Raw genomic sequence first — 115,343 nt, 5'->3', positions numbered from 1 at the left:
GCCGTCAGTCCTCTGATGAGTTGTTGTAAGCCAGGTCGATCAGATCGTCGATATCGAGCCCGTCGATGGATTCATCCGTCATGGTCTGCTCGGGTTCGGCGGGGCTTTCCGGCCCGGCCGCGAGTTTCATGAGTGCGTCCAGCAGGCCCGCGTCGCGCAGCCGGGTGAGCGGGATGGTTTGGAGGGCTCGGCGAATATCGTTCTCCGGCAGTTCTGCCGCCTGGTCGGGGTTGTGGTCGGTGAATTCTTCGGCCAGGTATTCGGCCAAGGCTTGCGGTGACGGGTAGTCGAACACCAGGGTCGCGGGCAATCGCAGACCCGTCACGGATTTGAGCGTGTTGCGGAACTCGATCGCGGTGAGCGAATCGAAGCCCAATTCGCTGAAGGGCCGGTCCGCGGCAACCGCATTGGCGTGCTGGTGACCGAGGATGGTGGCGACCTGGCCGCGGACGATCTCGACGAGGACACCGAGCCGTTCGCTCTCGGGTGTGTTCAGCAATCGAGCACGCAGCGCGGTGGATGCGCCCGAGGCCGCCTTGCGGCGCTGCGGGATCAGCGTGGCGAACAGTGCGGGCGCGGCGAATCCCGCGCCGCGCAGGGCATCCAGGTCCAGCCGCACCAGAATGAGAGCCGCGGTATCCAGTCCGGTCGCGGCGTCGAACAGCGCGAGGCCCTGTTCCTCCGACAGCGGCAGCATGCCCGTGCGGGACATGCGCCGACGGTCGACCTCGTTCAATTCCGCACCCATACCGCCGTCCGGGTTCCAGAGCCCCCAGGCCAGCGACCGGCCATTGCGGCCGGTTGCCTTCCGGTGCGCCGCCAGCGCGTCCAGGCAGGCATTGGCCGCGGCGTAGTTGCCTTGTCCCGCAGCGCTGAACGAGCCGGCGACCGAGCTGAACAGCGTGAACGCCCTCAATGGCAGCTCGGCGGTGAGTTCGTGCAGATGCAGGGCGGCATCGACCTTCGGCCCCAGCACCGTATCCATCCGATCCGGCGTCATGGAGGCGATGGCGCCGTCGTCGAGGACACCGGCCAGGTGGAACACACCCGTGAGCGGATGATCGGCGGGCACGCCCGCCAGCACCTCGGCGAGCGCGGCGCGGTCGGCGACATCGCAGGCGGCGAACTCGACCTCGGCGCCGAGACGCGCCAACTCGGCCCGCAATTCGCCGGCGCCGACGGCGGACTCACCGCGGCGGCTCAATAGCAGCAGCCGCCGCACGCCATGGGCGTGCACCAGGTGGCGCGCGAACAACCCGCCGAGGTACCCGCTGGCGCCGGTGATCAGCACGGTGTCGTCCGGATCGAAAGCGGCCGATACCGGAGCGGAGTCGGCAGTGGAGACGACCCGGGTGAGTCGCGCACCGTAGGCCCGCCCGTCACGCACGGCCAATTGCGGTTCGCCGGTCGCCACGATCGCACCCAGCAGCGCGCCGAGTTCGGCACCGGCAGTGCGGGAATCGGTGTCGAGCAAGACGATTCGGCCCGGGCTCTCCGCCTGCGCGGAACGAACCAGACCACCCACGGCGGCACCGGCCAGGTTCGTAATGTCCTCCCCGGCAACCGATACCGTACCGGCGGTGCGGACCACCAGCACCGACTCACCGAAGCGCGGATCGGCGATCCAGGCTTGCAGGACCTGCAGCACACCATGTGTCGCGGTACGGACGGCGGCGGGATCATTGCCCGCAGGGCAGTCCAGCACCACGACCGGCGGGACCGGCTCGTTCCCGGTACCGAGATCCGCCCAGGCCACCGCGGTGACCGCATCGTCGGACAGCGCGATCGGTGTCCAGTTGATATCGAACACGGCAGTGCGCGCGATGGGGGTGCCGGCGGTGAGCTGGGCGGGATCGATCGGCCGGGAGGCCAACTGCTGCACCGTCGCCACCGGGGCGCCGGTGAAGTCCGCGATATCCAGCGCGACGCCGTGCTCGCCGATGCGGGTGAGCCGGACGCGCAGCGCGTCGGCCCCGGCCGCGTGCACCGTGACACCGGACCATTCGAACGGCAATACCACCGGTCCGGTGGCCTCCGCCGAGTCGGCGGAGGCAAAACGCAAGGCATGCAAGGCGGCATCCAGCAGGGCCGGATGCACACCGAAGCGCTCTGCCTCGGCGCGCGCCTGCTCGGGCAATTCGACCTCGGCGTAGACCCCGTCGGCGCTACGCCAGACCGCCTTCAGCGCCTGGAATACCGGGCCGTAGTGATAGCCCTGTTCATCGAGGGCGTCGTACACCCCGTCGATGTCGACCGCGGTCGCGCCGGTGGGCGGCCATTGCACCAGATCCGCAGGCGCACCGTCGGATTCCGGTGTGAGCGCACCCTCGGCGTTCAAGATCCACGACGAGTGCGCCGAGTCGGCGTCCTCGTCGGGACGGGAGAAGATCCGCACCCCGCGACGACCCGTCTCGTCCGCGGCGCCGACCAGCACACGCACCGCGACACCCGCCGACTCCGGCAATACCAGCGGAGCCCGCAGCACCAGCTCGTCCAGACTCGAACAACCCACGCGCTCACCGGCATGCAGGGCAAGCTCGACCAAACCGGTACCGGGGAACAGCACCGTATCCATGACCGCGTGATCGGCCAGCCACGGATGCGACTGCACCGACAGACGGCCGCTCAACGCGATCGCGTCCGAATCCGGTTGCGACACCACCGTCGAGACCAAGGGATGTCCGCTGGCCATCAGGCCCATGGCCCGAGCGCCGCCATTGCTGGTGGAACCTTCGGGTATCCAATAGCGGCGACGCTGGAATGCGTAGGTGGGCAGGTCGATTCGCTGAGCCCCGGTATCGGTGTAGAGACCGGCCCAGTTCATCGCGGCGCCCGCGACGAACAATCCGGCCACCGCATTCAGCAGCGTGAACGGATCGGCATGGTCGCGACGGGCCGTCGCCACCAACGCGGCGGAACTGCCGTCGAGGGTCTGGGCGACCATCGGGGTCAGCACGGCATCGGGACCGACCTCGGCGAACCGGGACACGCCCGAGCTCGCCATGGCGGTGACCGCATCGGCGAAGCGCACTGTGTCGCGGACCTGACCCACCCAGTACGACGAGTCACACATCTCATCGCCGATCCGGGCTCCGGTCACCGTGGAGACCAGTGGGATGCTCGGCCGGGCGAACGTCAAACCTTTGACCACCGAGGCGAATTCGTCCAGCATCGGCTCCATCAGCACCGAATGGAAAGCGTGCGAGACACGTAATTTATGTGTGCGCCAACCCTGTTCGACGCATCGATCGACAACGGCCGCGACCGCGTCTTCGACACCGGAAACCACCACCGCAGACGGACCGTTCACCGCCGCGATCGACACCCCATCGACCAGCAATGGCAGCACGTCCACCTCGGAAGCACCCACGGCGACCATTGCCCCACCAGCGGGCAACGCCTGCATCAGACGGCCGCGCGCAGCGACGAGCACGCACGCATCATCCAGCGAGAGCACACCGGCCACATGCGCAGCGGCCACTTCACCGATCGAGTGACCGGCGACCACATCCGCACGCACGCCCCAGGATTCGAGCAGCCGGAACAACGCCACCTCGAACGCGAACAACCCCGCCTGTGTGAACACCGTCCGATCGATCGAATCACCGTCGGCCAATGCCGCATCCAACGAAACCGACTGCCCCAGCAGCGGATCCAACTCGGCGACGATCGCGTCGAAGTGCTCCGCGAACACCGGATAGGCCGCCCGCAACTCGGTGGCCATACCGGCCCACTGCGCACCTTGACCCGAGAACACCACACCCGTCGAACCCGACGTCACCCGACCGGACACCACGCCCGGGACGGAGTCACCGCGACCCAATGCCTGAATACCGGCCCGCAGGCCGTCACGTTCGGCCGCGAACACGACCGCCCTGCGGTCGAACAACACTCGCGAAGCCACCAGCGAGAAGCCGATGTCGGTCGGCTCATGGTCGTCTACGTACGAGGCCAGGCGCCTGGCCTGTTCGGCCAGCGCGTCACCGGTACGCGCCGAGAGCACCCATGGCAGCAGGCCACCGGCCGGGACGGTCCTGACCGCCGGAGCGGGAACCGAATTCGCCGCCGGAGCCTGCTCGACGATGAGATGGGCATTGGTGCCGCTGAGACCGAACGACGACACACCCGCGCGCCGCGGGCGACCCGCCTCCGGCCACGGCACCGACTCGGTCAGCAAGCGGATATGGCCCTCGGACCAGTCGACCTTCGTAGACGGCTGATCCACATGCAAGGTCTGCGGCAACACCCCGTGCTGCATGGCCATGACCATCTTGATGACGCCACCGACGCCCGCCGCGGCCTGGGAGTGCCCGATATTCGACTTCAGCGATCCCAGCCACAGCGGACGATCGGCCGCCCGATCCTGCCCGTAGGTGGCCAGTAGTGCTTGCGCCTCGATGGGATCGCCCAGCGTAGTACCGGTGCCGTGCGCCTCCACCACATCGACGTCGACCGGCGAAACCCCGGCATTGGCCAAGGCCTGCCGGATCACCCGTCGCTGCGCCGGACCGTTGGGCGCGGTCAAGCCGTTCGACGCGCCATCCTGGTTCACCGCCGAACCGGCAAGCACCGCAAGCACTTCATGGCCATTGCGGCGCGCATCGGCCAACCGCTCCAGCACCAGCACGCCGACGCCCTCGGACCAGCCCACTCCATCGGCGGCCTCGGCGAAGGACTTGCACCGCCCATCCGGTGACAGCCCGCGCTGCCGGCTGAACTCGAGGAACATGCCCGGCGTCGCCATCACCGCGACGCCACCGGCCAGGGCCAGATCGCACTCCCCCGACCGCAGCGACTGCGCGGCCAGATGCATGGCCACCAAGGACGACGAGCAGGCCGTATCGATGGACAGGGCAGGGCCTTCCAGCCCGAGGGTGTAGGCGATGCGACCGGAGATCAAACTACCCGCGGTGCTGCTGCCGGTGCCGCTGCCCTCGCCGTAATCGTGATACATGACCCCGGTGAAGACGCCGGTCGAACTGCCGCGCAGCGCAACCGGATCCACACCGGCCCGTTCGAGGGCCTCCCAGGAGACCTCCAGCAGCAACCGCTGCTGCGGATCCATCATGGTGGCCTCGTTCGGGCTGATGCCGAAGAAGTCGGCATCGAAATCGGCTGCCGTGTAAAGGAACGACCCTTGGCGGGTGTAGGTCCGGCCTGCCTTGCCGGGTTCAGGATCGTAGATCGCGTCGACGTCCCAGCCTCGATCGGCCGGCAGCTCGCCGATGGTTTCCGCACCGGAGGTGACCAGCTGCCACAGATCCTGCGGTGAAGTGATGCCGCCCGGGTAGCGGCAGCTCATGGCCACCACGGCGATCGGGTCGTCGCCACCGGACCGGGCGGCGGTGACCTCGATATCCGCGGTGGCGCCGGTGAGCTGGGAATCGATGAAGGCGGCGACGGCCCGCGGGTCGGGGTAGTCGAAGACGAGGGTGGCGGGCAGATGCAGACCCGTCGCGGCATTGAGCTGGTTGCGGAATTCGATGGCGCTCAGCGAATCGAAACCCAGGTGCTGGAAGGGCTGCTGGGGTTCCACCGCATCGGCGGTCGCGTGCCCGAGCAGGCCGGCGGCCGTGGACCGCACCAGTTCGAGCAGCGCGCTCCCGCGATCGGCCGCGGAGAGCCCGGTCAGCTTCCGCAGGAAGGCTTGCCCGGCCGCCGATCGGGCGGCGCGGCGCACGGGGGCCGGCGCGATCGCGCGCAGCAGCGCCGGGATCTGTTCACCCCGGGTCCGCAGCACGGCCGGGTCGATCCGCAATGCCACCAGCTGGGCGGTATCGGTGGCGACCGCCGCATCGAACAGCGCCAGGCCGTCCGCCTCGGAGAGCGGCGGGAAGCCTTGTCGCCGCATCCAGTCGAAGGCCTCCTCGGACAGCTCCGCACCGAGCCCGGTCGACCTGGCCCACAGGCCGTAGTCGACGGAGGTGGCGGGCAGGCCCGAGCTATGGCGATGCGCCGCAAGGGCATCCAGGAAGACGTTCGCCGCGGCGTAGTTGGCTTGGCCCGCGGCCAGCACCAGGCCACCGGCCGAGGACAGCAGCACGAACAGCGACAGCGGCGTGTCCAGGGTGAGTTCGTGCAGATGCCACGCCGCATCGGCCTTGGGCCGGAACACATCCCCGATCCGATCCGGCGTCATCGACTCGATCACACCGTTATCGGCGATGCCCGCCGCATGCACCACACCCACCAACGGGTGCGCTTCGGAGATGCCGTCCAGCAGCGCCGCCAGCGCGGAGCGGTCCGACACATCACACGCGGCGATGGTGGCCTCGGCGCCCAGCCCGGCCAACTCGTCACGCAATTCAGCCGCACCCGGAGCATCCAGGCCACGCCGCGAGGTCAAAAGCAGTTGGCGCACACCGTGTTCGGCCACCAGATGCCGGGCGATCACCGCGCCCAGACCGCCCGTGCCACCGGTGATCAGCACGGTGCCCGGCTCGCTCAGCCGGGCAATTGTGCCCGGTGCGTGCCGGGTCAGCCGCGGCACGAGCACGGTCTGCCCGCGCAGCGCGGCCTCCGGTTCCCCGGCCACAGCGGTCGCGGCGGCCGCAACGGAGCTCGGATCATGCGATTCATCGAGGTCGAGCAGCTGGAACCGATCCGGGTGTTCCGCCTGCGCGGCGCGCAGCAGACCCCAGACCGGCGCCTGGTCCAGGCGCACCTGCTCGGAATCGGCCACGGCCACAGCGTTTCTGGTCAGCACGACCAAGCGGGCATCGGCGAACCGCGGATCGGCGAGCCAGCCCTGGGCGGCCTCGAGAACGCCGGTCAGTACCTGCCGGGCCGCCTCGGTCGGCGTCCCGTTCCGCAGGGGGCATTCGAGCAAGACGATCTCCGGAACGACCGCGTCCGGGTCGGCATTCAGCTCGCTGAACCACGCCGCCCGGCTCGGTTCGGCGGTCCCCGCCGACGGCGCGGCGACCCATTCCACCCCGAAGAGGGCCTCCGACACCCGATCCGCGTTCAGGCGCTCGGCCGATATCGGCCGGGACACCAGCGCGCCTACCGACAGCACGGGTTGCCCGTGTCCATCGGCCAACTGCACGGTGAACCGGTCACCTTGCAGCACGATCCGGACCCGCACCGCGGGCGCACCGGCGGCGTGCACCACCACCCGGTTCCAGCTGAACGGCAGTGCGGGAAAGCCTTCGATACCGCCGCGCAGGCCGTGCACGATCGCGACGTGCAAGGCCGCATCGAACAGCGCGGGGTGAATGCCGAAGCCCTCGGCCTGCTGCGGGTCCGGCAGCGCGACCTCGGCGAACAACTCCTCGCCACGGTGCCATGCCGCCTGCAAGCCCTGGAAGGACGGGCCGTACCCGTAGCCCACATCGAGCAGCTCGTCGTACACACCGTCGATATCCAGCGGCTGGGCATCGGCGGGAGGCCAAGCGCTGAGGTCGAATTCGGCGTCCGCGTCGCCCGGCGCGAGCACGCCTTCGGCGTGCAGCGACCACGGACCTTCACCCGCCTGCCGGGAATGCACGCTCAGGCGCCGGCGGCCCGCGTCATCGGCGGCAGCCACCTCTACCTGCACTGCGACACTGCCCTCGGCAGGGAGCGTCAGCGGGCTGTGCAGGACGAGCTCGTCCACCACCTCACAGCCCAGCAGTCCGGCGATGTACGCGGCCAGTTCGACGAATCCGGTTCCCGGCAGCAGTACGGTGCCGAGCACGCTGTGGTCGGCCAGCCACTCCACCGAGTCCAGCGACCATCGGCCGGTGAAACTCACGCCGCCCGAATCCGGATGCGGCACCACGGCGCCCAGCAGCGGATGATCCACTACCTCCAGCCCGAGCGAGCCGACCACCCCCAGCTCGGCTCCCAGCCACGACTCCGTCACCGCCTTCTTCGCATCGAGCCAGAAGCGCTCGTGCTGGAAGGCGTAGGTGGGCAGATCGATGCGTCGCGCACCGGAACCGGCATAGAAACCGGTCCAATCCACCTCGGCGCCCGCGACGAACAATCCGGCCACTCCGCCCAGCACCGTGGACGGGTCGGCGTGGCCGCGCCGCGTCAGCGCCACCATCACGACGTCTCCGTCATCGAGCGTCTGCGCGACCATGGGAGTCAACACCGCATCCGGCCCGACCTCGGCGAACCGGGACACACCCGTATCCGCCATCGCGACAACCGCATCGGCGAAACGCACCGCGCTCCGGACCTGCCGCACCCAGTACGACGGACCCGACATCTCATCGGCCACCCGTGTGCCGGTCACCGTGGATACCAGCGCGGTGCGCGGGCGGTTGAACGTCAAACCCTGTATCGCCGAGGCGAACTCGGCCAGCATCGGCTCCATCGACGCGGAGTGGAAAGCATGGGACACACGTAACCTGTGTGTGCGCCAACCCCGTTCCGCGCAGCTCTCCAGGACAGCCGAAACCGCTTCTTCGACACCGGAAACCACCACTGACGACGGACCGTTGACCGCGGCGATCGACACGCCATCGACCAGCAACGGCAGCACATCCGCCTCGGACGCACCGACCGCGACCATCGCACCGCCCTCGGGCAGCGCCTGCATCAAACGGCCACGCGCTGCCACCAGCACACACGCATCCGACAGGGACAACACACCCGCCACATGCGCCGCGGCTACCTCACCGATCGAATGACCGGCCACCACATCCGCACGCACACCCCAGGATTCGAGCAGACGGAACAACGCCACCTCGAACGCGAACAGACCCGCCTGCGCGAACACCGTCCGATCGACCGCATGACCGTCGGCCAGCGCCGCAGTCAACGAAACCGGCTGCCCCAGCTGCGGATCCAACTCGGCGACGATCGCATCGAACACCGCGGCGAACACCGGATACGCCGCACACAGTTCAGTGGCCATGCCCGCCCACTGCGCACCCTGACCGGAGAACACCACACCCGTCGAACCCGGCACCACACGACCGGATACGACGCCGGAGGGCGTTTCGGCGCGGCTCAATGCCAGTGCCCCCGCCAGCAGACCGGCCCGGCCGTCGGCCACGATCACCGACCGGTGATCGAAAACAGCACGCGTGGCGGCCAGCGAGAAGCCGACCTCCACCGGATCCGAATCATGTTCGGCCACATGGGAAGCCAGGCGTGCGGCCTGACTCGCGAGGGCCTCGCCGCCGCGCGCCGAAACCACCCAGGGCAGCAGTCCACCGGCCGGAGTCGATACCTGATCCGGCACCGGCTCGCTCACCGGAGCCTGCTCCACAATGAGATGCGCGTTCGTACCGCTGATGCCGAATGAGGACACCCCGGCCCGACGCGGCCGATCCGCCTCCGGCCACGGCACCGCCTCGGTCAGCAACCGCACATGGCCCTCGGACCAATCGACCTTGGTGCTGGGCTGATCGACATGCAGCGTTCGCGGCAAGACCCCGTGCTGCATGGCCATGACCATCTTGATCACACCGCCCACGCCGGCCGCGGCCTGGGAGTGTCCGATATTGGATTTCAACGACCCCAGCCACAATGGATGATCCGCGGCCCGATCTTGACCGTACGTGGCCAGAATCGCCTGGGCCTCAATGGGATCGCCCAAGGTGGTGCCGGTGCCGTGGGCCTCCACCACGTCGACATCGACCGAGGTGATCCCGGCATTCGCCAGCGCCTGGCGAATCACCCGCCGCTGCGACGGACCGTTCGGCGCCGTCAAACCATTCGACGCACCGTCCTGATTGACCGCCGAACCGGTGATCACCGCGAGGATCTGATGGCCATTGCGCTGCGCATCGGACAACCGCTCCAGCACCAGCACACCGACGCCCTCGGACCAGCCCACCCCATCGGCGGCATCGGCGAAGGACTTGCACCGCCCGTCCGGCGACAGCCCGCGCTGCTGGCTGAAGTCGATGAGGGTCTCCGGGCTCGCCATCACCGCGACACCACCGGCCAGCGCCAGATCGCATTCGCCCGACCGCAGCGATGCCGCGGCCGAATGCATGGCCACCAGCGACGATGAGCACGCCGTGTCCACGGTGATCGACGGGCCCTCCAGGCCGAGCACATACGAAACTCGGCCGGAGGCAATGGATCCCGCGTTCCCATTGTGCGGATAGTCGTGGTACATCATGCCGACCCACACACCGGTCCGGCTGCCCTTCAACGAGCCCGGGTCCACACCCGCCCGCTCGAACGCCTCCCATGAGGTCTCCAGCAACAGGAACTGTTGCGGATCCATCAATGCAGCCTCTTTGGGACTGATATTGAAGAAGGCCCGATCGAATTCGCCTGCGGAATGGAGGAATCCGCCCTCCCGGGTGTAGACGCTGTTCGGCGCCGCACCGGTGGGGTCGTACAGGCGGTCGGTATCCCAGCCGCGATTGCCGGGGAACTCGGTGGTCGCGTCGGTCCCGTCCGAGACGAGCCGCCAGAGGTCCTCGGGAGAACCGACGCCGCCCGGATACCGGCAGGCCATACCCACGATCGCAATCGGTTCGCGCAAGGCAGCGTCGAGCTTGCGATTGCGCGCACGCAACCGGTCGGTCTCCTTCAGCGAGACACGCAGCGCCTGAGCGAGTTTCTGGGTGCTGTCGTCGGGCTTGGTCATTATCGCTGTCAGTCCTCTGATGAGTTGTTGTAGGCGCGGTCGATGAGGTCGTCGATATCGAGCTCGTCGATCGATTCCTGCGGCCTGTCCGGCTCCATCTCGCCGGGGCTTTCCTGCCCGTGCGCGAGTTTCAGGAGGACATCCAGCAGGCCCGCATCGCGCAGCCGCGCAACGGGAATCGATTCGAGGGCGAGACGAATATCGTGATCCGAGGTCGACCGGCCCGGGTCCTGGTCGCCGGCGAACTCGGCGGCCAGGTATTCGGCCAGCGACTGCGGTGACGGGTAGTCGAAGACCAGAGTCGCGGGCAGACGCAGACCCGTCGCGGACCCGAGCGCATTGCGGAACTCGATCGCGGTAATCGAATCGAAGCCCAGATCGCTGAAAGCCTTCTCCGCCGCAATCGCATTCGCATTCCCATGACCCAGTACCGCCGCGACCCGGCCGCGGACGAGGTCCACGAGCACATCCAGGCGGTCGTCCTCGGGCGTGGCCGCCAAACGCGCGCGCAAGGCCGCGGGTGCGTCCGAGGCGGTGGCCCGGCGCGCGGGCACCAGGCCGGACACCAGGGCCGTGGCGAACCCCGCACCGCGGAGGGTCGCCAGATCCAGGCGGGCGAGAACGGGAGCCGCCGTGGCGATTCCACCGGCGGCGGCGAACAGTGCCAGGCCCTGTTCCGCCGACAGCGGCAGCATGCCCGAACGCGACATGCGCTGCCGATCGGCGGCGCTGAGCTCCGCGCCCATCCCGCCCTCCGCGCTCCACAGGCCCCACGCCAGCGACTGCCCGCTGCGCCCGGCGGCCCGGCGGTGCGCCGCGAGCGCGTCCAGGCAGGCATTGGCCGCGGCATAGTTGCCCTGACCACGACCGCCGAAAACGCCTGCCGCCGAGCTGAACAGCACGAACGCCCGCAATGGGCGATCGGCGGTCAATTCGTGCAGGTGCAGGGCGGCGTCGACCTTGGGCCGCAATACCCGGTCCATCCGATCGGCGGTCAAGGAGGCGATGGCGCCATCGTCGAGCACACCGGCCGTATGGAATACGCCGGTGAGTGGACGGCTCGCCGGGATACCGGCCAGCACCTCGGCGAGCGCGCCGCGGTCGGTGACATCGCAGGCGACGAATTCGGCCTCGGCGCCGAGCCGCTGCAATTCCGAGCGCAGCTCGGCAACGCCCGGGGCCCGCTCGCCGCGCCTGCTCAGCAACAGCAGATTGCGGACACCGTTGGCACCGGCCAGATGCCGGGCGAACAGCCCGCCGAGGAAGCCACTGGCACCGGTGATCAGGACGGTCTCATCGGGACCGAAATCGACACTCGGAGCCGAAACCACCGCGGGGACCGCCCGCGCCAGTCGCGCGGCATATACCTGCCCACCACGCACGGCCACCTGTGGTTCTGCCGCAGCCAGGATGCCGCCGAGCAGCCCGTCGAGTTCGGAATCGGTGTCTATCAAAACAATCCGGCCGGGGCTTTCCGCCTGCGCGGATCGAACCAGACCGGCCACCGCCGCTCCGGCCAGATTCGTAATGTCCTCCCCGGCAATGGAAACCGCACTATTCGTCCGGACCACCAGCACCGAATCGGCGTACCGCGGATCGGCGATCCAGGTCTGAAGTACGTGCAGCACAAGGTGAGTCGCGGAGCGGATGGCGGCGGGTACGTTCCCGGCCGGGCACTCCAGCACCACGGCGGGCGGCACCTCGGCGCCGAGGTCCGCCCACGACACCGAGCCGATATCGGCCCCGGACACCGCGATCGGCGTCCAATCGACCTGGAACAGCGCATTACCGACGGTGGCGGCGCTCGCCGTGAGCTGTGCGGGATCGATCGGCCGGGAGGCCAGACGGCGCACAGTCGCCACCGCGGCGCCGGTCGAATCCGCGAGATCCACCGCCACCGCATGCTCACCGATGCGGGTCAGCCGGACCCGGAGTGTCCCGGCTCCTGCCGCATGCACGGTGACGCCGGACCATTCGAACGGCAAGGCGAGTCCGGTTCCCTCCGAAGGCAACTGGCCGGCCGAACGCAGGGCGTGCAGCGCGGCATCGAGCAATGCCGGATGCAGTCCGAAGCCCGCGGCCGCTTGCACATCCGGCAGGGCGACCTCGGCGAACACCTCCGCACCGCGCTGCCAGGCCGCCTGCAGACCCTGGAAGACGGGACCGTATCCGTAACCGGCATCGAGCAGTTCGTCGTAGACACCGTCGATGTCCAATGGCTGCGCACCGGCCGGGGGCCACGAGACCAGGTCGGCAGCGGGCGCCACCGCATCCGGGGTGAGTGCGCCTTCGGCATTCAGCGTCCACGTCGGCGCGGAGTCGACCGCACCGTCCGGGCAGGAGAAGATCCGCACCGCGCGCCGGCCTGTCTCGTCTTCGGCACCGACCACCACGCGCACCGCGATACCGCCGGATTCCGGCAGGATCAGCGGAGTCTGCAGGACCAGGTCCTCCAGGCTCGGGCAGCCCACTCGTTCCCCGGCATGCAGGGCGAGCTCCACCAGGCCGGTGCCGGGGAACAGCACCGCGCCCATTACCCGGTGATCGGCCAGCCACGAGTCGGTCTGCACCGACAAGCGACCGGTCAGGATCACCGCGCCGGAGTCCGGCTGGGACACCATCGCCGAGATCAGCGGGTGTCCGGTGGTCGCCAGACCCATCGATCGGGCATCGCCACCTGCGAATCCTTCCAGCATCCAGTAGCGCCCGCGCTGGAAAGCGTAGGTGGGCAGGTCGATTCGCCGAGCGCCGGTATCGGTGTACGAACCGGCCCAATCGACGTGCGCGCCGGAGACGAACAACCCGGCGACCCCGGTCAGCACGGCCGACGCATCGGCGTGATCCCGACGGGCCAGCGCCACCACGGGAACGGCCGCGTCGTCGAGAGTCTGGGCGACGATCGGCGTCAGCACCGCATCGGGACCGACCTCGGCGAACCGCGACACGCCCATTCCCGCCATCGCGGTGACCGCATCGGCGAAACGGACGGTCTCCCGGACCTGGCCCACCCAATACGACGGGTCCGACATCTCGTCGCCGATCCGGGTGCCGGTCACCGTCGACACCAGCGGAATGCTCGGGCGGGTGAATGTTACATCGGCTATCGCCGTGGCGAATTCATCCAGCATCGGATCCATCGACGCCGAATGGAAGGCGTGCGATACCCGCAATCTGCGCGTGCGCCAGCCCTGTTCGGTGCAGCGGTCGACGGCGGCCACGACATCGGCTTCGCTGCCGGAGAGCACCACCGACGACGGACCGTTGACCGCCGCGATGGAGACCCCGCCTGCCAGCAGTGGCAGCGCATCCGCCTCCGATACGCCGACGGCGACCATCGCACCGCCGGCAGGCAGCGCCTGCATCAAGCGGCCGCGGGCCGCGACCAGGACACAGGCGTCCGACAGCGACATCACCCCGGCGATATACGCGGCAGCGACCTCACCGATCGAATGACCGGCCACGACATCCGCACGCATGCCCCAGGATTCGAGCAAGCGGAACAAGGCCACCTCGAACGCGAACAGGCCCGCTTGCGCGAACACCGTCCGGTCGACCAGGTCTTCGGAGGCCAGCGCGGCATCCAGCGAAACGGGTTGTTCCAGCAGCGAATCCAGCTCGGCGACGATCCCGTCGAAGTGCTTCGCGAACACCGGATAGCTACCGCGCAGCTCGGTGGCCATGCCTGCCCACTGCGCGCCCTGACCGGAGAACACCACACCCGTCGAACCCGGCGCCACCCGGCCGGTCACCACGCCGGGGGTCTGCTCACCGGCGGACAGGGACCGCACGCCTGCCAGCAGCGCATCCCGGTCCGCGGCCACGATGACGGCCCGATGTTCGAACACGCCACGCGTCGACGCCAGCGAGAAGCCGATATCGATCGGATCCTGTTCGCCCGCAGTCGATATCAGGCGTGCGGCCTGCTCGGCGAGGGCTTCGCCGGTGCGCGCCGAGAGCATCCACGGCAGTACGACCGGCACCACATCCGCCGGAGCGTGCCGCGTCACCGGCGCGGTCGCCGGGGCCTGCTCCACGATGACGTGCGCATTCGTGCCGCTGATACCGAACGAGGACACGCCCGCACGCCGCGGGCGATCCACCTCGGGCCAGGCCACCGGCTCGGTCAGCAACCGCACGTGGCCTTCGGACCAATCCACCTTGGTGCTGGGCCGATCCACGTGCAGCGTCTTCGGCAATACGCCATGACGCATGGCCATGACCATCTTGATGACACCGCCCACACCGGCCGCCGCCTGAGCGTGACCGATATTGGACTTCAACGACCCCAACCACAACGGACGATCCGCCGCACGATCCTGCCCGTAAGTGGCAAGCAGCGCTTGGGCTTCGATCGGATCACCCAGCGTCGTGCCGGTGCCATGGGCCTCCACGGCATCGACCTCGACCGGCGATACTCCGGCATTGGCCAGCGCCTGGCGGATCACCCGCCGCTGCGAGGGACCGTTCGGGGCGGTGAGGCCGTTCGAGGCGCCGTCCTGGTTGACCGCCGAACCGGCGATCACCGCGAGCACTTCATGACCGTTGCGCCGGGCGTCGGAGAGACGTTCCAGCACCAGCACACCCGCGCCCTCGGACCAGCCGACCCCGTCGGCCGCATCGGCGAACGATCGGCACCGGCCATCCGGTGACAGTCCGCGCTGCCGGCCGAACTCGAGGAACATGTCCGGGGTCGCCATGACGGCGACGCCACCGGCCAGCGCGAGATCGCATTCACCCGAGCGCAAGGACTGCGCGGCCAGATGCAGTGCCACCAGCGACGACGAGCAGGCCGTATCCACGGTGACCGCGGGCCCTTCCAGACCGAATACATAGGACACGCGGCCGGAGACCAGACTGCCGGCCGAACCGCTGCCCGTACCGGTCGCCTGGGCATAGTCGTGGTACATCACGCCGGTGAAGACACCGGTCGAACTGCCGCGCAGGACCGCGGGATCCACACCCGCGCGTTCCAGGGCCTCCCATGAGACCTCCAGCAGCAATCGCTGCTGCGGATCCATCACGGTCGCCTCGTTCGGGCTGATTCCGAAGAAGCCCGCGTCGAATTCGGCCGCGGAGTAGAGGAATCCGCCCTGGCGGGTGTAGGTCTTGCCGGCCTTACCGGGCTCGGGATCGTAGATGCCCTCGAGGTCCCAGCCGCGATCGGATGGCATGTCGCCTGTGGTATCGATGCCCGCGGTGACCAGACTCCACAGGTCTTCGGGCGAGGCGACGCCACCCGGATAGCGGCAGCTCATGGCCACCACCGCGATCGGCTCATCGCCGGTCCGGACCCGGCTGACCGCGCGCTTGTCGACGGCGGCTGCGCCGGTGAGCCCGGAATCGATGAACTCGGCGACGATCTGCGCATTGGGGTAGTCGAAGACCAGCGTGGCCGGCAACTGCAGACCCGTCGCGGCGTTCAGTTTGTTGCGGAACTCGACGGCGCTCAGCGAGTCGAATCCGAGCTGCTGGAAAGCCTGCTGGGGTGCAACGGCTTCCGGTGAGGCGTGTCCGAGAATCTGGGCGGCAGTCGATCGTACGAGGTCGAGCACGGCCTGTTTGCGATCGGTTTCCGTGAGTCCGGCCAGTGTCTGCAGGAAGGCCTGACCCGCCGCTGTCCTGGTGCGGCGGGCAATCGGGGCCGGTACGAGAGCCCGAACGAGAGCGGGCAGCTGCTCGCCCCGCGTCCGCAGCACGGCCTGGTCGACGCGCAGCGCCACCAGCTGGGCGGTATCGGTCGATATCGCCGCATCGAACAGGGCCAGACCCTCGGCCTCGGAAAGCGGCGGGAAGCCCTGCCTGCGCATGCGGTCGAAGTCGTCCTCGGACAGCTCGGTGCCGAGGCCGGTCGATCGCGCCCACAGGCCGTAATCCACCGACGTCGCGGGCAATCCGAGGCCGCGACGGTGCACCGCGAGCGCATCCAGGAAGACATTCGCCGCGGCATAGTTCGCCTGACCCGCGGCCAGCACCAAGCCACCGGCCGACGACACCAGTACGAACAACGACAACGAGAGATCTCGGGTGAGCTCGTGCAGATGCCACGCGGCATCGGCCTTGGGCCGGAAGACCTGATCGACGCGGTCGGGCGTAATCGACTCGATCAGACCGTTATCGGCGGTTCCGGCCGCGTGCACCACACCCATCAGCGGCTGTTCGGCCGGGATGGTGGCCAGCAGTGCTGCCAGCGCGGACCGATCCGACACATCGCACGCGGCAATGGTCACCTGCGCGCCGAGCTCGACCAGCTCATCACGCAGTTCGGCGGCACCGGCAGCAGCCGGGCCGCGCCGGGAGGTCAGAAGCAGGTGGCGCACACCGTGTTCGGACACCAGATGCCGGGCGAAAACCGCACCCAGACCACCAGTGCCACCGGTGATCAGCACCGTGCCCGGTTCGGTAAGCCGATCGATCGTGCCGGGCGTGTGCCGGGTCAAACGCGGGACGAGCACGCTCGTACCCCGCAGCGCGACCTCCGGCTCCGAACCGGCGGCAGCCGCCACAGCGGCCACGGTGGACGGATCAGCGTGCTCATCCACATCGAGGAGTTGGAATCTCGCCGGGTGTTCCGCCTGCGCGGCACGCAGCAGCCCCCACACCGGGGCCTGCCCGAGGTCTATCGGCTCGGAATCGGCAACGGACACTGCGTTTCTGGTGACCACCACCAGACGGGAACCATCGGAGCGACTGGCGGCCAGCCAATCCTGGACAGCGTCGAGGACGCTGCTCAGGGCCTGCCGGGCAGCCTGCGGCGCCGCATCGTCGTAGTGCGGGCAGTCGAACACCACGATCTCCGGCGCAACCGAGTCCGGTTGCGGCGACGGTGTGAGGGCGACCCACTCCACACCGAAGAGAGCGCCCGACACCCGATCCGCGCCCAGACGCTCGGCCGATACCGGCCGAGAAACCAAGGCCCCCACCGACAACACGGGTTGCCCCTGCTCATCGGCCAGCTGCACCGCGAACCGGTCGTCCCGGCGTTCGATGCGCACCCGCACCGCGGCCGCACCGGCCGCGTGCAGCACCACCCGGTTCCAGGTGAAGGGCAGCACGGCAGCGGCATCGCCGTTGCGGCCGTGGACTATCCCGGCGTGCAGCGCGGCGTCGAACAGCGCCGGATGGATTCCGAAACCCTCGGCTGCCTGTGGATCCGGCAATGCGACCTCGGCGAACAATTCATCGCCGCGCTGCCACGCCGCCCGCAGGCCCTGGAAATACGGGCCGTACCCGTACCCGATATCGAGCAGTTCGTCGTAGACGCCGTCGACCGGCAAAGGCTGTGCATCGGCCGGCGGCCACGCGGTCAGATCGAAATCGGCCACCGTATCGCCCGGTGCGAGAACGCCTTCGGCGTGCAGCGCCCAGGGGCTCTCTGCTGTCTGCCGGGAGTGAACGCTCAGGCGGCGGCGACCGGCGTCATCGGCCGCGGCCACCACGACCTGCACCGCGACGCTGTCTCCCGCCGATATGGTCAGCGGGGTGTGCAGCACCAGCTCGTCCACCACATCGCAGCCCAGCAGGCCGCCGACATGGGCGGCCAGCTCGACGAATCCGGTACCCGGCAGCAGTACGGTGCCGAGCACGCTGTGGTCCGCCAGCCATTCGACGGAATCCAGGGACCATCGGCCGGTGAAGCTCACTGCTCCCGAATCCGGGTGCTGCACAACAGCGCCCAGCAGCGGGTGGTCGACCGTATCGAGACCGACGGAGGTGACTCCGCCCAGCTCGGCGCCGAGCCACGACTGCGCCAGCATCCGCCTGGCATCGAGCCAGAAACGAGCGTGCTGGAAGGCGTAGGTGGGCAGGTCGATTCGCCGAGCACCGGTACCGGCGTAGAAACCGGTCCAGTCCACCTCCGCGCCGGAGACGAACAATCCGGCCACCGCACGCGATACCGTGGCGGCATCCGCCTGGTCGCGTCCGGTCAGGGCGATCGCTGTTGCGGCATCGAGGGTCTGGGCGACCATCGGGGTCAGCACCGCGTCGGGACCGACCTCGGCGAACCGGGACACACCCAGGCTCGCCATGGCCGTGACCGCATCGGCGAAGCGCACCGTGTCCCGAACCTGGCCCACCCAGTACGACGGATCCGACATCTCGTCGGCGACCTCGGCACCGGTCACCGTCGACACCAGTGGGATGCTCGGGCGGTTGAACGCCAGACCCTTGATCGCCGTGGCGAATTCGTCCAGCATCGGCTCCATCGATGCCGAATGAAAGGCATGCGACACCCGCAAACGGTGTGTGCGCCAACCCTGTTCGGCACAGCGGCCGGCGACGGCCACGACATCGTTCTCGACACCGGAGAGCACCACCGACGACGGGCCGTTCACCGCCGCGATCGACACCTCACCGGCACCGGCCAGCAATGGCAGCACGTCGGACTCGGAAGCGCCCACCGCCACCATCGCACCACCGGCGGGCAATGCCTGCATCAACCGGCCGCGTGCTGCCACCAGCACACACGCGTCCGCGAGGGACAGGACTCCGGCCACATGCGCCGCGGCTACCTCACCGATCGAATGACCGGCCACCACATCCGCACGCACACCCCAGGATTCGAGCAGACGGAACAACGCCACCTCGAACGCGAACAGGCCCGCCTGCGCGAACACCGTCCGATCGATCAGGTCATCGTCTGCCAGCGCCGTACTCAGCGAAACAGATTGCCCCAGCTGCGGATCCAGCTCGGCGATGATCGCGTCGAAGGCCGCGGCGAACACCGGATACGCCGCACACAGCTCGGTGGCCATACCGGCCCACTGCGCACCTTGACCGGAGAACACCACACCCGTCGAACCCGGAACCGTGCGACCGGTCACCAGGCCGGGATTCGGCGCGCCCGAAGCCAACGCTCGCACGCCTGCCGACAGCGCTTCCCGGTCCTCGGCCACGATGACCGCCCGATGCTCGAACGCACTCCGTGTCGATGCCAGCGAGAAGCCGATATCGATCGGATCCTGCTCGCCCACAAGCGATGTCAGGCGTGCGGCCTGGCTCGCAAGAGCCTCGCTACTCCGCGCCGAGACCACCCATGGCAATAGCGCGGGGCCGGTCTCGGCCGGCAGCGACTCGGTCGCGGGTCCGGATACGGGCGCTTGTTCGATGATCAGGTGAGCGTTGGTGCCGCTGATGCCGAACGAAGACACACCCGCACGACGCGGACGATCCGCCTCCGGCCACGGCACCGGCTCGGTCAGCAACCGCACGTGGCCTTCGGACCAATCAACCTTGGTGCTGGGCTGATCCACGTGCAGCGTCCTCGGCAGCACACCGTGGCGCATGGCCATGACCATCTTGATCACGCCACCCACACCAGCAGCAGCCTGGGAGTGACCGATATTCGACTTCAGCGACCCCAGCCACAGCGGACGGTCCGCATCCCGGTCCTGCCCGTACGTGGCGAGCAGCGCTTGCGCTTCGATCGGATCACCCAGCGTCGTGCCGGTGCCGTGGGCTTCGACCACGTCGACCTCGACCGCGGGCACTCCGGCATTGGCCAGTGCCTGCCGGATCACCCGCCGCTGCGACGGACCGTTGGGTGCGGTCAAACCGTTCGACGCGCCATCCTGATTGACCGCCGAACCGGCCACCACCGCCAGAATCCGATGACCGTTGCGCTGCGCGTCGGACAGCCGCTCCAGCACGACGACACCGGCGCCTTCGGACCAGCCGACGCCATCGGCCGTATCGGAGAAGGACTTACACCGGCCGTCCGGTGACAGGCCCCGCTGCCGGCTGAACTCCACGAAGGTCTCCGGGGTGGCCATCACCGCGACACCACCGGCCAGGGCGAGCTCGCACTCCCCCGATCGCAGCGACTGCGCGGCCAGATGCATGGCCACCAAGGACGACGAGCACGCCGTATCCACGGTGACCGACGGCCCCTCCAGACCGAATACATACGAAACACGGCCGGAGGCAATGGATCCCGCGTTCGAGTTCACCGGATAGTCGTGGTACATCATGCCGGTGAAGACTCCGGTCGCGCTGCCGCGCAGCACGGCGGGATCGACGCCGGCCCGCTCCAGGGCCTCCCATGAGGTTTCCAGCAGCAGGAACTGCTGCGGATCCATCAATGCGGCCTCATTGGGGCTGATACCGAAGAACGCGGGATCGAATTCGCCTGCCGAGTGCAGGAATCCACCCTCACGCGTGTAGGTGGTGTGCGGTCTTTCACCGGTGCGGTCGTAGAGCCGCTCGGTATCCCATCCTCGATTGACGGGGAACTCGGACGTCGCGTCCGTCCCATCCACTACCAGATTCCAGAGATCCTCTGGGGACGCGACGCCACCGGGGTACCGGCAGGCCATGCCGACAATCGCGATCGGTTCGTCCGCGCCGGCCTTGGCGGCAGTGACCGCGATGTCCTGCCCGGTACCGGTGAGTTCACCGGCCAAGTAGGTGGCCAGTGCCTGCGGGGTCGGGTAGTCGAAGACCACGGCGGCCGAGAGTGACAGGCCGGTCAGGGTTTTGAGCCGATTGCGCAGCTCGACCGCACTGAGCGAATCGAAGCCCAGGTCCTGGAAGGTGCGATCGGGATCGATTGCGGCCGCATTCTCGTCGCCGAGCACGGCCGCGATGGTGGTGCGCACGGTATCCAGGACCGCCTGCGGCCGCCGATCGGCATCCAGACCGGCCAGCCGTTGCTGCAGACCCGACCGTACGGCCGAGGTCGGCGCGGGACGCCGGGTCACCGCGGGCGCCAATGCTCGCAGCAGCGGTGGCAACAGCCCGGCCTCGGCCTGGGCGCGGAGTGCGGCGGTGTCCACGTCGGCGATCACCGCGCAGGCCGCACTCGTTTCGAGGACCGCATCCCAGCCGGCGAGGGCCTGCGCGTCCGGCATGGCGGCGAATCCGCCGCGGCTCAACCGGGCCAGGTCGGCCTCGCCCAGCTGTCCGGCCATGCCGCCGGAGCGGGCCCACGGACCCCAGGCCAGCGATTGACCGGCCAGCCCGTGGGCTCGCCGATGTGCGACGAGCCCGTCGAGGAAGGTGTTCGCGGCCGCGTAATTGGCCTGTCCGGGGCCGCCGACGGTGCCCGACACCGACGAGAATGTCACGAACGCAGTCAGATTCAGGCCGGCGGTCGCCCGGTGCAGATGCCAGGCGGCGTCCGCCTTCGGCGCTAAGACCGCATCGATCCGTTGCGGGGTCAATGACGCGATGATCCCGTCGTCGAGCACGCCCGCGGCATGGATGACGGCCGACAACGGCCATTGCGCAGGCACTTCGGCGAGCAGCCAGGCCACGGCATCCGGATCGCCGACATCGGCGGCCACCACTCGCACCTGTGCGCCCGCTGCTTCGAGCTCGGCGCGGAGTTCCGCCACGCCCTCGGCGCGGGAACCGCTGCGGCTCACCAGCAGCAGCGACCGCACACCATGCGCGGACACCACATGCCGGGCCACCACCGCACCCAAACCGCCCGTACCGCCGGTGATCAGCACCGTGCCCGTGCCGAAGGCGGCAGCCTCGTCGCCCGAACCGGGAGACGCCGCGGGCGCGGGCCGGGTGAGCCGGGCGGTGTGGATTACGCCGTCGCGCACGACCACCTGGGGTTCGGCCACGGCCAGGACCGTGGCCGCGAGTTGTTCGTCGATCCCGGTATCCGCGTCCACCAGGACGATTCGGCCCGGATCCTCCGACTGTGCGGAACGCACCAGGCCCCACACGGCGGCACCGGCGAGGTCGGTGAGGTCTTCGCCTGGCAACGCGACCGCGCCGCGGGTGGCGATCAGCAAGGTGTGCGAGGCGAGCCCGTCCTGGGACAGCCACGCCTGCAATGCCTCGAGGATCCGTGCGACCTCGGCGTGGGTACCGGTCACCACGTCGGCGCCGGTGGTTTCGTGCCATCCGGATCCGGCTTCGAGGACGTCCACCGCACTCTCGGCTGCGGCCGCAGGCCCGGATTCCATTGGTGACCACACCAATTCGAGGACCGGATCGGCCACGCGGCCCGCAGCCGCGGCGAGTTGCGCCAGTGGGATCGGCCGGCTCGTCACCGATCCGGACAGGACCGGTTGTCCCTGTTCATCGGAGACCGAGATCGATACCGACGATCCGGTGGGGGTCAGGTGCACGCGTAGTGCCGATGCTCCGGCAGCGTGCAGGGACACCGACTCCCAGGAGAACGGCAATACCACCTGTCCCGCTGTTATCGCGAACGCCGAATCCGGCTGTGTTGCGGGGCCTTCCAGTACCTCGGCCAGCAGTCCCGATTGCAGGGCCGCGTCCAGCAGGGCCGGATGGATGCCGAATCCGTCGCTGTCGACCCCGGTATCCGCGACCGCGGCGACCTCGGCGAACACCTCGTCGCCGCGTCGCCAGAGCGCGCGCACGCCCTGGAAGGCCGGGCCGTAGTCGTATCCGCGTGCCAGCAGGGTCGGGTACGCGGTCGTGATATCGATGCCGGTGGCGGCGGGCGGGGGCCACGTCTCCGATTCGGCTGCGGTGGTGTCGATTCGGGCGGTCAGCAGGCCGCGGGCATTCAGTACCCACTCGTCGTCGCCCGCGTCCTCATCGCGGGAGTAGATCGATATCGGCCGCGACGCGAACTCGGGTCCGGGCCCGCCGACGACAACCTGGATCTGCACTCCACCCGCGGTGGGCAGCAGCAGTGGCGCCTGCAGGGTCAGTTCCTCGATCACCGGGCAGCCGGCCACCGCACCGGCGCGCAAGGCCAGTTCCACGAACCCCGTGCCCGGCAACAACACCGACCCGGCCACCGCGTGATCGGCCAGCCAGGGGTGGGTCGCCGTCGACAGGCGGCCGGTCAGCAGCATGTCACCGGACTCGGGCACCGACACCACCGCACCGAGCAGCGGATGATCCACCGCGCCCAGACCCACGGATTCGACCCCGGCCACGCCGGTCGAGGTGTTCAGCCAGTAGCGGCGACGCTGGAAGGCATAGGTGGGCAGCGATACTCGCGCGACCGGGCGTCCGGTGAAGTACGCCTGCCAGTCGACCTCGATGCCGGCCGTGTGCGCGTGCGCCAGGCCGTGCACGAACTGCTCGACCTCGGCGCGCCCGCGCCGGGCGGCGGCGATCACCGACGACTGGGATTCCAGGTCTTCGGACAGGCTCTGCCGGGTCATGGCCGCCAGCACCGCGTCCGGGCCGATTTCCAGGAATCGGCGCACGCCCGAGGCCAGCAGGGTGTCCACGCCCCGGGCGAACTGCACGGCCGCCCGCACCTGCCGCACCCAGTAGCCGGGTTCCAGTACTTCCGCATCGGCGATGCGGCCGGAGAGATTCGATACCAGTGGAAGCTGCGGGCGATGGTAGGTGACATCCCTTGCGACGGCGGCGAACTCGTCCAACATCGGTTCCATGCGGTGCGAATGGAACGCATGCGACACCCGCAGCCGCGAGGTCTTCCGGCCGCGGTCGGCGAACCAGCGGCCGACCGCGTCCACGGCCTCCTCGTCACCGGAAATCACCACGGCGGCAGCAGAATTGACCGCGGCGATGGACGCCCGGTCCGCATAACCGGCGAGCACCTCGAGCACCTCGCGCTCGCTCGCCGCGATGGCCAGCATCGCGCCGCCTTCGGGGAGCCGGCCCATGAGGCGGCCGCGTGCGGCGACCAGCCGGCAGGCGTCCGGCAGCGACCACACTCCGGCCAGGTAGGCGGCGGCCAGCTCGCCGATCGAATGCCCGATCAGGAAATCCGGTGTCACACCGAACGATTCCAGGAGGCGGTACAGCGCGACCTCGTAGGCGAACAGGGCGGGCTGGGTGAATTCCGTCCGATCCAGCACACCGGAGTCGGTGAACATCACCGGCTGCAGCGGCGTGCCCAGGAGCGGATCGAACTGCAGGCACACCTCGTCCAAGGCGGCGGCGAATACCGGGAACGCTGCGTAGAGTTCACGCCCCATCCCGGTCCGCTGCGCGCCCTGCCCGGTGCACAGGAAGGCGGTCTTGCGCGACATGGCCTGTGAGGCAAGCACGCCGCCGGTACTGCTCGCCGTGCCGTGTTCCGCGAGCTCCGTCAGCCCGGCGATCATCGTGTCGCGATCAGTGGCCACCACCGCGCCACGCCAGTCGAACCGGGCGCGGGTGGACAGCAGTGAGTAGCCGATGTCGTCGACCGTCAGGTCCGGGCGCTCTATGACCCACTGCCGCAGTTTGGCCGCCTGCGCCCGCAGACCGTCCTCGGTCTTCGCCGAGATCAGCCATGGTGCGATGCTGGATACCACCGCCGGTGGGACATGATCGGTTGTCTCGTCCGTCGTTTCGGCGGCGTCCGCCACCGGGGCGGGGGCCTCTTCCAGAATCACATGGGCATTGGTGCCGCTGGCGCCGAACGAGGACACGCCGGCGCGGCGCACCCGCTCCCCCGCGGGCCACGGTTCCGGCGCGGTGAGCAGTCGCACCGTGCCCGCCGACCAGTCCACGTGCGGGGTCGGCGCATCGATATGCAGTGTGGCGGGCAGCATTTCGTGGCGCATCGCCTGCACCATCTTGATCACGCCGCCGACCCCCGCCGCGGCGGAGGTGTGGCCGATATTCGACTTCAGTGAACCGATGCGCAGCGGGTCGCCGGTGCGCTCACGGCCGTAGGCGGCGATCAGGGCCTGCGCCTCGATCGGGTCGCCGAGGGTGGTGCCGGTGCCGTGCGCCTCGACCGCATCGACATCGGCGGGCGTCAGCCCGGCATCGGCCAGGGCCTGCGCGATCACCTTCTCCTGCGAGGGACCGTTCGGCGCGGTCAGCCGGTTGCTGGCGCCGTCCTGATTGATCGCGCTGCCGCGGATGACCGCCAGCACCTCGTGGCCGTGGCGGCGCGCATCCGAGAGCCGCTCGACCGCGAGCATGCCGAGGCCGTCGGAGAAGCCCGTCCCGTTCGCCGCGGCGGCGAAGGCCTTACACCGGGCATCCGGGGACAGCCCACGCTGCCGGGCGAACGCCAGCAACTGCGTGGGATCGGACATTACGGTGACGCCGCCGACCAGGGCCAGCGACGTCTCACCCCGGCGCAGCGCCTGGCAGGCCAGGTGCAGGGCGACCAGCGACGACGAGCAGGCCGTGTCCACCGAGAGCGCCGGACCCTTGAAACCGAAGGTGAAGGCGGTCCGGCCGGAGACGATGCTGGCCGAAACACCCAGGTAGGCATTGCCTTCCGCCTCGGCCGTCAGGCCCGGCGAACCCAGGCGTGGGCCGTACTCCTGGTGGATCACGCCGGCGTACACACCGGTGTCGCTGCCGCGCAGCGTCACCGGATCGATGCCCGCGTCCTCCAGAGCCTCCCAGGCCGCCTCCAGGAACAGGCGCTGCTGTGGATCCATGGCCAGGGCGGCGCGCGGACCGATTCCGAAGAACCCGGCATCGAAATCGCCGGCCGCATCCAGGAATCCGCCCTCTCGGGTGTAGATGGTCCCCGGGGTATCCGGATCGGCGTCGAACAGGCGCTCGAGGTCCCAGCCGCGGTCGGTGGGCAGGGGGCCGACGGCGTCGCCGCCGGCCGCGACCAACTCCCAGAGCTGTGCCGGAGTTTCGACGCCGCCCGGAAAGCGGCAGCTCATGCCGACGATCGCGATCGGTTCGCCCGCACGGTCTTCCAGGTCCTGGATGTGCTTCTTGGCGGCGCGCAGGTCTCCGGTGAGCTTCCGCAGGTACCGGCTCAGTCGTTCTTCATTGCTGGTGCCGGGATTCGTCATGCTGGGCCGAACTCCTCGTCGATCAAATCCAAAAGCTCGCTGTCGGAACGGAATTCGAGATCATCGAACTCGCCGTCCGACCACTTGCCGGCCAGGTGGGCGCGCAGGCGCTCATTGACGCCCCGCAATCCGGCCACGGTCTCGTCGTTATCGCCACCGCTGGCGATGATGCGCTCGAGCAGGGCCTCGAGCTGTGCCATGTCACCGGGCGCCGCGGCCGGCACCGGATGTGCGGGTGCGGTCACCACGATGTGCGTCAGCAGGTAGTCGGCAGCGTCACCCGCGGTCGGGTAGTCGAACACCAGGGTCGACGGCAGCGACAGCCCGCTCGCCTTCGACAACCGGTTGCGGAGTTCGACGCCGCCGAGGGAATCGAGGCCGAGCTGGCTGAAACCGCGATCGGGTCCGATATCGTCGGCCGACCCGTAACCCAGTACCGCCGCCACGTTCTCCCGGACCAGGTCCAGGACGACCCCGCGGCGCTTCGGCTCGGCGACACCGGCCAGCCGTGCCGCGAGCGACAGTTCCTCCCGCGGCGCCGGGGCCGAGCGGCCGCGGCCGCGCACGAAGCCGTGCAGTACCGCCGGGATCGGGCCGGTATGCGCTTCCAGCCGCAGTTTGTCGGTGTCCAACCGCAAGAGCGCGGTCACCGGCTCGGCCGCGGTCAGCGCTTCGTCGAACAGGCGCAGGCCGTCGGCGCGGTCCAGCGGAGCGAGGCCCAGCCGGTCCAATCGGGCCAGGGCCGTGCGATCCAGCGCACCCGTCATGCCGATGTCCTGCTGCCACGGACCCCAGGCGAGAGACAGCGCCGGCAGCCCCGCGGCGCGGCGGTGCAGCGCGAGGGCGTCCAGGAAGCTGTTCGCGGCAGCGTAATTCGCCTGTCCGGCCGAGCCGATCATGCCGGCTATGGACGAGAACAGTACGAAGGCCGACAGTTTCAGGTCCCGGGTGAGCTCGTGCAGGTGCCAGGCCGCCTCGGCCTTGGGCGCGAACACTCGATCGACCTGGTCCGCGGTGAGCGCGTGGAAGGTGCCGTCATCGAGCACGCCCGCGGTGTGGACCACACCCGTGAGCGGGTACTCGGCGGGCAGGGTATCCAGCAACTCGCGCAGCGCATTGCGGTCGGTGACATCGCAGGCGGCGATGCGCACCTCGGCACCGGACTCGGCCAGTTCCGTGGCGAGTTCCGCGGCGCCGTCGGCCTGCTCGCCACGGCGGGACACCAGCAGCAGTCGCCGCACCTCGTGTGCGGCGACCAAATGCCGGGCCAGCAACGCACCCAAGCCCCCGGTGCCGCCGGTGATCAGCACGGTGCCCGACCCGAACGAGACCGGCTCGGCCACGGCCGAAGTCGACGTCTCCAGCCGTGGTACCAGGATGCGGTCGCCGCGCAGCGCCACCTGTGGCTCTCCGGTGGCGATCGCGGCCCGGATCAGATCCGGCGAAATCTCCTGTGCGCCAGCGGATTCGTCGGCATCGAGCAGCACGATCCGTCCCGGATATTCGGTCTGAGCGCTGCGTATCAGCCCCCAGACCGCGGCCGATGCGGGGTCGGGCGTCTCATCGGGCAGGGCCACCGCACGGCTGGTCCGCACCACCAGCTGCGACCGTGCGAATCGCTCGTCGGCCAAGCGGTCTCGCACCGCACGCAAGGCGGCATGTACGCGATCACCGGCTGTCTGCCGCGAACTATCCTGCAGTGCAGCCGTTTCGGACCAGACCTCGTAGTCCTGGACGGTCGACACGGAAGTGCGATCCGGCGTCTCGACCGCCGCCCAGCGCATTCCGTATCGCCTCGCCCGGCCACCGGGCAAGGTGGCGCGGAACTGCTGGACGTCGTAGGAGCGCATGGCCGCTTCGTCAATGGTCAGCACGGGGGTTCCGGCCGGATCGACGGCCACGACGGTGATCGACTCGGGACTGCGCTGGATGGCCATCACCCGCAGGGTGGTGACTGCCGCGGTGGTGTGGAATTGCGTTCCGCCCCACCGGAACATGAGCTTGCCCTCGGCGGGATCGCCCTGATGATCCGGCCAGATCAGACAGGCGATACCGGCGTGCATCACCAGGTCGAACAGGCCCGGATGCAGCTGGAACCGTCCGGCCGGGACGTCCGGGTTCAGGGTGACCTCGGAGAAGACCGTGTCACCGCTGCGCCAGGCGGCGTCGATGCCCAGGAACGACGGCCCGTACTCCAGTCCGGCGGCGCGGGCGATCTGCGCCGGAATCCAGTCGGTATCCACCGGTTCGGCGTCGACGGGCGGCCACGGCGCGGTGCGGAGCATGTCCACCAGGCCGATATCGATCAACTGCCGGCCGCTCAGCACGCCACTGGCATTGCGGGTCCATTCGCCGTCGGCGGCGTCACCCGCCAGGCGATAGTGGAAGGTGAACGAACGGCGTCCCGCGGAATCCGGTTCGTGCACCAGGACCTGGAGTTCGACCTCACCGACCGCCGGCGGCAGGATCGGCGTCTCGAGGATGAGTTCGTCCACCGCGCTGCAACCGATCCGGCGGCCCGCGACCAGCAGCATGTCCATGAGCGCGGCGCTCGGGACGAGGACGACGCCGTAGGTGGCGTGGTCGGCGATCCAGGGATGGGTGCGCAGCGCGAGCCGGCCGGTGAACAACCACTCGTCGCGGTCGGCCACCCGCACCACATCGGTGAGGATCGGATGCTCCGACGCCGCGTGCCGGGACTCCTCGGCGCTGGGTTCCAGCCAGTAGCGACGATGCTCGAAGGCATAGGTGGGCAAGGCGATTCGTGCCGCCGGGCGGGCGGTGAACAGTGGATTCCAGTCGACGGGCAGCCCGGCGGTGTGCGCCTGGCTCAGCACTGTCAGGAATTGCCCGACCTCGTCGTGGTCGCGGCGGGCCGCCGCGGCGACCATCGCTCGGGTCTCGATCTCCGCCGGTAGCGTGAGCCGCGTCAGCGCCGCCAGCACCGCGTCGGGTCCGATTTCGAGGAACCTGCGCACGCCCGAAGCGACCAGTGTTTCGATACCCGGTGCGAAACGCACCGCGGCCCGCACCTGCGCTGCCCAGTAGCCCGGGTGCAGGATCTCGTCACCGGCTATCCGGCCGGAGATGTTCGATACCAAGGGAATTCGCGGGGCGTTGTAGATCACCGCCGCCGCGAGGGTCTCGAATTCTGCCAGCATCGGTTCCATACGCGCCGAATGGAAGGCGTGCGAAACCCGCAGGCGATTCGTCTTGCGGCCCTGAGCGGTGAATTGCCGATCGATCTCGTCGATGGCGTCCTCAGCACCGGAGATCACCACGGCTCCCGGCGCGTTCACCGCCGCCAGCGACACCCGATCGTCGAATCCGGCTATCGCCGAGCCGATTTCGGTCTCGGACGCGGCGACCGCGAGCATTGCGCCGCCCGCCGGGAGCGCATCCATCAGCAGGCCGCGCGCCGCGACCAACCGGCAAGCGTCCGCCAGCGACCAGACACCGGCGACATACGCCGCCGCCAGCTCACCGACCGAGTGCCCGATCACCAGATCCGGGGCGAGTCCGAACGATTCCAGCAGGCGATACAGCGCCACTTCGAAGGCGAACAAGGCGGGCTGGGTCAGGCGTGTCCGATCCAGCAGCTGCCCCGTGAACATCGCTTGTTTCAAGGAACATTCGAGCAATGGATCGAATCCGGCGCACACCTCGTCCAGGGCCGCGGCGAAGACCGGGAACGCCGCGGCGAGGCCGGCGCCCATACCGGCGCGCTGCGCGCCCTGACCGGTGAACAGGAAGGCGGTCTTCCCGGAGCCCGCCGTGCCGGAAACCACTCCGGCCGAGCCGGATCCGGCGGCCAGCTTCGCCAGCTGTGCCAGCAGTTCGTCACGATCGGCGCCGAGTACCGCTGCCCGCCACTCGTGCTGCGCGCGCGTGGTGATCAGCGAGTACGCCACGTCCACCGGATCGGCTCCGGGGTTGCCGGTCAGCCACTCGTGCAGCTTCGCCGCCTGCGCCCGGAGCGCGGTCTCGCTCTTGGCCGATACCAGCCAGGGCGCGATGGGATGCGGCTGACCGCTGACCGGCCGCGCGGGGACCGGCTGCGCGGCGGGCGCTTCCTCGAGGATCAGGTGGGCATTGGTGCCGCTGACGCCGAACGAGGAGACACCGGCCCGGCGCACCGTCCGACCCGGCTGCCAGGGCTCGGGCCCGGTCAGCAGGCGCACCGCGCCCGCGGACCAATCCACATGCGGGGAAGGCGATTCCGCGTGCAGGGTCGGCGGCAAGGTCTCGTGCCGCAGCGCCTGCACCATCTTGATCACGCCACCGACACCGGCGGCCGCGACCGTGTGACCGATATTCGATTTGATCGATCCGATGCGCAGCGGCTCCCGATCCCCGCGATCCTGCCCGTAGGCGGCGATCAAGGCATTGGCTTCGATGGGATCGCCGAGCGGCGTACCGGTGCCGTGCGCCTCCACCGCGTCCACGTCGGCGGGCGTGAGGCCGGCATTCGCGAGGGCCTGCGCGATCACGCGCTCCTGCGACGGGCCGTTCGGCGCGGTCAGGCCATTGCTCGCGCCGTCCTGGTTCACCGCGCTGCCCCGCACCACGGCCAGGATGTCGTGGCCCAGCCGTTGCGCATCCGACAACCGCTCCAGGATCAGCACGCCCACGCCCTCGGCGAAGGCCACACCATCGGCGGTGGCGGAGAACGACTTACAACGGCCGTCCGGCGACAGACCACGCTGACGCGCGAAGTCCACGGAGAGGTAAGGAGTTGCCGCGACGGTGACGCCACCGGCCACGGCCAGCGACGTTTCGCCCTGGCGCAGGGCCTGACACGCAAGGTGCATGGCCACCAGCGACGACGAACAGGCGGTATCGATCGTGACCGCCGGTCCCTCGAGACCGAAGACGTAGGCCACGCGGCCGGAGACGACGCTATGGGTGGTGCCGGTCAGCCGGAAGCCCTCCAGATCGCCGGTGACCCGATCGACATACCCCGAGGCGCACGCGCCCGCGAACACGCCGGTATCGCTGCCCCGCAAGGTGATCGGATCGATGCCGGATTCCTCCAGCGCCTCCCACGAGGCCTCCAGCAGCAGGCGCTGCTGAGGATCCATCGCCAGGGCTTCGCGGGGACTGATGCCGAAGAATCCGGCATCGAAATCCGCGGCGTCGTCGAGGAATCCGCCGCCGCGGCTGTAGACGGTCCCGGGCTTGTCCGGGTCCTGGTCTATCAGGCGTGCCAGATCCCAGCCGCGATCATCCGGGAAGGCGGTGGTGGCATCGATACCCGACCGCACCAGATCCCAGAGTTGCTCCGGAGTCCGGACACCGCCGGGGAATCGGCAACTCATGCCGACGATCGCGATGGGCTCGTCCGCACGGACGCGGCGCGACTGCCGGGCCGGCTTGGCGCCGGTACTCGTGCCGTCGATCTTCGCGCGCAGGAGCGTGGCGACCGCCGCGGCGGTCGGGTGATCGAACACCAGCGTGGACGGCAGCTGGACGCCGGTCGCCTTCGCCAAGCGATTGCGGAATTCGACGCCGCCGAGCGAGTCGAAACCCAGTGCGTCGAAGCGCACTTCGGGGCTGATGTCCTCCGCGGAGCCGTGACCCAGCACCGCCGCCGCATGTTCGCGGACCAGATCGAGGACCATCTCGGCGCGTGCGGCCTCCGGTACCCCGCTGAGCCGGGTGCCGAGCGAACTCGGCGCGGCCACAGGGCGTTCCGCGGTGCGCGGCACGAACCCCCGGAGCACCGCGGGCACCGCACCGTCGCGCGATTCGCGCCGCAGGGCCGCCGCGTCGAAACCCATGGCCAGCACGTGCGCGCCGACCTCGGCGGTGGCGGTGTCGAACAGCCGGAGACCCTCGTCGTTGCCGAGCGGGTGCAGGCCGAGCCTTTCCCACCGGGCCACGGCGCTGCGGTCTAAGCCGCCGGTCATACCGGCGGCGGCATTCCACGGCCCCCAGGCCAGCGATACCGAGGCCAGCCCGGCGGCGCGGCGGCGGTGCGCCAGCGCGTCCAGGAAGGCGTTGGCGGCCGCGTAGTTGGCTTGTCCCGCCGTGCCGATCGTTGCCGCGACGGAGGAGAACAGGACGAAGGCCGACAGGTCACGATCGCGCGTGAGCTCGTGCAGATGCCATGCGGCCGTGGCCTTGGCGTCGAACACGCGCTGTAGTTGCGCGGGGGTCAGACCGGCCAGGGTGCCGTCATCGAGCACACCGGCCGCGTGCACCACGCCGGTCAGCGGATGATCGGCCGCGATCGAATCCAGCAAGGCGCAAAGCGCTGCTCGATCACTCACATCGCAGGAAGCCACACGAACCGCGGCACCGGCTTCCGAGAGCTCCGCCGCCAGTTCCGTAGCGCCGTCGGCGGTGTCGCCGCGCCGGGATACCAGCAGCAGACTGCGGACCCCATGTTCGGAGACCAGATGCCGGGCCACGAGAGCGCCCAGGCCGCCGGTGCCGCCGGTGATCAGTACGGTGCCGGTACCGAATGGCTTGTCCGGCGCGGCCTCATGCTCGATTCGCGCCTTGGCCAGTCTCGGCACGAGCAATGCCCCGTCACGCAGCGCGACCTGTGATTCGCCTGTCGTGATCACCGCGCCCACCAGCGTCGGGTGATCCATGGGCAGGGCAGCCGACAGGTCGGCGTCCAGGAGAACGAAGCGGCCCGGGTATTCGGATTGGGCGCTGCGCACCAGGCCCCAGACCGCTGCCGCGGCGAGATCCGGTGCCTCGCCCGGCAATCCGGCACCGTTGGCCGTCACCACGACAAGTCGAGTGTCGGCCAACCGGTCTTCCGCCAACCAGGCCTGGATCGTCGCCAAAAAGGTGTCGAGATGGGCACGAACGCCCGCCGGATCATCGGCATCGAGGTCCGGACGCCAGATCACGACATCCGGGACCGCCTCTGCCGCTGCGAGTTCCGCCGGAGTCGAAGCGAAGGTGTCGATTCCGGCGATCGGCGCCGAACCGAGGATGGCCATCCGACCCACACCGGGGACCGGTGCCATCGCCTGCGGCGTCCAATGGACCTCATAGAGGCCGGCGGCATCTCCCGCCAGCGTGGCGCGCATCTGTTTCACGTCGTAGGGCCGCATGACGACCGCGTCGACGGAGATCACGGGCCGTCCCGAAGCATCCACGGCCGCAACGGAGACCGTCTCGGAGCCGCTCGCCACGGCAATGACCCGCAGGGTGGTTGCCTTGACCAGCGGCTGATGTAGTCGCGCTCCGCCCCAGCGGAACAGCAATCGGCCGGTGTCGGTATCGCTGTCCTGCTCGTGCCAGACGAGGCCCGCCAATCCGGCGTGCATGACCAGGTCGAGCAGGGCGGGATGCAGGTCGAATCGCTCGGGCGCGGGGGCGGCCGCGGTGTCCAAGGTGAGCTCGGAGAAGACGGTGTCACCGCGCTGCCAGGCGGCGTCGACGCCGAGGAAGGCCGGTCCGTATTCGAGTCCGGAGCCCTTCGCGATCCGCTCGGGAATCCATGCGGGGTCGAGGGTTTCGGCGTCGGCCGGGGGCCATTCCTCGGCCCGCAGCCGGTCCAGCAGCGTGTCGTTGCCGTCCCAGGCCGGGGCCAGGACGCCGCTGGCATTGCGGACCCAGGCGCCCGCCTCAGCCGTCTTGCGGAAGTAGAAGCTGAACAGACGCCGTCCGGTTTCGTCGGGCTCCTGTACCGATACCTGGAGTTCGACCTCATCGTCCGCGGACGGCAGGATCGGCGCTTCGAGGGTCAGCTCCTCGACTACGCCGCAACCGATTCGGCCGCCCGCGACGAGCAGGAACTCGATGAGGGTCGCGCTCGGCAGCACCACGGTGCCGTAGGTCATGTGGTCGGCGACCCACGGGTCGGTCGGCAGCGAGAACCGGCCGGTGAAGACGAACTCGTCCTTACCGGCCACCGGCACCACGCCGGTCAGCAGGGGGTGACCGAGCGCGTCGCCCGTGGCTTCGGGGCGCGGCGGTAGCCAGAAGCGCTGGTGCTGGAAGGCGTACGTGGGCAAGGGAACTCGCACCGATGGGTGGCGGAGCAGCGGCGTCCAATCGACGCGCACCCCGGCCGTATGGGCCTGCGCCAGCATCGTCAGGAACTGCTGGGGCTCATCGTGATCCCGGCGCGCGGCCGCGGCCACCAGCGTCTGTGATTCGAGGTCCTGCGGCAGGGTCTGGCGAGTCATGGCCGCCAGCACCGCATCCGGCCCGACCTCCAGGAATCGGCGCACGCCCGAGGCGGCGAGCGTTTCGAGGCCCGGCGCGAATCGCACCGCGGCCCGAACCTGGCGGACCCAGTAGGCGGGTTCGAGTATTTCGTCTCCGGCGAGTTCGCCGGAAACGTTCGATACCACCGGGATGCTGAGCCGGTTGTACATCAAGTCCTGTGCGACAGCATCGAATTCGGCCAGCATCGGCTCCATCCGATGCGAGTGGAAGGCATGACTCACCCGCAGCCGCGAGGTCTTCCGGCCACGCTCGGCGAAGTGCGCCTCGAGCTCGGCGACCGCGTCCTCGTCACCCGAAATCACCAGGGCTTCAGAGGCGTTCACCGCGGCAACCGACACCCGGCCGGAATAGGCGGCCACCACCTCGAGCACATCGGTTCCCGAGGCTCCGATGGCAAGCATTGCGCCGCCCTCGGGCAAGGCGCCCATGAGCCGGCCGCGCGCCGCCACCAGACGGCAGGCATCCTCGAGTGACCAGAGGCCCGCGAGGTGAGCGGCCGTGACTTCGCCGATCGAATGACCGATCAGCACGTCCGGTGTGACGCCGAAGGATTCCAGCAGGCGGTAGAGCGCCACCTCGAAGGCGAACAGGGCCGGTTGGGTGAACTCGGTCCGATCCAGCACCGGGGCATCGGAATCTCCGCCGGTGAACATGAGCTGCCGAAGCGAGCAGTCCAACAGCGGATCGAACGTGTCGCACACCGCATCCAGGGCGTCGGCGAATACGGGGAACGCCTCGTACAACCCGGCGCCCATGCCGATCCGCTGCGCGCCTTGGCCGGTGAACAGGAAGGCCGTCGTCCCGGCACCGGTAGAGCCGGTGATGACGCCGGTGCCGGTGCCCGATTCGGCGAGACTCGCCAGCCGCTCGAGCAGCTCGTCGCGGTCGCGGCCGAGGATCACACCGCGCGTATCCAGCTGTGCCCGCGAGGTCGCCAGCGCGCCGGCCGCCTCCGCGAGGTCGATCTCGGGCCGGTCCGACAACCAGCTGTGCAGTCGGGCGGCCTGCGCGCGCAGGCCTGCTTCGCCCTTGCCCGACAGCAGCAATGGGGTGACCGGCACGGTGATATCCGCGCGCGGCTCGGTCGCCGCCACCGGTTCGGCCGGTGCTTCCTCGAGGATCACGTGCGCATTGGTGCCGCTGATCCCGAACGACGACACACCGGCGCGGCGCACTCGCTCGCCCGCGATCCACTCTTCGGGCTCGGTCAGCAGACGCACCGCGCCCGCGGACCAATCCACATGCGGCGTCGGCATTTCGGCGTGCAGCGTGCGCGGCAGTCGCTCGTGCCGCAGCGCCTGCACCATCTTGATCACGCCGGCGACACCGGCGGCGGCCACGGCGTGGCCGATATTCGATTTCAGGGACCCGATCCGCAAGGGCGACCGCTCACCGCGACCCTGACCGTAAGCGGCGATCAAGGCCTGGGCCTCGATCGGATCGCCCAGGGCGGTGCCGGTTCCGTGCGCCTCCACGGCATCCACGTCACCGGCGGTGATCCCCGCATTGGCGAGGGCCTGCGTGATCACCCGTTCCTGCGACGGGCCGTTCGGCGCGGTCAGGCCATTGCTCGCGCCGTCCTGGTTCACGGCGCTGCCACGCACGACGGCCAGAATGTTGTGGCCGAGCCGCTGCGCGTCCGAAAGCCGTTCGAGCACGAGCACACCCGAGCCCTCCGACCACGCCACACCGTCGGCGGCGGCCGAGAACGCCTTGCTACGACCGTCCGGTGACAGGCCGCGCTGGCGGGAGAAGTCCACGTACAGCGCCGGACTCGCCGCGACGGACACACCGCCGGCGAGGACCAGCGAGCTGTCACCCTGGCGCAGTGCCTGGCACGCCAGATGCAAGGCCACCAGCGAGGACGAGCACGCCGTATCCACCGTCACGGCGGGGCCTTCCAGGCCGAACACGTACGCGACGCGGCCGGAGATGACGCTGTGCGAGGTGCCGGTCAGCCGGAAGCCCTCCAGATCACCGGTCACCCGGCCGGAGTATCCCGACGAACAGGCGCCGGCGAAAACGCCGGTATCGCTGCCCCGCAAGGACATCGGGTCGATGCCCGCGTCTTCCAGGGCTTCCCAGGCGGTTTCGAGCAGCAGGCGCTGCTGCGGATCCATCGCCGACGCCTCGCGCGGGCTGATACCGAAGAAGCCCGGGTCGAAATCGCCCGCATTGCTGAGAAATCCGCCGTGACGGGTGTAGACCTTCCCCGGTTTATCCGGGTCCGGGTCGAAGAGCTTGTCCAGATCCCAGCCGCGGTCCGTCGGGAATTCGCTGATCGCGTCCCGGCCGGCGGCCACCAGGTCCCACAGGTCCGCGGCGGATTGCACACCGCCGGGGAATCGGGCGCTCATGCCGACGATGGCGATCGGTTCGTCCGATGAGGTGCGGCGCGAGACCCGCCGCTGCCCGCGGTCCGTTCCCGCGACCTGCGCGCGCAGCACCGCCGCGATCGCAGCGGCGGTCGGATGATCGAAGATGAGTGTATTCGGCAGCGGCACACCGGTGGCCCGCAGCAGCCGGTTCCGTAGTTCGACCCCGCTGACGGAGTCGAAGCCGAACTCGGTGAACGGCAGGTCGGGCTGAATCGAGCGGGCAGACTCGTGGCCCAAGATCGCGGCGGCATGCTCGCGGACGAGGTCGAGAACCACTGTGTCGCGCTGATATTCGGGGGTGATCAGCAGCTTGCGCGCCAACGGGGTGTCGTCCCATGCGCCGGGCCCGGAGACCTGATCGTCGGAGATCTGTTCCTCGGTTACAGCGACAATGTCGGTGGCACGGGCGAAGTCGGCGGCAGTGACGCCGGTCCAGAAGTTCTGGCGCTCGAAAGCGTATGGCGGCAGGTCGACCCGCGTGCCGCCTGCGACCAGCGCCCGCGGATCCACCTCGATACCGGCGCAATGCGCTTGCGCGAGCGAGGCCAGGAATCGGGCCGGGCCGCCGTCGCCACGGCGCAACGATCCGACCACGGCGATGTGCTCGGCCATGCCGGCCGCTTCGGCGGTGGCGCCGATGCCCATGGCAAGCACCGGATGCGGGCCCACCTCGACGAATCCGGTAATGCCGTCCGCGATCAGGGCCGCGACGGCTTCTGCGAAGCGCACGGGCTCGCGCAGGGAGCGATACCAGTACCGCGCGTCCAGGGTCGCGGTATCGGCGAAGTCGGCGGTCACGGTGGAGAAGAACGGAATCGGCGCCGAGCGCGGCCGCACCGGCGCCAGCTCGGTCAGCAGCCGATCACGCACCAGCTCGGTCACTTTCGAGTGTCCCGGCCAGGTGGCGGGCACCGGGCGCGCCCACACCCCGTCCGCGGCACAGGCGGCCACGAACTCCGTCAGCGCCGCGCTCTCACCGGACACCACCGTCTGCGCGGGGCTGTTGATCGCGGCCAGCGACAAACGATCTCCGAAGGGCGCCAGCCGTTCCCGCACGGCCTCGGCGGACAACCCGACCGCGGCCATACCGCCCTTGTCGGCGAGCACCTCCGCCCCGGCCCGGGACCGCAGCGCGATGATGCGAGCGCCGTCCGCCACGGACAGCGCTCCGATGGTCACGGCCGCGGCCACCTCGCCCTGCGAATGGCCGACGACGACACTCGGTTCCACGCCCTGCGCACGCCACAGCCGAGCCATCGACACCATGACCGCGAACAACACCGGCTGCACCACATCGACGCGATCCAGCGGCGGCGCGTCCGCCGCGCGGCGCAGCACCGCCGTCAGCGACCAGTCCAAGTAGGGCGCCAGCGCCGCTTCACATTCCGCGATCGACTCCGCGAACACCGCGCTCGAATCCAGCAATCCGAGCGCCATTCCCTCCCACTGGCCGCCCTGGCCGGGGAAGACGAACGCGATCCGCCGCTGCTCGGCCCGTGCGAGAGCCGGCTCGATCGCGACCGCGGGCCCGGCCGGATCGGCCAGCGCCGCCAGCCCGGCCAGCAGCTCCTCCCGATCCCGCCCGACAACAGCGCCCCGCCACTCCATCCGGGCCCGCGTCGCCAGCAGCGAGTACGCCACATCGGCCGGCTCCTGCTCCGGATGGCCGAGCAGCCACTCGCGCAGGCGCGCCGCCTGCGCGCGCACCCCGCTCTCGCTGCGCGCAGATACCACCCATGGCACCGCGGCGGCCGTGCCCGGGGCCTCACTATCCGCGGTGGGTGCGAGGGCGGGCGCCTCTTCCACGATCACGTGGGCGTTCGTTCCGCCCATGCCGAAGGACGACACGCCTGCTCGGCGCACGTCGGCCGGGGGCCAGTTCTCGGTGCCGGTCACCACCCGTAAGCCCAAGTCCGTGAGTGGGATTCGAGGGTTGGGTGTTTCGAAGTTGAGGCTGGCCACCAGTTCCCGGCGACTCAGGCCGAGGACGGTTTTGATGAGACCGGCAATGCCGGAGGCGCCTTCCAGGTGGCCGATATTCGTCTTGACCGAGCCGACGGCCAGCGGCGTATCCCGTTGCACACCGTAGGTTTCGCCGAGCGCGGCGGCCTCCACCGGATCGCCGGCGGGGGTTCCGGTGCCGTGCAATTCGACATACTGCACCGAGCTCGCTTCGACGCCCGCCGCGGTCAGCGCGGTGCGGATGGCCGCCGCCTGCGCGGCCGGGCTCGGGGCGCTCAGTACCCGGCGCTCGTTGCCGGTGTTGACCGCGCTGCCGCGGATCACGGCATGGATCCGGTCGCCGTCGGCGATGGCTTGGTCGAGGGGTTTCAGCACCACGATGCCGCCGCCCTCGCCGCGCACGAAGCCGTCGGCTCGCGCGTCGAAGGTGTAGCAACCGCCGAGTGCCGAACGCGCGCCGAACTGTTCGATCCGCTCGCTGCTGGTCGGTGACAGAATCAGGTTCAGGCCACCGGCCAGCGCGATGTCGCTCTCGCCGCTGCGCAGGCTCTCGCAGGCCAGGTGCACCGCGACCAGCGAGGAGGCCTGGGCGCTGTCGACCAGGATGCTCGGGCCGCTGAAGCCGAAGTAGTTCGAGACGCGGTTGGCGATGATGCCGCGGCCGACACCCCACAGCGAGTGCCGGCTGACGCCCGGGCCGCCCCGGGAGGCCAGGATCTCGGCGAAATCGCTTCCGGTGCAACCGAGGAACACGCCGCATTGCCGGGCCTCGCGCGCGGTGGCGGCCAGGCCCGCGTCCTCGAGCGCCTCCCAGCTCAATTCCAGTGCCAGCAGTTGCTGCGGATCGATGGCCCGCGCCTCATTGGGCGAGACGCCGAAGAAGCCGGCGTCGAACTGCCCTGCGGTGTCGACGAATCCGGCCTGTTCGGTAATGCCGGTCCGTCCGGCGGGAGCGTTGCCGATCTCGGCGCGCCCCGCCCTGAGTAACTGCCAGAAACCGTCGAGATCGTCCGCGCCCGGCATTCTGCAGGACATGCCGACAATGGCGACGGAGAAAGCCGATCCGGTCACCTCTGAAATTCCCTCCACCTGGCACGAATGTCGTGCCCCCACCCGCCCCTAACTGACTCAGACAATTCTTGCTTCGGCACAAAGGATTTCGACGCGCCGCCGAGGCTCAACGATGAACTAGTGGTGTGAGAAGCGTCTTTACGAAGCCGGCCCCGGGCCCGAGGAGATGGTTCGGGCCAGGCCAAACTGAACCCCGCTGTACCACAGGGTCAGTAGAGCAATTGATCAGCAACCAGTGCTGAGGATTGCGACGCTACGTAGCGTTGCCAGCAGATCGAGGCATGTGCGCGAGGGTCTTTCGAACAGCAGGATTCATCGTACTGAACAGTAGTTTGGACAAACTTCGCCTGTCAATCGTTAAAGCGCCCCTGTAAGCGAGGGCACGACAACAGCGGCAATCGAGGACTCACACCGTGGCGGAGAAACCGGCAATTCGCCCCGCCGAGCGCTATGTTCCCAAGTCACACAACCGATTTCGAGATCATGTCGGACCCGTTTCGAGCGCATATCAGTGCGCCTCGCTATCAGAGGCCGGGCGATCTGATCAGTACGGCCCGGAACAGGCTCTGCGGCCGGTAATCTCGTTACAATGGGGCAACGCGCACTGTTGACGCTGGCATGTATCGCTCTGGCCGCCTGGTGCGCGGTCATCACGCCCGGTCGCGCCGGCGCGGACCCGGGCCTACCGCCGATGGCTGGTAATTTCCTGTGGGGCGTATCCAGCTCCGGATTTCAGAGCGAAGGCTCTGCGCCCGACAGCAATTGGAGCCGCTACGCCGGCTCCGGCCGCGCCGAGGACTACCGCAATTCGGTCGACTTCCTCCATCGCTACGGCGAGGACATCCAGCACGCCGCCGACCTCGGCGCCGGCGTCTACCGGGTCAGCGTCGAATGGGCTCGGGTGCAGCCGAGTCCGGGCAATTGGGACTTCTCCTTCTATGACGCCATGATCGGCAGGATTCGCGCCGCCGGACTCACCCCGATGATCACCCTGGACCACTGGGTGTTCCCGGGCTGGGAGGTCGACCGCGGCGGCTGGCGCAATCCGGGCATGGTCGACGACTGGCTGACCGACGCCCGCGCGGTGGTCGATCGCTACGCGCACTTCAACCCGATGTGGGTCACCTTCAACGAGCCCACCGCCTATGTGGGACAAGAACAGCTGATCGGCGACCTCGGCGCGGTCGACGCACCCGCCATGCTCGACCGGATGGTCACCGCACACCGCGCGATCTACGACTACATCCACAATCAGCAGCCCGGCGCGATGGTCACCAGCAATATCGCCTACTCCGCCATCGGCGCGGCGCAGGCCGACGCCTCCTTCGTCGACCGGGTGGCCGACAAGCTCGACTACATCGGAATCGACTACTACTACGGCGGATCACTGACCAAGCCACCGAACCTGATCGCGCAGCTGACCAACACTTCGTCGCCGCTCATCGTGGAACCCGACGGCATCTACTACGTCCTGCGCCGATACGCGCAGAAGTTCCCGAACCGGCCGCTCTACGTGGTCGAGAACGGCATGCCGACCTACAACGGCTCCCCCACCACCGACGGCATCACCCGCGCGGACGACCTGCGCGACACCGTCTATTGGGTCCAGCGCGCGAAGGCCGACGGCATGAATGTCATCGGCTACAACTACTGGAGCATCACCGACAACTACGAATGGGGCAGCTACGCACCACGTTTCGGCCTCTACACGGTGGACGTCACCACGGACCCGTCCCTCACCCGTCGGCCGACCGAGGCGGTCGGCGCCTACCACGACATCATCGCCGGCGGCGGCGTCCCCGCGAACTACGCCCCCACCCGCGCACCGGCCCTCTGCTCCATCCAGGACCTGCCCTCCAGCTGCATCAACCCGGTGCACTGACCAATAGTCCCGGCATCAGGGCAGATACAGCGGGTCCGACTCCGGGTGCGGGCTGCTTGCCGCGGGCCGTGCGCCGCATCCGATAGCGGACCTGGGCCATGGCCGCGCTGGAGGCGAGCAACTTGTCCTTCCAGGTAACGGGTTTGATCGTGCGATCGCCTTCGTCACCATCGCGCCAGCGTTGAGGCAAGTCCGGGGTTACCGACAGGGCGGTGGCCATGCCGACGAGCGCCACATTGCCGGCGAGCACACGCTCGGCCGTCGCGCGCCGCCGCTTCCGCGCGCTGCGCGGTGGTGGCGAACCGAGTGATAGTGGCCTTGACCTGATCCACGGTCACGGCGACCGGGCCGAACTCTCCCTGCGCGCGAGCCGGCCGAGCACTCGGTCGCCGCACACCCCGCACCACGGACGCCCGATGATCTGGCCGCCATCGCGACCGCCTACGTGAACTTCGCGGCGTCGATCCGAGGAATACGGCTGCGGCCCTTCGTTTCACACGAAATTACGGATCGCGCACGATCCATTTGTTGGATGAACAACCAGTCGCGTTCAGCCGACCCGTTCAACATTTCCGGGATTGACATATATCCGGCCGGAAAGCCTTGACGGATACGCGCCCGAGCTCTACCTTTCCGAAGACCGGAATGCCGATTCCGTATTCCGGAATCTCATTCACGATAGGTTTAGCGGGTCTCTGCATGAGTTTCGACTTCTCGACCGTCAGCGCGGGCGCTACCGCCTGGATGCTGATCGCGTCCGCACTCGTCCTCTTCATGACGCCGGGCCTGGCGTTCTTCTACGGCGGCATGGTCCGCGCCAAACACGTGCTCGCCATGCTCATGCAGAACTTCATGTGTATGGCGCTGGTCTCGGTCACCTGGGTGACCGTCGGCTACACCCTCGCGTTCGGTAAGGGCAACGGCTTCTGGGGCGACTTCCACTTCGCCTTCCTGTCCCATATGAACCAGGTCGTGCCCGGCTTCACCGGTACCGCGGCCATGGTCATCGCACCGATGGTGTTCGTCATCTTCCAGATGATGTTCGCCATCATCACGCCCGCGCTGTTCCTGGGATCCACCGCGGACCGCTGGAAATTCAGCTCGTTCGTGCCGTTCATCGTGCTGTGGTCGATCCTGGTCTACAGCCCCTCCGCGCACTGGATCTTCTCCCCCGTCGGCTGGCTCGCCAAGCGCGGCGCGGAGGACTTCGCCGGCGGTATCGTCATCCACGCCTCGGCCGGCACAGCCGCCCTGGTTCTCGCCGTCATGCTCGGCAAGCGCAAGAACTGGCGTGAAGCCGCCCGCCCGCACAACCTTCCGATGATGCTGATCGGCGCCGGCGTGCTGTGGTTCGGCTGGTTCGGTTTCAACGCCGGCTCTGCCCTCGACGCCAACTCCGTTGCCATCCAGGCGTTCGTCAACACCAACACCGCCGCCGCCATCGGCATGCTCGCCTGGCTGAGCGTCGAGCGGCTCCGCCACGGCAAGGCAAGCACCCTGGGCGCCGCGGCCGGCGCCGTCGCGGGTCTCGCCGCCGTCACCCCGGCCGCCGGTTACGTGAACGTGCTCGGCGCGCTCGCCATCGGCCTGGTCTCCGGCATCGTCTGCTGCTTCGCGGTCGAGCTCAAAGGCAAACTCGGCTATGACGATTCGCTCGATGTCGTCGGCGTCCACCTGGCCGGTGGTGTGGTCGGCGCCCTGCTGCTGGGCCTGTTCGGCAACAAGGCCATCAACCCCGCGGGCGCCGACGGCCTCTTCTACGGCGGCGGCCTGAGCCTGCTCGGCAACCAGGCCCTCGCCCTGATCGCCGTAATGGCCTGGGCGGCAATCGTCACCGTTGCCCTGATGCTGGTCCTGAAGAAGATCACCGGCAACCGGGTCTCCGAGGAAGACGAAGAACTCGGCCTCGACCAGGCCCTGCACGGCGAGTCCGCCTACGAATTCGGCGATCCGGACCAGGAACTCGCGGCCCTGCTCGCCGGCCAGGAACCCGACAAGTCAGCGGATACCGCGAAGATGGTCGCGGCAACCGCCAAGATCGTGGCCGACACCGCCAAGATGGTCGCGGAGGCCGCGAAAGCATCGGAGACCGCCAAACACTGACGCTCTCGTCGCAAAACGACGGTCTCATCGCGAAAGGATGGCTCCCCTCAACCGGGAGCCACCCTTTCGCGATGCCATACCCCGGTTTCAGACGGTGGTGAGGGTTCGGTCGAGGAGGGGAAGCAGGCGGTCCCAATGGCGTTGCAGTGCATCGGGATTGAAGGCTTCGGTATCGGACATGGTGTAGCCGTGGATGGTGCCGGGGTAGATCTCGGTGGTGTAGTCGACGCCTGCGGTATCGAAGGCCCGGTTGAGTTTGTCGATGGTCTCGGCGCTCATATCGCCTACCGCGAGGCCGAGGTGGACTTGGGCGGTGAGCCGGGAGAGTAGGTGGTGCGGGCTGTCGGGGGCGTCGGTGACCAGGAAGCCGGGGTGGAATCCGGCCAGGGCGGAGACCCGGCCGGGGTGGGCTGTCGCGGTGCGCATAGCCAGCGCGGCGCCGAGGCAGTAGCCGATGACGCCGACCGGCCCGGTGGCGACTTCCGGCTGGACGGTGAGAAATTCGAGATAGGCATCCGCGTCGCGCAGGACACGTTCGGTGGTGTGGGCCTGGATCAGCGGCCACAGCTCGGCGATGACCGTGGGTCGGAGCTCTTCGCTGATGTAGCCGGGCAGGGTGATCACCGGTGCGGGTGCGTGCCGGTAGTAGAGATTGGGGACAAGCACGTAATACCCGTGCTCGGCCAATTCACGGGCCCTGTCCTTCAATTCGGGGCGCAGGCCGAATGCGTCACTGTAAAGCAGCACTCCCGGGTGCCGGTCACCGTGGTCTGGGAAGGCGGCGAAAGCATCGGCGTGGCCGTCGACGGTGGGAATGCGCAGAGTCTTGATGGTCATTGATTCTCCTGTGGTGGTTTGTGTTTCGAGCCGATGTCAGTGCGCGGCCGGGGCGGGGTAACGATGCGCCGCGGCCTGGGGGCGAGGCAGGGCGTAGCTGATCGTGAAGGCGGCAGCGATCAGTCCGACGCTGACCCAGAGCGTCTGTTCGAAGGCATGGCCGTATGCGGCCGGGCGATCGGTATCGGCGCCGCGGTGGAGTCCGCCGAAGAAGAGGGTGCCGATTGCGGCGACACCGATGCAGGCGCCGAGTTGGCTGACCGTATTGAAAAGGCCGGAGCCCGTACCGATCTGCGCGGGTGCCAGGCCGGCGAGGGTGAGCTGGGCGATCGGGGCGACCACCAGGCCCATGCCGGCGGCGCCGACCAGGATGCCGGGCAGCAGATCCAGTGTGCCCGTGTGACTGTGCGCATGTGCGGCGACGGTGGCCAGCAGCGCGAGGCCGATGGCGGTCGTGACGAGTCCGAGTTGGACTGTGCGCCTGCCGATCCGGGGCAGTAGCACGGTGGCGGACAGTCCCGCGAACACGGTGACGGTGATCGACCAGGCCAGCATGGTCGATCCGGCATGCAGCGGGCTCATGCCCAGTCCGCGCTGCAGGAACTGCATGACGGTGAGAAAGAACCCCATGATCGGCACCAGGAACAACAACTGGACCGCGAGCCCGCCCGCCAGCGAGCGCTGCGCCAGGACAGACACGTCGATGAGCGGCCGGGCTCCGAGCGATGCGATACGCCGCTGCCGGACATAGAACAGGGCAAGCACTGCGAGCCCGGCCGCGATGACCAGGTATGCCCAGGACGGCCGGCCGGTGCCCGCCGACGCGGTGATGAGCGGGTAAATCACCAGTGCCAGACCGGAACCCGCGAGCAGCACGGACATCGGATCCACCCGTTGATCGAGGTCACGGTGCCCATCGGGCAGCAGTCGAGCCGCGGCGATCGCGGCGAACACCCCGACCGGAACATTCACCCAGAAGACCAGTCGCCAGCCCTGCCCGGCGAGATTCCAATCGAGCAGCACCGGTCCGAGGATCGGGCCGAGAGTGGCGGCGATTCCCGACAACGCCGAGAACGCGGCCATCGCGGGCCCGCGCTCCGCTGCGCGATACAGCAATTGAATCTGTGAAAGCACCTGCGGAATCATGGCCGCGGCGAACAATCCTTGCCCGATTCGCGCCGCGATGAGCATTCCGGGGCCGATCGACAGCGAGCACAGCGCCGACGCGGCGGTGAATCCGGCGACGCCGATGATGAACACGCGTTTGTGTCCCCACCGATCGCCGAGGCGGGCGCCCGCGATCAGACCGGCGGTGAGCGCGATCGTGCGGGTGGTTCCGGTGATTCGTTGTGGCATCAACATCCTTCTCTGAATTGCGCCGCACACTAGGTGCGCGGCACAATGAGTGTGTCACACACATAGTGTGCGACGCGATCGTTGTGCCACACACTTATTTCCGGTAGGTTCGCGGGCGTTCACAAACGACAGGGAGGCCAAGGTGAGTCACAGTTCGCGGCGGGAAACCGAAGATCGAGTGCTGGCCGCATTGCCGGGCTGGGTCAATGCGCTCGCGCAACTCAATCGGCTGATCGCCGACCGGATGGGTGTGGTGCCGAGCGATCTGGACTGTCTGCACGTGCTGAACCAGCACGGTCCCGCCACCGCCGCCGAACTCGCGCGCCGCGTCGGCCTCACCCCGGGATCGGTGTCGCGCATGATCGATCGGCTCGACGCCGCCGGCTGCATCACCCGCGTCAACGATCCCGGAGACAGGCGTCGCGTATTGATCGAACCAACCCCGGAAAGCCTGACGCGCATTGCGGACTACTTCGAAGGGCTGGCCGCCCGCACTCACGAGGACCTCGAGGTGTTCGGTACCGAAGAACTCGACCCACTGCTGCAATTCATCGAACGCTCGGAACGCAGCACCCTCGACGAACTCGCCCACCTGCGCGACAACCCACAGACCAACCCCGGGAAAGGCGGGCAATGACCGACCTCCGCACCCATCGATTCACCGCTCGCGATGGACATGAGCTGGCCTACCGCGAGATCGGCGAGGGCCGCCCACTGGTGTTGTTGCACGGCTTCACCGCCGACTCGACGCAATGGCTCGACCACGGACGCGCCTACGCCCTGGCCGAATCCGGGCACCGCGTCATCCTTCCGGACCTGCGCGGCCACGGCGAGAGCACCCGATCGCACGACCCGGCCGCCTACCCACCCGACATCCTGGCCGAAGACGGCCTCGCGCTGATCGATCGGCTCGAAGTCGACGACTACGACCTAGGCGGCTACTCCCTCGGCGCCCGAACGGTATTGCGGATGTTGGTCCGCGGCGCCCGCCCGGCCCGCGCGGTCATCGCCGGGCAAGGACTCGATGCGATCACCAGCGCCGCAACCAACGGCACCAATCGTCGCGTCCTGACCGCCCTCGCCGGCGGCGCGCCCATCGCACCCGGATCACCGGATGCGCAAGTCGCGCACTGGATCACCCATCTCGGCGGCGACCCGCAGGCACTGCTCCACGTCCTGGACTCGCTCGTGGCAACACCGCGCACAGCACTGCACCGGATCCACACCCCCACCCTCGTCGCCGCCGGTGATCAGGACCACGACCACGCCTCCGCCGACGAACTCGCCGCCGCCCTGCCGATAGCGCAATTCACCCGCGTGCCGGGAAACCACTGGACCGCACTGACCAGCCTCGAACTCGCGACCCTGATCGGCGCCTTTCTCGCAGACCGGCGACGAGACCATTCGCTCACCGAGTGATGGAAAGTCCTGGGCAACAGCCCGTTTCAGCCGATCCGGATTCGAGGACGCCTTGACACCACACCATTTTCCGAGGGCACTGCGGTGACGAGGGCCGCGACTCGACGGAGGACATCGATCTGGGCGGCGTTGTAAAGGTCGGCCATGGCATCGGTAAAGGTCTGCAGCGCGAAGTCGGCGCCGTGCGGAGCGTCGGCGGTGATGTCCCGGAGCGCGGGGTGAGCCGAGTGCAGGCGGCGGATGTGGGGGGCGAGACGCTCGGCGAGGTCCCTTCGAGTGCGTTCGCCGGCATCGGCGGGGAGGCGGTCGAGTTCGGCGTTCACGGGCGGGACGGCGTAGGTGCGCACCATCTCGGTACAGGCCTCGAGGACCGCCGGGCCGAGGACTCGGGTTGCCACCAAGGCGAGGGCGCGTTCGGTGTCGGACAATCCGGCCTGTTCGGCGACGGCGACGAGGTCGGCCGGGAGCTCTGCCGGGGTGGGGCGGAGCAGCGTGCGGGCCAGCTCGACGCGATTCCGCTGCAGGCGGTCGATGGTTGCCGCGAGCTCCGCGTCGAGGGCGCGCAGCGCGTGTTCGGAATGCTCTGCGGCGTCACCCAATTCGGCGATACTCGTCAGGGAGAATCCGAGATCGGCGAGACGCTTGATCCGCAGCAGCCGTACGAGATGCGCTACGCCGTAAAGCTTATAGCCGTTATCCGCGCGTTCAGGCTCGGCCAGCAGGCCGATATCGTGATAGTGCCGCACCGCGCGGACGCTGGTGCCGGCCAATTGAGCGAGCTGCCTGGTACTCCACGCCACGACCGTCCTCCTCAGGAACCGGGGTTGAAACCTTGCCGCTGTAGCAGCCAGTCAACCCCGGCCGCCGTCACGGACCGGTCAGTCCCGGGTCAGAAATCCGTCACAGACCCGGTGGCCGAATCCCGGACTAGATGATGCCGGTGCGCAGCGCGTACGCGACGGCGTGCGTGCGGTTACGCAGGTCCAGACGGAACACCACGGCGTGAATGATGTTCTTCACGGTGCGTTCGGAGTAGCTGAGCTGCGAGGCCATCTCGCGCGTCCCCAGCCCGTCCGAAAGTAGTTGCAGGACATCCACTTCCCGAGTTTCCAGCTCGGTGCCGATCCCGTTCGGCGACGCCGACAGCCCGCCACCCGAGCGGACCCGGCCCAGCAGGTACATCTGCACGCTCTCCGGAAGATCGACGCGGCCCCCGGCCGCCGCACAGATCGCCTCCACGATCCGGTTGAAGCTGCTCTCACGCCGGTGGAGCAGCGCGGTCAGGCCCATGACGATCATCCGGGCGACCTGCTCTTCCGAAAACTGATCCGCGACCACCACCAATTTCGGTGCCACGCCCTGTGATTGGGATCTGGCACTCTCCATGAGGGCGAGGACAGGGACCGTGATCGCCCCCGTCACCACGAGCAGAACATCTGCGCGACAACCGAATTCCCAGGACTGAACGTCGAGCTCTCGATGCGAGGACAGGCGCGCCAGCGCGCCTTCCCGGGTCAGCGGGTCAGGGCACAGCAAGGCGACAGCGATCATTCCCATGGATTCCCTCGAACGGCTACTGCGACGACATTCGTTGAAGCAAACGCATATTCGACAGCTGGAGTCCATTTCGTCCGTGCTGTCCGGAACGTAGTCTGCGGTATGCCGCAACGGCACGGTCAAGAGCCGTACGGAAACTCCACGGCGCGACGACCTTCCGCCGAGGGGCCGGAGACCCGCGGCGCGGATCGCGACGGCAGCGCCCCGAGCCAGCGGCGGACCTCTCGCGGTGAGGTCAGCCGCACCACCCGGACGTGCGGGTGATCCGCTATGCGCGTGACTGTTTCGTTCCGGCGGACACCGTGCTGGGTCCAGGCCCACCGCACCGGATGCGTCGGATCACAGACCAATTGCCGCCACGTCTCCCGGTTTCCGCTCCACAACGCCCGCCGGGTGATGATTCGGATCAGGGAGCGCCGCACCACCCGGGTGATGACAATATGACGCGGCAGATCCAGCCACAGGATGGTGTCGGCGCGTTCCCAGAGCAGATCGCCGAGGAAGCGGTGGTACTGGTCGTCACAGATCCACACCGGCTCCCCGGCGAACGCGTGCACCTCGTCCTCGAAGGAGTCGCGTTTGGTCCAGCCCGGACCGTGGTGCAGTGCGTCGAGTTCGTGATACGGGATGGCCAGCCGGGCGGAAACCGCGGCCGCGAGAGTGGATTTGCCGGAACCGGAGATTCCGCCGACCAGGATTCTGTACACGTTCGATCACTTCCGACGAGGGCTGCCGAGCGGACGGTTCACAGCAGGAGATCGGGTTCGCCGTGCACGATCTCCTCCCACAGATTCAGGAACAGCGTGGAACCGTCGCCGCGCGCCTGATCGTGATTGGCGCGGGCCACCTCCGGAGAGATGACCTGCAGGGTGCCCGCGGCGGCCGCCGCCAGCTGGGTCTGCGCCGCCCGTTCCGCGATGATGAACAGCGCCGCCGCCTCGTCCACACTACGGCCGGTGGTCAGCAGGCCGTGATTGGCCAGCACCGCCACCCGATTCTTGCCCAGGTGCTCGGCGATCCGGCGGCCCTCCTCGTCCCCGCGGATCAGGCCGTGGAACGGGATCACCGTATTGTCCTCGAAGAACATGCAGGAATCCTGGGTGATCGGCAGCAGCGGCTGCGCGATCGCCGCCAGGGCTTTCCCATAGATCGAATGCGTATGCGCCGCGGACACCATATCGGGGCGGGCCGCGAGAATGTGCGAATGGATGGTGAAAGCCGCTGTGCTGACCCGTCCTTCACCGTGCACGACGTGGCCGCTGGGACCCACCAGAATGAGATCGGAGACCCGCAGCCGGCCGAAGGCGCGCCCGAGCGGATTGAGCCAGAAGTGGTCGGGCAGTTCGGGATCGCGGGCACTGATATGCCCGGCCAGCTGCTCCTCGTACCCCAGCTTGGCGAAGATTCGCAGCGCGCCGACCAACCGCTCCTGCCGCCAGCGCCGGTCCTGTTCGACGGTCAGCGTAGTGGGTTTGGTGGGCAGTTCGGGACGCTGACGGGCGCGCAGTCCGGCGACGAACGCGGACGGCTGACGAGCGCTCGACCCGTCGATCGTGGACGTCATGAATGGCCTCCTCGAAGAATGAAGGAAGATGCCCGGAAATACCGGGACTTCGACTCATCATAATGGCCCGGGTGAGTGCCGGTCCTGCCCGAAAGGGCATGGTACACAGCCGATTTCTGCCTTTTCGGGAGAATTGCTTTCGCACCGGACCCGACCGGATATATCGTTCCGTCGCGACCCCGGAACGAGAAATGAGAATGGGGTGAGGAATTCATGTCCGTAGTCAAGGTATTGCGGCACCGCGGTGTCGCCGAGGGTTTGGTCGTGCCGCGCGATATCGCCGAATCGGTGGATATCGTGGAGATTCCCGAGTACGGCGCGTTGCCCGCCGGCCTGCGCGCGGACGCCTTGTTCACCGGCGCCTGGCGCGGAGCGATGCCCAATCTCTACGAGACCGTGCGGCACTGCGGTGTCCGCTGGGTACACCTCTACGGCACCGGGGTCGACGAGCTCGACCTCGCCCGACTGTGCGCCGACGGCCGGGTCGTCACCAATTCCGCAGGCGCCGCCGCGATTCCGATCGCCGAATGGGTGATGGCCACCCTGCTGGCCTTCGAGAAGCGGCTGCCGGAGACCTGGCTCGACGAGGCACCGGAGTCCTGGCATCGGCGCCGGCCCATCGGCACGCTGCACGGGCGCAGGATCGCGGTGCTGGGGCTCGGCGCGATCGGTACCGCGCTCGCCGCCCGCGCCGTGGCCTTCGGCGCCTCGGTGCGCGGCCTGCGCCGGACCGCGGGCCCCGCACCGCTCCCGGGGGTCGAGACGGTGTCGAGCCTGACCGAATTGCTCTCCGGTGCAGAACATCTCGTGCTCACCGTGCCTCTCACCCCGGCCACCCGCCATATTCTCGATGCCGACGCGTTCCGGGCGATGAAGCCGGGCGTGCACGTGGTCAATGTCGCCCGGGGCGGGCTGATCGACCACGACGCATTGCGGACCGCGCTCGACGCCGGCGTGGTCGAGCGCGCCTCGCTCGACGTGAGCGATCCGGAACCGCCGCCACCCGGGCATTGGCTCTATACACATCCGCGAGTGCGGCTGACGCCGCATCTGTCCTATGCGTGGCCGGAATCGCGGCAGACCCATATCGCGATCTTTCTGGACAATCTGCGCGCATTCCTGCGCGACGGCGAACCGCAGCGGCGCGTCGACCCGACCGCCGGATATTGATCGAGCGGATCGCCGTGCGGCGATCCCTGGCCCGAAGGGGAACCCATGAGCTGGCCGTCCCACGTCGTCATGACGCCCGGAACCCGAACGGCGCTCGTCGAATTCACCGATACGTGGAGCATCCAGGAACTGGAGCAGCCCGACGTACAGCAGCGGGCGCTGACCGAGGCCCGGGCCGCGGTGCCCGGACTGGAGACGCTGCTGTCGGAGGCGATCGACGCGGTGCACCGGACCGGCGCGGTCATCGTGGGCGGCTTTCCGGGCGCCTCGGCGGCCCTGGTGGTCTTCGCGAGCGCGCTGGGCGAGGTGAACGCGGCCTTCAACGGCCCGGAACCGGGCACCCTGGTGCACGATCTGGTCGCGGTCGCCGATCGGCAGCGCCGCGCCGACCCGCCGCACAATGATTCGGTCTTCCTCGAGCGGCCGCACGCCTACATCGGATTGGTGTGTGTCCGGCCGAGTTCGAGCCGCGACGGCCTGACCATGCTCATCCGGGCCGGCGATCTGGAGGCCGCGCTGCTCGAGCGCGGGGTCGATGTGTCACTGCTGCGCGATCCCTGTTTCCCGTTCGCCGAGCCCGATCCGAAGGACCCCGAGGCGGGAGAGCCCGCGGTGCACCTGCGCCCACTGCTGAGCGGAACCGGGGCGAGCGCGACCGTATTGTGGCGGCCCACGCGGGTGCGCGCGGGCCTGGAGATGCGCCCGGACGCCCTGGACGCCGCACATCGGGCGGCGCTCGACGCCTTCGCGGCCGCGCTCGAGGATCCCGCGCTGGCCACGCTGACCATGCTGGACGAGGGCGACCTGCTGCTGCTCGACAATCGCGGTGTGCTGCACGGGCGTACGCCCATCGCGGCGGGTGGGCAGGACCGGCATCTCAAGCGCGTCAAGATCCATGCCTGACCCCACCTCGATCGCGCCGGTGATCCGGGCGCCTCGGATCGTCGGCGCCAACGATCCCGCTCTGCGTTTCCCCGGCGCGGTATCGGTCGAGCGATACCACGGCTGGGCGACGCCGTGGCGGGTCCCGTACCTGCAGCGCGATCTGTATCTGCCCGACCGCACGCCGGTGCGGGCCGCCTACGCCAACGGTGTGCGAATCGCCTTCCGGACCGATAGCGAGTGGCTGGCCTGCCGCTATCGCGCGCATCCGGCGCCGGAGATGGGTGAGCCCGCCGAACAGGCGCGCCTCGACATCTGTTGCGACGAACGACTCACGGCCACCGTCGATCTCGATGCCGACGCCGAAGTGCGCACGTTCCGGGCCGACCTGCCGCCCGGCATGAAGCGGGTCGAGTTGTGGCTGCCCTGCTACAACCGCTTCGACCTGCGCGCACTGGAGCTCGCTCCCGGTGCGCTGGCCGGCATCGACGCCGGCCCGCGCCGGCCGTGGGTGCACTACGGCAGTTCGATCTCCAACGGCCGCGGCGCCGCCTCGCCGAGCCGGGCCTGGCATGCGCTGCTGGCCCGCTCGGCGGGATCGGATTCGGTCTCGATCGGCCTGGGCGGGGTCTGTCATCTGCAGCCGATGTTCGCGCGGCTCATGCGTGACCTGCCGGCCACGCTGCTCACGGTCTGCGTCGGGATCAATGTCTGCAAGTACGGAACGCACAACTGGCGCAGCTACTCCGACGCGCTCATCGGATTCCTGCAGATCGTCCGGGAGGGCCATCCGCACACCCCGCTGGTGGTGATGTCGGCCATCCATTCGCCGCGCTGGGAGGAAGCACCCGGCCCGGCGGGGATGACGCTGCCGCAGTACCGCGAGCTGACCGACCGGGCGGTGGCCGCGTTGCGCGGGCACGGCGATCGGAACCTGCACTACATCGACGGGACGGAGGTGATCGGACCGGACGACGAGCATTTGATGCTCGAACCCGCCGGTATCCCCGCCCTGCATCTCGGCCCGCGCGGGCACTGGGTCTTCGCGAGCCGGTTCCGGCGGCGATTGGCGGCGCTCGGAGTGCTGCCCGCGCCCGCCGGACAGCGGCCGCTCGCCCTTTGACGCACTATCGATGTCCTTTCGGGCAGTGCCGCCCGAACCCGGTATTTCCGAAATTGTTGCGGGACTACCATTTTCGTATCGCCGAATCCGGCAATTCCCGTCACATTCGCTGTGAAAGACAACCAGATGCCCGTTCTCAAGAGCATTGCAGCCGACTTCCGGGTCTCCGAAGCCATGGCGATTGCCATTTCGGCGCCGGGACCGGACACCCACCATTACGTGAGATTGCACAAGTCCGGTTACACGACATTCGAGGCCATCGATATCGTGGCCGAATTCTTCGGTATCGAGCGCGGGGATATCGGTCACGCCGGCCTGAAGGACGAGGACGGCGTCACCGATCAGTTCCTCGCGATAGCCGCCCGCCTGGACGAGAGCCGCATCGAGGAATTCAACAAGGTGCACGGCCCGCAGTCGACGGCCGAATCGTGGATGCTGATCCAGGACTACGGTCACGCCGCGCACTCGCTGGAACCGGGTGACTTGGACGGCAACAGCTTCCGCATCGTGGCACGCGGTCTGGACGCCGCCCAGGCCGAGCGGCTGGGCGCACTGCGCGGCAGGCGGACCTTCTTCTTCGTCAACTACTACGACACCCAGCGGTTCGGTGTTCCCCACGGCCCCAAGCAGACTCATCTGCTGGGCCGGGCGCTGCTCGACAAGAACTATCCGCGAGCGTTCGATCTGCTGCGCGATTCCGGGTCGCCGGAGGCGCGGGCCTGCGCCGGCTTCACCGGTACGCCCGAAGAGTTCTTCGCCGCGCTCGACCCGCGCCGGATCGCGTTCTATCTCTCCTCGCACGCCTCGGGCGAATGGAATGCCAAGGTGCGCACGCTCGTTCGCGAGGTCTCCGGTGACGACGCGATCGAGGTGGACCGCGAAGGGATCCCTTACGTGTTCTGCCACAAACCGGAGACCGCGCTCGAGGTGCTCCGCCGCGGCGCCGCGCTGCGCTGCCGCAGCTATCGCTGGCGTGACGGAGAAATGACGTCCGGTGATTCCCCGCGTCCCCTCGCGGTCCAGACGCAGATCCGCATCAGCGATGTGCGCCCGGACGACACCGTGCCCGGAACCTGGCGCTGCACCATGGCGTTCTTCCTGCCCAGCGGCTGCTACGGCACGAGCGCGGTGACCCAGTTCTTCCTCCTGCTGCCGGAGCTGTCATGACCGCGGCGACCACGGGCGCCGCCCCGGCGGATGCCGCCGTCGCCGACACCCTGATCGTCCAGGGCGGCCGGCCGCTGCACGGTGAGGTGCGCGTCGCCGGATTCAAACACGCGCTGGTGACCGTGATCGGGGCGGCGCTCGTCGGCCGGGCGCCGATCGCGATCCGCAACTGCCCGGAGATCGAGGACACCCGAGTGCTCGCCGAGGTGCTGCGCCGGGCCGGCGGCCGCGTGACCCACGGAACCGGCACGCTGGACCTGGATCTGGGTGAGCTGCGCGATCTGCCGCTCGACCCGCTCCTGACCGCGCGCATTCACGGCACCGCCTATCTGCTGCCCGGCCTGCTGGCGCGGTTCGGCCGCGTCGAACTGCCGCCGACCGGTGGCTGCCGCATCGGTGATCGCCCCGCGGGCGGGCGGCCCGTCGAGCAGTATCTGCGGGTGCTGACCCGTTTCGGCGCACACGGCGAGATCTCCGCGGACGGCACGCTGTCGGTCACCGCGGACCGGCTCACCGGCTGCGAACTGGATCTGCGCGAGTTCATGGCCGATCCGGTATTGCTCTCCGGCCCACTGTATTCGGGCGCCACCAAGACCGCGATCCTGGCGGCGGCCGCGGCACAAGGTACTACGCGCCTGCACTATCCATACCCCAAACCGGATGTGACGGAACTCGTCCGGGTGTTGTCCCGGCTGGGCTGGACGATCACCCGGCCCGGCCCGGCCGAACTGGTCATCGAGGGCCGGCCGGATCGCGGCGAAACCCGGCCGGTGGAGCACACTTTGATCAGCGATCTCATCGAAGTGGTCACCTGGGCCACCGCCGCGGTCCTGACCGGCGGGTCGATCCGGCTGACCGGCTTGACCGGCGCGGCGCTGAGCACCGGCCTGGCCCCGGAGATCGCGGTCGCGCGGGACCTGGGCCTGTACTGGGAGCCCGACGGCGCCGATGCCGTGGTGATACGGCCCCACCAGCCGTCCCGCCCGGTGGACGTGACCGTCGCCTCGCACGGCATCTACAGCGACAGCCAGCCCTTCCTGATGCTGCTGGCCACGGCGGCTCCGGGCGTCTCACATATCCGGGAAACGGTGTGGCAGCAGCGGTTCGCCCATGCCGGCGAGCTGAACCGGCTGGGCACCCGCATCGAGGTCAGCGGCGCGATGGCCCGAATCACCGGGGACCACCCGCCGGTGCGCGGCGCGGACCGGCTCACCGCCACCGACCTGCGCGGCGCGGCGGCACTGCTGCTGGGCGCGCTCCGGGCCCGGGGCACGACCCGGATCACCGGAACCGGCCATCTGGTGCGCGGATACCGGGATCTGGTGGGCGATCTGCGCCGGCTCGGCGCCCGCATCGAAACCGGCGGACCCCTCCGCGAACCGAATGACCAACCGTGACAAGGACACTCATGCCCGATCCCCGATCGCCCCGCATCCTGGTCATCTGGCCGCCACAGGTGCTCAGCTACTTCAACGCCGGACACCATCTCGCGCTGTACCAGGTGACCGGTCATCTGCGAAACATGCTGCCGCACGCCGAGGTTCGCGTCCTCGACGCCACGGTGGAGCGCTGCACCTGGAAGGATATCGGCGACGATCTCTTCCAGCGGCAGTACGACGTCATCGCGATCATGAACGACTTCGACGGTGTCGACGGCATCCGCCGGTTCCTCGGCTACGCCCGCGCGCTGAGCCCCGCGAGCAAGGTGGTCACCTTCGGGCGGCTGAGCGGTATGAATCCGGGCTTCTTCCAGCGCTACGACCTGGACGCGATCGTGCACAACGGTGATTTCGAACCCGGCGTGTACGCCGCCACCGGCGCGTTCCTCGGTCTCGAGAGCGCGGACACCTCGACCCTCTATCTGCGCGGCGACGGCGGGTGGACGCCCCCGGCGCGCTCCGGTGACGTGCTGGACCCGCAGGATTGGGTGCTGCCCGATCCCGCGGAGATCCCGTATCACCGCTACGACGAGATGTACGGCAATGATGCCAACAAGTTCTGCGGCATACCCAAGCGCCGGGAACTCGTCGTACCGGCCGCTCGGGGTTGCCCGATCGGCTGCTCCTACTGCGAGGTCCACCCGATCTTCGGCAAGCGTGAGCGCCGGCTCTCCGTCGATCGCACCCTCGACTACATCGAACGATCCTTCGCCGCGGCGCCTTTCGAATACGTCGCCTTCTACGCACCGACCTTCACCCTGGACCGCAAATGGGTACGCGAACTGTGCGATCGGCTGATCGCGGGCGGTGCGCGGTACCCGTGGAAGTGCGCCACCACCATGCACCATCTCGATCGGGAACTGGTGGAGCGCATGGGCCGCTCCGGATGCGTGCGGATCAGCGTCGGCCTGGAGACCCTCGAACCGGCCGGGCACGATGCGCTGCCGCGGGCCAAGCATCGCACCGACGCCGATCTGGACCGGCTGTCGCAGTGGTGCGCGGAGGCGGGTGTCGAGCTCAATTGCTTTGTCATCGTGGGACTTCCGGGCACCAGCGTGGACGGCGCGCGGCACACCATCGCGACCGTCCATCGCCTGCACGGGCGGGCGCGACCGACGGTCTACTGCCCCACCGAGCGCATGACGCCCGAGATGACCGAGGCCGAGATGGGCAGCTACAACCGGCAATTGTTCGTCGCGGATTCGCACGGGTTCACGCCGGAGGAACTGCACGCCGCCTATGAGCTGGTCTTCGGCCACCAGCCGGATCAGACGACCGTGTTCCAGCACATTCCGACACACGAGTCCGCCCGCACCAGCGCATAGAAGGTTTCCCGTGACAGAGATCGCCATCGAATCACCCTTCACCGCTGCCGGATTCGGCGGCGCGTACCGCAGCACCCGGTCCCGGCGGCCCGGTGAGGTCAATCTGAAGAGCTGCGGACTGCTGCATCCCAGCGCCGCCGAATTCCATGCCGCGACGCTGCGCCGGATCGACCCGATCGAGATACTCACCTATCCGGTCCTGGCCGAGACCTACGCGCTGGTCGCCCGGCAGCTCGGGGTGGACGCCGACCTGCTGGTGCTCACCCCGGGCAGCGATCCCGGCCTGGGCCTGCTGTTGCGGGCCTTCCCGCGGGCGGAGCGGATCGTGTTGCACACCCCGAACTTCGGCGGCTGGTCGAAGTTCGCGCGCATCGCCGGGCGGACCCTCGATCAGGTGCTGCCCGCCGAGAGCGGCGAGTTCCGGCTCGCCGATCTGACCGAGCGAATGCGGCAGGGCGCACCGGCTTTCGTCGTCGTCACCCAGCCGCACAGCTATACCGGTCAGGTCCACGCCGCGGCCGAGCTCGAGGAGCTGGCCGAGGAGGTCGGCCGCCACGGCAGTCTGCTGGTGCTGGACACCGCCTACCTCGCCTTCACCGAGGGCGGTGAGGAGCTGGTACGCGGGGTGGTCGGCCGGCCGCATGTGGTGCGCGTCAACAGCTTCTCCAAGAGTCACGGTCTGTCGGGCGCCCGGATCGCGGCGCTCGCACTGCATCCCGAACGCGCCGGGCACGTGTTCGATCTGGATCCGGAGGCGCCGGTCTCCGGCGTCGCACTGGCGCTGCTGCGCGCGGCTCTCGCCGAACCCGAGCTGTTCGCCACCATCCAGGCCGACGTCCGCCGGCTGCGCGGAGTCTTCGCGACACTCATCGAGGATTCGATGCCGGGGTGGCGGGCACGGCCCAGCGGGGGCAACTTCGTCGCCTTCGACGTGCCCGAACCCGCCACGGCCGCAGGCGCTTACGAGTATCTGAACGAGCACGCGATCATCACGCGGGATCTGTCGGGGCTGCCGGGCATGCCGGCCGCGGTCCGGATCGCCATCGGCGACGAGCCCACCGTCCACCGGGTGGCCGACCTGTTGACGACATGGCGGCGGGGCCGGTCGCTGTGACGGCGCTCCACGACTCGCATGTACTCCCCCGCACGCGCATGCTCCGCGTGCCGGGCCTGCCGAATGTGCGCGACGCGGGTGGGCTGCGCGGGCCGGGGACGTGCCGGGTGCGTTCGCGAATCTTGTTGCGCGGTCCAGCGCCCGGGCCCCGGACCGCGGCGGGGCTGTCCCGGCTGGGCGTGCGGACCGTGGTGGATCTGCGCCATCCGAACGAACGGCACGGCACCGATTTCCCGGTGGATCCCGGTGTGCGAGTACTGCGCCGACCGTTGAGCGCCGATATGACCGGAATTCGCGGGGTGCGCCGCCCACAGCCCGCCGCCTACCTGGCGCATTACCGGCTGCTGCTGCCGCAGGCCGCGCCGGTGGCCGTGGAGATCATCGGCCTGCTCGCCGGTCCGTCGGCCGCGCCCGTGTACGTCTGTTGTGCCTTCGGCAAGGACCGGACCGGGGTGGTGTGCGCACTGGTGCTGCGGGCGCTGCGGGTCCGGCTCGCGGAGGTCGCCGGTGACTACGCGCTGACCGCACGCGCCTATCGCATGTATCGGCCGGAAGAGCCGCTGCCCGAATGGGCCTCGGCCTATGCGCCGGGCGATCTCGCGGCCCGGACCGCGACCTCCGGCCACACGATGCGCCTGCTGCTGACCGGCATCGAACAGGACCATCACGACCTGCCCTCCTATCTGGAGCCGTTCGGGCTGCACCGTCCGAGCTGGCGGGATGCGATCCGCCGGAGCTACCGGCGCGAGAAGGGATGACCCATGCCCGTGCTCGATCTGACCGCGATCGAAAAGGCCGAGCTGCACGATGATCCGTATCGGCACGCCGTACTGGCACGGTCCTTCACCAGCGCCGAATTCGCCGGCGCCCTGCGGGCCGAGTTCGCCGAGGACGGATTCGTCCGCAACGAACGCCGGGACACGACTCCGGGCGGCAAACGCTATCTGATGTTCAACCGGCAGGTGGTCGAGGACGGCGTCCCCTTGCCGGACAATGTCGCCACCCTGTCGCCGATCTGGCGGGAGCTGATCGGTGAACTGCTCGGCGCCGGTTACCGCGCTGCCCTGGCCGAGCTGACCGGCGCGGAGCTGGACGACTGTGTGGTCGAGGCCCGCCTGGACCGTTACGGCGAAGGATGCTGGATCGAGCCGCATACCGACCGCGCGGACAAGGTCGTCACCCAGCTGTTCTATTTCAACGAGCCCTGGCGCGACGAATGGAACGGGGAGTTCCGGGTGCTGCGCGGCCCGCAGCTCGACGACTACGCCCGGCGGGTCCCGCCGCGGCTGGGCACCTCGGTGATCATGCGCCGCTCCGAGCATTCCTGGCACGGCGTGCCACCCATCACGGAGGGCAGTGGGCAGCAACGGCTTTCGCTGCTCGTGCACTTCGTCCGGAAATCCGATTGAGCACTTCGAGGGAGTAGACGTGACCATCCTGAACACCGAAACCCAACCGGCCGCGGCCGATACGGCCGCGCTGGTCGAGGTGCTGCGCGGCTTCGGCCCCGCCCGGATACCGGATCTGCTGCGGCGCTGCCAGCTCGGCGACCGGGACCTGCTACCGGTGCTCGGCGCCGCCCTGCGCAGCGGGCGCATCCAGCGCGCCGGCGACCGCTACTTCGTGGCCGAGACGCCCGAGCCCACTCCGGCCGGGCGCGCCACCGCCCTGTTCAACCCGCATGCCCGGCTCGACGAGCAGACCATCGAATGGTTGCGCCGACTGCGGGAATTGGCCGCGGGCCGCCCGCGCGAACACGTGGAATGGCATCAACGTCATGTCACCCTGCGCTCGGCGCTGCTGCGCCCGCTGTACATGCACTATCGCGGCGATGCGGTGGATCGCGACCTCACCTTCATCGGCGATGCCGACCTGAGCAGCATCGCGGCCTTCCTGATCGGCGGCTTCCGCAGCATCCGGGTGCTCGAGGCGGATCGGGCCGTGCTCGAATTCCTGATCCAGACCTTCCACGACCTCGACGCCGACGATGTACGGATCCGGGAATTCGATGCGCGGCAACCGCTTCCGGACGATCTGTACGACAGCTCGGATGTGGTCATCTGTGATCCGTCCCGGCGGCTGTACCGGTGCTTCTTCGCGCGCGCGGAGGAGCTGCTGCGTCCGGGCGGGGCGTTCTACACCTTCGTCAACCCGAGCCATTCCCCCGACACCGGGCAGTTCCTCTTCCAGCGTGACGCCATCGCCGCGGGCTGGGTGCTCACCGATTCCGTGCCCGTCCTGAACGAGACCGCCTTCCGGGCGGGGGTGCTGTCGCCGGAGGACCAGGAGAACTATCCGTTCCCCGACAATGCCGACGACGCCATCTCTTTCACCGAGACGCTGGTGCGCTTCGTGCGGGGTCCGGGCGCGGCGGCCGAGGAAGAGATCCGGCGCACGGTCCACGACCGCGAGGACTGACATGCCCCCGAAATCGCACCCGCCGCGGTGGGGCCTGGCGCGGGTCGTGGTGCTGCGTCAGGCGGGATTCCCGATCGAGTTGCTCGATCCGCTGGTGGCGCCCGAACTGACCGCACGGGCGAGCGCGCTGGCCCGGCGCCGGACCGAGGCCCGCGAGCTGGCGACCCGGCTACGGGCCGAGCTGCGCGGCGTCCGCGGGCCGGGCGGACACGGTATCCACCACCGTCTCAACGCCTTACGCGCCCTCACTCCGAACGATCTCGACGTTGCGGGGGCGGGAACCGGGGACGCCGGTGTCCTGGCCGCGGAATACCAGGGGACCGTAGCCGGCATCGAAAGCGATGAACGGAACTATCGCACCGCCTTCGACCAACGCCTGCACTCGGATCGGCGGCGGGTGGCGGCGATGTTCGCCGAGGATGACGCGCTGCGCCAGGTACTGCTGGTCGCCAACAGCGCCAAGTACGAGCAGTTCTCGCGCTGGCTGGCGGGGAACGACGATCTCGACGGCAAGCGCGGGCGCACGATGACGGATCTGCTGGCCATGTATCTGCAACGGGTGGCCGGCAAGGGCGAGTCGCATGCGCATTTCGGCCCGATCACGGTCGGCCGCATCACCGATCGGCCCGAAGCCGGCTGGACCGGAGTCGATCCGCCGACGCATTACGCATGGCTCAATCATTGGTCGGTGTCGAGGCTGGCGGAGTCCGCGGCCGCCGATCCGGCGCTGCACGGCCTGCTGCGACCCCGCCGTCACCCCTGGGCGTTCAGCGGCCCGGATTGCGTGGCGCTGTACGCCGATCGGGCGGTCCGGGAGTTCCGGCCGACCGACGCCGAGGACTGGCTGTGGCAGCGGTGCGACGGCGAGCACACCATCGCGGATCTGCGTACCGCCTGGGATGCGCGGTATCCGCACGATGCGGGGCGCGCCGACGCCGCGCTGGAACGGATGACCGACGCCGGGATCGTGATCGCCGAATTCGAAGTCCCCGCGGGCGTCCGCACCCCGTCACACGTGCTGCTGCGCGGACTCGAACGGCTGCCCGGCGGCACGGCGGCCGAGGTGAGCGACCGGATCGCCGAATTGAACACCGGTATAGCGCGTTTCGCCCACAGCACCGGCACCGCAGGGCGGGCGGCCGCGCTGACGGCCGTGCGGCAGGGTTTCGAACACCTGACGAACTCCTCCCCCGACCGGCTCAGCGGCCGCTACTACGCCGACCGGACCGTCTTTCGCGAGAACGTGCTCAGCGGGCTGCGCGACCTGCGGCTCGGAAAAGCGTTCGCGGACTTCATGACCGGCGAGTTCACCGAGGTGTACGCCGTCGCCCTGGCCGCGCCGCGGCTGCGCATGCGCGGCGAGACCGAGATCCTCGCCCGCTGGCTGCGCGACCGCTTCGGCGCCGACCGGGCCGTGCCCATGGATCGTCTCTACCGCCGATTCCACACGGACCGTGCCGAATTGGCCGACGAGTGCGCGAAGGTCGCGGACCGCGCCGCCCGCCTCGAGGACGACCTGCTCGCCACCTTGCTCGAGGGCGCTCCGGACGGCGCGCACGAGGTGGTACTGCCGGCCGGCCGCATGCGCGAGATCGTGCGCGCCCTGCCGGACGGACCGGCCGCGGTACTCAATCCCGATGTGCAGCTCGCCGCCCCGGACCCGGAAGCGGTGGCGGGCGGGAATTTCCGGGCGGTGGTCGGTGACTTCCACGCGGTGCGCGAACTGCTCACCCAGACGCCGTACGCGGCGCTCATCGAGGACGAGGCCCCCGAGGTGACCGAGGAGGTGTACGCCGGACTGCGGAGCCTGCTCGACGAGGATGAGGTGCTGGTCGATCTCTCCCGCAATGTCCGGGCCGTACGACTCGTGCTGCCGTGTCACGACCTGACGATCCGGGACCGCTCCCCCAAACCGCCGGGGCAGGTGCTGCATCCGTCCGATCTGTCCGTGGTGCTGCGCGGCGACCGGCCGGAACTGCGCGCCCGCGGCGTCGACGGCCGGCTGCGCCTGACCGCGCCGCCGGCCAGTGCGCTGAGCCTGGCCGAGGATCCGTTGTTCCCGTTCGCCTTTCCGCGCCGCTCCGGTGGTCCGGCGCTGGATCCCGGCTCCCGCACCCACCTGCCGCGCATCCGTTGCGGGCGGGCGGTGCTGATGCGCGAACTGTGGCGGATCCCGGGCGATCGGTTCCGATCGCCCGGCAGTGCGCCCGATCCGGCCGCGGAATACCGTGCGGCACAACGGCTGCGCGCCGAGTTCGAGCTGCCGCGGCACGTCTTCGCCCGCGTCGCCGGGGAGCCGAAACCGATCTATCTCGACTGGGATGCCCCGCTGCTGGTGCGGCAACTGTTCCGGTTGGCCCGCCGCAGTGCGGAACCGGTGACGGTGACGGAGATGTATCCGGCGCCCGGGCAGCTGTGGCTGCGCATCGGCGGACGACATCACGTCAGCGAAGTCCGCGCGGCCGTCTTCTCGCCCCGGCCACCGCTCTCCGAGGAAGGGGCGCAGCCGTGAACGACACGTTTCTGGTGCTCAACACCAAGGGTGTCCTGTCTCGCCTGCCGGAGTGGTTTCCGGACGCACGCCGCGAACTGGTGGTCGTGGGCACCCCGGCGACCCTGGCCGGTTCCGGGCTCGACGACCCCGCAGCCCATTTCCGGCATGTGCATACGATGGCCGGCTTGCACGGCGCTCGAGCCGGTGCCGAGATCGTCGAATTGTGCCGCCGCTTCGCCGTCACGCGCATCCTGTCCACGGGTGAACGGGAGGTGCTGCCCGCGGCCCGGCTGCGTGGCCGGCTCGGGCTGCCCGGCCAGGGTCTGGCCTGCGCCGGCGCCTATCGGGACAAGTTCGTGATGAAGACGATTGCGGCTGCCGCGGGAATACCGGTGGCGCCCATGCGCCAGGTGGCCGACTCCGCAGCGCTGCGCGAGTTCGCCTGCGAAGCCGGATTTCCGGTGGTGGTCAAACCGCTCGACGGCGGCGGCTCCGCGGGCGTCCGTGTCTTCGGTGCTGCCGCCGAACTCGAAAACGCGCTCGGTGCACGGGATTCGCTGCCATGGCCGGAACCCGTACTCGCGGAGGCCTGGATCGAGGGCAGCGTCTATCACGTCAACGGCTTGATGGGTGCGGGCGCTGTGGTGACCGCGCATCCGTCGCTGACGCCGCATTCCAATTGGCGGTCCCTTCGTTTCGCCGTTCCGGCCATGAGCGCGATGCTCCCGGAGGACGATCCGATGGCCCCGCGCCTGCTCGAGCTGACCGAACGAGTGATCGCGGCACTGCCTCCGGTGCCCGGGGCGTGCGCCTTCCACGCGGAGTTCTTCCACACGCCCGAGGACCGGCTGGTGCTGTGCGAGATCGCCTGTCGCGCCGGGGGCGGGGAGATCGTGCCCACGCACGAGGCCGTGTTCGGGGTGAACCTGCACGGCGCGAGTCTGCTCGGGCAGGCGGGCCGCAACCCGCCGCGCTACGGCGTACCCCGTGGACCCCGGCAGGGCTTCGTCAACTTTCCGCCGGCGCGCGGTGTGCTGCGCCGGATTCCGCGGCGATGCCCGCTGCCGAATGTGCTCACCTATGCCGCCTCCGGTGAGGTCGGCCGGGCCTATGAGAACGCCTCGAGCCTGGGGACGTTCGTCGCCGGCTTGACGCACACCTTGCACACCCCCGATGTGCGCTCGGAACTGCACGAAATCGAACAGTGGTGGGAACGAAACACGGTCTGGGAGAACTGAATGGATTGGCCGGAGACGGCCGGCATCGCCGGGCTCGGAATACACGCAGCAAGCGCGTCACGGGGACAGATAGTGGGCGATATCGCGCTGGACGCGCTCGCCGCCTGGACCGATAACCAACACACGTCCCGTTCGCCGGGGCGATTCCCTTTCGGCGCGGTGCTCGATCATTACCACGCGGTGGGCAGGCATTTCGCCGCGACGACCGTGGTCGGCGCACTGACCGAGATCCTCGGATCGGTGGCGCAGACGCCGGAGACACGACGGTTCACCATGTGGCTGCGGTCGGCGACGGATCAGGCCGGGGGTGACTATTCCGGCTACTCCGGCCTGACCCTGCTGGATGATTTCATCGCCACCGCGGGGGCCGATCGGCGCGGTGAGACCGCCGATGCGCTGGCGCTGGCGGCGCTGACGGACCTGCTCCACACCGAGATCGAGGCGTTGACGGCCGCGCCGGTGCACCGGCAGTATCAGCGCACGCGCGCGGCCGCACTGGCCCTGTGCCGCGCGGCGGATCTGGCGCCGCTCGGGCGCATCGACGCCACGGGCCTACAGGATCTACGCGCGCTGTTACGCGCCGATTCCAGTGATCCCATCCCGGCGCTGATCCGCGGGGCGGCTCGGCTCGCCGACGGCGCCGACCCGGCCGATCAGGCGCGAGACCTGCTGCGGCTCACCATGATGCCGGTCACCATCCTGCACGACGAGGTGATGTTCATCCGCCTCATCCAGGTCTTCGAGATGCAGTACATGCGCTGTCTGTGGGCCCTGGAGGCGGCGACCGAGGCACTCCAGGCGCGCGACGCGGGTACCGCGCTGCGCGAACTCACCGCGGTGTCCGCCCGGCTGGCGGCGCAGCCCGCCCTGTTCCACGTCCTCACCACGATGCCCCGCTCGGCCTTCGCGGTGATCCGGAAATACACCCAGGGCCGCAGTGCGGTGCAGTCCCGGAGTTATCGGGAGATGGAATCCACTGCGGCGCCGGCACTCTGGAAGGTCTTCCTCGAGTACGGCGAGTACAGCGACTCCACGGAGCGCGCCGCCCTCGGGACCGCCCTGCGTACCGTGGACCGCGGCTGGCGCGCCATGAAGAAGACGCACTGGGGAATCACACTGAAGATCATCGGCGAGGTGCCCGGCACGGGCGGCACCTCCGGCGCGAGCTATCTGCGCCTCAGAGCGGACGAGCCGCTTTTCCCCGCAGCCGGAGCGTGACGGCGTACTTGGCGCCCTCCTGCTCGACATGCTCTATCCACCAGGGCGTTTCGGCCACGAGGGCGCGCAGTTCGCCGACCGACGGGAACAGGTAGTCGAACCACGGGGAGGCGATCCGGTCGTAGCGGATGCGCATGCGCAGCTGCCCGCCGAGCCGGCCGCGGGACCGGTTCCGATTCCGGTAGTCCGAGGTGTCGTGATCATCGGACAGATAGGGGTCGATGCTGGTGCCGATCAGGCGGGCGTTCGGCGCCGCGACCGAGGCGAGCCCGGCGAGTACCGCCTCGGCGCGCCCGGGCCCGCCCAGAATGCCGATATTGTTGCCCAGCAACAGGATCGTGTCGAACCGGCCGAGGCCGGCCGGCAGTTCGTCCACGCCGCAGAGTTGGGCGCGCACCCCGCGTGCGCGCGCCACCTCGATCGCGCCCGGTGACGAGTCGATACCCAGCACCTCCTCGGCGTGGCCCGCCACCACGAGCGCATGCCGCCCGGCTCCGCACCCGACGTCGAGCACCCGGCCGGCGGCCTGCTCGCAGGCCCATCGATCCAGCCGGCTCATCTCCGCCCAGGCGGTGAACCATTTGCCGACATCACTGGCGCGCAGGAAACCATTGTCCCGCTCCACATATTCCAGGACGGCTTCCGAGCCGCCGGTCGACCAATACCGCAACAGCGCCTGGCCGAAAGCATCGCCAGGGGTCGGTCCGTCGTGGATATCGGGTTCGAAATCGTTCAGCACGCGCGTCCTCCGAGTTCGTTTCCTGTGGCGCCGCGGTAGTTCCACCGCACCTTCCCATGCGCCGGCGCCGGTCCACCCCGAAAGGCGCCGAATTTCCCTATAGGGCAGATGTTTCCGCGCTTTCGTGCGCGAATACCTTGTAGCCGTTGATAGCTCGAATCCGCTGAGATGTACTGAACTGGCGCCGGAACGGTTCGGCCTAGCCATCCCCCAGCCTCGAAAGCATGCGATGAAGACAGGTTCGCCGAGTCCGGCCCGGTGCGGTGACGGCAACGCATTGTTGTCACTGCACCCTCAGCGTCCGTATGGAATGGATGAAGAATGAGCTGGCCCGTTCGCATCGATTTCACGGCGGCCGAGCAGCATGCGCTGCGCGTCGCCGCCGAATTTCGAACCGCGGCCGAGCCGGCCGAGCATGAGGCGCAGCGCGCCACACTGGCCCGGGCGCTGCAATCGGCGCCGTCACTGCATCGGACGTTCACCGATCTGGTCGCCATCGTGCGGGAATCCGGTGCGGTGATCGTCGCGGGCACACCGCTGGACGACGGCGTCCTGATCGCGGTGTCGAGCCTGCTCGGCCCGGTCACCGCGGAGGGCAACGGCTCGCCACCGGGGCGGCTGGTCTACGACCTGATCAGCGGGCCGGAATCCGGTTACGACCCGGAGGCGCTACCGCTGCACACCGACTCCGTGTTCGAGGCCCGCCCGCATCCCTTTATCGGGCTGGCCGCGGTGCGGCCCGGCGCGGACGGTGACGGTCTCACCACCCTGGCGCGCGCCGATCGGGTCGCGGCCCGTATCGAGGCCATCCATCCGCGACATCTGGAGTTGTTGCACGACAGCTGCTTTCCCTTCGCGAAGATTCGCGACGGCGCCGCCGAGGTGCGCACCCGCGCCATTCTGACCGGGGCGGGGACGGAGGTGGCGGCCGTCTTCCACGGCCGTCACCTCCGGGAGGGGATGAGCCTGCGCCCCGAGGCCGTCGACGGTGAACACCGGACCGCGCTCGGGACACTGGAATCGGTGCTCGACGATCCGGGCACCGCCACCACCGTGGCATTGCGGACCCAGGATCTGTTGCTGACCGACAACCGGCGCGTGCTGCACGGCCGGACGGCCGTGCGTTCCGAGGACGCCACCCGGCATGTCAAACGACTCAAGATGACCGATTAGTCACTCTCCCCGAAAACGGCTGGCAGCAAAGCGTTTTCCCGCCGACCGCGCGGCTCCGTTGCGCATCGTGCAATCTTCACTCGCCCGGACAAAGCCTTCAAATGAAAGTAAACTTCCGTCCGGCGGGGTGGGGTTGGCCGCGTCGGAGGCGAGGATTCGTTTGCTAGCACAGCAGGATTCAGACGGTGCAGGGGCCGGGATCCTTCGGTTGCATGTGCTCGGACCGGTGGAAGTGTGGTTAGGGGACGAACGGCTCGACATTGCCGCGCCGCAACAGTTGACGGTGCTCGCCATGCTCGGAATCGAATCGGGATGTACGCTCTCGACGCGGTGGCTGGCGTCGCGCCTGTGGGCCGACCAGCAGCCGTCCTCGGCGAGCGGGGTGTTGCGCAATCATGTGCTGGCCCTGCGACGGCAGTTCGATGCCCACGGTCATCCGGGCGCCGGATCCCGGTGGCTCGCCTCGACCCGGGGCGGCTACCGGCTGACCGTACCGGTGGAATCCGACGCGAACGCGATAGAGCGGCTGATCACGACCGCCGAATCCGATCGCAGTGCGGGCGCGGCCGAGGACGCGAAGGCGAAACTCGCGGCAGCGCTGCGCCTGTGGCGCGGCGACCCGCTGGTCGGCCTGCCCGGGCCGTGGGCCGAACAGGAGCGCACCCGGCTGCGCAGGCTGCGATCGGGTCTCCGGGGGACCTCGGTGGCCGTCGCGCTCGATCTGGGCCAGTACACAGCGGCAGCGGCCGAGCTGGAGACACTCATCGCGGCCGAGCCCCACAACGAGCGCTGGCACGAGCTGCTCATGGTCGCGCTGCACGGCAGCGGGCGGCGGGCCGAAGCCCTCGCGGTGTACCGGAAGGCGCACCGGCTGCTCACCCGAGAGCTGGGCCTCGAACCCGGCCCGCGACTCGCGCGATTACATCAGGAGATCCTCTCCGCCGAGCCGTCGGCGCCCGACCGGACGGACGAAACCCACCAGGCCGGAACAGAAGTCGCGGTATCGGCGTACGTACCCGCCCAGCCGCCCGCCGACATCGCCGATTTCACCGGACGTGAAAGGCTGGTCCGGGAACTGACGGAGCTGCTCACCGCGGACACCGACCAGCGACCGGTGGTCGCGATCACCGGCATGGGCGGTATCGGAAAGACCACGCTCGCCGTGCATCTCGCCCATCGGCTACGGAAGCACTATCCGGACGGCTCACTGTATCTCGACCTCGGCGGCACGGACGAGCATCCGTACTCGGCCGATATGCTGCTCGCGGTCGGATTACGCTCGATCGGGCTCGACCCCGGCGAACTACCCGCAGAGCCCAGCGAGCGAGCCACCCTGTGGCGCAATGTCGTAGCGGGCAGGCGCATGCTGCTGATCCTCGACAATGCGCGCGACATCGACCACCTCACCCCGCTGCTACCCGGCACGGGGGCCGCGGCGGTACTGGTCACCAGCCGTTCGAGCCTGGCGGAACTGTTCGGCGCCCGGCTCGTCCCCCTGGACGTCCTCGCCCCGGAGGAGGCGTGGGCCCTGCTGGAACGCATGGTCTCCGCGCAACGCGTGTCCGACGAACCCGATGCGGCACAAGAGATCCTGCACGCCTGCGGCCGGCTGCCCTTCTCGCTGCGCATCGTCGGCGCCCGGCTCGCGAGCCGGCCCACCTGGCGGCTCGCGGCAGTGGCCACGCGACTGATCGACGAACGCGGCCGGCTGGCCGAACTCACCGTCGGCAATACCAGCGTGGAATCCGTGTTCCGGCACGGGTATCGCCAGCTCACCCCCGAACTCGCCCGGGCCTTCGTCCTCATCGCGCTCTCGGACGCACCCGACCTGCCGATCGCCGCCATCGCCGCCCTGCTGGACCGGGAGCCGGCCGAGGCCGAGCGCCTCTGCGAGACACTGGTGGATCTGAGCATGTTGCAGACACCGGAACTGGGCCGCTACCGCTATCACGATCTACTGCGGCTGTTCGCCCGCGGTGTGGCAGACCGAGCACAGCAACAGGAGTGGCCGCGGGCCCTGCACCGGCTGCTCGACTTCTATCTCGCCACCGCGAAGAACATTGTGGAACTACGCGATCCGGGCGTCAGCACCTGTTACTACGCCGAGACCCTCGCGGCCGGTCTGCGGTTCACCGGCGAACAGCAGTGCACCGCATGGGCGATGACCGAACGCTTCGGCTTGATCGCGTTGTACCGGCAGGTCGCCGACCTCCCGGTGGCCCGAACCCGCACGCTCGCCGTCGATCTCGCGCTGGTGCTCGCCATCGGCGGCGACGCGGGCGAACATCTGCCCCAGGTGGCGGACGCCCTCGAGGTGCTGAACCGGGCCGCCGAGGAGGACGGCGACCGCCGCACCATGGCCCGGGCGCAACTCGCGGCGGCCATCGCCCGGCTGGTCGGCATGGGAGATCTGCGCGCCGTGCGCTCCCTGCGGCACGCTGGTTCGGCGCTGCGGGACCTCAACGATCCGCCCGGCGCCATCATCGCCGAGCAGATGCTCGGCACGGCCGCCGCCTATCAAGGGCAGGTGGACGTCGCGGTGCGGCACTTCCGGGGCGCCATCGAACTGGGACGCGAAACCGGTGGCCGCTGGGCCGAGGGCATGGGCTGGGCGACCATCGCCCGCGCCTACTGCGACGCCCGGCGCTGGCCGGAGGCGGTCGAGGCCGCGCAGCGCGCGCTGGCCATCGCCCGGCTGGTCGGCAGCCTACGGCTGGAGTCGATGGCATTGCACGAGCTGGGCTACGCGACACTGCATTACGGCGATCCCGGGACCGCCCGCGAACTGTGCGAGCAGGCGCTCAGGGTGGCCCGCCGGGACGGGCGGCGGCATCAGGAGGGCTGGGCACTGGCCCGGTTGGCCGAGGTGATCCTCTACAGCGGCGACGCCGAAGCAGCGGTCCCGATCGCCGCCGAGGCGGTGCGTGCACTCACCGAGGTCTCGGTTCCGGTACGACGACTGCGCGCCATGCGGGTCTACGGCCACGCACTGGCCGAGACCGGCCGCACCGAGGAGGCCGAACCGATCCTGCGCAAGGTCACCCAGCTCAGCCGTCGCATCGGCCTCTCCGCTCTCGACACCGTGGACACCGCGCGCCCCTACTGCCCGCCCGCCGCATCGGCAACCGGTGAACTCAGTGCAGGGTCAGGAAGCCGTCACTCACCAATGTCCTGATCGCATCCAGGTAGTCGGCGCTTCCGTCGGAAATGGCAGCCGCACTGAACCATTCGGCTGCCGCGGACTCCGCATGGCGCACCACGCGGACCGCCGGTGCGGACAGCGGGATGGCCTTGTGGTGCACGCGCAGCACCGGGCCCGCCGCGGTCTCGGTCAGCAGCGATCGAGTATCGGGGCGGCGGCGCACCGGGGTATCCGCGTCCAGGGTGGCCGCGCGCTCGAGGTCCAGCAGCTGATGTCGCAGGGCCGGACTGCCGTTCGACGTCGCCCGGTGTGCCGCCCGGGCGGTCAGCTCGTGCGGGGTCAGCCGCTCGCGCAACACCTCGACCAGTTCGGCGAAGGTCTGCCCGACCTGATCACGCAGCGCGTCGTCGCGGGTGAAACCGGCGGGCAGACCGCCACGGAAGCGGGCATCGGTGAGGATGATGTCCTGCACCGCGTCCGCGAGCACATGACCCCAGATCACGGGGTGCACGCCCAGCGTGACGTGCGCGGAGGCCGAGGCGCCGGTGGCCGCCGTGTGCAGGGTGCCGCGCGGCAGATAGAGCAGATCGCCTGCGTTCAGCTCGATCTCGCGGTCGAGGGTCGTCCCCTCCTGGGCGAACCCGAACGGCAGCTCGTGCAGCGGGAGTTCGTAGGGCGGATCACCCAGCTGCCACTGTTTGCTGCCGTGCACCTGGACCACGAACACGTCATGCCGGTCGTAGTGCGGTTTGAAGCCGCGTGACCCGGGCGGGGTCAGGTAGATGTTCATCCGCACCAGCGCGCCGAGCTCGGTCCCGAGCCGGCGAGCACTGCGCTGCAACGGTTCCCAGCGGTCGTGCGCGTAATTGAGCACCACGGTCGAGCCCGCGCGATACCGCTCGTACAGCGCCGCCAGCGAATTCGTGAGCGCATCACGGCCGCCCTGCGCGAGTTCACCGGGCTTCCAGGTCTTTCCGTCGGAGACCACCATGACATCCGACAGTGCCGCTCCCGCCATCGAGATCATGGCGTCGATATCGTCCAGGGTCAGGAAGCCGTCGTAATGGCCCGGATCGTCACGGCGGACCAGCAACGGCTGCCGCTCCCAGTACTCGGCACGGAACGTCTCGGGCGATATCGGGGCGAGCAGTGCGGTGAGGTCGAACTGCGTGCCCTCGGTATCGGTGATTTCGTGCACGGCCGTCATGGTCGCGTCTCTCCTTGTGTCGCAGGGGTGAATGCCGCCGATTCCAGCCGGGCCGCACAGGCCGCCACCAAGGCAGCCGGGATGCTGTCTAGCGAGGTGTGCAGACCGGGATTCGGATTGACCTCGCAGATCACGAACCCGCCGTCCGGACAGAACAACAGATCCACGCCCGCCACATCCAGACCCAGTGCGGCGGCGGCGCGCACGGACAAGGCCTCCGCCGCGGGATGCACACCGAGGAGCTGCTCGGGCAGGTAGGTTCCGGCCGGGTGGTAGGTACTCATACCGCCGTCGGTGGCCCGCGACTCGAAGGCCGCGACCGGGCGGCCGTCGACCACCACCACGCGCAGATCGCGGCCGTGCGAATACTCCAGGTACTCCTGGAAGAGGTAGGGCGAATCCTCGCGCAGGCTGCCGTGAATATCGCGCAGCAGCGCCGCGTCACGGGCGAGAAAGACCTGCAGGCCATTGTTTCCGCGGACCGATTTCACCACACACGGTTCCGGCACACCGGCGTCGATCACCTCGGACAACCGCGCGTCCGCGTAGGTGTGCGTATCCATGACCGGCAGGCCCGCGATCGCCAATTGCTGTAATTGCCAGAACTTGTTGACGCCGGCCGAAATCGCGTCCACCCCGTTCAGCAATACCGAGCCCATGAGCTCGAGCTGACGCAACAACGTCAGTTCCCGATCGGCCGACAACCTCGGCGTCGAGAGCCGCGAATGGACCACCCGGGGCGGGCACACCGGCCGACGCTGCAAGTCCTCCAGCACCAAGCGCCCGCCACGCACCCCCATCAGCAATTCGTGCGAACTCACGACACGACAGCGGTCGCCGAAGGACGCCTCGAAGGTATCGACAAGCCGGGCGAGTCCGGGACTGGTGTGCCGCGTCCGGCCGGGGCCGAAAAGCAACCAGACACCGGCCGGGATACGTTCCGGATCAAAACAATTCATCGCTGGTTCCTCGGTGGGAGCTGGTGGGAATCAAGTCAGGCGTGCCGCACAGGCGTCGACGATCGCGGGCGCGAGGCCGCCGAGGAAGGCGCGCAGGGCGGGATGCGGATTCACCTCGCAGATCGCGAATCCACCCGCCGGTCGATAGAGCAGATCCACCCCGGCCACCTGCATCGCGAGCGCGGCGGCGGCCCGCACGGCCAGCTCCTCGGCCTCGGGATGAGCACCGAGACACACCCGGTAGCTGCCCCCGCGCGAATGATTGGCGGTCAGCCCTCCGTCCGCCGACCAGCGCTCGTAGGCTCCCACCGCGCGCCCGTCGACCACCACCACCCGCAGATCGCGCCCGTGTGAATACTCCAGATACTCCTGGAAAAGGTACGGGGAATCTTCGTCGAGGCTGCCGTGGATATCACGGAGCAACGCCGGATCATGTGCGAGAAAGACGTTCTTACCACCGTTCCCACGCACCGATTTCACGACGCACGGGTGCGGAATATCGACGGCGACCACGTGTTTCAGCGCGGCATCGGCATAGGTGAACGTATCCATGACGGGCAGATCCGCGATCGCCAACTGCTGCAACTGCCAGAACTTGTTGACACCGGCCGTAATTGCCTCGATCCCGTTCAGCAGGACCGCACCCATCAACTCGAGCTGACGCAACAACGTCACCTCTCGATCGGCGGACAACCGAGTAGTCGACAAACGCGAATACACCACACGCGGCGGAGACACCGGCCGGCGCTCCAGATCCTCCAGTACCAGCCGCCCGGCGCGCACTCCCAGCAGCAGCCGACGGGAATCGACAATGCGGCAACGATTTCCGAATCGCTGCTCGAAGGCGCGCGCCAGTTCCTCGGATCCCGGATTGCTGTGGCGTCCGTACCCGGAGCCGAACAGCAACCAGACATCGGGCTCGACCGCGGTCGCATCTCCGGACATCACCACACTCCTCACCGCTCCGGCCGAGTCCCGGTCGACAACATCGAATTCACCTTTTCAACGCCTGCGGCAATCTTCTCCATGAATCCCGGAAGTGTGCCCGAAAGGGATACGGACGCTTCACCTTCGGGAATTCGCGTTGCGGCATCGCGGGAACTACAGAAAACTTCGGGGAACCGTCCGAGGGAAAGGATCTCGCGGGTGACCAAGGATAAAACGAATACATCCTGGTTGCGAAGACTGTTCGGCTACGCCCTGCGATTCCCCGGCGACCTGCTGGTGGGATTCGGTGCGGCGCTGGCGGCGACCGCGGTCTCGGTGGCGGTTCCGCTCGTCTCCAGGCTCGTGATCGATGACGCCATCACCGCGCATCGGCGCGCACTGGCGCCCTGGATTTTCGTCCTGCTGGCCGCGGCGGTCGCCGTCTACGTGCTGACCTATCTGCGCCGCTACCAAGGCGTTCGGTTCGCGCACGCGGTCCAGCACGAACTGCGCATGGACGTCTTCCGGGCCATGCTGCTGATGGACGGCCCGCAGCAGGACCGCGCGAGCACCGGCCGGCTGATCGGCCGCCTCGGCAGCGATCTGCAACTCGTGCAGAGCATGTTGTACATGCTGGCGCCCGTCACCGCGAACGCGCTCATGCTGCTGCTCTCGCTGACGGTCATGTGCTCACTGTCCCCCGTACTCACCCTGGTCGCACTGCTGGTCCTGCCCGCGCTCTGGTTCATCGCGCAGCGCAGCCGACGAAGAATGCTGCCCGCCACGCAATACGCACAGGAGCAGACCGCGGCCGTCACCGAGGTCGTGGATGCGGCGGTGTCCGGGGTACAGGTCGTCAAGGGCTTCGGACAGGACCGGCAGGAGCAGGCCAAACTGCTCGCGGTCAGCCGCCGGCTGTACCGGGCGCAACTGCGGGTGGTCGGCCTCGACGCGCGCTACAGCCCGGCACTGCGCAGCCTGCCGGCACTGGGACAGGTCGCCATGGTCGGGCTCGGCGGGTGGATGGCCGCGCAGGGACACATCACCCTGGGCACCTTCGTCGCGTTCTCCACCTACCTCGCGCAATTGTCCTGGCCCGCACGGAATGTCGCGGGAATGGTCACCACCGTGCAGCGCGCACGAGCGGGCGCGGCGCGCATCTTCGAACTGATCGACAGCCGCCCGGCGGTGGTCGACGGCGCCGTGCCGCTGCGGCCGGACGCCCCCGCGACCATCGAATTCGACTGCGTCGGTTTCGGATACGATCCACAGCGCCCGGTGTTCCGGGAGCTCGCGCTGCGTGTCGATCCCGGGGAAACCCTCGCCGTCGTCGGCGCTCCCGGCAGCGGGAAGTCGACGCTGGCACTGCTGGCCACCCGGTGCTACGACACCCTCGGCGGCGCCGTCCGCGTCGGCGGGCGGGACGTGCGCGAGCTGACGCTCGACTCGCTGCGCGCGAATATCGGCGTGGTTCCGGAAGAGACGTTCCTCTTCTCCGGGACGATCGCGGACAATATCGCCTACGGACGGCCGGACGCGACACCGGAACGGATCCACGCGGCCGCCCGCGCCGCACACGCGGACGAGTTCATCGCCCAACTGCCCGAAGGCTATTCGACGCCGGTCGGCGCGCGCGGACTGACACTGTCGGGCGGGCAACGCCAGCGCATCGCACTGGCCCGCGCGCTGCTCACCGAACCCCGGCTGCTCATTCTGGACGATCCGACCTCCGCGGTGGACGCCACCGTCGCCGCCGACATTCACGGTGCGCTGCAAGAGATCACCGCGCATCGCACCACCTTGCTCATCGCCCGGCGCCGGTCCACGCTCGCGCTGGCGGATCGGATCGCCGTCCTCGACGACGGGCGGATAGTGGACCTGGGAACCGCCGAGGAACTGGAGGAACGCTGCGGGATCTACCGCGAGCTGCTCACGCCCCTGGACGAGGCCGAGCCACCACCCGTCGCACCCGGGCCGACGCACACCGCAGGATCCAACCTCACCACATCGGAACCGCTTCTCTCCCAAGGGTTCGGCCCGAGTCCGGACAAGAGTCACGGGACGGACCTGAGCGAACTCATCCGCGGCTTCCGCGGCCCGCTCGCACTGAGTCTGGGGCTCATCGCCCTCGACACAGGTGCCGGGCTGCTCCTCCCCTTGCTCATCCGGCACGGCATCGACTCCGGCGTCCGCCGACATATGCTGCCCGAATTGTGGATTGCCACACTGGCGGGCCTGGGGACGGTGATCGTCCAGTGGACCGCACAGGTGGGGGCTGCGCGGCTCACCGGGCGCACGGGAGAACGGGTGCTGTTCACGCTCCGGTCGCTGATATTCACGCGCACACAGCGTTTCGGGCTCGATGCTTACGAGAACGATGCCGGTGGGCGGATCATCACCGCGATCACCACCGATGTCGATGCTATCGTGTCCTTCCTGCGAACCGGTCTGACCACCGCCCTGATCAGCGCGGTCACCTTCGTCGGGATCTTCGGCATGCTGCTGGTCATCGATGCGGGGCTGGCCCTCCCCGTGCTCGCCACCCTGCCGCTGCTGGCCGTGGCCACCTGGCGCTTCCGGCGGGCCTCCGCCGGCACGTACCGGCAGGCGCGGGAACGCATGGGCAACGTCACCGTCACGCTCCGCGAGCACTCGGCCGGCTTGCGGATCGTGCAGCTCTTCCGCGCCGAACACGGTGGGGCACAACAGTTCTTCACCCACAGCAACGACTATCTGACCGCGCGGGTACGCGGTCAGCGACTGATGGCGCTGTACTTTCCGTTCGTCCAACTACTGTGCAGCGTGGCGCAGGCGCTGGTACTGGTCATCGGCGGGCATCGAGTTCAGGCGGGCACCCTGTCGGTCGGCGCACTGGTGGCCTATCTCCTCTACATCGAACTCTTCTTCGCGCCCGTGGATCAGCTCTCGCAGGTGTTCGACACCTATCAGCAGGCCCGGGTCTCCTCCGGGCGGATTCGCGAATTGCTGGCCGCGCCGAGCGCCACCCCGGCCGCGGCGGCGCCCCGGCCGGTCGCCGCCCTGCGCGGTGAAATCCGTTTCGAGGCAGTCCAATTCCATTACCGATCGCGAGCAGCCCACGCACTGGCGTGCATCGACCTCACCATCCCCGCCGGGCAGACCGTGGTCTTCGTCGGCGCCACCGGCGCAGGAAAATCCACCCTCGTCAAGCTGGTCGCCCGCTTCTACGACCCCACCGCCGGCACCGTCCGAGTCGACGGCCACGACCTCCGCGACCTCGACCTGGACGCCTACCGCCACAGACTCGGCATCGTCCCCCAAGAGCCCTACCTCTTCGCCGGCACCGTCCGCGACGCCATCGCCTACGGCCGAATGAACGCCACCGACACCGACATCGAACACGCGGCCCGCGCAGTCGGCGCCCACACCATGATCACCGCCTTCGAAGGCGGCTACCACCACGTCCTCACCGCCGGCGGCCGCAACCTCTCCACCGGCCAACGCCAGCTACTCTCCCTGGCCCGAGCCCAACTGGTGAACCCCGACATCCTCCTGCTCGACGAGGCCACCTCCGCCCTCGACCACACCACCGAAAACCGAATCCGCCAAGCCATCACAGCCCTCGCCCGCCGGCGCACCACCCTCATAGTCGCGCACCGCCTCACCACCGCCCCGCACGCCGACCGCATCATCGTCCTCGACCGAGGCCACATCATCGAAGACGGCACCCACCACACCCTCCTCACCCACCAGGGCCCCTACGCAACCCTCTGGAACGCCTACAGCGCCAACACCCTTTGCGTTGCCGTACCCGGTTTCGGAAAAGAAGGCGGAACATTTCCTCGCGCGTAATTGTTTCCGGTCCCGTGCGTTGCGAGGGTTGAACGCAACGGACGGAAACGGCATCGAGGATGAGGGATGACGACGCGAGCATTGGTAATCGGCGGTGGCGGTGTGGCTGGTATCGCTTGGGAGACGGGCGTGCTGGCCGGATTGGGTGAGGCCGGGATTGCCGTGACCGATGCCGATGTGGTGATCGGTACGTCGGCGGGGTCGACCGTCGCGGCGCAGGTGACCAGCGGGCTCACGCTGGCGGAACTGCTTGCGCGGCAGGTGGATCCGGACTTGCAGGCCCACGAACTGGTGCCGGAGATCTCGCTCCCGGCGCTGTGGGAGACGATCGGCAAGATCGGCGCCGAGGCCACCGATGTCGATGACGCGCGACGCCGGTTCGGTGAGCTGGCGATGTCGGCGAAGACCGTGACCGAGGCAGAGCGGCGCGCGGTGATCCTGGATCGTTTGCCGAACCATGAGTGGCCGCAGCGGCGCCTGGTGATTCCGGCCGTGGATGCGGCGACGGGGCGGCCGCGCGTCTTCGGCAAGGAGTCGGGTGTGGGTCTGGTCGATGTGGTGGCGGCCAGCTGCGCGGTGCCGGGGATCTGGCCGACGACATCGATCGAGGGCCGGCGCTACCTCGACGGCGGCATCCGGTCGAACGAGAATGCCGATCTGGCCGCGGGATTCGACCGAGTACTGGTGCTGAGCGTCATGGACATGCCCGGGGCCGCACAATGGGGCATCGACCTGGACTCGCAGGTCGCGACCCTGCGGGCGCACGGGAGCCGGGTCGAGGTGATCCGGGCCGACGCAGCCGCCATAGCCGCCTTCGGGCCGGACCCCTTGGATCCCGCCTCCCGCACGCCCTCCGCGGCAGCCGGACTCGCCCAGGGGCGCACCGAAGCCGCTCGGGTACGCGAACTTTGGGCCTGATCGGCCCGGGCCGTCAGAGCACCGGCTTGATCCGGACCGAGCCGGCGCCGCCGGTGATGAGCTGAACCGAACCGAGGCCCAGCGTGTCCAGGCCATCGCCGATGCCGACGGAACCGAGACCGATGCCGACACCGTCATCGGTGATCTGATCCGCGGTCGCCGAGGCCGGGCTCGCGGGCTGCAAAAGGATGCCGTCGGCGGCGGCGTCGGCGTTCGGCGCACCGGCGAGGCTGCCGCAGGGCCTGCTTCCCGCAGGGGCGTGACCGGACCGATCGGTTACCGTAGAGCCGATCGGTAGTCGAGGAGGAACGGGCAGCGCGTGGCAATGGGAAGTCGACACGTCGCGCTGCTCGATGCCGGGGCCGGGCGATCGGCGGTGCTCGCCGACGAACTCATGACCATCGGTTGCCGATCGATGCGGGAATCGAGCTGCATTGTGCTACTTGAACTCTCGGCGCTCACGGCGACATATACTGAATACTTGGAGCCGGGAGCCGGGAGCCGGGAGCCGGGAGCCGGGAGCCGGGAGCCGGCGAGTTGCCCGAGGGACCGCGTGTCCACGATGATCCCGCCTGGGAGACGTTCTCCGAGACCGAATATGTCATCCTGGCCGTCGCCCGCACCCTGACCTCTGCCTACCGTCTGCTGGAAGCCGTCGAGTGGTTCCGCGACGATTTCCGGATCCGGCTCGTCTTCACCGTCGACGCCACGTCGGCCTTCAGCGCCGGTGTCCACGATCTGCTCCGCGCATCGGGCGTACGCCTGATCGCGTGGGATCGGGTGCGGCAACGCGCTTTCCGGTATCACCTGGCGCTGAGCGCCAGCGAGAACATCGATTTCGACGCGATCGACGCGCACACGGTGCTACTGCCGCACGGACTCGGGTTCAACAAGCTCGTGCCCAGCGCGACCGGGCCCGCGCTGCGATTGGCCGGACTGCCTCCGCTGCATGTCCTGCGCGCCGGCCGGGTGACGGTCACGCTCTCGCATCCCGAGCAGCGCGAACAGCTCCTCGCGGTCAGCCCTGAGGCCGCGGACCGCACCGAGACCGTCGGCGACCCGACCTTCGATCGGCTGCAGGCCAGCCGAGCGTTGCGCGACCGCTACCGGGAGGCCCTCGGTACGGGCGACCGGACCTTGGTGACCGTGGCCTCCACTTGGGGCCGGCAGTCGGTGATCGGCCGCTGGCATGGCTTGCCGGTGCAACTGCTCGGTGCGCTCGACGCCGACTCGTACCAGGTGGTCCTCGTTCTGCACCCGAATGTGTGGGCGTACTACGGCGCTTTCCAGATCACGGTCTGGCTGTCGTCCGCCCTCGACGCCGGACTGATCCTGATGCCGCCGGAGTCCGGCTGGCATGCCGCCCTGATCGCGGCCGATCAGGTCATCTCCGATCATGGATCGCTGGGGCTGTTCGCCGCGTCCTTGGACCGGCCGCTGCTGATGACCGGCCGCGCACCGGAAACCGTTCCGGGCACACCCACCGACGAGCTGGCGAATTGCGTTCCGGTACTGCGTCCCGGCGGTGACCTGCGCAAGCAACTCGAGGCGGCCCGGGAGCAATACCGGGCCGGGCAATACGCGCATATCACCGAGCGGGTCTTCGCTCATGTCGGTGACGCGACGCGCAATGTCCAGCATCTGATCTATCGCACACTCGGATTGACGCCGCTCGAACATCCACGCCTGCTGACCCGCATTCCGATCCCGCACTGCCGTGCTCGATCGATCACGTCCCATGTCGTCCGCGTCACCGCGATATCGGGCCCGGCACTGACCCTGGAACGCATCCCGGCCGCGGTATGGCATTACGCCGATGGCGACGAATGCCACGAAACCCATGTGGTCGCCGACGAATCCGAGTCGGATCCCAAGATCATCGAACGCGCCGCGGCCGTGACCCGCGCGACGGTGCAGGATTCGCCGAAGGCCCACCGCTGGGCTCGGTCGATGCTGTCCACCTATCCCGGCGCCCGGCTCGCCGTCGCGGCAATACCGCAGGGCTATCTGGCGGTCGTCCGCGACGGTGCGACGGTGCATGCCGTCACCGAATCCGAAAACCCCAGGGAAATACAGCTTCTCGCCTCGGCGATGTACTACCGCCTGATCGATCGATCACTACCGGACCGGCTCAGTATTCACGCCGGATCCAGCACGGTCGATGTCACCTTCACCACGGCGGAGTGAGACGACTCTGCCAGGCGGTGAGCTCGTCGAGCCGGTCGCTGCCCAGATCTCGGTGCAGCCGCAGCATGCTCGCCAGCGAGACGCGCATGGCCTCCTGGTCTCCGATTCGCTCGGCGAGATGGAACAGCTGCTCGTGCGCGGCCGCCTCGTAGAATGCGTCGCCGCTGGCGGCCAGCACATCGATTGCGTCGCAGTACATCACCCGCGCCTGTTCGGGCGCTCCGAGTTCATCGAGTATCCGGCCCAGTTCGGTCAGGGCGCGTCCCGCCATCCGGGGGTCCGGCTCCGGGAGCGCCCGGATCAGGGCCAGCGCCATCCGCATCGTCTGCTCGGCCTGATCGCGATTGCCCGCGCGCCACTGGGCCTGGGCGAGGAAGTAGCTCACGAAAGCGATTCCCCTGGAATCGTTCTCGCCGCCGAACAAGGCGATCGAACGTTCATATGCCTCGGCGGCACGGTCCGGTTCCGTCGCGTCACGATAGCGGCCGACGAACTCCCATACCGACGCCAGCAGGCGCCCATCGCCCGAGGTCTCCGCCAGCGGTAGCGCCTGGATCAGCAATTCCTCGCGAGCACGATCGGGATTGCCCAATTCGATCCAGGCCCGGGAGACGAAGCTGCGCAATCGCGCTTCGGCCCGGCGGTCACCGGCGGCGTGCGCCGACGCCGCGCCGATCTCACTCGACACCGTCCAATCCACGTAGTAGCGCCTGGTCACATACAGCGCGCTGAGTGCCTCGGCGAGCTGCCAGGCCCATTCGTGCCAGCCCTGGGCCGCGGCGGCACGCTGCACCGCCAGCAGATTCATCCGCTCGGCGTCGAGCCAGTCCAGCCCACGACGGCGGTCCTCGCCGCCGGTGAACGGCGACCGGTAGCCCTGTGTCACGCCGGCGGGCGTGCATCGAAAACGATTGGTGCCCAACGCCGCCAGGTCCGCGAACGCCGCCCGGACCACCAGGTGGTGGAATACCGCCCGCAAGGCGTCCTCGCGAATTCGCTCCGAATCCACTCGCTCCGACAGCTGCGCGGCATGCCGGCGCAACAGCGCGTGCAGCGACAATCGTTGCGCCGAGTCCTCCATCAGCAGACCGGCTTCGATCAGGGCGCCGATCGCATTGCCGGTGGTCACAGCGTCGCGCGCGAGCAAGGCGGCGGCGGTATCGGCGGTCAGATCGCGCCCGGGAAACAGGCCCAGCAGACGGTAGAAGCGTGCCGAATCCTCGTCCAGCCCCGCATAAGCCTCGGAGAACACCGCGGACACCGCCTCCCAGCCCGCCGCCGTGAACGGCGCCGGTCCGCTGTCGTCGGCATTGATCGCCGCCACAACGGATTCGATGCGCAATCCCGGCCGGGCCACCAGCTTGGCCGCCGCTACCCGCAGGGCCACCGGCAGCCCGGCACACTGGCGGACCAGCTCGGCCACCGCGGCAGGTTCCTCCCGGACCCGCGCACCGACGAGTTCGGCGAGCATATGCGCCCCGGCCGCACCGTCCAGCGGCGCCAGCCGGCGCGCCTCCGCGCCGTCGAGTACCAGTTCGCTGAGCTGACTGTTGCTGGTCACCAATACCGCACTCGCCGGACTGATGGGCAGGAACGGCAGGACTTGAGCCGCGTCGGTGACATCCTCGAGCACGATCAGCACCGATTTCCGGGCGGTGAGACTGCGCAGCCGATTGGCCCGCTCGGCCAGGCTTGCCGGAATCGCGTCTTTCGACACCCCCAACGCCAGCAGACACGCCCCTACGGCATCCGATACCGACATGCGCTCACCCTGCATCGGGCCGAATTCGATACACAGATCACCGTCGGCGAATGTGCTTGCCGCCCTGGCCTGCTCGACGCACCGCCGCACGAACGCCGTCTTGCCGACACCGGGCAGCCCAGCACACACCCCGACCCGGGCGCCGCCACCGCCACTCCCCGACCAGAATCCGGCCATCCACTCGAAGTCCGCCTGCCGATTGACGAATACCCGCGGTCCCAGCGGAACCTCGTGCGGCACCATCATGCAAGATCCTCCCACACCACGACCGCGACCACCGGCGAGCTCCGATGCTTCGATGGGAACGACATTATCGTGTCGGCCGCGACGCCTCCCTCCCAACCGGTACCGGACACCACGCGCAGCCAACCCACCTGGCCCGCAACGGGAGTCGAGCCGGCGTCGGCCAGGACCGCCGACGAGCGGAATACGTCCGGTCAGGACAGTGAAAGCTATTTGAAACTCCGCGCGGGGACAGTGGCAGTACTCGCGCGAGATCCGCACGGGGACAAGAGGAGGAGCAGGAGATGCGAGATATCGACCGGCCTTATCAGCGGCCGACAATCATCGAGATCGGTGACTTCCGGGTGGAGACCTGTGGCGGCCCGAGAGGTTACTACCTCGACGGCTGGCCGGCCTTCTACTACGGATAAGCCGACGCGATGACGAGCACCCGCGCCGGCGGCACCGCGACAGGTTTCGTCGCGCTGCCCGATTGCGCTCTGCCACAACACGTTGCGACGCACGCTGATCGGCTCCCGACGATCGTCCGGCACAGTTCCGGGCGACCGTGGCTGGTCGGGGCGGCACCGGCCGATCGAGTGAGCATCCGCTGCGACGATCCGGCGCGGGTGGTGGTGCTCGGGGCTGCCCCGGGCACCACGCACGCGGGGGACCCGCTCGCCCCGCCCGCTGATTGTTTCCTGGGGTCCTCGGCCGAGGGCCGTACCCGGTTACTCGGCTCGGCGTCCGGGCTGCAACGACTGTTCCACGCGCGCGTCCAGGGCGTCACGATCGTCTCCGACCGCGCCGATATCCTGGCCGGATTCCTCGGCGCCGAACTCGATGACGCGTGGCTCGCCACCGGGTTGATCGGGCCGTTGCCGCCGCATCCACTGGATCAGCTCGTGCCGTGGCGCGGCGTCACCGCGGTCGCGGCCGGTGACGCGATCACACTCACGCCCGACGGTCGTCACCGCATCGATCGATGGTGGCATCCGCCCACATCGGACCGGCACCTCCCCGCGGGCGCCGAGCTCGTGCGCACGGCACTGGAAAGCGCTGTGGCCCAGCGTCTGCACGCAACCGGAGGGATGCCGATCGGTGCGGATTTCTCGGGCGGGATGGATTCGACCTCGCTGACGTTTCTCGCCGCGCGAGGCGATATCCCGGTCGTCGCGCTGACCGTCCGTCACATCGACCCGGCCAGCGACGACGCCTACTGGGCGGACCGGGCGGCACGGCACCTGCCGCGTGTCGAGCGAACCGTTCTCGACGAGGCCGCCCTGCCTACGTTCTTCAGCGGTATCGGCGCTGCCCGAGCCGATGCCCCGGCCGCGACCTCGCGCGGGAGTGCGGTGTTCCGTGCGTGCGCCGACCACTACCGCGCGCATGCGGCGACGAGGTATCTCGCCGGGCACGGCGGCGACGAACTGTTCAGCACGACAACGGGTTACGTGCACGATCTGGCGCGGTCCCGGCCGGTCGAGGCGTTCCGTCAGATCCGAGCGCTGCGCGCGCGACGCGGCTGGCGCCGCGCCGAGATCGCACGCTCGCTGGCCGACCGGCAGAGTTACGGTGAATGGCTTGCCGCGGCGGCGGATCGGCTCGAACGCGGCGACAGCAAGGATCCGAACCCGTTCGGCTGGGGTCCTCCGCTCGAACTCGCACCATGGGCGACGCCCGACGGGGCGGCTGCCGCGGCTGCCCTGCTGCGGTCCCGCGCACAGTCGGCGCAACCGCTCGCACCGCACCGGGGCATTCACGAAGCGCTCCAGCAGATCCGGAGCGGCGCGGCACTGTATCGGCTGATCCGGCAGGAGTTCAGCGAGCCGCGGATCGAGCTGCCGTTCCTCGACGACCCGGTGATCGACGCCGCGCTCGCTGTCCGCGCCGTCGAGCGCTATGACGCTTACGAATACAAGCCGCTGCTCGCCGCGGCCATGCGTGATGTGGTGCCCGACGAGATTCTGGCGCGGCGCACGAAGGCGGACACCGGTCCGGCGTGGTTTCGCGGGCTCGCGGCGCAGCGGGCCGCATTGCTGGAGCGCGCCGACGCCTCCCCGCTCGCCGCCGCGGGACTGGTGGACCGTGCGCGGTTGCGCGCCGCGATCGAAGCGCCCGCACTGCGATTCGCTGCCCACTTGGAACGAACACTCGATTACGACGCGTGGCTGACGACCCGCGCCGGAAAGGATCCGACATGAGATTCACACTCGCCCCGCATATCACCGTGACGCGGACCGAGTCCGGAATGGTGCTGCTCGACACCGACGCCGGACGATTGTTCGAACTCAACGACACCGCGGCGGTCATCGTGGAAATGCTCGCCGGAGGTGCGAGCACGAACGAGGTCCGGCAGCAGCTGGCGGCCCGGGCAGGCCAGGAACGGTCCGGACGCGATGTCGCGGAATTCGTGACGATGCTCGTCGAACGTGGTCTGGTACAAGCACAATGAGCCACCCGGCGACCTTGGCAATCAGACCGCCGGCGCGCCTGCGGGACCGGCCCGCGGTAGCGCTGGCACTCGCGGCGGCGTGGCTGCTGTCCCGCCGATCACCCGCCGATATGCGGACCTTTCTCCGCGCGATCCGGCGCGGTTCCCGACCGGCGACCTACGATCAAGCACACCGCGCCCGCGACGCCATCCTCGCGGTCAGCCTGCACTGCCGCAGCGATCGAGGCTGCCTCGAGCGCTCGATCGCCACCGTGCTGCTCTGCCGCCTCCGCGGCACCGTCCCTACTTGGTGCGTCGGAGTCAGAACCCAGCCCTTCGCCGCGCATGCCTGGGTCGAGGCCGACGGGACCCCGGTCGATGAACCACATCCGCGCGGTTACTACCGCCCGCTGATCACCGTCGCACCCATCGATCGCGTTGTAAGTCCTTTGTAATCTCCACCCCGCAGGGTGAGCGCGTCACACCTCGCGACCGAACATTCGAGGAGAAACCTTGTCCCGGACCAGTGGCGTCTGCCTTGCCCTGCTCGCCCTCACAATCACGCTCAGCGCGTGCGGTTCCAGCACGACGACGGCGGGTAACGGCACCTCGACCGCGCCGAGCGCCACCGCCCCGGCCAGCTCCACGGTGACGACACCGGCTGCAGCGCAAACGAATACGACCGGTGACGCCTGCACCGAAGTACAGTACGAGATCGATCTGGCGCACTCGCTGCAGCAAGGCCGGGAACCCAGCGACCCACAGGCCGCGATTCAGCGGTTGAGCGCCTTCCGGCGCTCGGCGCCCACCGAGATCATCGCCAACTTCGCCCAGGGCGAGGCCGCTATCGTCGGTCATCTGCAGCACCTCGGGCAGGACCAGATCAACACACCCGCCACCGACGCCATCCTCGGCAAACTCAGCCAATGGAAGAGCAGCCACTGCTGAAACAACCGCCACGCTGCGTGGTCGATCAGCCGACGACCGGGTGAATCTGCAAGCGGCAGGGCTGGATCTGCTCCGGCATCCACTGGGTATCCGTGGTGTTCGGCGGCGTGGTCCAGAAACCCGGGTCGGTGACGCAGCTGTTGCCGCTGGTGTCGACGGCCATCCATTCGACATCGGCCCGAGCCGGATGGTCGGGGGTCACCATGACGGTGTACAGGGAGTTCTGGCCGTCCGGCAGGCCGCCAAGATATCCGCGTAGCGTCCGCTCGGCCGGTACGCGACCGCCGGTGTCGAGACCCGGATAGCCGTACAGGGTGCACGGTCCCGCACCCGGTGCGAGGTTGTAGGTCAGCCGGATGCCGCGATGCTGCGACCCCGGGCTCAGTTCACTGATGGATGTTGCCAATTGCCCGTTCACACAGGGTTGGTCCCCCCGGTCACGGTGCGCGATGGCCGGGACGGGAGCCGCGCTCGCCGTCGCCGTGAACTCCGCCGCCCCCACCGCCGCGATACTCGCCAGCGCGAATCCCATGCGAATCAACGTGTGCCTCATGACATCCCACAGTAGAAAAGCAGCCACCACCCGACCACGAACCCTAGGGGTGATCCCTCGAACCCTCCGGGTGATCACATCCACCCACCCCGGAGCGATAGTTGGATCGGGGCCGTTGAATGCGACTGGAGGGGAGCGGCATGAGCAACATCGAAGCGACCGGCTCGGCAGCGAGCAGCGCGGTAGCGGAGGCATCCGAGCTGGAGATCTCGGTGCTGGGCACTGTCCGGATCCAGGCGGGCCGAGCCGAGGTCACGGGGGGACATCCACTCGAACGGGCCCTGCTGGTCCGGCTCGCCTTGGCGGACGGATATCCGGTGCCGGACCGGCGGCTGGCCGAGGATCTGTGGGGCGACGTCGACCTGAACCCGCCCATCCAGCGGATGCGAGTGGTGGTATCGCGGCTGCGATCCGCCCTGGGCGTCCATGGCGGCTCGATACTGCGCACACCGGCCGGATATCGCACCACCGCGCGCATCGTCGACGTACCGGCGGCCGAGGCCGCGGCGCAGCGCATGCACGCCGCACGGCGCGACGGTCACAGCGAAGCGGCGGTCGAAGCGGCCGAGGAAGCCTTGCGGCTGTGGCGGGGGCCCGCGCTGGCGGATCTGGCGGCGATGCCATTCGCCCGGGCGGAGGCGGACCGGCTCGAGGAATGGCGGCTGAGCATCCTCGCCGCGCGTTTCGAAGCCGCATTGCAGCTGGATTCCAGCGCGGACGTGCTGCCACACCTGACCACCACCGCCACCCAGAATCCGCTGCACGAGCCGCTTTCGCGCGCGTATGCCCTCGCCCTGTACCGCTGCGGCCGGCAGACCGACGCGCTCATGGCCCTGCGACGACTGCGAGATGGACTCGCCGCGGAGTACGGCGTCGATCCCTCCCCCGAGACCGCCCAACTCGAACTCGCCATCCTGCGGCACGATCCCGCCCTCCAGCACAGATCCGGCGCGACTGCGGTTGCCGCGCACCATGATTCACTCCGAGCGCTCGACGATGCCTTCAGGCTGATGACCGCACTCGCACATACCGGACCGGCGGATGCCGACCGACTGGCAGCCGAATCCGATCTCAGCGCAGCCGTTGTCGACCGCGCACTCGGACACCTCATCCAACTGGGTGCGGTACAAATCCAAGGCACCCGATACACCCTGGGCCCCACACTGTTCCAGCCGACGCCGAAACCGGGCCTCCACACCGCTACCGCCGACCTCCGCTCCGCGCTGCCCCGTACCTAGGAATCGACATCGGTCCTGCGGATATAGGCAGGGGCTTTCGGCCGCATCGATCTCTGCGCTGGATCCAGGCGATCCGCGGCGCATTGAATGGCGGTCAGGGGCGAGGCACGCGGGCTACTGCCGCCGGGCCTCGCCCGCAGAGTCGGGCCGATGGCCCTCCGACAGAAATCCCGAGGAACTGATGAGCGCACCCGAGCCCGGCCATAACATCTTGCCGCACAACGGATCGCCCGCCGAGCAAGTACTCGCCGACCTGGCCGAGCTGCACACGATGGACGACCCGGACGCCGACCGGCCCGGGATGGTCAATATGTACGACACGGGGCTGGCGACGGTCGAACGGCTCACGACCGCCGCGTTCGGAATGTACCTGCATGTGAACCCGCTGTACTCCACGACGTTTCCGAGCGTGTACGTGATGGAGCGCGAGGTGGTGCGCGCGGCCACCGATCTGCTGCACGGGGGTGACGCCGCCACCGGAAGCTGGACCAGCGGGGGCAGCGAAAGTTGCCTGCTGGCGGTCAAAGCCGCCCGTGACGGTCGGCCCGAGGTGACGAATCCCCGGATGGTCCTGCCCATTTCGGCCCACGCCGCCTGGTGGAAGGGCGCCAAGTATCTGGGCGTCGAGACCGTGGTGACGCCCATCGACCCGCAGACCTTCCGCGCGCAGGTCGACGCGATTCGCGATGCCATCGATGAGAACACCGTGCTGGTGGTGCTCTCGGCTCCGCAATACGGCCACGGCGTCATCGACCCCATCGCCGAGATCGCGACGCTGTGCCTGGAAAAGGGTGTGCGCCTGCATGTCGACGCCTGCATCGGCGGCTGGGTGCTGCCCTTCATGGAGCAGTTGGGACACCCGGTGGCGCCGTGGGACTTCCGGGTCCCGGGCGTCAGCTCGATCTCGGTGGACCTGCAGAAATACGGGTACACCACCAAAGGGTGCTCGCTGGTGCTGTACCGCGATCGGGAATTGCGGCGGCCGCAGTACTTCGTGCACGCGGGCTGGACCGGATACCCGATCGCCAATTCCACGGTGCAGAGCTCCAAGCCCGGTGGCCTGCTCGCCGCGGGCTGGGCGGTCCTCCGTCATCTCGGCACGGACGGCTATCTGCGCCTGGTCGAGGAAACGCTCGAACTCACCCGGCAGCTCATCGACGGTGTCGCCGGCATTCCCGGACTCACGGTGCTCGGCCGGCCGGAGTCGTCGCTGATCGCGGTGACCACCGAGGGTGTCGACTTCTTCGTCTTCCTGGACGAATTGGGGCGTCGCGGCTGGGCAATGCAGCCGCAGTTGTCGCAGCCGGGCATTCCACCGAGCATCCACTTCACCATGGCCGCAGGTCATCGCAAGTATCTGCCGTCGCTGCTCGAGGTGCTGCGCGACGCCGTCGAGGCCGCCCGGACGCGCAAGCCGCTGCTGGATCCCGAGCGGGTCGAGATATTGCGCGCGCTGCCGGCGGACACCGCACCCGAACAGCTGAATACGCTGGTCGAAGACAGCATGGCCCCCGGCAGCGGCATCGCGGCGCTGCATCTGGTCGTCGACAGCCTGCCCCTGCCGCTCCGCGAGGCCGCCATCCTCTCGTACCACGAGGGGCTCACCGCACACCCGGCGAACCGATAACCGAAGGATTGTCCCGTGACCACTTCGAATTCCGACGCTCCCACCTCGGTCGGCAAGACCTCGATCATCGGGCTCGACGCGGCCGAACTATCGGCCGCGATCCACGAGCGCCGAGTGTCGTGCGTGGAAGTGATGAATGCCTATCTCGACCATATCGAGGTGGTGAATCCGTCGGTCAACGCCATTGTCGCGCTGCGGCCCCGCGCGGAGCTGCTCCACGAAGCCGCAGCGAAGGACAGCCTCCTGGCGGGAGGCCGGGACCTGGGGTGGATGCACGGCTTTCCGCAGGCCATCAAGGACCTCTCCGACGCGACCGGGTTCAAGACGACCCGGGGCTTCTTCCGAGGTGACTTCGATATCCCTGCCGCACAGACCGATTCGCTGCATGTCGCGCGCATGCGTGCCGCCGGATCCATCATCATCGGCAAAACGAACGTGCCCCAATTCGGATTGGGTTCGCACACCTACAACGACGTATTCGGGGCCACGCGCAATTCCTATGACCAGACGCGGTCGGCCGGCGGCAGCAGTGGCGGCGCGGCGGTAGCGGTGGCGCTGCATATGCTCCCGGTGGCCGACGGCAGCGACTTCATGGGCTCCTTGCGGAATCCGGCCGCCTGGAACAACATTCTCGGACTGCGGCCCTCCTTCGGACGCGTGCCGATGGAAGGCATGGACGTTTTCGTGCAGCAGTGCGGGACTCCGGGGCCGTTGGCGCGCACCGCGACCGACCTCGCCCTGTTATTGCGGACCATGGCGGGACACGACCCGGGCGTTCCCCTGTCCATCGAGTCGGACGGCGGATTGTCGGACGGCCTCGACCGCGACTTCACCGGCGCGCGGGTCGCATGGATGGGTGATCTGGGCGGCTATCTGCCCATGGAGCCCGAGGTGCTCGAGCTCTGCACAACCGCCCTGGCAGTCTTCGAATCCCTGGGTATGCCAGTGGAATCGGTCCCCGGCCTGCCGAAGGCGAACGGGTTCAACGGGAATGAGGACCTCTGGCCGCTGTGGCTGACCATCCGGCACTGGCTGGCCGGCTCGCAGCTGTATCCGCTGTACGAGTATCCGGTCACGCGGGCGGCGCTCAAGCCCGAAGCGCTCTACGAAGTGGAGGGGCTCCTCAATGGCGTCGACGGGCACGCGCCCATCACCGCATTGCAGGCCTTCGCGGCGTCGGTCAAACGCACCGCGATGTACAACGCGTTCCTGACCCTGTTCGACTCCTACGACTTCATCGCGCTACCGAGCGTTCAGGTGTCCCCGTTCGATGTCGACACGGAGTGGCCCGCAACGATCAACGGCACGACCATGTCGTCCTACCACCGGTGGATGGAGGTCGCCACCATCGCGACCCTGCTCGGCGTGCCCGCCATCAGCCTGCCAGCCGGATTCGACACGGCCGGGCTCCCGACCGGCATCCAAGTCCTGGCCCGCAGCCACGCGGACCTCGAACTGCTACAGCTCGCGCACGGCTGGGAGCGGCATGCGCCGTCGGGCGGCGCAATCTGCCCGCCCTTGGTGCGCCACACCCCCGGGCACTGACAGCTGGGGCAGGATCGAGTGCAGGCGTTCGGTGTGGTCGGGACCGAACGCGAAGCCACACCAGAAGTTCGGAGCATCGAGGGCTGAAGTAGGGAGGGCCATGGAGATCCGGCACGCTGAGCATTTCCTCGCGGTGGTGGACAACGACGGCCTCACCCGCGCCGCCTCGGCCCTCTATATCTCGCAGTCGTCGTTGTCACTGTCCATCCGCGCACTCGAAAGAGAGCTCGGCACCACCCTGTTCATCCGGACGGGCCGACGACTGGTGCTGTCGGAGGCGGGCGCCGGGCTGGTTCCGATGGCCCGCAGACTGCTCGCAGGCGCCGCGGACGCGCAGCGGGCAGTCCACGAAGTGCGGGAATTGCGGCGCGGCGGACTGACGATCGCCGTCGATTCGGAGTTGTTCGAGGATCCGGTCGCCGCCATCATCGGGCGCTTCCGGCGGGCGCATCCGGCGGTCGTGATCGAAGTGGTCGACCCGGCGCTCTCGGCGGCGCCGTTCCGCCTGCTGCAGAGCGGGCAATGCGAGGTCGAATTCGCCACCACCCCGGCGACGGGTTCGGTGCTGCACTGCGCCGACCTCGGCAGGCAACGGCTCACACTCGTCGCGGCGGCGGGAATGGCACTGCCGGAAGGGAATCCGGTGCCGATCGGTGAACTTGCCGGGGTGCCCTTGATACTGCCACCGAGTTCCACGCCGTATCGGGAACGGATTACGACGGCCTTCGCGGCAGCGCACATTCGCCCGCACGTCATAGCGGAATGCGGTCCCGGCGAGTTGATCCGGCCGCTGGTGCGCAGCGGCACCGGGGCGTCGATCATGCCGCCGGCACTCGCGGCCGCCGCGGCGGCGGAGGGTATGCAGGTGCGTTCGACGCAGCCGGCGATCGAACGCGGCGTGTTCCTGGTGCACCGCGCGGGCGCGGTGTCGGCCGCGCTCGCCGCACTGCTCGAGATCGTCAGTTCGATGTATGGGCCAGCGCGAGGTCGATGAATCGCGCAGCGGCCGGGGACAATACGTCCACACGATGCACGAATCCGTAGTCACGGACGATAGGCGGCGTCAGTTCGCGAATGACCGCACCCCTCGATTGCGCGACACGCGCGTAATGCTCCGAGGCGAGGGCGGCGCCGGAACCCTCCAGCACCAAGGCGATCTGGGCTTCGCGATGAGCGCTCAGCACGCCCACCCGGACCTGCACGCCGGCCGCGGCGAGCGCCATCCCGACGAAGGACACCTGCGAACCACCGGTCGGCACCACCAATTGGTAGTCCGATACCGCGGACAACGGCAATGGTCCCGGGCCGACCTCGGTGTCCGGCGGGAGAATCAGCCATTCGCGAAACGATCCGGCGGCAACGACTCCCAGACCTTCGAGCGCGATGCTGGGCAGGAATACTGTTCCGATCTCACAATGTCCGTCCCGGACCAGACGGCAGACCGACTCCTCGTCATCGGCTTTCTCGACGCGGATGGGCAGGGCCGGATGCTCGGTGTGCAGTTCCGCGATCAGCGCGGCGGTGGGATCGACCGCGAGCGTCCCCCACGTGGCGATATCGAGGGAGATACTGCCGGGATCGGTGTCGAGGCGAGCGGTGCGGATCAGCCGGCGCGCGGGACCCAGGAACGCCTTACCCGCCGTGGTGAGGACCATGCCGTGGCCGAGCCGGTCGAACAATTGCAGCCCGAATTCGCGTTCGAGGTTGACGATCCCCCGGGACAGCGACGGCTGGGTGAGCCCGAGGGTGGCAGCCGCGTGGCGCACACTGCCATGGTCGGCGATCGCGAGGAAATACTCGACCTCCCTGATCTGCATAGCCGGACAGTACCCGCCGTGCACTGCCGGCCGCACGCAGCGCAGAGCTGCGTGCGGCCGACGAGATGCGCGAGCGGATCAGCTCACTTCGCAGGGGCGTTGATGGTGAGGAAGTACTGCACGGCCGCCGCGATCGCGATCGGGGCCGAGATCAGCAGGCTGCCCGCAATGGTGCCCAGCGATCCGAGGGCCAGCATTCCGCCGATGCAGCCGAGTGCCGCCGCGGGAAGAAATCCCCCGAACAGCCCGATGATCGCGGCCGAGGCCACGGCGGCCCCGGCGATGCCACCGAGTACACACCCGACGGCCGCTCCGCCGATGGCGCCGACCGCGGTGCCGATGGTGCCGCCCATCTGCATGGTGACGGCCATCCGGTTCCAGGCTGCTTGCTCTCGGTCGGCGGCGGACTTCGCGAGCGCCTGGTCGTCGGACGGCTGCGCGATCGGCCGGTAGACGGCATGTTCGCGATCGAACTCCGGTGTGAGGGTCGCGGTGCGACCGGCGATATCGGCGGCGATCGGGAACACGAAATCGTCTACGCGGAAGGACAATTCGGTGCCGGCGAGTACAGTGCCGTCGGGGGCCTTGATGGTGAAGAGGCCGTTGTCGGCCGCCATCGCCCCGCTGTCGGTCGCGATGGTCGTCGCGGTCGCACTGGTGTGGGTCGTGAAATTCACAGCGGCCGGGCCTGATTCGGGTGCGGCGCCCGCCGGTGCGGCGGCCAGCGTGAGTGCAGTCGCCATCAGCGCGCCCGTGGTTGCGATCTTGTACATATGTGCTCCTCGGGGCCGGTCGCCCCTGAACTGAGATGGCTCGAACGACCATCGCGGTCCAGTGATTAGATGCGACCCAGATCACAAAGATCCACTACAAAATCCGATGCGGGTGAAAGCCTCTGCCTATATGCGGATGCACATACACGCCTCAACAGGGCCCGCGGTGAGATCTCAAAATTAGCTACCCCAAGCAGTTCGTTGACAGCCTCTTGATTCGATGCCATCCTCGGGAATGTTCCTAGGAACATAGAAGGTATGTCCCAAGGGCAGTACATTCCGTCTTCCGAAAGCCGCATCGCATTGGATACTCGAGATCACGCCGTCGTTGTCGAATCGGCCCTCGCCCGCCTGGACCTGGACGCCAAGACCCGGCTGCTGGCCGGCCAGGACGTGTGGTCGCTGCCCGCGCTGCCCGAGATCGGCCTGGAGTCGCTGGTCATGTCGGACGGCCCGGTAGGTGTCCGCGGCCGAGCATGGAATGCCGCGGACCCGGCGCTGACGCTGCCGAGTCCCACCGCGCTCGCCGCAACCTGGGATACCCGCCTCGCCCGGCGCACCGGGCGGGTGCTGGCACAGGAGGCGCGCCGCAAGGGCGTCCACCTACTACTCGCGCCGACCGTCAACCTGCACCGATCTCCGCTGGGCGGAAGGCATTTCGAGGCGTACTCGGAGGATCCGCTACTCACCGCGCGCATCGGCGGGAGCTATGTGGCCGGTGTGCAGGACGGCGGCGTCGGCGCGACCGTGAAGCACTTCGTCGCCAATGACGCGGAGACCGAACGGTTCACCGTCGACAACCGCGTCGACGAGCGGACGCTGCGGGAGCTCTACCTCGCACCCTTCGAGGACATCATCGCCACCGCACGACCGTGGGCGATCATGTCGGCGTACAACCGGGTCAACGGCGTGACCATGACCGAACACGCCGACCTACAGATCGGCGTGCTGCGCGGGGAATGGAATTTCGACGGTGTCGCGGTCTCGGACTGGCTTGCCGCCCGTGACGCCGTCGGCGCGATCACCGGTGGCCTCGATATCGCCATGCCGGGGCCGATGACGATCTACGGGCCCGCGCTCGCGGCGGCCGTGCGCGCCGGACAGGTGGCGGAAGCCCACGTGGACAACGCTGCGCGGCGCGTGCTGCTGCTCGCCGCCCGGGCGGGTCTGCTGGCCGGCGCCGAGCCCGCGGTGCCCGAGTCCGCGCTGCCCGCACCGATCGATGGCCGCGCCCTGGCGCGTGAGATCGCCGCCCGGTCGTTCGTGCTGTTGCGCAACGAGGGCGGGGTGCTTCCGCTGGATCCGGCTCCGGGCAGCATCGCGTTGATCGGCGCGGCGGCGCGGGAGGCCCGCATTCTCGGCGGCGGTTCGGCCACCGTCTTCCCCGAACATATCGTTTCTCCGCTCGAAGGATTACGAGATGCTTTGTCCGGCAGCACATCTCTGAGCTACGAGCGGGGCGCCGATCCCGGGGACGGGCTCGGGGTCGCGGGCGCGGATTTCGTCCTGCGCACTGTCCTGCGCGATGAATCCGGCAGCATCCTGGCCGATGAACCGGCTCAGCGCGGCGGCGCGATCCGCTGGCTTGCCGACGGGCTGCCCGACGGGGCCGACTACACGAACCTCGCCTCGGTCGAAATCTCCGGTGTCTTCACCCCGCGCCGCAGCGGCGCGCACAGCTTCGGCACCAAGGGCGCGGGCGGCTTCCGCCTGATCGTCGATGGGGTCACCCTGCTCGACGAGGTCGGGAGCCCGGCGCTCGTCGACCCGATCGACGCCATTACCGGGAGGTCCGTGCCGCGCGGACAGGTCGAACTGGTGGCGGATCGGCCGGTGCGGGTCAGCCTGCTGGCATCCGCGCCCAAGCTCGAATTCGGCGCCTTGCGCGGTGTCAGTTTCGGCCTGACCCATCGTGATCCGGTGGTCGACGACGAGCAGCGGCTCGACGCGGCCGTCGCCGCCGCCGCGGCGGCGGAGGTCGCGATCGTGGTGGTGTCGACCACCGAGTTCGTGGAGAGCGAGGGCTTCGACCGCACCGACCTGCGCCTGCCCGGCCGCCAGGACGAGCTGGTCCGGCGGGTCGCGGCGGTGAATCCGCGCACCGTCGTCGTGGTGAATAGTGGTTCGCCGGTGGAAATGCCTTGGCGCACCGAGGTTTCCGCGATCCTGCTGACCTGGTTCCCGGGTCAGGAGGCCGGTGCCGCGCTGGCAGACGTCCTGCTCGGCGTGGCGGAACCGGGCGGTCGGCTGCCGACCACCTGGCCCGCGCGGCTGGCGGATGCGCCGGTCACCGAGGTGGTTCCCGACGGCGGCGTGCTCGAGTATTCCGAGGGCCCGTACATCGGCTATCGCGCGTGGCAGCGGCACGATATCGCGCCCGCCTACCCCTTCGGGCACGGCTTCGGTTACACCGAATGGGATTACGAACGGATCGAATCGACTGCCGGCACGGTCAGGGTGCGGGTGCGCAATGTCGGCGCCCGTGCCGGCCGTGAGATCGTCCAGGTGTACGCCGCCTCGGCAGCCGACGATCCGGCCCGTCCCGATCGTTGGCTGGCCGGATTCGCGACGGCCGACGCCGCACCCGGCGAAGCCGTAGACGTTTCGATCACACTGCCGGAACGCACTTTTCAGCGCTGGGACGAACACACCGGCAAGTGGGCGACGATTCCCGGGCGCTACGAATTGCACGCCGGACACCACAGCGCCGCATCCGAACTGTCCGTCACACAGCACATTTAGGAGCCTCATGCAGCTCGACTACGTGATCCTCGGCGCGCTGTCCTTCGGCCGCTACTCCGGATACGACATGCGCCGCATGATGGAGGGCGGGGGCCGCTATCTCGGTTACGGCGTACAGCTCCCGCAGATCTATCGTCGCCTCGGCGTGCTGGTCGAGCGCGGGCTGGTCGAATTCGAGGTCGATCAGCGCGCGGGCGGGCCCGACGCGAAGGTCTACTCGATGACCGAGGCCGGTCGCCAGGCGCTGCTGGAATGGGCGCGTTCACCTTTCGAGCCGTCACCCCGGCCGATGGACTCCGATTTCAAACTGCGATTCTTCTTCGCCGGACAGCTCGGCCGCGATATCGCGATCGACATCGTGCGCACCGAATTGGAATACCGGTTGCAGCATGACCGTGGTTCGGCCGAACCGCCGAACCCGCGCACCTACGACCCGCAGATCCCGGAACTCGACCCGGACTGGGCCCGCCACATCCACACCATGGCCCACGAGCAGGGCTACGCCTCCACCGCCGCCTACATCGCGTGGTTACAGCTCACGCTGGTCCGGCTGGAGTCCGGCCGCACCTGCTGATCACGCGCGCCCTCCGGGGCGTTCGCCGCACCCTCACCTACGCACCCGGGAGTTCTGTCATGCGCATCATCTACGTCGACGTCGACACCCTGCGCGCCGATCACACCACCCCCTACGGCTATCACCGCCCGACCACGCCGAACCTGCAACGGCTGGCCGACAAGTCGGTGGTCTTCGACCGCTACTACTGCTCGGACTCCCCGTGCATGCCGTCACGCACCGCGCTCACCAGCGGCCAATTCGGCATTACCAACGGCGTCATCGGGCATTTCGGCCAGGCCGCCCAGTTCCGGCTCGACGCGGGCCACGCCCCCGAGCCGGACCGCCCACTCCTCGGGCAGGCCCTGCAATTCGGCGGGTACTACACCGCGGCCGTCTCGGTCTTCGCCGAACGGCATCGCGCCTACTACTTCCACGGCAATTTCCGGGAATCCATTCGGGCGACCGCCAATTGGGGCGACGAGGACGCCGCCGACGTCAATCGCGCCGCGATCGATTGGCTCCGCCGGCACGCCGAGGAGGACAACTGGTATCTGCACCTGACCTATTGGGAGCCACACACCAACTACATCCAGCCGGTCGAATGGACCGAGCGCATGGCCGAATCCGGTCCCGTGCAAGCGTGGCCGGACGCCGGCACGATCGCCGGGCACGCCGAAATCTACGGTCCGCGTAGCGCATTGGATCTGAATTACACCGTGACGGGGTCCGGTAAGTCGCCGGTGCCGCACAATATGCCCGACGCGATCACCGGCCGGGCCGATTTCGAGCACCTCATCAACGGCTTCGACGGGTCCATCGCCTACTGGGACCACCATTTCGGCCACCTGATGGCGGCGCTCGAGGAGCTGGGCATCGCGGGCGACACGGCGGTGATCGTCAGCGCCGACCACGGAGAATCCCTGGGCGAGAACGGCTCCTACGCCGAGCACGGGCTGGCCAATGAGCCGACCCACCGGCTGCCCCTGGTGTTCTACTGGCCCGGTCTCACCGACCAGCTGCCCGACGCGGCCCGCCACAGCGACGCCCTGCTGTACAACATCGACTTCGCGCCGACCCTGTGCGAGCTGCTCGGCCTCCGCATTCCGCACGGCTGGCAGGGCGAATCGTTCGCCGCCGCGGTCCGCGGCGAAACCTTGGATTCCCGTGAGTATCTCGTCCTCGGGCACGGCGCCCACACCTACCAGCGCGCCGTGCGCACCCGCGATCACCTCTACATCCGCACCTACCATCCCGGATGCTTCCGCACCGAATGGGAGCAGCTCTACGACGTCACCGCCGATCCCTATCTGACGACCGACCTGCTCGACCGGGAACCCGAACTCGCCACCGCCATGCGCAGCAAACTCGCGCAATGGTGGCACACCTACGCCGGACGACCGGGCGCACTGCCGGATCCGATGCAGACCACCCTGCAAACCGGCCCGACCTACTACAACGATCCCGTCCGCTACGCCCGGCACCTGCGTGACACCGGCCGGGAACATCTCGCGCAGGACCTGGAGCAGCGGCTGGCGACGCTGAGCATTCCGGTCTCCTGGCAGGCCGCGGACCGCCCCCGCACCGAAGCGCTGCGCGCACGGTGGATGCAGGTGCTTTCCGAAGGCGCACAACAGCACTGATCGATCGCTGCTACCCACCGCCGCACGAGTCTCCGCTCGACCGGCGGTGTACAGCCATACCCTTTCTGCTCCGACGAGGAAGTCATCGCGATGTCCCAGCCCGTACTGCCGCCCGGTACTGCACTGCCCGCAGCGCGAAAGACCAGGGAATGGCGGCAATTAGCGCTACTGAGCGGCCTGCTCAGCATGGACAGCAGCGAGAGCGCCGTGGTGTCGACGCTCTTTCCGGCGCTGCGGTCGGCACTGGGTCTGCCGCTGTCGGCGCTGGGCATCCTGGTCGCGATCTCGAAGATCATCTGGATGATCTTCGGGCCGATCTGGGTGTATGTGGCACAGCGGATCGGCCGCAAGAAAGTGCTGGTGATGTTCTGCGGATTGTGGGGGCTGTGGTCGTGCGCGGCCGGGCTGTCACAGAACTTCGCGCAGCTGCTGGCGCTCTACGCCATCGCGGCGATCGGTTATGCCGCGGGCGGGCCGCTGGTCAACGGCATTCTCGCCGACCTGTTCGACGAGTCACGCCGGGGACGCGCCGCCGGATGGCTCTACGGCGGCACCGCACTCATCGGCGCGGTGCTGGGACCGCTGTTCGGTCAGCTCTCGCGCATCCCGGACGGTTGGCGCTACGGGTTCTTCACCGCGGGGGCGATCACCGTGCTATTCGGGTTGATCGTATGGCGATTCTTCGAAGATCCGGCCATCGGCGCGGCCGAATCGAAGGCCGCCGCGCCCCCGCAGGCAATGAAACGGTCCGATGTGCGCGAGCTGCTCGCGGGCCGCACCCTACGACTGATCATCGTGCAGCGCTTGACGAGCAGCCAGCTGGCCTTGACCAGCTTCGGCGTGGTCTATCTGGTCGACGTGCGCCACTTCAGCACCGCCACCGCCTCGATCGTGCTCCCGTTCGCCCTGCTGACCTATGTACTCGGCACGATAATCGGCGGCTTCGTCTCCGACCGGGCGCAGCACTGGTTCCCGCGGGCCGGGCGGCTGGGCGTCTGGCAGGCATCGGTCCTGGGCTGGGGTCTCGCCGCCGCTGCGGCCACGCAGATCGGCTGGGCCTCGATCTGGATCTACGCGGCCATCTTCGCCCTGCTCGGACTCCTCCAGGGCTTCGTGCCCGGCAGCAATCGCCCGATTCTGATGGCCGTGACCAAACCCGAATTACGCAGCGCCGCATTCTCTTTGATGATCGGCGCCGAGTCGCTGGGCTGGGCGCTGAGTACCCTGTTGATCGGCTTCCTCGGTGATCGCATCGGATTACAAACCACGTTCCTATGGCTGATCGTCGTATTGAACATCGCCAACGGCATATTCATGGCCACGATGTACCGACCGTACCTGCGCGAATCCGGAGCCCTGCGCGCCACGATCGGCAAACCCGCACCAGCCGAGGCGAGTTCACGTGGTGAGGCGGACCGGTAGCCGGGCATGTCCGTTGGAGATGAAGCTGCTCACCGGCCTCAGCTCGGCCGGGTCGACTACCAAGCGCAGCCCGCTGAAGCGAGCGAACAGGGCAGGCAGGGCGACCTGCGCCTCGAGCCGGGCCAGTGGCGCACCGAGGCAGTGGTGGGCGCCGTACCCGAAGGCGACGTGTTGATCCTTGGTGTCGCGGTGCACGTCGTCGATGCTCGGGGCCGTAGGCGGTGAACATATTGTCGACGGCGACCCACGAGCGCAGTGGCCAATCCTCGGGGATCTCCCCTTCTTCGAAGGCCGGCCAGTGCCGGCGAGCGTCCTTGGATACCCGGGAGTCGGTCAGCAGGCGGCGCAGTACGGCGGTGTCGGTCACCGACCACGCGGGAACGTTGCCGGGCAGCGTGATCCGGGTGATCGGACCGTTCCGGCGGATCCGGGCCGATTCGGCCTGGATGTCGGCGCCGGTGATGTCCAGCAGGATAGGTTCGTGTTGCGTCAACGGAGACCACCAAGAGACTTGGCGGACAACACACCTCGTGACCCTCGAGCGTCGGCGACCCCCAAGCAGGTGTGGCCGCGGAAGAGCCCGAGTTCGTAATCCACGGAGTTCTCGCCGAAAGCGCGGACGCGCACGCCGATCTCGTAATCGCCGGGGTAGGTGACTTCGCCGAGGTAGTCGATTCGATACGACGACGGTGACAGATCGGCCGGCACCAGCCCGGCTTCGCCGAGCGCCGCCGCCGTGAATACCGCGATCGCCTCGTCATACCAGGTGGCCAGGGCGAGGTAATTGACATGCCGATTGGCATCGACATCGGCTATCCGGGCAGGCAACCGGACGAAGAACGCGTAGTAGTCCCGTTGTCTGCGTTCGGCACCCGGACGGGGCGCTGCCGTCTCACTCGAATCCGGCAGGGCCAATTCGGTGAGATCCGCGATCAACTCGTCGGGAAGTTCGAGCGGCCCCGAAGGACCGAGATGCAGTACGGTGGCCTCACCGCGACCGACCCGCTCGCCGCCGGCGAACACCGCTTGCTCGTACGTGAACGATGACCGACCGATCCGCCGAATCCCGGTGTGCACCTGTATATCCGCGTCGTCGCGATGGACAGAGGACAGCCGTTCGACACCTTGGCTGACGAAAATGATCTGGTGCGAACCGAACTCACCGGCTCCGACGAGTCGCTCGAATCGAGGCAGTTTCACCCGTATCCGAGCATCCTCCAGCCAGCGAGCCATCCCGATCGTGCTCACGGCGTCGTCCCGGCCGAGATCAGCCTGCCGCACGCGGATATCGCACTGAACCGGAAACACGGAGTCACTGAGAGTGTCCATGAAAAGACCTTAGGAAAGCGGTCACGGCGCATGCTTGAACGAGCGCGCCAACCGGATGGAACAACTACGCCAACTGCCCCGATCAGGTATGCCGTGGCGGCAGAGTCGAGTCCCATCACGGGCGCATCGATAGGCTCGTATTCTGCTGGAGGTAGAGAGAATTGAAGTGGCCCTTCGCCATCGCGGCGGTGCTCATGCTCGCGGCATCCGCCGCGATCAGCGGGTGCGAAGACCAACGCGGTGCCACGACATCGGAATCCATACGACTACAGGCATTGCTCGATCGGCTGGTGCGCGACGGCGACGTCCCAGGAGCGCAGTTGGTGCTCACCCACGATGGCCGGGATGTGCGATTCACCAGCGGTGTCGCCGATCTCGCTACCGGCGAGCCGTTCCCCGACGCCGCTCAGGCTCGGATCGCAAGCAATACCAAGACGTTCGTCGCCTCGGTCGTGCTGCAGCTGACCGCCGAGCACCGCATCGAACTCGATGCCCCTGTGGCCCGGTACCTCCCCGGCGTTGTCACCGGACCCGGCGGCGACGGCGATCTGGTGACCGTCCGAAACCTGTTGCAGCACAGCAGTGGTATTCCGGACTATCTCAACAGAATGGACCTCGATTCCGTCGAGACGCTCACCAGCCACCACTCGATCGGCGACCTGATCCGGCTGGGACTGGATCAGCCCGCGCTGTTCGCCCCCGGCACCAAATTCGATTACTCCAACACCAATTACCTGCTGGCCGGCCAACTGATCGAACACGTGACGGGCGTGCCGGTCGACGCCGAAGTGACCCGCCGGATAATCGGCCCGCTCGGCCTGCACGACACCTACTGGCCGCACTACCCCGCCGAAAACGTCATCCGCGGCCCCCACTCGCGCGCCTACCTCGAAACGACCGGCGGCCGTGTCGATATCACCGACATCGACCCCAACGGGGGCCTGCCCGACGGTGCGATGCTCTCGACCGGCCATGACCTGAACAGCTTCTTCATGGCACTGCTGTCAGGCGCTGTCGTACCGCCTGCGCAGCTGGCCGAGATGCGGCGCACCATCGCGACCGGCGATGATCCACCGCAGGCCGACCAGGTCGGATTGGGGCTGTTCCGCAGCACTACCAAGTCCGGCGTCGAAACCTGGGGCCACGGCGGGAACATCCCCGGCTTCTACACTGCCGGCGCCGCAACCCGCGACCGCGCGGTGACGATCATCCTGAATCAGGTTCCGGGAGAATCGGTTCCGAGCATCGACGGCATCATCGCCGATCTCGTGGACGAGGCGATGCGCTCCTCCTAGCGCGGCATGCTCGACCTCGCCACCCTGCCCATACGGCTTTGAGGACAGGTCCTAGCAGAGGCGGCTCGAATGCTTTCGCGGGAAGAGTAGGCCGCTGCATAGATCTCGCGGGCGCGGTCGTAGCGAATGACCACTACTCGCTGGAGTAGTCACCGCACGGTCGACGACCAGCCACCCCGGCTCAGCCGCAATCGTTTTGGGTGTTATTGACCGAGAGCTTGGATTATCAAGCGCGCTGCTGCGGCACCGGAGTGCTGCTGCTGCCCGGTGATGAGCAGGCCGTCGCGGAGAGCGTGGGGGCGGAACGCGCAACCGGTCCAGGTCTTGCCGGCCTCGTAGAACGACGCCACCAGTGTGTGGACGGCGTCGTTGTGGACCATCGTGTACATCGGGCCCTGTCCGCCGATGACCAGCAGCGCGTCGTAATCGTCGATCCGCTGGCGCCGAGAACATCGATGGTTGCGGAAATGATGCGCTCCTTGGTGGATCGGATTCGCGGGGTCGGTGTTCCGCTGACTGTGGTGACCACGGTTGCGTCACACCGACTCAGCCTGGCGTAATCAAAGGCAACAGAACAACACACAAATCGAGGTCGATTGAGAAGCCGGGTTTATCAAACTAAAGCTCTTGCGCACGGGCATCAGAACCTGACCGGGGCACGCGCCCGCCCCGCCGAAGGCGCCGCCATGAGCCTGGCGACAATCCATTCAACGCTCGAACACGCTGGCCGGCAACGCAATACCCACACCGGCACCCATCAGATCCGCACAGCGTTGCACCGCGAACATCTCACCACCAGCACCGCGGTCACCGGCCCAGCCGGCTCACGCAGCGTATTCCCGCTCGCGGCAATCTCGCTCGCGTCTGAACTATCCGGATCGGATAGGGTCGACGCCGGCGCCGGACCGCAGACTGGCCCTTCAGTTCGATTGGGAGTTCGCAGTGAGTTCGTTGTTCGCGGTGTTCCTGCCGCTCGCGCTGGCGCTGGTGATGTTCGGTCTCGGTTTGACGTTGACCACCACCGATTTCGTTCGGGTGCTGCGCTATCCGAAGGCAACGGTGGTGGCGCTGGTGTGCCAGATGATCGTGCTACCGGCGGTGTGCCTGGGCTTGGTCTACCTGTTCCGGCTCGACGGCGCGGTGGCGGCGGGTATGGTGCTGCTCGCGGCCTCACCGGGCGGGCCCTCGGCGAATCTGTTCAGCCACGTCGCAGGCGGCAATGTGGCGCTGAACATCACGCTGACAGCGGTGAATTCGGTACTGGCGGTATTCACCCTGCCGCTATGGGTGGGCCTGTCGTATGCCCTGTTCCTCGACGGTGACGCCGGAATCGGGCTGCGCCCGGATAAATTCGCGCAGGTCTTCGCGATCCTGCTGGTGCCGGTGGCGCTGGGCATGTGGGTGCACCACCGCTTCCCGGGTTGGTCCCAGCGGATGCGCGGCGGTGTGAAGGTGGCATCTATCGTGGTGCTGGCGCTGGTGGTCCTGGGGGCCGTAGCCCGCGACTTCCACACCCTCACCTCCCATATCGGCGCGCTGTCGGCGGTATGCCTGTCGCTGGCGATCATCGGCCTGGCGGTCGGCTACTACGCGTCCCGACTGTTCGGAATCGAGAACGACCAGGCCATCGCGGCCGCCATGGAGATCGGAATCCACAACGGCGCGTTGGCCATTGCCGTGGCCACTTCGGTGCTGCACAGTACGGCGATAGCGGTGCCGGGGGCGGTGTACGGGGTCCTGATGAATCTGCCGGCCGCGGCGGCCGCGTATCTGTTCGCCCGGCGCAGTCGGCCTGCGCCGGCGCCTGCTGCCGTTCGAGGGTAGTTGGACCCCTTCTATCCGGCGCACTACGACCACCGACTGCCCCGATACGAGCAGGCAACGTTGTAGTCAGCGAGATCCGAGCGCGCGTTTGGGGTTGTCGAGCAATAGTTGCAGGGCCGGCCCGGCGGCCCCGAGCGGCATCCGGCCGTTCGGGACGGTGACTCGGATGGTGGCGGCCACGGGCTCAGATGCCACCGATGATGCATGTGCCGTTGCTGAACTGGTGCCCGCTCAGCGTGCACTCCAACTGGTCCAGCGAACGTGCCAGAGCGGAGGACCCGGTCTGCTGGAGAAGGATCTGGATCAGGTCCACACCGTAGGCGGCGGCGGAACCGGTGAAGTTCGAGGAGCCTGAATCGGCGACCGGGACAGCGATCGAATCCGGTGCGGCCGAGGCCGCGACTGCGGTGGCGCCAGCGGTCAGCGTGACGCAGAGGGCGGCGGTGGCGGTCAAGCGGGAAAGAGTTGACATGGCAGTCCTGCCGATAGCGAATAGTGTTGTTGCCCCATCGATTACGCGTGGCGCACTCTCAGGGCGCGCTGAACGTTACGCCAAGAGCACACCACGGGGCTCTCGAGCGGAGCCCCTAATTGGAGTGCCCCGAATTCCGTGGGCCGACCTGGTCAGGGTGTGAAACGGCCCGGCTGTCTGCGACCGATGTGTCGACCTCGTGGCCGAGTGTGCAGTTCCCGGCGAAGTCCGCCGCCGCGGTGGGCCGAGGCCGGCAAGGCTCCGACCTGCGGATGCTCGCCGTACGCACTGCCATCATCCGGATTCCGCACTGGTGGCAGCTAATCGCCCGAACCGGAACGACGCCATCACAACCCATCAGGTGTGAAAGTTGAAGTAACAGAGCCCGTTTCGCCATCGGCCTGACAAACAGCAGCAGGTCGGAGCGGGAACCGCTCCGACCTGCGAACCTGTCGGGCTGACAGGATTTGAACCTGCGACCACTTGACCCCCAGTCAAAATTAGATACCCGATACCGACAATGTGCGCACGAAACACTCGTTGTTCCCGCACGCACAACGAGCTTACCCGCTGATCACGAGCATTGTGTGTAGATCGGGGGGTCCACAGCTGGTCCACAAAGCATCTACGACGGAGCGCCTTTAGTCCACGATTGGTCCACAGTTTTCGCGGCCGTGACCGGCCGCGCGTGGACCTACAGGCAGTCGACACATGCGCTAGTCTTCTGTTTCTGGAACCGGAGCTCGGGTCGTGGTCTCAGCGTGTGCAGCTCGGTCGCTCCGTCGGGCCTGCACACTCGCGGCAATGGCACGATATATCAGCGCCAATGCTGGGCTGCCACAAGGCCGGCACCCGCGCTAACATCATGAACTGGTGGCGCGGGCGCGTAGGACTCCGTTCCATTGATCCGTGTGCGAAGACTACCTGGTCTGTCTTATGCGGGACGCTTGTGCAGGCACGCGTCCCGAAGCCACACTGATGGCCCACTACGCCACCGACGGGTGCGGCTATCACGGCAAGCGCCTGGTCGAGGAGCACAGCCGAACCACCTAGGAGAACATCGCTTTCGCGATTCCGTTCTTGGAAACCGTCGACCAGATCAAGGTTGTCTCGCTGCCCCTCCACGCCGAGCACCAAACCCGGGGAGATTCACTCGGCACAGTTCTCCCAAACGACTGATCTCACCCTTGCACAGCAAGCCGAGACTACGGCGTTCTCGACATCTTCGTGCGCTTAGGCCGGACCCCGAGTCGATCGTCTCGCGCGGTTCACAGCGCCGGATTGTACTGTTGCCCTTGCCAAGTCAGTATGACCAATTAGTCCGGGAATCGAGCGGAACCTCGATCCGATATCACCGAACCCACCGGCAAGTCCGTCACCGAGCCCAGTGGACTCACGCAGGCCATCCGTGACCCAGGCACGCGGACCCGCACTTGCTTCCGCCGCTCCAGACATAACATCCCAGGCAAGTAGACAGTCAGGGCAGGCGTGTGGCTCGATGGCCATGACGAAAACGTACGTCACCCATCCACACACCATAGGCTCATGACCTGCGCTCAAAGTTAATGGCATTTTAGGGGTAGGTGAATGATAGTTGCGGCGAACAGAGGGTCAGCAAATCATGTTCGCAAGTTCCAGCTGGCGAGAACTGTCGAAAAGTCGTGACCAATACAGTCGGAACGAGTCAATCTATGCTGGTCAACCGGGAGCTTCCTTATTACGACCCGCCTACGACCGATTATCAAATAGTTGATCGAGGCTAGGGGCCGTCTAGGGGTGTTTGGCTACAAGAGTCTCAGGTAACGTCGACTTACATCATTGCGCGGATCCGATAATTGATATGCATTGAGGTGGCACGTGGACAAAATGATCGAGGCAATCATTCGAGGAGCCGGACCCGACGAGCTTGCCCGCACTCCGATTCCCGACGAATTCCTCGCTGCTCACCTCCGGAAGGAGGACGTCGGTATGTTCGGCGATGAGCCCGACAAAGATGTGCGCCGATCACTTCGGGTTGGCCGGATTCCGATGCCCGAGCTCGCTCCCGACGAGGTCCTGCTCGCGGTGCAAGCCAGCTCGATAAACTACAACACGGTTTGGTCGGCGACCTTCGAGCCGATATCCACGTTCGATGCTCTTAAGCGCACGGCGAAGGCCGGTGGAGACGCCGCCAAACATGATCAACCCCATCACGTCGTCGGTTCGGACGCCTCCGGCGTCATCGTCCGCGTCGGCGCCGCCGTGCGCCGCTGGAAGGTGGGCGACCACGTAGCCGTCTCCCCAATGGTGGTCGACGTCGAAGACCCAGTGATGCACGCCGACGCCATGCTATCCGACGTTCGAGCCTGGGGCTACGAAACGAACTTTGGTGGTCTTGCGCAGTACAGCATCGTTCGAGCGAGCCAGCTACTGCGTAAACCTGCACACCTGACGTGGGAGGAGGCCGCCTGCATCCCGCTATGCGGTGCGACGGCATATCGCATGCTTATCGGCGAGCGCGGCGCCCGCATGAAGCAGGGCGATATCGTGCTGATCTGGGGTGCCTCCGGTGGGCTCGGATCGTTCGCGGTGCAGATGGTCAAGAACGGCGGCGGCATTCCAATCGGTGTCGTGAGCTCGGAGGAGAAGGCCGAGCTGGTACACAAGCTCGGTTGCGACATCGTCATCAATCGCGATGAGATTGGGGTCGGCAGGCAGATCACACCGGGGTCGCAGACTGTGTCAGCAGCCAAGCGCCTAGGCCAAGTTATCCGTCAGAAGGTCGGCGAAGACCCACACATCGTGTTCGATTACGTCGGCAAAGCGACCTTCGGTATCTCCGTTATTGTGGCGCGACGCGGCGGCACTGTGGTCACGTGTGGTTCAAGTTCAGGCTACGAGCACAATTTCGACAATCGCTATCTTTGGATGAATCTTAAGCGCATCATCGGTAGCCATGCCATGAACCTCCACGAGGCCACTCAGACAATGCGCTTGTGCAGCTTGGGCCTCCTAACGCCTGTCTTGTCACGGGTCTACCCGCTCGCCGCGGTCGGCGACGCTGCACGGCTGGTTCAGAATAACGCTCATACCGGTAAAGTCGGCGTACTGTGTATCGCCCCCGAACCCGGCCTCGGCGTTACCGACCATCAGCTTCGCGCTCAACTCGGTGGTGATACGGGACTTAACCCCTTGCGCACCACCTCAACGGGCGTCCTCAGCGCTGTCTGAAAAGCCGCCCACCAACGGATAATTGGTTGCCCGGTACCTGAGGTGCGAAAGCGGCAGCGCCGCTCAGCAGTTCGCCGGGTCGAACGATCCAGATGAATGTCCGGACACAACGCATAGGCCCGACAGCAAGGCCTCCATCCGCCAGCCCGTCTTCTGTTACGGCAGCACAGGTGACTGTCTAGTCCAGGCTCCCGACAGTCCACGTCTGGCCGCACTGGTCACCATGATAGTGAACGACTTACGCGTATTTTCTAGAAAAGAATCGAGGAGTCTGAATAATGATCGGACCTAGCATCGCGAGCGGGCTCTGGGTTCGCCGTTATCAGCCGTCACCCGATAGCGCTGTCCGCTTGGTGTGCTTGCCGCATGCGGGTGGTTCCGCGAGTTTCTTCCAACCTGTCGCACGTGCGCTAACGCGGACAGTCGACGTGCTAGCAGTGCAGTATCCTGGTCGACAGGATCGGTATGCTGAACCGTGCATTATCGACCTCAGGGAACTCGCTGGGCACGTGTTCGAAGCCATCAAAGCGTGGACGGACATCCCGTTGGCTCTGTTCGGACACAGCATGGGCGCGACCGTTGCATTCGAGGTGGCATTGCGACTCGAGCAAGAATTGGGTGTGACACCTACGGTTCTATTCGCATCCGGACGGCGAGCGCCATCACAGCACCGAGACGAGCCGGTCCACTTGCATGATGACAACAGTCTCATCGCAGAGTTGCTATCTCTCAATGGCACTGATCCAAATGTGCTACGAGACGATGAAATTCGGCGTATGGTTCTGCCGGCTGTCCGCGCCGATTACCAAGCCGTCGAGACCTACCGATACGAGCCTGGTCCGAAACTAAAGTGCAGGGTGGTGGCACTCGTTGGCGACCGTGACCCCAGAGTTTCAGTTGCCGACGCAAAAGCTTGGGACGAACACACCACTGGCAGTTTTGAACTGCGCACCTTCAGCGGCGGGCATTTCTACCTTGTAGACGAGTTGCAGGACGTACTAGCGGTACTCGCTACTGAGCTCACCAAAACCGCAATAGCTGGGTCAAATTCCTATACTTCTGAGCTCAATTCGTTGTGAGAGCGGGCCCGACGGGCGGTATTTCGGTGTGCGAAATACAGTCAGAGGCTCTGCTGAGGTTGTTTTAGTGATGTCGTCATGACGTGATCGATGTCGCGATCAGGCCGATTTCGGTGAGGCAGCCATCGATCGGTTTGGGCCGGTATTGAATTCGTCGTAGTCCGGTGCGGATAGCGGTGGTCAGGTGGGCGGGGTCGGTGAACAGGGTGTTGGCCAGGCGGCGGTGCAGCAGTGACCAGGTGCCCTCGATCGGGTTGAGTTCGGGAGCATACGGCGGGAGCTGGTAAACGGTCAGCCAGTCGCGGTCGGCGAGGTAGCCGCGCATCCGCGCCGACGTGTGGGTGCTGAGAATGTCCCAGGTCGACACCATCGAACCACCCAGCTGACGGTGAGCGGCACCGAGAAGGTCACGATAGTCCTTCTCCAAGGACGATGACGGTCGTGGTCCGTCCGAGCCGAACCCAGGTGCGTGGGGTCGGTGGCGTCATCGATCCGGACTTGTCTTCGAAGACGAGTCCAGCATCGAGCGCCGCCGCGGTCGTTTACCTGCGGCCACGTGTCTTTCACCCAGTCCGCGATCGCGGTTTCGCCGCGTTCGACCGCCCGGCAAGCCGGCGCCTGCCAACTCCAGCCCTGCGCCGGTGCAGTAGCAACGACATCCTCTTTGAGGATGTAGGAGATGTGGAATCGGCGACCAATCACGGCCTTGATTCGGGTCCAGCGTTGATCGAGCCGGCCATGCGCCGCCGCCCTTGGCCAACTCCTGTTCGAGCACCGCGAACTGGTCATTCGACAGCAGTGGCAGCGACGGCGGCCCCTGCGACCGCAGCGCTGCGACACCGCCGGCGTCGAAGTCGAAGCGCCACCGCTGCACCGACCGCACACTGACCCGCGGGCCCCTGGCGATCACCGCGTTCTCCTCACCAAAGGCGAACATCTCAGCAGCGCGAAACCACAGTTGCTGTCGGAACTCCTGCCGCCTGGGCGTCAACCCTCCACCCTGCGCGTACCGCCCCCTCCTCGTGTACCACACTACGCCCCGACCGGCGTCAACCCCAGTGACACAACGAATTCAAGTTCAGTAAACGCTACCAAGAAAACCCTGGATTGTTTCGAACCATTCAGTTGACCGTTCGGCGTAGACGAAATGCCCTGAGGCTATCTCGACCATCTGCGCCTGCGGTATCAATTCAGTCAGCTCATGATGATGTCCAGGCGAAACGAGAAAGTCGTACTGCGTCGAGATAACTAACGTTGGAACACTGATAGATTCTAGATCATCCCGAACATCGATCCGATCGATGAGTTCCAACTGATCTTTAGCACCAGGGGGTGAAGATTTCTCGGCGAGGGACAAAATTCCTCGCAACTGATCCTCAGATAACCGATCCGCAAACTGGGCACCGACGCCGAGCAAGAACAGATAAGAGGACAACTTTTCAAGATCTCCGGAGGATAGGATCTCTTTCCATATCCCCACTGCCAGACGCATCCGAGGATTGGCGTAGGCGAAGCCGGCGGTAAGCACTAGAGCCGTGACCCGAGTTGGATGTCGCGCAGCAGCTCGCACGGCCACAGGCGCGCCCATGGAGTAGCCCAGGAGCGCAAAAGAGTCTAAGCCGCATTGAACTCCAGAGGCTACGAGACTATCTGCCAGAGAGTCGAGGTCAAGGCGCGAATTTGCACCAGATGACCCGCCGCTTCCTGGAAAATTTGGACCAACAACAGTAAAATTCTCCGATAGCCCCGGCAGGATAGGACCAAAGTTCGACAAGATATCGCCACCGGCCCCGTGCGCGAGAACCAACCCAGGCCCTGATCCCATCCGCAGTACATCTAGAGAAGGAGTCGATCCGCTTACATTCGTCGATGTTTTCTCGTATGTAGACATGAGATCTCCAATAAATCTGCTTCACTACCGATTCAAATATATATAAACCATCAGCAAGCAATCCGCATATACGCGTAAGGGAACCTTAGTGGTTGAATCAGGGGAAGGTTAGGGGTTTCACAACTCGCAAAATACATAAGGTATCCAGTGCAGATATAAACATCCCGATACCGTCGCCCATCGTGATAGTTGACTCGTAGCGAAGTCGACTGCACGACAATGACCGATCGAGGCTCACGGCTCGCTTCTGTCACCAGTTCGAAAGTGCGAACCTGTTGTCGTCGCTCGACGCAGAGATCGCGCGGGGAACCGGTTCATCAAACTTGCGTTGGACGTAAGACAGGTCGGTCAGCAGGCTTGAGGAGGTGACCCGAGTCCCAGAGTCACCTACTGGCGTGGGCACGGGCAGGTTGCCAGTGTCGGCCCAGCGCAGGTTCCCGTCCCAGTCTACGAAGCTACGGGTCTGCCCGCGGTTATCCGGGTGCAGGCAATAGGGGACATCGAGGTAGCCCCGTTCGAATGCGGCTAGCAGCGCACGTCCGATGTCGTGGTCGAGGTTCAGGACCACGTCAACGAGACGGCGCGCCTCGTCGTAGGTGGCGGAATCCACACCAGGTACCGCGGGCATCACATCAGTGGCAGAAAACGCTCCCGCGTAGCGCAGCGCGTCAGCGTTCTCTGCGACGGTAGGAATTCGGCGGGACTCGGCCACGGTCTTGACTATCAGCCGTTCAGATCCGCTGTAGACGGCAAGACGCGCCGAATCGCGTAGCAGCCGTACCGCGCCGCGGTCCGTAACGGGGTATAGCCCCATGTAGGTGTAAATCACGGTGTGCCAGTCCAATGTCGGTAGCAACTCGGCGCAAAGCCGCCGCAAGGCGCTGACCGCCTCCAGATCCTGAGCGAGGTTGGTCTGCTGGGCATAGCTCGCAGATACGCTGCGGATGCCGTGTTGGCAGAAGAACATAGCCTCCAGCACACTAATTGCTACCAGCAGCGAGGGCGGGCACAGCTGGCCGAGCATGCAGCCGCCGAAGGTCTCCAGATGCGGCTCAATGCCCTGCTCACGTAGGACAGTGAAACGTTCAGTGCACTCGACCCAGTTGCGCACAGAGTCTGCGAGCGGAGTCCGGCCATAAGGCAGGCAGTAGGACACCGGTCCACCCTCGCTCGCAGCTAGGCTGAGCGCGATCAGTGCGTCGAAAATGTGCTGTGGCGCCGCAGAACCGTGGCGCACTTGAACCGGGAAATCGGGTCCGTGAATGCCGTCGAGCATCGCCCGGGTGATCGCGAAGTCCCAGTTGGCGATAGGGTACCCGTTTAGCGGCACACCGTTTGCAAGCTCCCGAGCGACCGCAGCCAGATCACCGACGCGGGTGTAACTGTCGAGTGTGAGCGTGCCGACAGTGGCGCGCCCAGCGTTCTTCGTCGCGACGAGCCCGGCCCGCATCGCGGCTGGATTGTCGAACCCCATACGGGGTTGTACAACCAGGTCTCCGCGCTCAGCAGCGTTGCGCACGAACGCGCCGAAGTCCGGGGTCCGCCGGCCGGGAGGCTGCCACTGTGTCCCGATGAGCCCTCTCACTTCGTGCCCTCGATGCCCACATGGCGTGACCCGGTCAGCGCGACAAAAGCCCGGAAGGCATCCACGCTGCCATCGGCGAAGACCGCGTCAAATCCCGCAGCAATCAGTTCGGCGGTGATTTCTTCGGCCGCCTCAGGGGAGACGCTGAGCTTGCCTCCGATTACAACCGGGGTTGAGCGGAGCTGTGAGCACGCCCGCAGCCGCCGGATAGCCTGCAGTCCGTCGGCACGCCCATGCCCGTTGACACTGCTCACTACTACCATCATGGGCTTGATTCGCATACATTCGGTGGCCAGCAGTTCATCCGGCACACACGGCCCAAGGTTGATCACGTCGTAGCCCAGTTCCTCGATGAGGAGGTTCAAATACACAAGCGCCCAAGTGTGTGAATCAGAGGACAAGCCAGTTACGACGATCGTCCCGCGGCTCGGTATCGCGTCATCCATAGGTTGGAGAGCACCGCTCATATCAGCACTTCTTTCATGGCTGAGACCTCCGGGAATGCTCTTGCCGCTTTTTCTTCGAGGATCCAGTGCAAGACGACATCCTCGAATGCCCACGCTGGAATAGCGTCGTCTCGGAAAGTTCCGTCCTAGTGGAAACTCGACTGGAAGCTCGACGCTGTAGCCCTAACCCCGGTCGACACCAGTCGGAGTCTGATGAGAGGCACTGGATTTGTTTGCCGCCGGGAAAGGTTGAGCCAGGTCGTTCCGCGGTGTGGCGCCAGAACAATTCACTGCCGACAATGCGTTGCGCTGCTGGACGGGCAGCCCGCTGGTCACTCCGAGATCCGAGTTCGGCGATCTGCTCGTCGCTCGTGGTCGTCGACCGGCCCACAACTGCTACGCCGGCATCCTGACCCGCCGACGCGTCAGAATCTCGCCCGCCACGCTCAGAAAGCGTGAACCTTACAACGCCGACCATCCACCCATCGCTTAGAAAACACATTAGGGAGTCACCACTTTCCCGGCGAGCCAGGCACCAACAACTTCCGCAGTGACAGAGACATAACTGCCTTCCATGATGCCGAAGTGGTCCCCTGGGACTTCTACCGTCGTCGAGGCAGCGAGGGTGGTTCGCCACCTGTCCCCGTCCTCAGCCACTACCGGTTCGGCCGCTCGCACTAACAGCGAAGGTACGGCAAGCAGCGACGGTGCCCAGTCGTACAGCAGATGCCCGCATATCCAGGCCGAAGCGGTGATCTCCTCGAACCGGAACTCGACATCGGTCTGCGCGTAGTCCAGCAACCGAGCGCGCTCAAGGCCTTCGCGGGCCATCCCGTTCTTCCAGCGCTGCAGCACAGGGTCGTTCATACGATAGGAGTCGAGCAGCACCACGGCCTCCGGCCCCACTCCGCGCCGCTGCAGTTCGTAGGCGACCTCGTGGGCGAGCACACCGCCCGAGGACAGCCCGCTTAGGACGAACGCGCCGTCCCCGACGTGTGCGGTAACCGCGTCGGCCATCGTGCCGATCAAGACGTCGGTGCTCTCCGGCAGCGACGAACCGAGCCCGAACCCCGGTGCGACCAGTGCGCCGACGTTCCACTGTGGACCGAGTTCGGCGGCGAACCGCATGTAGGTCTGCGGGCCGTTGAGCGCCAGCGGCGGGCATACACAGACGATTGGCACGCCGGAGTCTCCCGGGGACAACGGCACCACGCTCAGAGTCGGCGCTTCGCTGCTGCTGTACCGCGGCCGTAGCTTCGCGGCGCTCAAAGCAAGTTCGTCGCCTAGCACTGCCTGGCCGCTCTCAAGCGCGCTGAGGTAGAGATCCTCGATCGCAGGCCTAGGTATGTCCGTTCGCCTCACGCCCGACGGGGTGGCGAGCTGGTCGCCGAGGTGGGCGGCGAGGCTTCGGACGTCCGGCTGTTCGAACACGACCGAGGCAGGCAGCGTCGTCCCGGTGATCGCCTGGATCCGATTGCGAAGCTCAACCGCGGTGAGGGAGTCGAACCCGAGATCACGAAACGCTTGTGTTGCCCCTACCTGATCCGGCCGGTAACCGAGCACGGCGGCAACGGTGCTGCGGACCAAGTCCTCCCGCTCCCCCACAGTCAGCGTGGCGAACGACCGGCCTCCCTGTTGTCTGGCGGTGGGGCGTTGCGGCCCACCGGTCAGCCCATGCCAGAGCGCAGGGAGATCAGGCCTGGCCCGCAACACAATCAAATCCAGC

The 115,343-nt window shown here is 67.8% G+C and carries 68 protein-coding genes; 39 read left to right on the top strand and 29 right to left on the bottom strand.

Going from position 1 to position 115,343, the window contains the following annotated elements; genetic code table 11:
* Positions 1-4 precede the first annotated feature (4 nt).
* Genes ACIP5Y_RS36735 through ACIP5Y_RS36725 form a run of 3 tightly spaced genes read right to left on the bottom strand, consistent with a single transcriptional unit; the run spans position 5 to position 39,818 of the window.
* The gene (locus ACIP5Y_RS36735; protein ID WP_400357031.1) at positions 5-10,543 is read right to left on the bottom strand and encodes an SDR family NAD(P)-dependent oxidoreductase; all 10,539 of its coding nucleotides are present in this window, start codon (positions 10,541-10,543) and stop codon (positions 5-7) included.
* A gap of 8 nt (positions 10,544-10,551) precedes the next feature.
* A complete protein-coding gene (locus ACIP5Y_RS36730) occupies positions 10,552-26,211 on the bottom strand; it encodes an SDR family NAD(P)-dependent oxidoreductase (protein ID WP_400357030.1) in 15,660 nt (5,219 codons plus the stop codon).
* Entirely contained in the window at positions 26,208-39,818 is a 13,611-nt protein-coding gene (locus tag ACIP5Y_RS36725) for a type I polyketide synthase (RefSeq protein ID WP_400357029.1), read from the bottom strand. The genes ACIP5Y_RS36730 and ACIP5Y_RS36725 overlap by 4 nt, the downstream gene beginning before the upstream one ends.
* A gap of 589 nt (positions 39,819-40,407) precedes the next feature.
* Between ACIP5Y_RS36725 and ACIP5Y_RS36720 the strand changes: the two genes are divergently transcribed.
* Positions 40,408-41,700, top strand: a complete 1,293-nt coding sequence (locus tag ACIP5Y_RS36720; protein WP_400357028.1) for a family 1 glycosylhydrolase — start codon at positions 40,408-40,410, stop codon at positions 41,698-41,700.
* Here the strand turns inward: ACIP5Y_RS36720 and ACIP5Y_RS36715 are convergent.
* Positions 41,684-41,950 carry a hypothetical protein gene (locus ACIP5Y_RS36715; protein ID WP_400357027.1) on the bottom strand — a complete coding sequence of 89 codons (267 nt, stop codon included), beginning with the start codon at positions 41,948-41,950 and terminating at the stop codon, positions 41,684-41,686. The genes ACIP5Y_RS36720 and ACIP5Y_RS36715 overlap by 17 nt on opposite strands.
* Before the next feature lie 449 nt (positions 41,951-42,399).
* Between ACIP5Y_RS36715 and ACIP5Y_RS36710 the strand changes: the two genes are divergently transcribed.
* Complete coding sequence (locus ACIP5Y_RS36710) at positions 42,400-43,803, top strand: ammonium transporter (RefSeq protein WP_400357026.1); 1,404 nt, start codon at positions 42,400-42,402, stop codon at positions 43,801-43,803.
* Positions 43,804-43,890: 87 nt separating this feature from the next.
* Here ACIP5Y_RS36710 and ACIP5Y_RS36705 read toward each other — a convergent pair whose 3' ends face one another.
* Entirely contained in the window at positions 43,891-44,640 is a 750-nt protein-coding gene (locus ACIP5Y_RS36705) for a dienelactone hydrolase family protein (protein WP_400357025.1), read from the bottom strand.
* 36 nt (positions 44,641-44,676) lie between these two features.
* Positions 44,677-45,996 (bottom strand): MFS transporter, encoded by a 1,320-nt coding sequence (locus ACIP5Y_RS36700; RefSeq protein WP_400357024.1) that lies wholly within the window; start codon positions 45,994-45,996, stop codon positions 44,677-44,679.
* A 142-nt stretch (positions 45,997-46,138) separates the two neighbouring features.
* Between ACIP5Y_RS36700 and ACIP5Y_RS36695 the strand changes: the two genes are divergently transcribed.
* Complete coding sequence (locus ACIP5Y_RS36695) at positions 46,139-46,633, top strand: MarR family winged helix-turn-helix transcriptional regulator (protein WP_400357023.1); 495 nt, start codon at positions 46,139-46,141, stop codon at positions 46,631-46,633.
* A complete protein-coding gene (locus ACIP5Y_RS36690) occupies positions 46,630-47,415 on the top strand; it encodes an alpha/beta fold hydrolase (RefSeq protein ID WP_400357022.1) in 786 nt (261 codons plus the stop codon). Before ACIP5Y_RS36695 ends, ACIP5Y_RS36690 begins: the two co-directional genes overlap by 4 nt.
* A 26-nt stretch (positions 47,416-47,441) precedes the next feature.
* On the opposite strand, the gene ACIP5Y_RS36685 is transcribed toward ACIP5Y_RS36690, so the two are convergent.
* From ACIP5Y_RS36685 to ACIP5Y_RS36670, 4 genes are all read right to left on the bottom strand, one after another.
* The gene (locus ACIP5Y_RS36685; RefSeq protein ID WP_400357021.1) at positions 47,442-48,215 is read right to left on the bottom strand and encodes a MerR family transcriptional regulator; all 774 of its coding nucleotides are present in this window, start codon (positions 48,213-48,215) and stop codon (positions 47,442-47,444) included.
* Between the two features lie 127 nt (positions 48,216-48,342).
* Positions 48,343-49,089 (bottom strand): response regulator transcription factor, encoded by a 747-nt coding sequence (locus ACIP5Y_RS36680; protein WP_400358037.1) that lies wholly within the window; start codon positions 49,087-49,089, stop codon positions 48,343-48,345.
* Between the two features lie 2 nt (positions 49,090-49,091).
* On the bottom strand, positions 49,092-49,679 hold the full coding sequence (locus ACIP5Y_RS36675; protein ID WP_400357020.1) for an AAA family ATPase: 588 nt from the start codon (positions 49,677-49,679) through the stop codon (positions 49,092-49,094).
* Positions 49,680-49,717: 38 nt separating this feature from the next.
* A complete protein-coding gene (locus tag ACIP5Y_RS36670; protein WP_400357019.1) occupies positions 49,718-50,536 on the bottom strand; it encodes a class II aldolase/adducin family protein in 819 nt (272 codons plus the stop codon).
* Positions 50,537-50,749: 213 nt separating this feature from the next.
* Here ACIP5Y_RS36670 and ACIP5Y_RS36665 point away from each other — a divergent pair, with 213 nt between their 5' ends.
* The 13 genes from ACIP5Y_RS36665 to ACIP5Y_RS36605 all read left to right on the top strand — a co-directional run bounded on the left by ACIP5Y_RS36665 (position 50,750) and on the right by ACIP5Y_RS36605 (position 66,124).
* Complete coding sequence (locus tag ACIP5Y_RS36665; protein ID WP_400357018.1) at positions 50,750-51,706, top strand: NAD(P)-dependent oxidoreductase; 957 nt, start codon at positions 50,750-50,752, stop codon at positions 51,704-51,706.
* Between the two features lie 45 nt (positions 51,707-51,751).
* Positions 51,752-52,609, top strand: a complete 858-nt coding sequence (locus tag ACIP5Y_RS36660; RefSeq protein WP_400357017.1) for a TauD/TfdA family dioxygenase — start codon at positions 51,752-51,754, stop codon at positions 52,607-52,609.
* Positions 52,602-53,711 (top strand): SGNH/GDSL hydrolase family protein, encoded by a 1,110-nt coding sequence (locus ACIP5Y_RS36655; RefSeq protein ID WP_400357016.1) that lies wholly within the window; start codon positions 52,602-52,604, stop codon positions 53,709-53,711. The genes ACIP5Y_RS36660 and ACIP5Y_RS36655 overlap by 8 nt, the downstream gene beginning before the upstream one ends.
* Positions 53,712-53,837: 126 nt before the next feature.
* The gene (gene truD / locus ACIP5Y_RS36650; protein WP_400357015.1) at positions 53,838-54,878 is read left to right on the top strand and encodes a tRNA pseudouridine(13) synthase TruD; all 1,041 of its coding nucleotides are present in this window, start codon (positions 53,838-53,840) and stop codon (positions 54,876-54,878) included.
* On the top strand, positions 54,875-56,275 hold the full coding sequence (locus ACIP5Y_RS36645; protein ID WP_400357014.1) for a hypothetical protein: 1,401 nt from the start codon (positions 54,875-54,877) through the stop codon (positions 56,273-56,275). The genes truD and ACIP5Y_RS36645 overlap by 4 nt, the downstream gene beginning before the upstream one ends.
* Positions 56,276-56,286: 11 nt before the next feature.
* Positions 56,287-57,642, top strand: coding sequence for a B12-binding domain-containing radical SAM protein (locus ACIP5Y_RS36640; protein WP_400357013.1), 1,356 nt, complete (start codon positions 56,287-56,289; stop codon positions 57,640-57,642).
* Between the two features lie 10 nt (positions 57,643-57,652).
* Positions 57,653-58,756, top strand: coding sequence for an aminotransferase class I/II-fold pyridoxal phosphate-dependent enzyme (locus ACIP5Y_RS36635; RefSeq protein ID WP_400357012.1), 1,104 nt, complete (start codon positions 57,653-57,655; stop codon positions 58,754-58,756).
* Positions 58,753-59,514, top strand: a complete 762-nt coding sequence (locus ACIP5Y_RS36630; protein WP_400357011.1) for a tyrosine-protein phosphatase — start codon at positions 58,753-58,755, stop codon at positions 59,512-59,514. The genes ACIP5Y_RS36635 and ACIP5Y_RS36630 overlap by 4 nt, the downstream gene beginning before the upstream one ends.
* 3 nt (positions 59,515-59,517) lie before the next feature.
* Positions 59,518-60,165 carry a 2OG-Fe(II) oxygenase gene (locus ACIP5Y_RS36625; RefSeq protein WP_400357010.1) on the top strand — a complete coding sequence of 216 codons (648 nt, stop codon included), beginning with the start codon at positions 59,518-59,520 and terminating at the stop codon, positions 60,163-60,165.
* 19 nt (positions 60,166-60,184) lie between these two features.
* Positions 60,185-61,174: a bis-aminopropyl spermidine synthase family protein gene (locus tag ACIP5Y_RS36620; protein ID WP_400357009.1), complete on the top strand. Its 990-nt coding sequence runs from the start codon at positions 60,185-60,187 to the stop codon at positions 61,172-61,174.
* A gap of 1 nt (position 61,175) precedes the next feature.
* On the top strand, positions 61,176-63,686 hold the full coding sequence (locus ACIP5Y_RS36615; RefSeq protein WP_400357008.1) for a lantibiotic dehydratase: 2,511 nt from the start codon (positions 61,176-61,178) through the stop codon (positions 63,684-63,686).
* Complete coding sequence (locus ACIP5Y_RS36610; protein ID WP_400357007.1) at positions 63,683-64,906, top strand: acetyl-CoA carboxylase biotin carboxylase subunit family protein; 1,224 nt, start codon at positions 63,683-63,685, stop codon at positions 64,904-64,906. Before ACIP5Y_RS36615 ends, ACIP5Y_RS36610 begins: the two co-directional genes overlap by 4 nt.
* Complete coding sequence (locus ACIP5Y_RS36605; RefSeq protein WP_400357006.1) at positions 64,907-66,124, top strand: hypothetical protein; 1,218 nt, start codon at positions 64,907-64,909, stop codon at positions 66,122-66,124.
* On the opposite strand, the gene ACIP5Y_RS36600 is transcribed toward ACIP5Y_RS36605, so the two are convergent.
* Positions 66,084-66,863 carry a class I SAM-dependent methyltransferase gene (locus ACIP5Y_RS36600; RefSeq protein ID WP_400357005.1) on the bottom strand — a complete coding sequence of 260 codons (780 nt, stop codon included), beginning with the start codon at positions 66,861-66,863 and terminating at the stop codon, positions 66,084-66,086. The two genes, ACIP5Y_RS36605 and ACIP5Y_RS36600, sit on opposite strands and share 41 nt — an antisense overlap.
* A gap of 321 nt (positions 66,864-67,184) precedes the next feature.
* Between ACIP5Y_RS36600 and ACIP5Y_RS36595 the strand changes: the two genes are divergently transcribed.
* Positions 67,185-68,036 (top strand): TauD/TfdA dioxygenase family protein, encoded by an 852-nt coding sequence (locus tag ACIP5Y_RS36595; RefSeq protein ID WP_400357004.1) that lies wholly within the window; start codon positions 67,185-67,187, stop codon positions 68,034-68,036.
* A gap of 226 nt (positions 68,037-68,262) precedes the next feature.
* Positions 68,263-71,211: an AfsR/SARP family transcriptional regulator gene (locus ACIP5Y_RS36590; RefSeq protein ID WP_400357003.1), complete on the top strand. Its 2,949-nt coding sequence runs from the start codon at positions 68,263-68,265 to the stop codon at positions 71,209-71,211.
* Here the strand turns inward: ACIP5Y_RS36590 and ACIP5Y_RS36585 are convergent.
* Genes ACIP5Y_RS36585 through ACIP5Y_RS36575 form a run of 3 tightly spaced genes read right to left on the bottom strand, consistent with a single transcriptional unit; the run spans position 71,171 to position 74,289 of the window.
* Positions 71,171-72,385, bottom strand: a complete 1,215-nt coding sequence (locus ACIP5Y_RS36585; RefSeq protein WP_400357002.1) for a cupin domain-containing protein — start codon at positions 72,383-72,385, stop codon at positions 71,171-71,173. The genes ACIP5Y_RS36590 and ACIP5Y_RS36585 overlap by 41 nt on opposite strands.
* Positions 72,382-73,344 (bottom strand): RimK family alpha-L-glutamate ligase, encoded by a 963-nt coding sequence (locus ACIP5Y_RS36580; RefSeq protein ID WP_400357001.1) that lies wholly within the window; start codon positions 73,342-73,344, stop codon positions 72,382-72,384. The genes ACIP5Y_RS36585 and ACIP5Y_RS36580 overlap by 4 nt, the downstream gene beginning before the upstream one ends.
* Before the next feature lie 30 nt (positions 73,345-73,374).
* The gene (locus ACIP5Y_RS36575) at positions 73,375-74,289 is read right to left on the bottom strand and encodes a RimK family alpha-L-glutamate ligase (RefSeq protein WP_400357000.1); all 915 of its coding nucleotides are present in this window, start codon (positions 74,287-74,289) and stop codon (positions 73,375-73,377) included.
* 201 nt (positions 74,290-74,490) lie between these two features.
* On the opposite strand from ACIP5Y_RS36575, the gene ACIP5Y_RS36570 reads away from it, so the two are divergent.
* Positions 74,491-78,102: an ABC transporter ATP-binding protein gene (locus ACIP5Y_RS36570; RefSeq protein WP_400356999.1), complete on the top strand. Its 3,612-nt coding sequence runs from the start codon at positions 74,491-74,493 to the stop codon at positions 78,100-78,102.
* Between the two features lie 66 nt (positions 78,103-78,168).
* Positions 78,169-79,020: a patatin-like phospholipase family protein gene (locus ACIP5Y_RS36565; protein ID WP_400356998.1), complete on the top strand. Its 852-nt coding sequence runs from the start codon at positions 78,169-78,171 to the stop codon at positions 79,018-79,020.
* 13 nt (positions 79,021-79,033) lie between these two features.
* Here ACIP5Y_RS36565 and ACIP5Y_RS36560 read toward each other — a convergent pair whose 3' ends face one another.
* Positions 79,034-79,360, bottom strand: coding sequence for a hypothetical protein (locus tag ACIP5Y_RS36560; RefSeq protein WP_400356997.1), 327 nt, complete (start codon positions 79,358-79,360; stop codon positions 79,034-79,036).
* Between the two features lie 197 nt (positions 79,361-79,557).
* Between ACIP5Y_RS36560 and ACIP5Y_RS36555 the strand changes: the two genes are divergently transcribed.
* Positions 79,558-81,207: a hypothetical protein gene (locus tag ACIP5Y_RS36555; RefSeq protein WP_400356996.1), complete on the top strand. Its 1,650-nt coding sequence runs from the start codon at positions 79,558-79,560 to the stop codon at positions 81,205-81,207.
* Here the strand turns inward: ACIP5Y_RS36555 and ACIP5Y_RS36550 are convergent.
* A complete protein-coding gene (locus ACIP5Y_RS36550) occupies positions 81,191-83,215 on the bottom strand; it encodes a tetratricopeptide repeat protein (protein ID WP_400356995.1) in 2,025 nt (674 codons plus the stop codon). The two genes, ACIP5Y_RS36555 and ACIP5Y_RS36550, sit on opposite strands and share 17 nt — an antisense overlap.
* A gap of 281 nt (positions 83,216-83,496) precedes the next feature.
* Between ACIP5Y_RS36550 and ACIP5Y_RS36545 the strand changes: the two genes are divergently transcribed.
* Genes ACIP5Y_RS36545 through ACIP5Y_RS36525 form a run of 5 tightly spaced genes read left to right on the top strand, consistent with a single transcriptional unit; the run spans position 83,497 to position 86,573 of the window.
* Entirely contained in the window at positions 83,497-83,622 is a 126-nt protein-coding gene (locus ACIP5Y_RS36545) for a hypothetical protein (RefSeq protein WP_400356994.1), read from the top strand.
* 9 nt (positions 83,623-83,631) lie between these two features.
* The gene (locus tag ACIP5Y_RS36540; protein ID WP_400356993.1) at positions 83,632-85,395 is read left to right on the top strand and encodes an asparagine synthase-related protein; all 1,764 of its coding nucleotides are present in this window, start codon (positions 83,632-83,634) and stop codon (positions 85,393-85,395) included.
* Positions 85,392-85,646 (top strand): lasso peptide biosynthesis PqqD family chaperone, encoded by a 255-nt coding sequence (locus ACIP5Y_RS36535; RefSeq protein ID WP_400356992.1) that lies wholly within the window; start codon positions 85,392-85,394, stop codon positions 85,644-85,646. Before ACIP5Y_RS36540 ends, ACIP5Y_RS36535 begins: the two co-directional genes overlap by 4 nt.
* A gap of 14 nt (positions 85,647-85,660) precedes the next feature.
* Positions 85,661-86,080 carry a lasso peptide biosynthesis B2 protein gene (locus ACIP5Y_RS36530; protein WP_400356991.1) on the top strand — a complete coding sequence of 140 codons (420 nt, stop codon included), beginning with the start codon at positions 85,661-85,663 and terminating at the stop codon, positions 86,078-86,080.
* Positions 86,081-86,138: 58 nt separating this feature from the next.
* Entirely contained in the window at positions 86,139-86,573 is a 435-nt protein-coding gene (locus ACIP5Y_RS36525) for a hypothetical protein (protein ID WP_400356990.1), read from the top strand.
* A gap of 25 nt (positions 86,574-86,598) precedes the next feature.
* Here the strand turns inward: ACIP5Y_RS36525 and ACIP5Y_RS36520 are convergent, their stop codons facing one another.
* Positions 86,599-87,126, bottom strand: coding sequence for a DUF4232 domain-containing protein (locus ACIP5Y_RS36520; protein ID WP_400356989.1), 528 nt, complete (start codon positions 87,124-87,126; stop codon positions 86,599-86,601).
* Positions 87,127-87,266: 140 nt separating this feature from the next.
* On the opposite strand from ACIP5Y_RS36520, the gene ACIP5Y_RS36515 reads away from it, so the two are divergent.
* From ACIP5Y_RS36515 to ACIP5Y_RS36500, 4 genes are all read left to right on the top strand, one after another.
* On the top strand, positions 87,267-88,364 hold the full coding sequence (locus ACIP5Y_RS36515) for a BTAD domain-containing putative transcriptional regulator (RefSeq protein ID WP_400356988.1): 1,098 nt from the start codon (positions 87,267-87,269) through the stop codon (positions 88,362-88,364).
* Positions 88,365-88,545: 181 nt separating this feature from the next.
* Complete coding sequence (locus tag ACIP5Y_RS36510) at positions 88,546-89,991, top strand: pyridoxal phosphate-dependent decarboxylase family protein (protein ID WP_400356987.1); 1,446 nt, start codon at positions 88,546-88,548, stop codon at positions 89,989-89,991.
* A gap of 15 nt (positions 89,992-90,006) precedes the next feature.
* On the top strand, positions 90,007-91,536 hold the full coding sequence (locus ACIP5Y_RS36505; protein WP_400356986.1) for an amidase: 1,530 nt from the start codon (positions 90,007-90,009) through the stop codon (positions 91,534-91,536).
* 100 nt (positions 91,537-91,636) lie between these two features.
* Positions 91,637-92,530, top strand: a complete 894-nt coding sequence (locus ACIP5Y_RS36500; protein WP_400356985.1) for a LysR family transcriptional regulator — start codon at positions 91,637-91,639, stop codon at positions 92,528-92,530.
* Here the strand turns inward: ACIP5Y_RS36500 and ACIP5Y_RS36495 are convergent.
* Together ACIP5Y_RS36495 and ACIP5Y_RS36490 are read right to left on the bottom strand one after the other, a co-directional pair.
* On the bottom strand, positions 92,496-93,353 hold the full coding sequence (locus tag ACIP5Y_RS36495; RefSeq protein ID WP_400356984.1) for a LysR family transcriptional regulator: 858 nt from the start codon (positions 93,351-93,353) through the stop codon (positions 92,496-92,498). The genes ACIP5Y_RS36500 and ACIP5Y_RS36495 overlap by 35 nt on opposite strands.
* An 83-nt stretch (positions 93,354-93,436) precedes the next feature.
* Positions 93,437-94,126: a hypothetical protein gene (locus ACIP5Y_RS36490; RefSeq protein WP_400356983.1), complete on the bottom strand. Its 690-nt coding sequence runs from the start codon at positions 94,124-94,126 to the stop codon at positions 93,437-93,439.
* 258 nt (positions 94,127-94,384) lie between these two features.
* Between ACIP5Y_RS36490 and ACIP5Y_RS36485 the strand changes: the two genes are divergently transcribed.
* The 4 genes from ACIP5Y_RS36485 (at position 94,385) to ACIP5Y_RS36470 (ending at position 100,486) form a co-directional block, all read left to right on the top strand.
* Positions 94,385-96,868 (top strand): beta-glucosidase, encoded by a 2,484-nt coding sequence (locus ACIP5Y_RS36485; protein ID WP_400356982.1) that lies wholly within the window; start codon positions 94,385-94,387, stop codon positions 96,866-96,868.
* Positions 96,869-96,875: 7 nt separating this feature from the next.
* Positions 96,876-97,442, top strand: a complete 567-nt coding sequence (locus ACIP5Y_RS36480) for a PadR family transcriptional regulator (RefSeq protein WP_400356981.1) — start codon at positions 96,876-96,878, stop codon at positions 97,440-97,442.
* Between the two features lie 59 nt (positions 97,443-97,501).
* A complete protein-coding gene (locus tag ACIP5Y_RS36475) occupies positions 97,502-99,064 on the top strand; it encodes a sulfatase (protein WP_400356980.1) in 1,563 nt (520 codons plus the stop codon).
* 90 nt (positions 99,065-99,154) lie between these two features.
* A complete protein-coding gene (locus tag ACIP5Y_RS36470; RefSeq protein ID WP_400356979.1) occupies positions 99,155-100,486 on the top strand; it encodes an MFS transporter in 1,332 nt (443 codons plus the stop codon).
* Here the strand turns inward: ACIP5Y_RS36470 and ACIP5Y_RS36465 are convergent.
* Positions 100,463-100,681, bottom strand: coding sequence for a cytochrome P450 (locus ACIP5Y_RS36465; protein ID WP_400356978.1), 219 nt, complete (start codon positions 100,679-100,681; stop codon positions 100,463-100,465). The two genes, ACIP5Y_RS36470 and ACIP5Y_RS36465, sit on opposite strands and share 24 nt — an antisense overlap.
* Before the next feature lie 294 nt (positions 100,682-100,975).
* Positions 100,976-101,815: a hypothetical protein gene (locus ACIP5Y_RS36460; protein ID WP_400356977.1), complete on the bottom strand. Its 840-nt coding sequence runs from the start codon at positions 101,813-101,815 to the stop codon at positions 100,976-100,978.
* A gap of 161 nt (positions 101,816-101,976) precedes the next feature.
* Here ACIP5Y_RS36460 and ACIP5Y_RS36455 point away from each other — a divergent pair, with 161 nt between their 5' ends.
* Positions 101,977-103,110: a serine hydrolase domain-containing protein gene (locus ACIP5Y_RS36455; RefSeq protein WP_400356976.1), complete on the top strand. Its 1,134-nt coding sequence runs from the start codon at positions 101,977-101,979 to the stop codon at positions 103,108-103,110.
* A 203-nt stretch (positions 103,111-103,313) separates the two neighbouring features.
* On the opposite strand, the gene ACIP5Y_RS36450 is transcribed toward ACIP5Y_RS36455, so the two are convergent.
* The gene (locus ACIP5Y_RS36450) at positions 103,314-103,499 is read right to left on the bottom strand and encodes a hypothetical protein (RefSeq protein ID WP_400356975.1); all 186 of its coding nucleotides are present in this window, start codon (positions 103,497-103,499) and stop codon (positions 103,314-103,316) included.
* 553 nt (positions 103,500-104,052) lie between these two features.
* On the opposite strand from ACIP5Y_RS36450, the gene ACIP5Y_RS36445 reads away from it, so the two are divergent.
* On the top strand, positions 104,053-104,934 hold the full coding sequence (locus tag ACIP5Y_RS36445) for a bile acid:sodium symporter family protein (RefSeq protein ID WP_400356974.1): 882 nt from the start codon (positions 104,053-104,055) through the stop codon (positions 104,932-104,934).
* Positions 104,935-105,000: 66 nt separating this feature from the next.
* On the opposite strand, the gene ACIP5Y_RS36440 is transcribed toward ACIP5Y_RS36445, so the two are convergent.
* The gene (locus ACIP5Y_RS36440; RefSeq protein ID WP_400356973.1) at positions 105,001-105,129 is read right to left on the bottom strand and encodes a hypothetical protein; all 129 of its coding nucleotides are present in this window, start codon (positions 105,127-105,129) and stop codon (positions 105,001-105,003) included.
* Positions 105,119-105,406: a hypothetical protein gene (locus ACIP5Y_RS36435; protein ID WP_400356972.1), complete on the bottom strand. Its 288-nt coding sequence runs from the start codon at positions 105,404-105,406 to the stop codon at positions 105,119-105,121. Before ACIP5Y_RS36435 ends, ACIP5Y_RS36440 begins: the two co-directional genes overlap by 11 nt.
* 1,866 nt (positions 105,407-107,272) lie before the next feature.
* Here ACIP5Y_RS36435 and ccrA point away from each other — a divergent pair.
* Together ccrA and ACIP5Y_RS36425 are read left to right on the top strand one after the other, a co-directional pair.
* On the top strand, positions 107,273-108,616 hold the full coding sequence (ccrA, locus tag ACIP5Y_RS36430; RefSeq protein WP_400358036.1) for a crotonyl-CoA carboxylase/reductase: 1,344 nt from the start codon (positions 107,273-107,275) through the stop codon (positions 108,614-108,616).
* Between the two features lie 278 nt (positions 108,617-108,894).
* The gene (locus tag ACIP5Y_RS36425; RefSeq protein WP_400356971.1) at positions 108,895-109,695 is read left to right on the top strand and encodes a thioesterase II family protein; all 801 of its coding nucleotides are present in this window, start codon (positions 108,895-108,897) and stop codon (positions 109,693-109,695) included.
* Between the two features lie 76 nt (positions 109,696-109,771).
* On the opposite strand, the gene ACIP5Y_RS36420 is transcribed toward ACIP5Y_RS36425, so the two are convergent.
* From ACIP5Y_RS36420 to ACIP5Y_RS36400, 5 genes are all read right to left on the bottom strand, one after another.
* Positions 109,772-110,065, bottom strand: a complete 294-nt coding sequence (locus ACIP5Y_RS36420) for a transposase (RefSeq protein WP_400356970.1) — start codon at positions 110,063-110,065, stop codon at positions 109,772-109,774.
* Positions 110,066-110,773: 708 nt separating this feature from the next.
* Positions 110,774-111,586 carry an alpha/beta fold hydrolase gene (locus ACIP5Y_RS36415; protein ID WP_400356969.1) on the bottom strand — a complete coding sequence of 271 codons (813 nt, stop codon included), beginning with the start codon at positions 111,584-111,586 and terminating at the stop codon, positions 110,774-110,776.
* Between the two features lie 250 nt (positions 111,587-111,836).
* Positions 111,837-113,105 (bottom strand): methylaspartate mutase, encoded by a 1,269-nt coding sequence (locus ACIP5Y_RS36410; RefSeq protein ID WP_400356968.1) that lies wholly within the window; start codon positions 113,103-113,105, stop codon positions 111,837-111,839.
* Positions 113,106-113,167: 62 nt separating this feature from the next.
* On the bottom strand, positions 113,168-113,617 hold the full coding sequence (locus ACIP5Y_RS36405; protein ID WP_400356967.1) for a cobalamin B12-binding domain-containing protein: 450 nt from the start codon (positions 113,615-113,617) through the stop codon (positions 113,168-113,170).
* Between the two features lie 501 nt (positions 113,618-114,118).
* On the bottom strand, positions 114,119-115,343 hold a 1,225-nt coding region (locus ACIP5Y_RS36400; RefSeq protein ID WP_400356966.1), incomplete at its 5' end, for a thioesterase domain-containing protein.

This window comes from Nocardia sp. NPDC088792, assembly GCF_044750615.1.
In the GTDB taxonomy this organism is placed as follows: domain Bacteria; phylum Actinomycetota; class Actinomycetes; order Mycobacteriales; family Mycobacteriaceae; genus Nocardia.
The sequence above is the reverse complement of the archived record's forward strand: the minus strand, read 5'-3'. Positions and strand labels throughout refer to the sequence as shown.

Coding starts and splice junctions, on each gene's coding strand:
- ACIP5Y_RS36580 (WP_400357001.1), bottom strand. CDS start 73,344: ATGAATTGTTTTGATCCGGAACGTATCCCGGCCGGTGTCTGGTTGCTT.
- ACIP5Y_RS36425 (WP_400356971.1), top strand. CDS start 108,895: ATGATCGGACCTAGCATCGCGAGCGGGCTCTGGGTTCGCCGTTATCAG.
- ACIP5Y_RS36605 (WP_400357006.1), top strand. CDS start 64,907: ATGGATTGGCCGGAGACGGCCGGCATCGCCGGGCTCGGAATACACGCA.
- ACIP5Y_RS36495 (WP_400356984.1), bottom strand. CDS start 93,353: ATGCAGATCAGGGAGGTCGAGTATTTCCTCGCGATCGCCGACCATGGC.
- ACIP5Y_RS36660 (WP_400357017.1), top strand. CDS start 51,752: ATGAGCTGGCCGTCCCACGTCGTCATGACGCCCGGAACCCGAACGGCG.
- ACIP5Y_RS36720 (WP_400357028.1), top strand. CDS start 40,408: ATGGGGCAACGCGCACTGTTGACGCTGGCATGTATCGCTCTGGCCGCC.
- ACIP5Y_RS36420 (WP_400356970.1), bottom strand. CDS start 110,065: ATGGTGTCGACCTGGGACATTCTCAGCACCCACACGTCGGCGCGGATG.
- ACIP5Y_RS36415 (WP_400356969.1), bottom strand. CDS start 111,586: ATGTCTACATACGAGAAAACATCGACGAATGTAAGCGGATCGACTCCT.
- ACIP5Y_RS36470 (WP_400356979.1), top strand. CDS start 99,155: ATGTCCCAGCCCGTACTGCCGCCCGGTACTGCACTGCCCGCAGCGCGA.
- ACIP5Y_RS36460 (WP_400356977.1), bottom strand. CDS start 101,815: ATGGACACTCTCAGTGACTCCGTGTTTCCGGTTCAGTGCGATATCCGC.
- ACIP5Y_RS36665 (WP_400357018.1), top strand. CDS start 50,750: ATGTCCGTAGTCAAGGTATTGCGGCACCGCGGTGTCGCCGAGGGTTTG.
- ACIP5Y_RS36480 (WP_400356981.1), top strand. CDS start 96,876: ATGCAGCTCGACTACGTGATCCTCGGCGCGCTGTCCTTCGGCCGCTAC.
- ACIP5Y_RS36550 (WP_400356995.1), bottom strand. CDS start 83,215: ATGATGGTGCCGCACGAGGTTCCGCTGGGACCGCGGGTATTCGTCAAT.
- ACIP5Y_RS36625 (WP_400357010.1), top strand. CDS start 59,518: ATGCCCGTGCTCGATCTGACCGCGATCGAAAAGGCCGAGCTGCACGAT.
- ACIP5Y_RS36735 (WP_400357031.1), bottom strand. CDS start 10,543: ATGACCAAGCCCGACGACAGCACCCAGAAACTCGCTCAGGCGCTGCGT.
- ACIP5Y_RS36585 (WP_400357002.1), bottom strand. CDS start 72,385: ATGACGGCCGTGCACGAAATCACCGATACCGAGGGCACGCAGTTCGAC.
- truD (WP_400357015.1), top strand. CDS start 53,838: ATGCCCGTTCTCAAGAGCATTGCAGCCGACTTCCGGGTCTCCGAAGCC.
- ACIP5Y_RS36520 (WP_400356989.1), bottom strand. CDS start 87,126: ATGAGGCACACGTTGATTCGCATGGGATTCGCGCTGGCGAGTATCGCG.
- ACIP5Y_RS36670 (WP_400357019.1), bottom strand. CDS start 50,536: ATGACGTCCACGATCGACGGGTCGAGCGCTCGTCAGCCGTCCGCGTTC.
- ACIP5Y_RS36705 (WP_400357025.1), bottom strand. CDS start 44,640: ATGACCATCAAGACTCTGCGCATTCCCACCGTCGACGGCCACGCCGAT.
- ACIP5Y_RS36645 (WP_400357014.1), top strand. CDS start 54,875: ATGACCGCGGCGACCACGGGCGCCGCCCCGGCGGATGCCGCCGTCGCC.
- ACIP5Y_RS36490 (WP_400356983.1), bottom strand. CDS start 94,126: ATGTACAAGATCGCAACCACGGGCGCGCTGATGGCGACTGCACTCACG.
- ACIP5Y_RS36690 (WP_400357022.1), top strand. CDS start 46,630: ATGACCGACCTCCGCACCCATCGATTCACCGCTCGCGATGGACATGAG.
- ACIP5Y_RS36405 (WP_400356967.1), bottom strand. CDS start 113,617: ATGGATGACGCGATACCGAGCCGCGGGACGATCGTCGTAACTGGCTTG.
- ACIP5Y_RS36615 (WP_400357008.1), top strand. CDS start 61,176: ATGCCCCCGAAATCGCACCCGCCGCGGTGGGGCCTGGCGCGGGTCGTG.
- ACIP5Y_RS36595 (WP_400357004.1), top strand. CDS start 67,185: ATGAGCTGGCCCGTTCGCATCGATTTCACGGCGGCCGAGCAGCATGCG.
- ACIP5Y_RS36435 (WP_400356972.1), bottom strand. CDS start 105,406: ATGTCAACTCTTTCCCGCTTGACCGCCACCGCCGCCCTCTGCGTCACG.
- ACIP5Y_RS36485 (WP_400356982.1), top strand. CDS start 94,385: ATGTCCCAAGGGCAGTACATTCCGTCTTCCGAAAGCCGCATCGCATTG.
- ACIP5Y_RS36545 (WP_400356994.1), top strand. CDS start 83,497: ATGCGAGATATCGACCGGCCTTATCAGCGGCCGACAATCATCGAGATC.
- ACIP5Y_RS36515 (WP_400356988.1), top strand. CDS start 87,267: ATGAGCAACATCGAAGCGACCGGCTCGGCAGCGAGCAGCGCGGTAGCG.
- ACIP5Y_RS36565 (WP_400356998.1), top strand. CDS start 78,169: ATGACGACGCGAGCATTGGTAATCGGCGGTGGCGGTGTGGCTGGTATC.
- ACIP5Y_RS36475 (WP_400356980.1), top strand. CDS start 97,502: ATGCGCATCATCTACGTCGACGTCGACACCCTGCGCGCCGATCACACC.
- ACIP5Y_RS36655 (WP_400357016.1), top strand. CDS start 52,602: ATGCCTGACCCCACCTCGATCGCGCCGGTGATCCGGGCGCCTCGGATC.
- ACIP5Y_RS36535 (WP_400356992.1), top strand. CDS start 85,392: ATGAGATTCACACTCGCCCCGCATATCACCGTGACGCGGACCGAGTCC.
- ACIP5Y_RS36710 (WP_400357026.1), top strand. CDS start 42,400: ATGAGTTTCGACTTCTCGACCGTCAGCGCGGGCGCTACCGCCTGGATG.
- ACIP5Y_RS36540 (WP_400356993.1), top strand. CDS start 83,632: ATGACGAGCACCCGCGCCGGCGGCACCGCGACAGGTTTCGTCGCGCTG.
- ACIP5Y_RS36450 (WP_400356975.1), bottom strand. CDS start 103,499: ATGTACACGATGGTCCACAACGACGCCGTCCACACACTGGTGGCGTCG.
- ACIP5Y_RS36730 (WP_400357030.1), bottom strand. CDS start 26,211: ATGACGAATCCCGGCACCAGCAATGAAGAACGACTGAGCCGGTACCTG.
- ACIP5Y_RS36640 (WP_400357013.1), top strand. CDS start 56,287: ATGCCCGATCCCCGATCGCCCCGCATCCTGGTCATCTGGCCGCCACAG.
- ccrA (WP_400358036.1), top strand. CDS start 107,273: ATGATCGAGGCAATCATTCGAGGAGCCGGACCCGACGAGCTTGCCCGC.
- ACIP5Y_RS36700 (WP_400357024.1), bottom strand. CDS start 45,996: ATGCCACAACGAATCACCGGAACCACCCGCACGATCGCGCTCACCGCC.
- ACIP5Y_RS36500 (WP_400356985.1), top strand. CDS start 91,637: ATGGAGATCCGGCACGCTGAGCATTTCCTCGCGGTGGTGGACAACGAC.
- ACIP5Y_RS36510 (WP_400356987.1), top strand. CDS start 88,546: ATGAGCGCACCCGAGCCCGGCCATAACATCTTGCCGCACAACGGATCG.
- ACIP5Y_RS36575 (WP_400357000.1), bottom strand. CDS start 74,289: ATGTCCGGAGATGCGACCGCGGTCGAGCCCGATGTCTGGTTGCTGTTC.